Below are 111383 nucleotides of genomic sequence, written 5' to 3'. Positions count from 1 at the left end.
GCCCGTGGGCCGCGGCCTCGCGTGCTATGGCCGACCACGCGGCCTGCAAGCGCTGCAGCGCGCGCGCGCTGGCCTGCGCCATCAACTCGTCCTTGGACGCAAAGTGTCCGTAGAAGCCGCCGTGCGTGAGCCCGGCGCTCTTCATGAGGTCGGCCACGCCGATGCCGTCAAACCCCTTTTCGCGGAACAACTGCGCGGCCGCATCGAGGATGCGCTCGCGGTTTTCCGCCATCTGCTCCTTGCTGACTTTCATTGCCGATCTCCCTGCGGGCGCCCTGCCCCTGAAACGCTGGCTTGACATTTTAAATGATGGTCGTCATATAATTTAAACGTGACGATCATCATCTAAAACTTCCGCAGGAGCTCCTCATGAACACCGCTGCAGCCAGCCCGTCCACCCGCCCCTCGCTGGGCGTTGCCCTCATCACCGGCGCCTCGTCGGGCATCGGCGCCGTGTATGCGGACCGGCTGGCGCGCCGCGGCTACGACCTGGTGCTGGTGGCCCGCGATGGGGCCCGCCTGTCCGCACTGGCCGGGCGGCTGCAGCGCGAGGCCGGCGTGCAGGCCGAGGTGCTGCAGGCCGATCTGACCGACCGCGCCGACTTGGCCCGGGTGGAGCAGCGCCTGCAGGCCGATGCGCGCATCACCTTGCTGGTGAACAACGCCGGCATGGCCGTGAGCGGCACGCTGGCCACGGCCGACATCGATGCCGTGGAGCGCATGATTGCCCTGAACGTGCTGGCGCCCACGCGCCTGGCCGCCGCGGCCGCCAAGGCCTTTGCGGCGCGCAAGGCGGGCACGCTGGTCAACATTGCCTCGGTGCTGGCGCTGGTGCCCGAGATGTTCAGCGGCACCTACAGCGGTACCAAGGCGTATGTGCTGAACCTCACGCGGTCGCTGCAGCAGGAGCTGGGCCCGCAAGGCGTGCGCGTGCAGGCGGTGATGCCGGGCGCCACGCGCACCGAGATCTGGGACCGCTCCGGCACCCCCTTGCACCACCTGCCGCAAGCGATGCTGATGGACGTGGATGCGCTGGTGGACGCCGCCCTGGCCGGGCTGGACCAGGGCGAGGCCGTGACCATTCCCTCGCTGGAGGCGGTGCATGAATGGAATGCCCTGGAGGACGCGCGCCGCGCGCTCGGCCCCTTCCTGTCGCTGCAGCAGCCCGCCACGCGCTACACGCGGGCGCCCGCCGCCGCGGCATGACACCTCGACCCGTTGCACCCCCTTCCCCACAACGCTCCAGGAGACCCGCTCCATGCAAGCCCTGATCACGGCCTACGCCCGCACGCCCTTCCACTTTGCCCGCAAGGGCGCGCTGGCCGGCGTGCGCCCCGACACCCTGGCCGCGCACGCCGTCACCGGGCTGCTGCAGCGCACGGGCATCGACCCGGCCACGCTGGAAGACGTGATCGCCGGGTGCGCCTACCCGGAAGCCGCGCAGGGCAACAACATCGCGCGCATCGTCGCGCTGCTCGCCGGCCTGCCGCACGAGGTGGGCGGCATGACGGTGAACCGCTTTTGCGGCTCGTCCATGTCGGCCATCCACATCGCCGCTGCGCAGATCGAGGCCGGGCTGGGCGAGGCGTACCTGTGCATCGGCGTGGAGTCCATGACGATGGTGCCGCAGGGCGGCTTCAACTTTTCGGCCCACCCCACGCTGTACGAGCACAGCGACGCCTACATCAGCATGGGCGAGACGGCTGAGAACGTGGCGCGGCGCTACCAGGTGTCCCGCGGGGAGCAGGAGGCCCTAGCCGTGGCCTCGCACCGCAAGGCCGCCGCGGCGCGCGAGGCCGGCCGGCTGCAGGCCGAGATCGTGCCCGTGCCCCTGGAAAGCGGTGAATCCGTGGCGCAGGACGGCTGCATCCGCCCCGGCACCCACGCCGAGGCCCTGGCCGCGCTGCGCCCGGCCTTCCGCGAGGACGGGGTGGTGACGGCGGGCACCTCGTCGCCGCTCACCGATGGCGCCGTCGCGGTGCTGGTGACGACCGAGGCCTACGCGGCCCGCCACGGCCTGGCGCCCCATGCGCGCATCCGCGCCATGGCCACGGCCGGCGTGGACCCTGCGTACATGGGCATGGGCCCGGTGCCCGCCACGCGCAAGGCGCTGGCGCGCGCGGGCCTGTCGGCGGCGGACCTGGATGTGGTGGAGATCAACGAGGCGTTCAGTTCGCAGGCCATTGCCTGCATCCGCGAGCTGGGCCTCTCCGGGGAGACCATCAACCTGGACGGCGGCGGCCTGGCCATCGGCCACCCGCTGGGCGCCACGGGGGCCCGCATCACGGGCAAGGCGGCCACGCTGCTGCAGCGCGAGAAGGGCCGCTACGCGCTGGCCACGCAGTGCATTGGCGGCGGGCAGGGCATCGCGACGGTGCTGCAGGCGCTGTAGCCTCCGTAGCGGTTCCGCGGCGGCACGTTGCGGGACGTGTTTTACATCTCAGTGGTGGTGGCCGTGCGCGCCGTGCACGTGCCGGTGCGCGATCTCTTCGGCGCTGGCCGGCCGCACGTCCGTCACCTTGCAGCTGAAGACCAGGGCCTGGCCCGCCAGCGGGTGGTTGCCGTCCAGGTGCACCTCGGGGCCCTTGATCTTGACCACATTGAACACGGCGGGCTGGCCGTCGTTGCCCACGCCCTGCAGCTGGCCGCCGACCTTCACCCCGGGCGGGAACTCGCTCTTGGGGATGGTGCGCACCAGGCTTTCGTCGCGCGCGCCGAAGGCGTCTTCCACCGCCAGCTGCAGCGTGGTGCTGTAGCCCACGGCCTGGCCTTCCAGGGCCGCCTCGACCTTGGGGAAAATGTTTTCATACCCGCCGTGCAGGTAGGCCAGGGAGCCCGCGTCCAGCGGCTTGCCCTGGGGCGTGGTGACCTTGTAGGTGAGGGTGACGGCAGAATCTTTGGTGATGGTGGCCATGGAGGTCCTTGGGCTTTTCAGACACGGGAAGAAGGGGCGCCGGCCGCGCGGCCATGCCGGCGGGCGGGCGGTCACCGCGCATTGTCCACGAGCCGCGGGGCGCCTCGCGGGGCCGGGGACTCTCCGCAGCGCCACCGGCCGCGCAGTGGGTGGAAATGGTTTCGGGGCTCCCGGCGGCCGAATCTGGAATACTTTGCACTTTGTTGAGCTGACCGCGCGACTGGGCCGGGCGTTTTTGGGATGCTTTCGCGCAGGCCGGGCGCTTCCGGCGCTCAACCCGAACGAAACGAGCCAGCACCATGAGCATTTTTGACCGGCTTTTGAGCAGCGTGCGCAAGCCGACAGGCGCGCCCCAGGCCGCCGCCGTGCCGCCCGCCGCGCCCGTGGATCGGCGGCGGCGCAAGCGGGTCAACGCACGCCGGGGCACCCGCGTGCTCATCATCGACGACTCGCCGACCGTGGTGGCCGTGCTGCGCAAGACGCTGCGCTCGGCGGGCTATGAAACCCGCGAGGCCCTGGACGCCGAACAGGGCCTGGCCCAGCTGGCGCACGAGCCGGCGCCGGAACTGATCTTCCTGGACATCGTCCTGCCGGGCATGAACGGCTTCAACGCCCTGCGCGTGATCCGCAAGACACCCGCCTGGCAGCACATTCCCGTGATCATGGTCAGCGGCAACGAGCACGCCACCGAGCAGTTCTATGCCAACCGCATCGGCGCCGACGACTTCATGAAGAAGCCGTTTTCGCGCCACGAGATCTTTGCGCGCATCGAGACGATGCTCGACGGGGAGCTCATCCCCCGCCGCCGCAGCGATGCCGCGGCACCGGCGCTGACGCCGTCGGTGCCGTAGCGCCCACGCCGCCACGCCCACGCGGGCATGCCGTTACGCCGTCAGGCCGCGGCCGCCTCCGGGCGCTCTTCCGCGTCCTGGCCCGGGTAGCGCGCAAAGCGGCGCGGCGTGGCGCCGTGCACCGGGTCCTGCACCGGCCAGGGCCAGCCGCCGAACTGGGTGCGGCGGTAGTCGTTCATGGCCTGCACGATCTCGGCCTGCGTGTTCATCACGAAGGGGCCGTACTGCGCCACGGGCTCGGCAATGGGGCGGCCTTGCAGCACCAGGCATTCCACGGCGGTGGTGCCCGTGTTCGTGAGCTGCCAGTCCTGGCCGGCCCGCACGTGCAGCGCGGCGTGGCGGTCCACCTCCTGCGGGCCCACGCGCAGGCGGTCGCCCACGAAGAAGTACAGCATGCGCTGCGTGCCCTCGTCGCCCTTCGCACCCTTTGCGGCGGGGAGCGTCCACTCCGCGCCGGGCTCCAGGTGCAGCGTCCAGATGGCCACGTCGCCCTCCGGCTGCGAGGCCCAGGATTCGGGCGGCGGTGCCAGCGGGTCGGCCGCGCCCGGCAGCGCGCCGGCCACCACCGTCACCGTGGTCTTGCGGCCGGCGGCGTCCACATGCACGCGGCGCGGAATGCGCTCGTTCCACAGCATGGTGAAGTGGGGCTCCACCATCTTGCTCTTCGCCGGCAGGTTCAGCCAGATCTGGAAGAGCTCCAGCGGGTTGGGGCCCTCGGCGTTGAGCAGCGGGAACATCTCGGAGTGCACGATGCCCTTGCCGGCCGTGACCCACTGCACGTCCCCGCCGCCAAAGCGCGCGGCCGCGCCCAGCGAGTCGGAGTGGTCGATCAGGCCCTTGCGCACCAGCGTCACGGTTTCAAAGCCGCGGTGCGGGTGGCCCGGAAAGCCGGGCACGGGGTCGCCGTGGTACATGCTCCAGCCGTCCTTGCCGCTGAAGTCGCTGCCGATCTGGCGGTCCTCCAGCGGCACGGCGGGCGCGAAGGCGCCGTTGCCTGCGGGGTAGGCATCGTCGTGGTGGGCGCAAAAGAGAAACGGGTCCATCGTGGGCCACTGCGGGCCCAGCAGTTGCGCGCGCAGGATGGGTGCAAGGGCGGTGGCTGCAGCAGGATCAGCAGGGGTGGGCGATGCCATGCGAAAGGCTCCTCATGTGGTGAACCGCCACGACCGGGCGGCATGCCGGTGGAATATGGGACCCATGGTGCCTGAGGAAAAGGGCGGACGGTGGAACAGTGTGGTGCGGAGGGCGGGACAGTGGTGGGCGCTGTGCCGCTCGCACTGTCCCGGCAGATCCGGCCAAAAAATCCCCTGGCGCCCGTCCATCCAGCGCAAAGCGCTATCGTTTTTGTATCAAAGGGACGGTTGTCCAGCGCGCTGCCAACGGCTGCTTGCTGCTCAAGCCTTCACCTCGACCACCGGTTCAAAGCCGCCAAAGATCATGCGCTTGCCATCGAAAGGCATGGGCAGGTGTCCGGGTGTGGACGGATCCATGCGAGGGTCCTCCATCATCTTTTTCATGCCCGCGTCGCGCGTGGCTTTGTCCGGCCATTCGACCCACGAAAAGGCCACCGTCTCCTCGGCCGTGGCCTGGACGGCCCGGCGGAAATCGGTGAGTTTGCCGTCCGGGACGTCATCGCCCCAGCCTTCGATGACGCGCAAGGCGCCCAGCTCCAGGAATATCGGGTCCAGCTGGCGCGCATGCTCGATGAACTGCTGCTTGTTGGCGGTGGGGACTGCGATCACGAAACCATCGATGTAGGTCATGGGTGGACTCCTGTGGGTTGGTACTTCGGCGAGGCGCCCTGCGCGCCTCGCATTCACGCGACGAACTGCGACCGCTTATGTGCGGTTGCAGCCCCAGCTCAGTCGCGGTCGGGCGCCCCGAGCGGGAAGTAATGGCGGTAAGGGCGCCCGCCCTCCACCGCCTGCGCAAACGACGGGCGGGCCAGCAGCCGCGCGCGGTAGGCGCGCAGCTGCGGGTACGTGGCTGCAATGGGATGCGTCCAGTCGGCATAGAACAGCGCGGGCGCCGCGGCGCAATCGGCCATGGTGAACGGCTCACCCGTGGCCCAGGTGCGGCCGCCCCAGGCGCCCTCCAGCCAGGCATAGGCCTTTTCCAGCTTGTCGGTGGCCCAGGCCACGCCTTCGGCGCGGCGGTCGGCATCGCCGGTTAGCGCGGCGTTCACCGCGTGCTGCACGGGCGCCATCACATGCAGGTCGAAGAAGCGGTCCATGAACCGCACCTCCAGCGCCGCGGCGGGGTCGTGCGGAATCAAGGGCACGGGCCCCGGGTGCGCGAGCTGCAGGTGCTCGATCACGATGCTGCTTTCCACCACCGTGCGGTCGCCGTCCACCAGCACCGGAAACTTGGCCAGGGGCCAGCGGCGCAACCAGTCGGCGGAATGGCTGACTGGTTCAGCGGGGTCGAGATTGCGCAGCTCGAACGGCGTGCCGTTTTCGTACAGCGCGGTCAGCACCTTCTGGGTGTAGGACGAGAAGGGATGGCCGTAGAGCGCGAGCGTGGCCGCGCCGGGTTTCGTTGCGGGGTTCATCGGGGCATTCATTCCGGCGCCACCACCATCCACGGCACGCCAAAGCGGTCGGCCACCATGCCGAAGGCCTGCGAGAAGAAGGTCTTGGTAAGCGGCATCTGCACCTTGCCGCCCTCGGCCAGGGCGTCGAAATAGCGCCGCGCCTCGTCCGCATTGGCCGGGCTCAGCGCCAGCGAGATGCCCTGGAAGCTGCACTGGCCCGAGCCCATGCCGTCCGACGCCATCAGCGTCGTCGCGCCCACCGTGAACTCGGCGTGCATGACCATGTCCGGCCGGGGCCCCGGGCCGCCGCCGCCGGCGCAGCCCGGCGCGCCGGCCGGCTCGGGGTTGTCCTGGTAGCGCATGCGCAGGGTCACTTCGGCGCCCAGGGCGCGGCGGTAGAACTCCAGCGCTTCATCGCAGCGGCCTTCGAACATCAGGTACGGCTGGACTTTCATGGTGTCTCCTGGAAAGGGTTGGCGGGGCTCGGCAAAGAGATCGGCGCACAATTGTGTACACCGTCCACAAACCATAGCAAAGATAATGGACAGTGTCCACATCCAGAACAAGAAAATGAGCGTAACCACCGGCAACACCCCCGCACAGCCCCGCCGCGCCCCGCGCAGCACCTACCGCCACGGCGACCTGCGCCGCGCCCTGCTGGATGCGGGCATCGAGCTGGCGCGACAGGGGGGCCCCGATGCCGTGGTGCTGCGCGAGGCCACGCGCCGCGCGGGCGTGGCGCCCAACGCGGCCTACCGCCACTTCGCCAACCGCGACGACCTGCTGGGCGCCGTGCGCGCCGCCGCCGTGGCCGCCGCGGCGCGCTTCATGGAGGCCGAGCTGGCCCAGGTGCCCGCCACGGGCACCGCCGCCGAGCAGGCCCACGCCCAGGTGCGCGCCGTGGGCGCCGGCTACCTGCGCTTTGCGCAGGCCGAGACGGGGCTGTTCCGCACCGCGTTCGGCGGGCGCTTCGCGGTGCAGCAGAACCCCGACCCCGCCCTGGGCGGCGCCACCGGCCTCAACCCGTTCGAGCACCTGAGCGCCGCGCTCGACGCCCTGGTGGCCGCCGGCGTCCTGCCCCCCGCACGCCGCCAGGGCGCGGAGTACCTGGCCTGGTCGACCGTGCACGGCATGGCGCTGCTGGCCATCGACGGCCCGCTGCGCGGCACCCCGCCGGCCATGCTGGACGCCCTGGGGCAGCGCCTGCTGGACATGGTGGAGCGCGGGCTCTGAACCCTTGGTTCCAGGCGTTTTTGGGCTGTGGCGCATGTGCAGAAAGTGCAAGCAGCTATCAAATAGATAGCATTTGCAGCCCGTACAAGGCCGCCGAAGTCCGCAGCCGCTCCGCCAGCGCGCGGCGCAGCGCTGCGGGCCGCGCAGCCCCTCGGGCGTGGCCAGCAGCTGGAGCATCTACTGGCTGGACAACGCCACCGGCGGGCTGAACCCGGCCACCGGCCTGCTGCGCCCGCCGGTGGTGGGCGGCTTTCGCAACGGAGTGGGGGTGTTCGAGGGCGACGACACCTGCGACGGCCGCCCTGTGCGCGTGCGGTTCGAGTGGTCGCAAACGCACACGGGCGCACCGCGCTGGCAGCAGGCCTTCTCGGCCGACCACGGCGCCACCTGGGAGGTGAACTGGGTGATGCAGTTCACGCGGCCTGCGTAAGGGGCCCCGCACCGCTCCGCGCGGGGCGGGCTACGCCTGCGTGTCGATGACCTTCTCGCCGCGGCCCAGCGGGTCCAGCGTCACCTCCAGCCGCGGCGCGTCGGCCAGGTCCGGCCGGTCGGCGCCGCCCAGGTCTTCCAGCGCGGTGAACTGGCCGTCCAGAAAGAGGAAGGTGGTGGTCTGGGCGATGTGCTCCAGCGCCTGCAGCGCGGTCGCAAAGCCGCTGCCCGTGGACTGGTCCCCGTCCAGCAGGTAGGCAAAGCCGCCGTCCTCCCCGTCCCGGGCCAGGTGCCCCAGGTCCACGAGCTTTTGCTTGATGTTGCTGGCATACACGCGGCCCCGCAGGGCATACAGCACGAACGGCACCCCGGGGGGCGCGGCCGGGGCAGCCCCGGCGGCAGAAGTGGTGGGCACGGCAAAGCTCCTCAGGTCAACGGCGGTGGTGGTGGTGAAGGGCGGCAGCTCAGCGCTGGCGGCCGGCCCAGACGCCCAGGGCCAGGCCCAGGACGTCCAAGGCCGCCACGCGCGCCAGGCCGCGGTGGTTGGCGCGGCGCATGCCGCCGTCGATGCTGGTGCCGCGCGAGGGGGCGAACAGGTTGCCGTCGCTCGGCGCGGGCACCGGCCGGGCGCTGCGCAGGGCGCGGTCGGTCACCCAGCGCATCAGCGCGCCCACGCCTTGCGGCGCCAGCGCGTGGGCCACGCGCCCCGGGCCGGCCCCGCGGCCCAGCCAGGTCACGGCCCGCTTGGCCCCGCCGGGCTGCGCAAGCGCCACCACGGCATCGGCCACCGCACGCGGGTCCAGCAGCGGGATGCGGGGCTGGAGGTTGCGCCCGGTGTAGTTGGCCCCGTGGGACAGGCCGGGTGAATCCACGAACGTCGGGGCCACGTCGCACACATGCACATGGGGCAGGTCGGACACCTCGGCCCGCAGCGCCTCCGACAGCCCGCGCAGACCGAACTTGCTGGCCGTATAGGCCGCGGCATAGGGCGACGGCAGCCATCCGCCGGCCGAGATCAGGTTGATGAGCGTGCCCTGCCCGCGGGTGCGAAAGTGGCGCAGCGCCACGTGGGCGCCGTGCAGGTGGCCCAGCAGGTTGGCTTCCACCACGCGGCGGTGGGCCGCCAGGGGCGTCTGGTCGAAGCGGCCCACGGCCCCCACGCCCACGCTGTTCACCCACACGTCGATGCGGCCGTGGTGGCGCAGCGCCGTGTCGGCCAGCCGCTCCACCGCGCGGGCGTCGGTCACGTCGGTGGGCACGCCCAGGGCCGCTGCGGCGCCAGCGTCCCGGCAGGCCATGGCCACGGGCGCCAGAGTGTCGGGGTTGCGGGCCGCCAGCACCAGCCGCGCGCCCTGGCGCGCAAAGGCCAGCGCCGTGGCATGGCCGATGCCGCTGGACGCCCCGGTGATGACCACCACCTGCCCGGCCGGGCCGGGCGCGGCGTCCCCCGGCGGGGTGGGGAGGAAAGAAGAACCGCGAGCAGGGGAAGAAGACAGTGCCATGGAGTGCTGTGCAGCGCCGCACAGGGCTGCAGGGGACATCAACAATCGGTATCCCGGTTGTAGGCCGCGCGGCCGGCGCCGGGTGTAGGACGGTGGCCGAAACCGCCGTAGCGCGCCGTCGCGCGCGATGTGGCAACAGCCCGGCATGGATATTCTGACGAAATTGCCATGCAGCGCTTGTCTGGCAAGCGCGGGCAGCTATCTTTTTTGAAGTGAATGGCCGCTCAGGACGGCTTGGGCACGAACGCCACGGACAGCCCGCGCGCGGTGACGGTGGTGGGCCCCGGCTGCAGGCCCAGGCCGTCGAACACGGCCGTGTCCTGCGGGCGCAGCTGGTGCAGCGTGACTTCGGCCAGCGACTGCTCTGCCAGCACGGGCGCGTAGGTGTTGAGCAGCTCGGTCACCGCGGGCTTCAGGGTGGGAAACTCCAGCCGGCCCAGCGTGATGTGGTGGGCCCGCAGCGTGCGGTCGCTGGCCTCGTAGCGCAGCGCAAACTCCACGTCGAAGCTGCCGCTGTGGCTGCGCCGCAGCGCGGGGCCTGCGGCGTCCACGGCCATGGCCGCGCCCAGGCGGTTCACGGCGGGCAGCAGCCGCAGGCGCGGCGCCTGCAGGGTCAGGTCCAGCAGGCCCTGCACCGGCACGCTGCGCGGAAACTTGGCACCCACCATCTCCTGCAACTGCTCCAGCGGCACGGTGTAGGCCGGCAGGGCCAGCGCCTGCCGGGCCCCCCACAGCGCGGCCCCGCCCAGGGCCAGCCGGCCGGCGGCGGCGGCGGTGGATGCGAGGAAGTGGCGGCGGTGCGGCATGGTCAGGTCTCCTGGGGGAAAAGGCTGGGACTGCGCGCGCCGCAAAAAGTGCCCGGCCCCGCGGCCGGCGCAGGGCGCGCGCACGCGGCGGCCTGCGCCGTCGTCAGCGCGGCGGTCAGCGCCCCACGACCGACCAGCCCGCGTGCTGGTTGGTGCGGTCGTTCTCGTATTCCCAGGCGGTGCCGCAGCGGTCGCACACGTAGCGGGTGAAGGTCACCGGGCCGTGCTCGCGGTCTTCCTTGCGGCTGCCGCGCTGCACCAGCTCGGCGTGGCCGGGCGCCTTGCGCCAGTTGCGCTGGATGCCCTGGCAGGACTCGCACAGCACCATGGGCTGGAGTTCACGCTGGCGGGCTAGGTCTTTGGTCATGGGGTCGGGTCTTTCATTGAACGGGCCCTGCGGCGGTGCGCAGGGCCGGCGGAACCAGGAATGGGGCGATGGCAGGGGATGCCGGGGCGGGCGTCACCCCGGCGCCAGTGCCTTGGCCATGAGGGCATTGCGCAGCACCACGCCCGCGCGCTCCACCGTGCGGCGCTCCTGCACCACAAAGCCCTGGGCGGCGAAGAACGGCTCGGCCGTCAGGCTCACATGCGCCCACAGCCGCGCGATGCCGCGCTGCGCGGCCTGGGCGTGCAGGTGCGCCATCAGGGCGCGGGCCACGCCCTGGCCCGCAAAGGCCGGGGCCACGAAGAACTGGTCGATGTAGCCGTCGTCCTGCAGGTCGGCAAAGCCGGCCGGCACGCTGGCAGCGCCCGCGCCTGCTTGCGCTGGCCCAGCACCCGTGCGCGCCACCTCCGCCACCCAGGGGTGGTTGGCGCGCAGGCGCTCGGCCCAGGCCTGCGCGTCGTGCTCCAGCGGCGCCCAGGCCTGCAGCTGCTCGGGCGCGTAGTCGCGCCGGGCGATTTCGTGCACCGCGGCGTGGAACAGCGCGCGCAGCGCCGGCGCGTCGCCGGGCTGGAACGGCCGCAAGAGAATGGGCAGGGGCATGGTGGGTGGAAGGGCCGCAGGAACAAGGGCGGGCCGCGATTGTGCCGCACCGCCGTGCGGCAGTGGCGCCCAGGCCCTCAACAGGCCCTACCATGCGGCCATGCACCCGCCCCACCCTTCCCTGCCCGGACCGGCCCTGGTGCCCGCGGCCATTGATTTCAGCGGCCCCTCGCACGAGGTGGCGCGGCGCCTGATCGGCGTGACGCTGCTGGTGGACGGCGTGGGCGGGCGCATCGTGGAAACCGAGGCCTATGACCAGGCGGACCCGGCGTCGCACACCTTCGGCGGCCCCACGGCGCGCAATGCCGCGATGTTCGGCCCGCCGGGCCGGGCGTACGTGTACCGCTCCTACGGGCTGCACTGGTGCATCAACACCGTGTGCCGCGAGGCCGGCCACGGCGCGGGCGTGCTGCTGCGGGCGCTGGAGCCGACGCACGGGCTTGCCGTGATGCAGGAGCGCCGCGGCGGCGTGCTGGACGCGCGGCTGCTGTGCGCCGGCCCCGGGCGCCTGGCGCAGGCCCTGGGCATCGACGCCGGCTTCAACCACCAGCTGCTGGACGCACCGCCCTTTGCGCTGCTGGAGCCCGCACCCGCGCACCGGCCCCTGCTGGACGTGGTGGCCGGGCCGCGCATCGGCATCAGCAAGGCGGTGGAAGTGCCGTGGCGCTTCGGCCTGCGCGGCTCACGGTACCTGAGCCGGGGGTTTGGCGCTGCGGCCGGGGCGGCGGGGCGCGGTGGAGGTTGAGAGAACGGCCTATCCGCGCGCCAGCGCCAGTGCCAGGGCCGCGCGCAACTGCGCATGCGCGGGCCCGTCCCGCTCCGGCGGCAGCTGGTGCTTGGACTGCAGGTAGTGGTGGGTGAACACGTCCAGGTAGGCATCCAGCACCTGGGCGGCCTGTGGCTCGCCCGCCAGTTCCAGGCACAGCGCGGCGACTTCGGCAGTGCAGAAATGATCATGGCGGCGCGAGCGGCGCAGCTGGTAGCGCGAGACCTGCTCGGGCGCCAGGCTCAGCACCGGAAAGCGGTCCAGGTAGGGGCTCTTGCGGAACATCTTGCGCGCCTCGGGCCAGGTGGCGTCGAGCAGGATGAACAGCGGGCGTTTGCCGGGCACTGTGTCGTCAGGGGCCACCTCGGCCACCACCCGCTCGGACGCCACGAACTCGCCGGGGAACACCACATAGGGCTGCCACTGCGGATCGGCCAGCAGCGCCACCAGGCCCGGCTGCACCTCGGTGCGCGCCCAGCCAAAGGCAAAGGTGCCCGGCACCACGTCGGCAATCAGCCAGCCGGTGTTGCTGGGCTTGAGCGGCTCGGTGTCGGCCATCAGCAGGCACACGCCCGCGCGCGCCGGCACCTGCGGGCGCAGGCCGCAAATACAGTGGCTGGGCACCAGCCGGCAGCCCGGGCAGCGCTCGCCCTTGGGGCCGCCGCGGGCCAGAAAGGGCTTGGCGCTGCGGGCCAGGCGCTCGGCGCGCAGGCGGGCCACGGCGTGCGGCGGGGGCAGCAACGCGGGCTCACCCATCCACGTGCTCCAGCGCGAACATGGGCACCTCGGCCTGGCGGCTGAGCCACACGCCGCCGCCCAGCTCCACAAAGCCTTCGCGCAGGCCGCGCCGGTACAGCTCGGCCCGGTGGCGGAACACGCGGTTGTCGGTCAGGTCTTCGTCCACAGTGTCCTGCTCGTAGTCCTCGCGCGCCACGGCCTCGACATACAGCGCGCCCCGGCTCAGGCGGCCCAGGTTGTGCAGCGCCGCCTTCAGGTCGGACGGGCTCAGGTAGGGCAGCACGCCCTGGCAGATCACCCAGTCGAACGGCTCGCGGGCCGCGTAGTCCACCACCGAGCCCTGCTGCCACCCGAAGCGCTCGCACAGGTAGGGGCTGAACTCCACGCCCTGGTAGCTGGCGCCCGGAAAGTGCCGGGCCACGATGTCCTTCCACAGCCCGATGCCGCAGCCCACGTCCAGCACGCGCTGCACCGGCACGCGCAGGTACTTGAGGTAGCTGCACACAAAGGTGCCCAGCCGCTCCAGGTGCTGCGGGTCCACCACGCTGGTTTTCTTGTCGAAGTAAAAGCGCTGGTAGTAGGCCTCGTCGAAGGTGGTGGCGCTGGCGGATTTCAATGGCGGTCCTCGGTGCTCTCGTGCAAAGCGCAAGAGTATCCCGCACCGGGCCCGCGCCCGGGGCTGCGTGTAGGCTGTCGCTCCATGGATTCGATGATTGCCGCGGCGGCCCGTGCGCTGGCCGCGGGCGATGCCCTCACCGCGCTGCAGCGCGTGGCCCTGCGCGACGACCCGCCCGCGCTGGCCCTGCGCGGCATCGCCATGGCCCAGCTGGGCGAGCATCTGCGTGCCCGTGCGCTGCTGCGCCGCGCCGCCCGCGCCTTTGGCGCGCACGAGCCCGTGGCCCGCGCCCGCTGCGTGGTGGCCGAGGCCGAGGTGGCCCTGGCCCAGCGCGACCTGGGGGCCGGCACCGGCAAGGCGGGCCCCGCGCCCCTGCTGGCCGCCGCGCACACGCTGCAGGCCCGGGGCGACGCGGCCAACGCCCTGCTGGCCCGGCTGGTGGCCGCGCGCAGGCTGATCCTGCTGGGCCGGCTGCCAGAGGCATCGGCCCTGCTGGCCGCCGCCCCGCAGGCCGACGCCGCACCCACCCGCCTGCCCGCGCCGCTGGCCGCCGTGGCCGCGCTCACCCGCGCCGAGCTGGCCCTGCGCGCCCTGCAGGTCGATGCAGCCCATGCCGCGCTGCGGCAGGCCGAGCGCGCCGCCGGGCACGCGGAGGTGCCGGCCTTGCAGGCCGAGGTGGCCCGCGCCCGCGCGCGGCTGGGCCAGCCCGCCGCGCGCCTGCTGGGGCCGGGGGGCGAACAGCCGCTGCGGCTGCAGGACGTGGCCGCGCTGCGGGCATCTGGCGGCACGCTGGTGGTGGACGCCTGCCGCCACGGCGTGCACGCGGGCGGCGGGTGGCTGCCCCTGGCGCGCCGCCCCGTGCTGTTTGCCCTGCTGCGTGCGCTGGCCCAGGCCTGGCCCGGCGATGCGGACCGCGAGGCGCTGATCGCCGCCGTGTTCCGCACCCGCCACCCCGATGAAACCCACCGCGCCCGCCTGCGCGTGGAGATGGGCCGCCTGCGCAAGCTCATCGCGCCGCTGGCGGGTGTGGAGGCCACGGCGCGCGGCTTTGCGCTGCGCCCCCAGGGCGGGCGCGGCGTGGCGGTGCTGGCCCCGCCGGTGGAGGGCGAGCAGGGCGCCTTGCTGGCGCTGCTGGCGGACGGCGCGGCGTGGTCCACATCGGCCCTGGCGCTGGCCCTGGGCGACAGCCAGCGCACCGTGCAGCGCGCGCTGGCCGAGCTGGAAACGGCCGGCCAGGTGCGCGCCGTGGGCCAGGCCCGCGCACGCCGCTGGGTGGCGGCCCCGCTGGTGGGATTCACGACGATCTTGTTACTCCCCGCCGCGCCGCCAAATCCCTAAAGTGGCTTTACCGCCCAACGCACACCGGCATTGTTCAAACCGGCGTCCAAGTCACTCCAACCGTTCACGCTGAGCCTGTCGAAGCGCGGCGCGAGGCTTCGACAGGCTCAGCCCGAACGGATATCTGGAGTTCCAGATGCCACGGCCAATGAGTGTGCCCCGGGTCCAACCTTGAAGGAGCCCCGACATGACCACCAACCCTCTGAAACCCGCCACCCACGACACCGCCTGCGGCAGCGACATGTCCGCCACCCCTCCCTCCAGCAAGCGCCTGCCCGTGGCGGCGCGCCAGCCTGCCCAGGTGGTGCGCGAATACGGCCCGTTCGGCCGCGCCAGCGCGGTCCATGGCGTCACGCACGACGGCCAGCGTGTGTGGGCGGCCACGGGCGAACACCTGGTGGGCTTTGACCCCGCCAGCGGCGCCACCACCCGCACGCTCGACGTGGTGTGCGACGCAGGCACCGCGTTCGACGGCACCCACCTCTACCAGATTGCCGAGGCGCGCATCGACAAGATCGACCCCGCCACCGGCCGGGTGCTGGCCACCCTCCCTGCGCCGGGCGGCGGCAGCGACTCGGGCCTGACCTGGGCCGAAGGCAGCCTGTGGGTGGGGCAGTACCAGGGCCGCAAGATCCACCAGATCGACCCCGCCACCGGCGCCATTCGCCGCACCATCGAGTCCGACCGCTTCGTGACCGGCGTGACCTGGGTGGATGGCGAGCTGTGGCACGGCACCTGGGAGGGTGAGGAAAGCAGCCTGCGCCACATCGACCCCCTGAGCGGCGCCGTGCTGCAGCAGCTGGACATGCCGGCCGGCGTGGGCGTGAGCGGGCTGGAGTCCGACGGCGCGGACCTGTTCTACTGCGGCGGCGGCCCCAGCGGCAAGGTGCGCGCCGTGCGGCGGCCGCGCCGCGCAGCCTGAAGGTGCTGCGCGCGAACTACTGCGCCGCGGCCGGCTTGGGCGGCCGGTGCAGCACGCACAGCTTGTTGCCGTCGGGGTCGCGCACATAGGCCAGGTACAGACGGCCCGTGGGGCCCTCGCGGTAGCCCGGCGGGTCTTCGCAGCTCACGCCGCCGTGGGCCACGCCCGCCGCATGGAAGGCGTCGGCCTGCTCGGGCGACGTGGCCACGAAGCCGATGGTGCTGCCGTTGCCATGGCACGCGGCTTCGCCATTGATGGGCGTGGAAATCGCAAACGTGCCCGTGGGGCTGCGGTAGAAATAGCGGTTCTTGTTGGCCACGCCGGGCGGCACGCCCAGCGTGCCCAGCACGGCGTCATAGAACTTGCGCGAAACCTCCAGGTCGTTCACCCCGACCATCACATGGCTGAACATGGCTGCTTGTCTCCTTTGATAAAACCCAGGCCGAAAACCGCCGATGGTACGGGGCTGCGCCCGCAGCCGGTGTCGCCCCGGCGCGCTGCGATGGCCCTGCCGGGGAACTGGCGCATCATCGCGGAACGCCCCTGTTTTTTGGGTTCCCCGCGCATGACCCCCGACCACTTCACTCCCGTTCCACTCGACAAGGCGTATCGCCTGCTCAACCACGGCCCCACCGTGCTCGTTTCCGCCGCGCACGCAGGCCAGCGCAATGTGATGGCCGCCGCCTGGGCCTGTGTGCTGGACTTTGCGCCCCCCAAGGTCACGGTGGTGCTGGACAAGGCCACGCACACCCGCGAACTGGTCGAGGCCAGCGGCCTGTTGGCCCTGCAGCTGCCCACCGTGGCGCAGGCCGCGATGACCGTGGGCGTGGGCACCGACAGCGCCAAGACCACTCCCGACAAGCTGGCGCGCCATGGCGTGGAATGGTTCGAAGCGCCCGGCCACCCGCACATTCCGCTGGTGCAAGGCTGCGCCGCCTGGCTGGTGTGCCGCGTGATCCCCGAGCCGCACAACCAGCAGGCCTACGACCTGTTCATCGGCGAGGTCGTGGCCGCCTGGGCGGATGAACGCGTGTTCCGCCACGGGCACTGGGAGTTCGACACCGCACCCGATGCCCTGCGCACGCTGCACTACGTGGCGGGCGGGCAGTTCTACGCGACGGGGGCGTCCGTGACCGTGTGACGCCGGGGCGGCCGCGCGCGCGCCGGCGGCTCCCACCACGGTCACTCCCCGTCGGAAATCCCCACCTGCTTGAGCTCCGCGAACTTGGCCGCCATCGTCGGGTTGCCGCGGGTGAGCTTCTTGATCGTGAGGTCTTCCGCCTTGTCGTTGGCCAGGCGCAGGTTGTTGGCCGACTTGTGCAGCGCCTCCTTGGTCTTCTCCAGGTCCTTGATGGCCTCGTCAATGCGCTTGACGGCCTCCTCGAACCCATCCGACGCCAGGCGCCAGTTGCGGCCAAAGGCGCCCTTGAACTCCTCCAGCTGCGATTCGAACTTGGTGATGTCCAGGTTTTGCGCCTTCACCTGCGCCAGCTCCGTCTTGTACTGCAGCGACTTCAGGGCCGCGTTGCGCAGCAGCGTGATGATGGGGATGAAGAACTGCGGCCGCACCACATACATCTTGGGGTAGCGGTAGAACACGTCCACGATGCCGGTGTTGTAGAGCTCGCTCTCGGGCTCCAGCAGCGACACCAGCACCGCGTATTCGCAGCCCTTCTCGTTGCGGTCCTTGTCCAGCTCCTTCAGAAAGTCTTCGTTGCGCTTTTTGGTGGCGGTCTCGTCGTTCTCGTTCTTCATCTCGAACATGATCGAGACGATCTCGTGGCCCGCCTCGTCCGTGTCGCGAAAGATGAAGTCGCCCTTGCTGCCGCTGCGCGCGTCGTTGTCCTTCTCGAAGTACGCGCGCGGGAACGCCGTGGCGCGGATGCGGTTGAACTCCGTCTCGCAGTGCTGCTCCAGCGTCTCGCCCACCATCTTGGTCGACAGGCGCGCCTTCATGTCCCGCAGGCGCGCAATCTCGCCGTCGCGGTCGCGCAGCTGCAGGGCGTACTGCTCCTTGATGGCGGCCTCCTCCAGCTGCTTTTTCACCACCACCAGGTTCAGGTCGTTCTTGAGTTCATCACGCTCGCGGGCCACCACCGTCACCGCCTCGGTCACCGCCAGCCTGCGCGCCACCTCGCCCGCCTCCAGCTGCGCTTTCAGCTGCTGGATCTCGGCATCCTTGCGGGCCGCCACGCCCTGCAGTTCCTGCGCGAGCCGCGCCTCGGCCAGCTGGGCCGCGGCCTGCTGCGCCTGCCGTGCGCGCTCCAGCTCGCTCGCCAGCGCATCGCGCTGCTTTTCCACCGCACTCAGCGCCTGCGCCACCGCCAGGTCGCGCTCCACCGCGCCCGCATCCAGCTGGGCCTTCAGCGCATGGATCTCGGCCTCCTTGGCCGCCGTCGACCGCTGCAGCTCGTTGGCCACCTGGGCCCGCGCCAGCGCCACGGCATTGCGCTTGTCCTGCTCGGCCAGCTCCAGCCGCTCATGCAGCTGCGCGGCGAAATCCGCGTCGCGCACCTGCTTGAGGATGTCGGCATACCCGGTCTCGTCCACCTTGAAGGCCTTGTTGCAGTGGGGGCAGATGATGTCGTGCATGGGGGTTACCGGGGTTCTTATTTCGTTGGGTGGGGAGCATAGCGGGCAAACATTCGCCCTTGGATGAGGGAGGTGGGCCGACTCCGACAGATCATCGACCCCCTCAACAAGGGGCGCCTCGAAAGACAATGATTGCGCAGCTGATAGACGTACCGAAATGCTTGAACCCCGCCCCGCCATCACCCGCCAATACATCGACGCCGTGGCCGTGTTCGATGCGCTGGCCGAAGCCACCGAAGAAGCCGCCCGGGTGCGCGGCGGAATGTACTGGCATGCGGGGCGAGCGCACGGACGACGACTCGCACCCCATCAAGCGTCAGTGACGCGGACGAAGACTTCTGGGTGGCCCAGGCCCGCCGCGCCAGCGTGCTGCTGGACTCGCCGGGTTTTTCTGCCGTCATCGTCGCCACCAACGGCACCATGGCCCGCATGAACACCGTGCACCCGGCCACCTTCGTGGCGTTCAAGCGGTGGATGGCGGGGTAGCCTGACCGGGATCCGCTGAAGCGACGCCGGGATGTGTTGCAGGCCGATGCTGTGCAAGTACTGGTAGAGCAGTATTTCGCACAGGTTTAAAGCTAGCAACTCGCACTGCAAATCATTCTTCGAAGATGAGTTGGCTGCATCACCATGCGGGGCTCTGCGACTGTGTCGGCAAAAAAAGGCCGCTTCAAAAAGCGGCTGGTCCCGATGAGGACTCCTCAACGCTTCAATTTTTGAGCACTTTGAGGATCAGGTCGAAATGACGCGCCGAACAGGCCACGAAGAATGGGGAAGTTGGGGGGCAAATTCGAGATGGCTAAGGACGCTCAGACTGGGCTTTCAATGTCCACCTCGAAGTTCTCCAGAAATCGACTCACCAGCATGTAGAAGCCGATGAGAGTCGTAATCTCAACGAGCTGTTTGTGCGATAGTGAATCCTCCAGCGCCCGGAAAAGTTCAACGGGAGCTTTTACCTGGCGAACAACTGCATCTGTATAACGCAGAGCATCCATCTCGAGGCGGGTAAATATTTCGGAATCAGGTTCCGTATCAGTTCGGCTCAGGACTGCCTCGATCTTTTCACTTGAAACGCCCTCGTGCGTGGCAACGCGACGGTGCTGGAAGACTTCATAAGCTGCGCCGCAAAGAGCGCCCACCCGGAGAATGACAAGTTCTCGTAGCTGGGGGTTCAACTCCGATTTTCGAAGGAGTGCTGTTCCAAGAGCCAGGAAGCCTTCGGCCGTTGGCCCACCGTGGGCCACCATGCGATAGATGTTCAGTGGCGGCCTGGAGGAGACCAAGTCCTTGATAGCGGGAGAGGCTTGGTTCATATCAAAGTAAGGAATACGTGCCATGATTTTCCGGAGGTTGGTTGCAACGAAGTTGGGAGTAATTGGGCGTGCGGACCGTGCTAGTCGAGTCGGATGCCCGCGCGGCGAATGACACGAGCCCACTTGGCTGTCTCTTCCCGAGCAAAGAGCGCTAACTCTTCAGGAGTTCCACCCTGCGGAACCGTTGCGCTTTCATACAGGACTGCCATCACTTGTGGGTCCTTCAGCGCGATGTTCATCTCTTTGTTGAGTCTTGCGATAACCGCTCTGGGAGTTCCTGCCGGGGCCCAAAACGCGCCCCAGGCAGCCACTTCATAGCCTTTCAGGCCCAGTTCATCAAAGGTTGGCACATCCGGAAGCTGTGCCAAGCGCGTGCGTGAAGTGACTGCCAGAGCTCGCAGCTTCCCGCTCTTGATGAACGGAAGCGATGACGGGACGTTGTCCATGATCGCAGGCACCTGACCGCCAATGACGTCGGTCACCGCCGCTGCGCTGCCTCTGTAGGGTATGTGGACAAGATCAATTTCAGCAGTCTCCTTGAGCAACTCAAGGGCCATGTGAAGGCTAGTGGCATTGCCTCCGGAGGCCACTGAAATGCGGCCAGGTTCCGCCTTCGCTTTATCGATGAACTCCTTGAGACTTTTCACTGGATACGCCGGGTGAACGGACAGCACGTTCGAGGTTTTCCCCTGGAGCACGATGGGCTCAAAGTCCTTCACCGGGTCAAAATCCAGTTTCGAGTAGAGGCTCACATTCATTGCATGCGTTGAGTTCGACCCGTAAAACAAGGTATATCCATCGGGCTGGCTTCTCGCGACGTAGGTTGCTGCAATATTGCCGGAAGCCCCCGGTCTGTTCTCCACCACGACAGGTTGCCCCAATTGCCTGGCAAGTTGCTCTCCGATTCTTCGAGCGGATAGATCTGCCGCACCCCCAGGAGGAAAGCCGAGCACCAGTTTGATGGGTCGGGTCGGGTACTCCTGCTGAGCAATGGATGAAGTGGGTGAGAGCATTGAAGTGGCGGCTGCTGTGCTCAGCACGGCAGCCATCGCTTGGCGACGGTTCATTTCAGGCATGGTGGTTTCTCCTTTACCAAAGGACAACAGCGAACCGTTAGCTCATGAAAGCGTGATTCCCGCAACGTACCCGCCATCCACCACCAAGGCATGGGCATTCACGAAAGTTGATTCGTGCGATGTCAAAAATAGCGCGGCGTAGGCCACTTCCCACCCTGTTCCTTGGCGCCCAAAGGGGAGTGGGGAAGCTAGACGCGAAGGTCGCTTCTTTGTCGCGGCACGGCCCATGGGTGTATCCATCAGGCCAGGCAGCAACGAATTGCAGCGAATGCCCTTTTCCTGCCCTGCCATGGCAATTGAACGGGCCAAAGAAACTTGCGCAGCCTTGGTGGTTTCGTAAGCCGGATTGCTACTGGAATTGCGCAACGCCGCAATTGAAGAGATCAAAACGATGGACCCGCCTGGCGCCATATGTTTGATGGCTTGCTGCGCAAAGAGCAGGTTGCTGCGCACATTGACGGCATGTTCCCGATCCCATGCCTCGGCTGTATGGTTGGCGACGGACAGACTGCTCGAGATTCCAACCACCATCACAAGGCCGTCCAGTCCACCCATGCGTTGGGTAGCACGCTCAACGACGGGAGCAATTGCATCAGCCACGCCCACATCCACGACCTCGGAAAACACCTCGGCACCAGTGCCTCGGACTTGCCGACAGGTCTCTGCAACGGCGGATTCTGAGATGTCAGCGCAGGTCAGCTTCGCGCCTTCTCGCCCAAAGAGAACTGAAATGGCCCGGCCGTTTCCAATGGGGGGCTCAGGATCGTCGATCTCTCGCTGCCCGGCTCCCACGACCAGAATTCGCCTTCCCTCAAGACGGCGAGCGGCGGCAGCCACGCCATAGGTCTCTTCGAAACATTGACGCTGTGCATTCAGTTCAGGCATTCGGAATCTCCAGGTGGTTGAAATCAACTAAGCGAAAAGAATCCTACGCCGTCAAATGAAACGTTTCAACATGGCGTTTTCCCGAAGCTGTCGCACGCGAGACGGGTATCATCTCTTGGCTTGATTGCGGAGGAGCGATGGGAAAAAAGGCAGTTGACATACGTGACGTAGCCGCGCTGGCAGGGGTCTCTGTTGGAAGCGCATCGCGCGTTATCAATCGTGTTGATAACGTTTCAATTGCAACTCGAGAAAAAGTGGAGCGTGCGATCCAGATCCTGGGGTACCGCCCGAACCACACGGCACAGTCGCTGCGTTCGCGCGCGAGCAAGACGATCGGCTGCTTGTTTACCGATGTGGCGAACCCTCTGTATGCCAATCTCTTCAGATCCTTGGAAGAGCGTCTGCGCGTGGAGGGCTATATGCTGTTGTTAGCGAATGGCCTCAACGACGTGCAGCGGGAACTGGAAACGTTAGAGACGTTTGCACGTAGAGGCATGGATGGGGTGATCGCAGCGCCCGACCATGAGAAGGACGAGAAAATTGCGGCAGCCCTTTCCGCGCTTGCGATGCCCGTTGTAGTCCTTGATCGAGACATCTCCGGGCTCTCTCTAGACACCGTTCTGTTTGATCACGCGGGTGGCGTGAGGGAGAGCATGGCCCGCCTCTTTGACCTGGGCCACCGCCGCATTTCGATTGTTTTGTGGAACGCGAAAAATCGTCCGGTGCGTCGCCGCCTGGAAGGGTACAGAGCCGCCTACAAGGCAGCCGGAGTGCCGTTGCCAGATGGGCTGATTGTTCAAGGTCAATCGGCTATCAGTTCCGTTCTCAGTGACTTTGATCGGCTCTTGAAGCAGTCTGATCGCCCGACTGCGGTGCTGGCTCAAGGCACCTATGCGCTCGGAAGCGTGATGCAGGCTATCGCGCTGAACAACCTGAGTGTTCCACGTGATATCTCCGTCGTTGCGATAGGGGATACTCCGTTCGCACGCGAGAACAATCCGGCCATATCAATGGTCACGGTAGACAGCGCTAGGGTTGCAGCCCTCACTGCTGAAATGCTTCGAGATCGCATGGAGAACGCTGCGTTGCCTGCACGCGTTGAAAAAGTGCCGGTAACCTTCACTGATCGGGCGTCTGTCGGATCTGCTCCCAACTGACCCTGCAATTGCGAATCGCTAGCCTGCTTCGCGTTGCCTGTTCCCTTCGCTTTTTCTCGATCACACCATCCATGACCAGCGGCGTCCTCTACGGCCTGTCGGCCTATGCCCTGTGGGGGCTGTTCCCCCTGTTCTTCAAGCAGCTCCAGGCGGCCTCCGCGCTGGAGGTGGTGCTGCACCGCATGGTGTGGTCGCTGGTGTTCGTGCTCATCCTGCTGGCGGCCCTGCGCCGCTTTGGCTGGCTGGCCGATGTGCGGCGCAGCCCGGCGCTGCTGGGCAAGTTCGCTGTCTCGGCGGTGCTGCTGGCGGCCAACTGGCTCAGCTACATCTGGGCGGTGAACAACGGCCATGTGCTGGACGCCAGCCTGGGCTACTTCATCCTGCCGCTCATCAACGTGGCGCTGGGCTTTGTCTTTTTGCATGAGCGGCCGCGCAAGGCGCAATGGCTGGCCTTTGCCCTGGCCGCCAGCGGCGTGCTGTGGATGGCGCTGCAGTCCGGCCATGTGCCCTGGCTGGCGCTGCTGATTGCGCTGACCTTCGGCTTCTACGGCCTGATGCGCAAGGTGGCCGTGCTGGGCGCGCTGGAAGGCATGTCGCTGGAGACGCTGCTGCTGGCCCCCGTGGCGCTGGTGGCGCTGCTGTGGGGCCGACACACCGGCGAGCTGCCCGCGCACGATGCGCACACCTGGCTGTTCTTTGTGCTCAGCGGCCCCGTCACGGCAATTCCGCTGCTGCTGTTCGCGGCCGGTGCGCGGCGCGTGCCGCTGTCCACCATGGGGATCCTGCAGTACATCACCCCGTCCATCCTGGCGCTGATGGGCGTGTTCCTGTATGGCGAGACCTTTGCCGGCCCGCGCGCCCAGGGCTTTGTGCTGATCTGGGCGGCCCTGGCGCTGTACACGGCCGAAGGGGTGTGGGCAGGGCGCAGGCTGGCGGCCCGGCGGGCCGCGGCCTGAAGCGAAGCGACGGCGCGCCGCGCGATCACAGCCCGCCGGACGACTGTGACTGCAGCTCGCGGATGCGCAGGCCCGACGTGGTGCGGGCCAGCACCATCGAATCCTCGCTGACGATGGTCAGGCTGGGCATGGGGCCGGCCTGCACCGCGGTGCGCTGGGTGTACTGCACGCGGGCGGTGGTCCAGGGGAACCCGCCGCGCGTGATGCGCACGTCCTCAAACTCCGTGCTCGTGCGGGCCTGCAGCACCGTCAGCGCCGCGGCCGACTGCTTGAGGTAGCCGCACACCTCTTCCTTGCCGCCCTCGACCTCCCAGCGCCCGCGCAGGCCCTTGGCGGTCAGGGCCACCTTCACGTCGTTGGCATAGTCATCGCAAGCCGCGCTGTCGCCCTGCATGCTGTGCGCCGTGTGCTGCACGAGCCAGCCCATCACCCGCGGTTCGGAGAAGGTGTAGCGGCCGTGCGCGTAAAAGCCGCCCAGCAGCACCAGGGCGATCAGGATCAGTCGAATCATGGGAGAACAGGCGCCGCGAAGCGCAGGGGGCAAGGTCAAACCGGGCATCGTACCCGCAGCGGAAGCGGTGGGCGGCCGCTGCGTGTACGTCTTTGGCGCCGGCGGGGCAAGGGCCGGGGGCGTGCCTGCGCAAATTTTCCTTTGTGCAAATCACGACGCGCGATAGGCTCCCGCTCGGTCTTGAACGTCCAAGGCACTTCAGCGCCAGGGCCTGCACCGGTGCAGCGGCCGCGGCCCGCGCGGGCCTGTGACCCGTTGCCGTGTGCTGTCCAGCGCGTCCGGCAAAGCGCTCGTTCATCCCACACCCCCGACAGCACCATCCGCAATCGCCTCGCTTCATCCCATGCCACACACACTTCCATTCCCAACAAAAACGGCTGAGCGCCCCGTTCGCGGCGCAGCACGCAGCCGCAGTGCGTTGCGCCACGCTGCGGCGTGGACCTGCAGCGTCCTGGCCGCGATGGCCGCACACACTGCCCAGGCACAGCCCGCGGGCTGGACGCAGGCGAGTCCGTTCAACATCACGGAAAGCAGCGGCGCAACCCTGACGGACTACCAGATCCGCCTGGTGCTGGACACGGCCAGCATGGTGGCGGCGGGCCACTTGCGGGCGGACGCTGCCGATCTGCGTTTTGGGACGGCCGCATCGGGCGGCACGCTGATGGACTATTACATCGAAAGCGGGGTCAACACCGCCTCCACGGTGGTCTGGGTCAAAGTTCCCTCGATCCCCGCTTCGGCCACGACGGCGTTTTTCATTTTTGGCGGCAATCCCGCAGCAACCAGCGCGAGCACGGTCAACACGTTCGACTACACCGATGCCGTGGCCAATTCGGCCACACAGCAGGTGGTCGTAGGACAGCTCGGCGGTGTCGGAAATTCCCAGCGTGGTTTCAGGTTCAAGCCCAACCAGGACATTCTGGTGACCGACTTCGGGAAGTACGAGCCTTCGGGCACCACCCGGTACCTGACGCTGTTCGATGTGGCCACGCAGGCCAAGCTGGCCCAGCAGCAGGTATCAGGCCCGGCGGATACGTACACCTATGCGCCGCTTGCGCAGCCTCTGGTGCTTGCCAAGGACACCGAGTACATCATGGAGATCTACCAGGGCGCGAGTGACGGCTACTACTTCGGCTCCAGCACGCAGATCAATCCAGCGCTGACGTATCTGGACATGCGCTACTGCAACGGCTGCACGCAAGACACCTTTCCCACCAATTTCCTCAGCTCCATGCACTATGGATTTCCGGATTTCCAGTTCCGCACCACCAAGCAGATCAGTCCGGCGCCGATCTACGCACTGGGTAGCGTCGCGACCACCCTCTCGCTGAGCAGCTCCAGCAATACGGTCGGAGCGGGCGCCAGCATCACCTTGACGGCGACCGTCAGCACTCCGTCGGCCGCGGGCACCGTGACCTTTCTGGATGGAGGAACACCCATCGCCGGTTGCAGCGCCGTGCCCGTGGTCGCGGGTTCTGCGCAATGCACCACCAGCGACCTGCCGCCCGGCGCCCGGTCGCTGACAGCGGTCTACGACAGCGCCACGGGATACACGGCCAGCACCAGCGCCCCGTTCTCCCTGCAAGTGACACCCCTGGTGAGCAGTACCGCGATTCCCACCCTCTCGGAATGGGGCATGGCGTTCATGGCGCTGATCCTGGCGGGGCTGGGCCTTGGAGGTCTGCCCCGCCTCAGGGAGCGGCAGAAGCGCTCTTGATGTGTCAGCGCGCGGGCTGCAGGTACCGCTGCGCCAGCTCCCGCTGCGCCGCCGCATCCACCCCGAGCACATCCACCAGGTAGGGCTGCAGTCCGCCAAAGTCGGCGTCCACCTTGTGCAGTGCGGCGTCCAGAAACTCCTCCTGCACGCGCCACAGCACGGCCAGCACCTCTTCGGGCGCATGGCTGCCCATGCCGGGCGGGCGGCGGTACAGGGTGTTGGTGAGCAGGTAGTCCTGCATCACCACGTCGCGCGGCACGCCCAGCGCCAGCAGGATGAGGGCGGCGGCAAAGCCGGTGCGGTCCTTGCCGGCGGTGCAGTGGAACACCGTGGGCGCATCGCTGGCCAGCAGCAGGCGGAAGAGCTCGGCAAACCGCGGCGCGTTGTCGTGCACGAAGCCGCGGTAGGTGTCCTGCATCAGCGCCACGGCGTCCTGCGCGGTGAGCTGGCGGCCGGTGCGCTGCAGCTCCAGCGCGCGCTGCACCACGGTGGGTTCGATGTGCAGCGGGTGGTAGGCCACGCCCGGCAGCGCATACGCCAGGGCCGCGCTCTCGGCCTGGCCCCGGAAGTCGATGGCCCGGGCCACGCCCAGCTGGGCCATCAGGGCCTGGTCGTCGGGGGTGAGGCCCGCCAGGTGGTCCGAGCGGAAGATGCGCCGCCACTTCACGGGCCGGCCGCCATGGCCGGCATAGCCGCCCAGGTCGCGGAAGTTGGTGGCGCCGGTGAGCGGCAGGGATCGGACGGGGGCGTGCATGGTGGAGGAGTCAGCGGTTGGAGGGCGGCGGGCCGAGGGATTGCGCCGCACAGCATAGCCGCGCCCTGCGGTGGCAGCGTGTCACGGGGCGGACGCCCCGGGTCCGGGCGCTCGTCCGGCGCCGTACCGGCCTACCGGGCGGGTGCGGGCAGCGAGGTGACGGCACCGTCCACGGGCAGCTCCTGGCTGCCGTGCGGGCAGGGCTGGTCCGTGTAGGTGGTGCGGCCGTCCTTCACGCACTTGCGGGGCGGTGCAGCCGCGGGCGCGGACGCACCACCCTGCGCGGGGCGGGCCTGCGCAGCGGGCGGCTGCTGGCCGGACGGCAGGGTCTCGGGGCCAGGGCGGGTGATCTTCTTCCAGGCCTGTTCGGCCCAGGGCCCGGCATGGGGCCGCCACTGGTCTGCCGTCCACCACGCCGCGGCGGCAGCGGCCAGCAGCAGGGTGGCCAGCACGGACCAGAAGGCGCGTTCGCGGGAGCTGCGCATGGGAGGGACTCCGGGACAGGAACGGATGTGGAAAAGCGCCACAGCACGGGGGGCGGGCACAAGAGCGGAGTGTATGCAACGCCGGCCCCGCTCACGTGCAGCCCGTTGCAACGCGGGGCCGCACCGGCCTCACTTGCTGCTGGCGCCCTTGCCCGCCGGGCGCCCGTAGCGCGCCGTGAGCGTGGCCTTGCCCAGGCTGTTGGCGTGGATCATGAAGCCGGCCAGCGCGGCGGTGGCGTCGGCGGGCAGATCCAGGCGCGGCACCTTGAGCGCGTGCACGGTGAAGATGTAGCGGTGCGGCGCATCGCCTTCGGGCGGGCAGGCGCCGCCCCACGCGGCCACGCCGTAGTCGATGCGCACGTGGCTGGCGCCCGCGGGCAGCTGGGCACCCCCGGCCGCACCGGCGTCGGGCCGCAGTTCCGTCACGCTCGCGGGCAGGTTGACCACCACCCAGTGCCACCAGCCGGAGCCGGTGGGCGCGTCGGGGTCGTAGGCGGTGACGGCGTAGCTCTGCGTGCCGGCGGGAGCGCCGCTCCAGCGCAGGGCGGGCGACTGGTTGTCGCCGGCGCAGCCGAAGCCGTTGTATTCAAAGCGCCGGGGCAGCGTGCTGCCCTCGGCAAAGTCGGGGCTGCTGAGCGTGAAGCCCTGGGCCTGCGCGGCCAGGGCAATGCCCAGCGCGGCGAGGGCGGTCATGGCGCGCAGGCGGCGAAGGGGGCGCAAAGCGGGTGTGGGCATCGGAAAACTCCTTGCAATGGCGGGGTGAACAAGGCTTGGATGATGCGCCTTGCCACGCCGCGGCATTGGCCCGGCCGCGTCAAAGGCTGTGCGCGGCGCGTCATGCGCACAGGCCTTGCGCCGCGCTTCGGCTGCCCTCAGTGTGAACGGGTTGTGCGGGGTTTTTTCACGGCCGCAGGTGCGACGGCGCAAAGCCAAAGCGCTCGCGGAAGGCGGCGCTGAACCGGCTGTGCGACCCATAGCCGCAGCGCGCGGCCACCTCGGACACCTGCAGGGTGGAGCTTTGCAGCAGCACCAGGCCGGTCTCCAGCCGCACGTCGCGCAGGCACTGGCTCACGCTTTCGCCTTCTTGCGCCAGGCGCCGCTGCAGCGTGCTGGCGCTGGTGGCAAAGGCGGCGGCAATGCGCTCCAGCGTCCAGTCGGCCTGGGGGCTGGCACCGACCAGGCGGCGCACGCGCTCGGCCCAGCCCAGCTCGCCCGGCGGGGCGAAGACGATGCCCGCCTCCGCCAGCAGGAGCAGCACTTCCAGCGCGCGGTGCTCGCGCACGGCCTGCGAGCTGGTCTCGCTCTCCAGCGCCGCCATGGCGCGCACAAAGCAGTCTTGAAAATCGGCACCGGCCGCCAGGCCCGCACAGCCCTGCACGGGCGGCACGGCCGAAAACTGGCCGAACTGGCGGTGGAACTGCTCCACCAGCCCGGGCGCAAAACACAGCAGGCGCGCCACGTAGCGGCCTTGCGGCGCGGGGTCGTTCACGATTTCCCACTGCGCGCCGCGCGGCAGCACGAACACGCGCCCGCTGGGGTAGCGGTGCCCGCCGCCGGGCGTGACCAGGTGCTTGGTGCCCGACACCACCCAGCCCACCGAATCCATGCGCACGGTGACCGTGTGCACGCGGTGGTGCACGGTGGTGGCAATCTGCAGCGAGAGTGCGGGGGCGTCCGTCATGCCTGCGCCGAACGCCCGGGCCCTATGGTCGAAGGCGCGCCCACCGACACGCCTCAGCGGGTGCGCTCGCGCGTCACGTTCACGTCGATGTCGCCGAACACGGTCACCCCGCTGGCGCCCTGCCGGGGCTGCTGGGCCGTGGGGTCGCTGGAACGCGCGGCGCCCGGCGCGCTGCCGCAGCCCGGCAACGCGCCAGCGACCGCCATTGCCACCAGCGCGGCGCGCCAGAAGCGCTGCTTGACGGGTGCGGTGGATGGTGCGCCGAGCGCCGGCATCATTCGCCTCCCAGATGGCTGCCCAGCAGGCCGGCCAGCTCGAACATGCCGGCGCTGTCCTTGCCGAACACGGCACGCAGCTTGTCGTCGGCGCGGATGGTGCGCTTGTCCTGCGGGTCTTGCAGGTTGTGGGCCTTGATGTACTCCCACAGCTTCTTCACGGCTTCGGGCCGCGCCACCGGATCGGTGCCGATCACGGCGGCCAGGGCGGCGCTCGGGGCCTTGCCGGCCGCGGCCTTGCGCGGGGCCTTGGCGGCGGTGGTTTTGGCTGCGGCCTTTTTTGCAGGGGCTTTTTTGGCTGCAGCGCTTGTCCTGCTTGCGCTGGCAGCTCCTGTTTTTGTAGCGGCCCCGGCCGCAGCGGGCTTGCGGGGCGGGAACTTGCTGGGCGCAAACTCGAAATTCACCTTGCCCGCATCCTTGTCCCAGGCCAGGTGGGCCTTGAAGTTGCGGCGCGTGCGCATGGAGACGAACTTGTCCAGCAGGTCGGTCTTGCCGGTTTCCAGCAGCTTGGCCATCTGCTCGCGCTCCACCGGCTGCTGCAGGATGACCTTGCCGCTCTTGAAGGTGCAGTTGGGCGTGGGCTGGGCGGCCGTGGGCACGGCGCGCGAGCAGACGTAGTTGCTGCCGTGCTCGTGCACCTCCGCGCCGCAGATGGGGCAGGGGCCGAGCGAGGCGTCCTCAAACTCCACCAGCTCGCCCGATTCCTCGGCGTTCTTGTCGTCGCCAAAGTCGAATTCGAGCTTGTAGTTCTTGGCCTCGTCGTCGTACTTGATGACGATCTCGGACGTGAACGGCCAGCCGGCCTTGGAGCGGAAGCCCTCCAGCGGGCCGATCTTGCGGTCGCGCAGCAGCTGCTCGGCCTCGGCCGTCTCGAAGGTGCGCCCCGCGGGCGACTTGCCGAAGCTGAAGCCGCATCCCTCGCCGGAGCCGCCAGCGTCGGCTGGTCGGCCGACGCATGCGTACCTGCGGTAGTTCTCCTTCACCACGCCGCCGCAGTTCGGGCAGGGCGTTTGCAGCGTCGCGTAGTCGCCCGGGATGGTGTCGCGGTCGTATTCCTTGGCCTTCTTCACCATGCGCTCGGTCATGGCGGCAATTTCGCGCATGAAGGCCTCGCGCGAGAGCTGGCCCTTTTCCATCTGCGCCAGCTTGTACTCCCACTCGCCGGTCAGGTCGGCGCGGCACAGCTCCTCCACCTCCAGCCCGCGCAGCAGCGTCATGAGCTGGAACGCCTTGGCCGTGGGAATCAGCTCGCGGCCTTCGCGCAGCATGTACTTTTCGGTCAGCAGCCCTTCGATGATGGCCGCGCGCGTGGCGGGGGTGCCCAGGCCTTTCTCCTGCATGGCCTCGCGCAGCTCGTCGTCGTCGATCTGCTTGCCGGCGCTTTCCATGGCGCCCAGCAGCGTGGCTTCGGAGTAGCGGGCGGGGGGCTTGGTCTTGAGGCCCTTGGGGTCTACGGCCAGGGTGTTGACCATCTCGCCGGGCTTCACGGCCACCAGGTTCTGGCCCTTGTCGCCGTCCTTGCCGCCTTCCACTTCATCCGCCGCTTCCTTGCCGTAGATGGCCAGCCAGCCCGGCTTGACCAGCACCTTGCCCTCGGTCTTGAAGCTGTGGGGAGCTACCGTCGAGATGCGCGTGGTGACGGTGTATTCAGCGCTGGGGAAGAACACCGCCATGAAGCGGCGCACCACCAGGTCGTACAGCTTCTGCTCGGCCTCGGAAAGGCCCGACGGCGCCTGCGTGGTGGGGATGATGGCAAAGTGGTCGCTGACCTTGCTGTTGTCGAAGATGCGCTTGGACGGGCGGATGTAGTTGTTGTTCAGCGCCGTGAGCGCGTGCGGCGCCAGGTGGCGCATGCCGCTGTCGGCCAGCATCTCGAAGGTCTTGCGCGCCACGGGCAGGTAGTCCTCGGGCAGCGCGCGCGAATCGGTACGGGGGTAGGTCAGCGCCTTGTGGCGTTCGTACAGGCTTTGCGCCAGTGCCAGCGTGGTTTTGGCGCTGAAGCCGAACTTGCCGTTGGCCTCGCGCTGCAGGCTGGTCAGGTCGAACAGCAGGGGCGATGCCTGGGTGGTGGGCTTGCTTTCTTCCGTGACGGTGGCCTGCTTGCCGCGCACGGCGTTGGCAATGGCCTGGGCTTCGGCCAGCGACCAGACGCGGTCGGCCTTGGCTTCGGCATCCTCGCCTTTTTTCCACTTGGGGTCGAACCACTTGGCGGGGTATTCGCCTGCCTGGGCACCAAAGGTGGCGTGGATTTCCCAGTAGTCGCGGCTCACGAACTTGCGGATCTTTTCTTCGCGCTCCACCACCAGCGACAGCGTGGGCGTCTGCACCCGGCCCACGGTGGTCAGGAAGAACCCACCGTCGCGCGAGTTGAACGCCGTCATGGCGCGCGTGCCGTTGATGCCCACCAGCCAGTCGGCCTCGGAGCGGCTGCGCGCCGCGCTGGCCAGGCCCGCCATCTGCTGCTCGGAGCGCAGGGCGTCGAAACCGTCGCGGATGGCCTGGGGCGTCATGGACTGCAGCCACAGGCGCTTGACGGGCTTGCCGAGACCTTTGCCATCGGGCTTGCTGCCACCGGCGTACTGCTCGATCAGGCGGAAGATCAGCTCCCCCTCGCGGCCCGCGTCACAGGCGTTGATGAGTTCGGTCACGTCCTTGCGCTTGGCCTGCTTGACCACGGCCGCCAGGCGGCTCTTGGTCTTGTCCACAGGCTTCAGGTCAAAGTACGGCGGGATCACGGGCAGGTGCGCAAAGCTCCACTTGCCGCGCTTCACGTCGAACTGCTCGGGGGCCTGGATCTCCACCAGGTGGCCCACGGCGCTGGTGACCACGTAGCGGTCGTTCTCGAAGTGGTCGTCAAACTTGTCGAACTTGCCGGCCACGGGGGTCAGCGCGCGCACGATGTCTTGCGCGACGGAAGGTTTCTCTGCAATTACCAGTGTCTTGGTCATTTGTTGGGTTTCTCGCCAGTCTGGCTCATCCGGCATCGGGCCGGGCGCTTCTACAATTCGTTGCCTCACGCGTACACGCGCACGCGCATGCATGTGTGCATATTCAAGTTAACAGAGTTTTTGCCATGCCCCGCTCCGCACCGTCCGCCGTCCCCAGCATTCCCCCGGGCCGCCGCATCCAGACCCGGCGCTCGGGCGTCCACGGCAAGGGCGTGTTCGCCGTGCAGGACATCGCCGAAGGCGAGGTGCTCATCGAGTACACCGGCGAGGTGATCAGCTGGCAGGAGGCGCAGGACCGGCACCCGCACGATCCGCTGCAACCCAACCACACGTTTTACTTCCATGTCGATGAAGACCGCGTGATCGACGCAAAGTTCGGCGGCAACTCCGCCCGCTGGATCAACCACAGCTGCGACCCCAACTGCTATGCCGACGAGCGGGACGGGCGCATTTTCATCACCGCGCTGCGCAATATCAAGGCGGGGGAAGAGCTCAACTACGACTACGGCCTCATCATCGAGGAGCGCTACACCAAGAAGCTCAAGGCCGAATACCCCTGCTGGTGCGGCAGCAAGAACTGCCGCGGCACGCTGCTCGCCCCCAAGCGGGGCTGGGCGCCGCCCGTGCCGCTGCCGCCCGCCCGTCCGGCCCAGCCGTCGCGCACCCCCGGCCGCCGCCCATGATGTCCTCCACCCCGGTCACCCGCTGGCCCGCCGAGGCGCTGTGGCAAACCGTGTCACCGCTGTTGCCGGGTTTTACCGTGGAGGTGCTGCCCACCATCGACTCCACCAACACCGAACTGATGCGCCGTGCCCGCGCGGGCCGGTGCGAGCCGACCTTGCTGGTGGCCGAGCAGCAGACCGCCGGGCGCGGCCGCCTGGGGCGGGTGTGGCAGGGGGGCGCGGCAGACCGTGGCGCCACCGCAGCGCCCCTGCCCTCCCTGATGATGTCGCTGGGCCTGCCGCTGGCCCCGCGCGACTGGTCCGGCCTGTCGCTGGCGGTGGGGGTGAGCGTGGCCGAGAGCCTGCAGCCGGTGCTGCCCCCGCCGGGCGCTGCCGGGCCTGCGCGGGTGGGCCTGAAATGGCCCAACGACCTGTGGCTGTCCGGCGCCGCCGGCGACCGCAAGCTGGGCGGCATCCTGGTGGAAACGGCAAGCTTCGTCGCCCCGCAGGCCGCCGGGTCCGCGCCGGGCGCGGCAGCCCCCGCCAGCACGGCCCGCTATGTGGTCGTGGGCATCGGCCTCAACGTGCTGCCGCGCAGCGGCGAGGGCCTGAGCCTGCCGCCCGCCAGCCTGCAGGAGGTGGAGCCCGGCCTGGACGCCCCCACGGCGCTGCTGCGCATCGTGCCCGCGCTGGTGGGCATGCTGCAGGGCTTCGAGCTGTACGGGTTCGGCCCGGTGCAGCCCCGCTTTGCGCTGCGCGACGTGCTGCGGGACCGCGCCGTGACGCTGAGCGACGGCCAGGCCGGCACGGCCCACGGCGTGGGGGACGATGGCGCCCTGCTGGTGCACACGGCCGGTGGCATGCAGGCCATCACCAGCGCGGAACTCAGCGTGAGGCCCGTGGCATGACGCCCGCCCGCAGCATGCGCCCCGCAATGCGCCCTTGGCAAGGCCCCTCCCGCCCGTGCCTCCTGAATGAAAGGCCGCCATGCTGCGCTTAGCCCTTGCCGCGCTGCTGCTGGCCAACGCGGGCTACTACGCGTGGTCGCAAGGCCTGCTCAAGGACTGGGGCTTTGCGCCCGAGGAGCAGGCGGAGCCGCAGCGCATGGAGCAGCAGATCCGGCCCGAGACGCTGCAGATCCTGCGCGTGAACCCCAGCAAGACGTCCTCTTCCGCACCCGCGCCCTCGTCGGCCGCGGCCGCCTCCACGGCCGCCGCGTCGGCGGGGTCCGCTCCTGCGGGGGGCGAGGCGCCGGCAGCCGCCGCGCCATCCGATGCCGCCGAATGCCTGCAGGCCGGCGTGTTCGACGAGCGCCAGGCCGAGGCGCTGCGCACCGCCGCGGCCGCGCTGCCGCAGGGCAGCTGGTCGCTGGAGCCCACCCCCGTCGGGGGGCGGTGGATGGTGTACATGGGCCGCTTTGACGACCTGGAGACGCTGGACCGCAAGCGCGCCGAACTGCGCGCCCGCAAGGTGGATCACGACCGCGCGGGCGGCACGCTGGAATACGGCCTGTCGCTGGGCCGCTTTTCCTCCAAGGACGCGGCCGAGCGCGAGCTGGCCAACCTGGGCAACCGCGGTGTGCGCACGGCCCGCGTGATCCAGGAGCGTCCCGAGTCCGCCGGCTTCACCCTGCGCCTGCCCGCCGTGAACGACGCGCTGCGGCCCCAGCTCGACGCGCTGCGCCCCGCCATGGCGGGCAAGACGCTGCGGGCCTGCGGCTGAGGGCGGCGGTGCGGCGCGGCGCTCAGGCGCTCAGGCGCTCAGGCACTCAGGCACTCAGGCACTCAGGCACTCAGGCACTCAGGCACTCAGGCACTCAGGCACTCAGGCACTCAGGCACTCAGGCACTCAGGCACTCAGGCACTCAGGCGTCCGCGGCCGTGTCCCGCGCCGCAAACCGCACGCTGAACCGTGCCCCGGGCGGGTTCTGGCCTGGCCGCGCGTCTTCCAGCGTGACCTCGGCGCCGTGCTTGCGCGCGATCTCCAGCACGATGGGCAGGCCCAGGCCCGAGCCGTCGGCCTCGCTGCCCAGGGCGCGGTAGAAGGGCTGGAAGACCAGTTCGCGCTCGGCCTCGGGCACGCCGGGGCCGGAGTCTTCCACCTGCAGCAGCAGCACATGCCCGAACGTGTCGGCCAGCACGCGGGCGGTGACCACGCCGGGCTTGGCGGGGGTTGACGGCGTGTAGTTGATGGCGTTGTCGAGCAGGTTGCGCACCAGTTCCTTGAGCAGCGTGGGGTTGCCGTCCAGCAGCACGCCGGGGGAACCGGGCTCGGCACCGTCGTAGCCCAGGTCGATGTGCTTGTCCAGCGCGCGCGGCACCGAGTCGCGCACCACCTCGATCACCAGCCGCGCCAGGTCGCAAGGCTGGCGCGCAATGCCCACGCCGCTGCCTTCGGCGCGCGCCAGGGCCAGCAGCTGGTTGACGGTGTGCGTGGCGCGGATGCTGGAGCGGCCAATTTGCTGCAGCGAGCGCTTGAGCTCCTCGGTGCTGGTGCCCTCGCGCTGGGCCAGGTCGGCCTGCATGCGCAGGCCCGCCAACGGCGTCTTGAGCTGGTGCGCGGCGTCGGCCAGGAAGCGCTTTTGCGTGGCCAGCGAGTCGTTCAGGCGGGTGAGCAGGTCGTTCACCGAGGCCACCAGCGGCGCCACTTCCAGCGGCACGGTGCGGTCGTCCAGGGGCGAGAGGTCGTCGGGGTTGCGGGCGCGGATGCGCTGCTCCAGCTGGTTCAGCGGCTGGATGCCGCGTGCCAGCGCCAGCCACACCAGCAGCACGGCCAGCGGCAGGATGACGAACTGCGGCAGCATCACGCCCTTGATGATTTCGGTGGCCAGCACGCTGCGCTTTTCGCGCGTCTCGGCCACCTGCACCAGCGCCATGGGCGTGTCGGGCAGCGGCAGGCGCACCCAGATGTAGGCCACGCGGATCTCGATGCCGCGCATCTCGCCGTCGCGCAGCCGCACCTCGCCCGAGGTGGGCACCTCCTCGGCGGGGGGCTCGGGCAGCTCGCGCTCGCCGGAGAGGAATTCGCCGCCCGGGCCCAGCACCTGGTAGTAGACGATGTCGGAATCGTCCGCGCGCAGGATTTCGCTGGCGGGCTGGGGCAGGTTGAACTGCACCTTGTTGCCGGCCACGCTCACCAGCTGGGCCAGGGCGTGGGCGTTGTATTCCAGCGCCCGGTCGAACGGCTTGTTGGCCAGGCCCTGCGCCACCAGCCAGGTGAGCGCCAGGCTCACGGGCCACAGCAGCAAGAGCGGCGTGAGCATCCAGTCGAGGATCTCGCCGAAGAGGGAGCGCTGCTCTCGCTGGAAGATTTTCAAGTTTTCAAGCCTTTTTGGCCTCTAGCGCTTGCAGTTCCAGCGCAAGCAGCTATCAAATTAGGAGCTAACCCGGGATTTTTTCGAGGCAGTACCCGAGCCCGCGCACCGTGGCGATGCGGATGGGCCCGCCCTCGATCTTCTTGCGCAGGCGGTGGATGTAGACCTCGATGGCGTTGTTGCTCACTTCTTCGCCCCACTCGCACAGGCGCTCCACCAGCTGTTCCTTGCTGACCAGGCGGCCGGCGCGCTGCAGCAGCACCTCCAGCAGGCCCAGCTCGCGGGCCGAGAGCTCGATCATCTTGCCGTCGATGGTGGCCACGCGGCCGGCCTGGTCGTACACCAGCGGGCCGTGCTTGATGGCGCTGCTGGTGCCGCCCATGCCCCGGCGCGTGAGGGCGCGCACGCGGGCTTCCAGCTCCTGCAGCGAGAACGGCTTGGCCATGTAGTCGTCGGCCCCGAAGTCCAGGCCCTTGACGCGCTCCTCCACGCTGTCGGCGGCGGTGAGGATGAGCACCGGCAGCGCCGAGCCCCGGCCGCGCAGCCGCTTGAGCACTTCCAGCCCGTGCAGCTTGGGCAGCCCCAGGTCCAGGATGAGCAGGTCGAACTCGTTGTTGGTCAGCAGCGCGGCGTCGGCCTCGGTGCCGCTGGCCACGTGGTCCACCACCGCGCCGGAGGCCCGCAGCGTGCGCAGCAGGCCATCGGCCAGCACCTGGTCGTCTTCGGCAATGAGAATGCGCATCCGGGTCTCCTGGGTCGGCGGCGCGGTCTGGTGCCGCGCCTGTGCCCCGATTTTAGGCGCCGGCAGCCCGGCCCGGATGCGCTGGATCAGCGGGGATCGTGCGCCAGCAGCTTGTGCACCAGCGCCTGCAGATCGGCCTGCAGCCGCGCCATGCCGGCCGGGTCCTGCGCCAGCGTGCGCTCGTCCATGTAGAGCTTGCGGTTGATCTCGACCTGGATGCTGTGGCGGTGCTGGGCCGGGTTGCCGTAGCGGCGCACCAGCTCCACGCCCTTGTAGGGGTGGTTGTATTCCACGCTGTAGCCGCGCTCCCGCAGGTGTTCGCAGACCAGCGCGGCCAGCGCCGGGCTGGCGGTGCTGCCGTCGCGGTCGCCCACGACGAAGTCGGCATGCACCAGGCCGGGAAAATCGGTGGCAAAGCGCCCCGACACGGCGGGCATCGAGTGGCAGTTGAGGTGGATGCTGTAGCCGTGGCGCGCATGCGCCGCGTCAATGGCCTGGGCCACGGCGGCGTGGTAGGGGCGCCAGCAGCGGTCGATGCGCGCGCGCACTTCCTGAACGGACAGCAGGCGGTTGTAGATGGGCTCGCCGTCGTCGGTGAATTTCCAGATCAAGCCCTTGCCCAGGCGCACCTTGCTGAGCACGCGGGGGTCGGTGGAGATGGGGTCGGGCCAGGGGCCGTCGAGCAGGGAGGTATCGAGCTCGGTGGTGTCGCGGTTCGCGTCGAGGTAGATGCGCGGGAAATGGGCTTCGATCCAGGCCACGCCCAGCGCCGGGGCGAAGGCGTAGATCTTCTCGACATGGGTGTCTTCCGCGCGGCGCAGCGTGGGCAGGTCGCACGCGGAGCCGAAGTCGTCGGGATAGTGGGTGCCGCTGTGCGGCGAGTCGAGCACCAGCGGGGTGCTGCCGGGAACGGCGCTCACCGTGCGGACGTCGGCACGGGCGGCCGGTGCCGCCTGGCCGGGCGAGCCGGTGGCTCCGGGCTGGGCGTGCTGGAATCGGTGGTGGATCAGTTTCAAGGCTGCATGCATAGGCAGAGTGTGCGCAAAGGGGGGCGGCAGGCCGGGCCGCCCAGACCGGAATGCGCCCAGGGTTATCCGCCAACGGGATGCCTGGGGTCCGGCTCAAGGCCTGGGGCGGGGAGGCGTTGCCGCCACCCCTGCCCTGGGTTCATCGGTTCAGTCGAGCGATATCTTGGCGAATTCGGCCACCCGTTTCATCTTCTCGATTTCCCGGACGATCTGGGCGTTGAATTCCTTGGACGTGGTGCCCGAGGGGTACAGCCCCTGGCCCGCCAGGCGATCGCGCACGGCGGGCTCCTTCAGGGCCTGGGCCACCGCCTGCTGGATGCGGTCCACGACCGCCTGCGGCGTGGCGGCCGGGGCCACCAGGCCGAACCACGACGGCTCGTTGGCCTGCTTGTAGCCCAGCTCGGCATAGGTGGGGACGTCGGGCAGCACATCAAGCCGCCCCGGCCAGGACACGGCCAGGGCCTTGAGCTTGCCGGCCTTGATGTGCGGCAGCGAGGAGGCCACCTGGTCAAAGTACACCGCCACCTGGCCGGCCAGCACGTCGTTGATGGCCGGGCCCGCGCCACGGTAGGGAATGTGCACCATCGAGGTGCCCGTGCTGCTCTTGAACAGCTCGCCCCACATGTGGCCGATGGTGCCGTTGCCCGGCGTGGCGTACGACACCTTGCCGGGGTTGGCCTTGAGGTGCTTCACCAGGTCGGCAAAGTCCTTCACCGGCAGCACGGCCGGGTTGATCACCACCACGCCCGGCGCCTTGACGATCTCGGTCACGCCCACGAAGTCCTTGAGCGGCTGGTAGGGCAGCTTGCTGAACACGGCGGGGTTCACCCCGTGGGTGGACAGCGTGGCCACGCCCAGCGTCAGGCCATCGGCCGGGGCCCGCGCCACTTCGGCCATGCCGATGGAGCCGCCCGCGCCGCCGCGGTTGTCCAGCACCACCGGCTGCTTGAGGATGCGGGCCAGCGATTCCTGCAGGCTGCGCGCCGTGATGTCGGTGGCGCCACCGGGCGGGAAGGGAACGATGATGCGCAGGGGCTTGCCCTCTTGCGCCAAAGACATTCCAGGAACGAAAGACGCGGCGGCCAGTGCAGAAAGCAGGTGACGGCGTTGCATGGGGTATTTCTCCTTTGAAGAACAGCAAGGTTAAAAGAATGGGTGGTCTTGACCAAGCAACGGATGTGCCTGATAACATTCCCATTTGGAATGATTTGAGTACTTACCATGTCCTCCCTGCGCCGTCTGGCTCCGCCGCTGCATCTGCTGCGCGCGTTTTCCACCGTGACCCGGTTCGGCGGCGTGTCCCGCGCCGCGGAGGCGCTGCACCTCACGCAAAGCGCGGTCAGCAAGCAGGTGAAGGAACTGGAGACCTGGGTGGGTGTGCCGCTGTTCGAGCGCAGCCGCAAGCGCCTGGCCCTGACGCCCGCCGGCGAGCGCTATGAAAAGGCCGTGCGGGCGGTGCTGGCCCAGCTGGAGGCGGCCACGCTGGAGCTGATCACCAGCGACGACGGCGGCGGCGCGCTGCACCTGTCCAGCCTGCCCACCTTTGGCGCCAAGTGGCTGATTCCGCGGCTGCCGCAGTTCCAGCAGCTGCACCCGCAGATCACACTGCATTTCGTGCCCTACGTGCACAGCTACGACTTCGAGCGGCCGGAGCTGGACTGCTCCATCCTGTTTGGCGACGGCCACTGGCCCGGCGCCCATGCCCACTACATCACCGGGCGCGACGTGGCGTTGATCGCCCCGCGCACCAGGGTGGCCGACTGGCCGCTGAACCACCCGCGCGACCTGGCCCGGCAGACCCTGCTGCGCCACGTCACCGTGCCCGACGCCTGGCTGCGCTGGAGCGAAACGCATGGCGTGGCCGGCCTGGTGGACCCGCTGGCCGGCCCGCAGTTCGACCAGTTCCAGACCATGATCCGCGCGGTGATGGCCGGCATGGGCCTGGCGCTGGTGCCGCGCTGCCTGGTGCAGGACGAGATCACGGCCGGGCTGGTGCGCGAGCCCGTGTTCGAGGGCACCCCGGCCCCCACCAGCGGCTACGCCAGTGAGCTGGGCTACTGGTTCTGCTACCCCGAGGGGCGCACCCAGGTGCACGCGCTGCGGTGCTTCCGGCAGTGGCTGCTGCAGTCGGCGGAAGCCGCGGCGCCGGCCCCTCAGTCGCCGCCGGCCGCGCCCGCGTAGGCCTCCAGGCCCAGCGCCACCACCGTGGCCACTTCCGGGCCCACCTCCTCGCGGAACTCGGCCTCGGCCTGCGCCACCGCGGCCTGGAACGCCGCCAGCCACGCGAGCCCGGTGGGCGTGAAGCACACGCGCCGGGCGCGGGCGTCGCGCGGGTCCGGCGCGCGGGTGACCAGGCCCCAGGCCACGCACTGGTCCACCAGGTCGGCCATGGCCTGCTTGGTCATGCCCGCGCGCTGCGCCAGGTCGGTCAGGCGGTCGCCCTGCAGCGACAGGTGCCGGGTGATGTGCACGTGCGCGGCCGTGACCTGGTCGCGCGCTGCCAGGTTGGACAGCGCCAGCGGCACCTCCACGGCGCGCGCCATGAGCTGCAGCACCCGCGCGTCAAACCGGCGCATGGCGTGGCCCAGCAGGCGGCCCAGGTGCGTCTGGCGCCAGCCGTCGTCCACGGGGCGGGTCAGGGAGGTGTCGAAGGCCATGGCGCATTGTGGCGCAGGCCCGGCATTTGGTCAGCTAAACTGACTAAAAAATGGTTGGAAATGCAGATAGCCGCCCCTAAACTACTGTTCAAGCATCCAGACTGTGATTAATTGCAGAGCGGTGCAGCCATCCAACCCGTTGTTTTTCAAGGAGTTTTCTCATGGACGTCGCAGTCAAGGGCAACAATCCCGCCAACAGTGAAAAGGCCAAGGCCCTGGCGGCCGCGCTCGCACAGATCGAGAAGCAGTTCGGCAAGGGCACCATCATGCGCCTGGGCGAAGGCGAGGCCATCGAGGACATCCAGGTCGTCTCCACCGGCTCGCTGGGCCTGGATATCGCCCTGGGCGTGGGCGGCCTGCCCCGCGGCCGGGTGATCGAGATCTACGGCCCTGAATCGTCGGGCAAGACCACGCTCACGCTGCAGGTCATTGCCGAGATGCAAAAGCAGGGCGGCACCTGCGCCTTCGTCGATGCCGAGCACGCGCTGGACATCCAGTACGCGCAAAAGCTGGGCGTGCACGTGCCCGACCTGCTCATCAGCCAGCCCGACACCGGCGAGCAGGCGCTGGAAATCGTGGACAGCCTGGTGCGCTCGGGCGCGGTGGACCTGATCGTCATCGACTCGGTGGCCGCCTTGACGCCCAAGGCCGAAATCGAAGGCGAGATGGGCGACGCCCTGCCCGGCCTGCAGGCCCGCCTGATGAGCCAGGCGCTGCGCAAGCTCACCGCCACCATCAAGAAGACCAACTGCATGGTCATCTTCATCAACCAGATCCGCATGAAGATCGGTGTGATGTTCGGCAGCCCCGAAACCACCACCGGCGGCAATGCGCTGAAGTTCTACGCCTCGGTGCGCCTGGACATCCGCCGCACCGGCACCATCAAGAAGGGCGAGGAAGCCATCGGCAACGAGACCAAGGTCAAGGTGGTCAAGAACAAGGTGAGCCCGCCCTTCAAGACGGCCGAGTTCGACATCCTCTTCGGCGAGGGCATCAGCCGCGAGGGCGAGATCATCGACATGGGCGTCAACGCCAAGGTCATCGAGAAGAGCGGCGCCTGGTACGCCTACAACGGCGAGAAGATCGGCCAGGGCCGCGACAACGCCCGCGAGTTCCTGCGCGAGAACCCGGAGCTGGCCATGGAAATCGAGAACAAGGTGCGCGAAGGGCTGGGCATTGCGCTCCTGCCCCCCGCCGCGGCCCAGGCCGGCGGCAGCGCCGACTGACCGGCGCGCACTGCGCCGTAATGGTCAAATTGGCCTCCAGCGCTTGCCAGTCAAGCGCTGGCAGCTATCATTTTTGATAATCGAGGCCCGATGGCAGCCCCCACCCTCTCGCTCAAAGGCCGCGCGCTGCGGCTGCTGAGCCAGCGCGAGCATTCGCTGGAGGAACTGCGCCGCAAGCTGGCGCGCCACGTGCAGGAGGGTGACGACCTTGCGGCGGTCCTGCACGACCTGCAGGCCAAGGGCTTCATCAGCGAAAGCCGTGTGGTGGAGTCCGTGCTGCACCGCCGTGCCGGCCAGCTGGGCGCGGCGCGCCTGCGCCAGGAACTGCAAGCCAAGGGCATTGCGTCCGAGGCCGTGCAGCAGGCCGTGGCGGGCCTCAAATCCAGCGAGTTCCAGCGTGCCCACGCCCTGTGGCTGCGCAAGTTCGGCACGCCCCCGGGGGACGATGCGCGCGAATGGGCGCGGCAAAGCCGCTTTCTGGCGGCGCGCGGTTTCTCGGGGGACATCGTGCGCCGCGTGGTGCGCGGCGAAGCGCCGGAGCCTGAAGCGTAGCGCCGACTATCCCTAGCGCGAGGTCGGTGGCGCCTGGCCGGCGGCGCCCTGGCCGCTCAGGCCTTCGGGCACGTTGTTGCCGGACTGGAGCGCCCCGCCCTTGGGAGCGCCCACGCTTTCTCGGCCGGCGGCGGTGGGGGTATCGGCGGCCTGGGGTGCTGGCGACTCCACGGTGGGCGCTGTTGCGCCGGTGGGAGCGGCGCCGCCCGCAGAAGAGCGGTCCGCGCCAGGGCTGGGGCCTCCCGTGGTGGGCCCCGCGGTGGACTGCGCCGGGCCGTCGCCCACGCCGGTGCGCGAGGCGCCTTCGGGGCCCAGCAGGTTGAACCCCAGCACGATCAGCAGCGCCAGCACGGCCGCGGCAATGAAGAAGGCCATCAGCCCCTTGTTCTCGCGTCCGCTGGTCGGGCGCGGCGCGGGGGCGCTGGGCCGCGCCGTGGCGGTGGCGTGTGGAAGCGGGCGGTCGTCGGGCGGGGCATTCATGGCAGTCCTTGCAAGGGTGGTTGGCAGCAGGGCCCACGGTAGAAGGCCCTGCGCGCGTCCCTTGTCGGACGGGTGCCCGTTGCGGCTACGGCAGACGCCGGAACCGCGCCCGCTCCTGCGTCCGCGTGCCGGTCACGCCCCCAGCATCAGGCGCAGGTTCTGCACCGCGGCGCCGCTGGCGCCCTTGCCCAGGTTGTCCAGCCGCGCCAACAGCACGGCGTGGCGGTATTCCTCATTGCCGAACACCCGCAGCTCCAGCTTGTTGGTGTCGTTGAGCGCGGTGGCGTCGAGCTTGCCGTCCTCGGTGGGGGGCAGCACGCTCACCCATTGCTCGGGCGTGTTGGTCTTGGCGTAGTGCGCGGCCAGGGCGTCGTGCAGGTCGGCCGCCTTGGGCGCGCCCGGCAGCGTGTCCAGGTGCAGCGGCAGCTGCACCAGCATGCCCTGGCGGAAATTGCCCACGGCCGGCACGAAGATGGGTCGCCGGGTGAGGCCCGTGTAGCGCATGATCTCGGGCAGGTGCTTGTGCTTGAGCGTGAGGGCGTAGGCCTCGAACAGCGGCGCCGTGCCGGCCTCGTAGGCCTCGATCATGGTGCGCCCGCCGCCCGAATAGCCGCTGACCGAGGGCAGGGCCACCGGAAAGTCGGCGGGCAGCAGCCCGGCGTCCACCAGCGGGCGCAGCAGCGCAATGGCGCCGGTGGCATAGCAGCCGGGGTTGGCCACGCGGTCTGACTGGGCCACCGCCTGGGCCTGCCCGGGGGCCAGCTCGGGAAACCCGAACACCCAGCCCGGCGCCGTGCGGTGGGCGGTGCTGGCGTCGATGATCTTGATCTTCCGGCCGGTGCTTTGCGTGATGGCATCCACCATGGCCACGGTCTCGCGCGCTGCATCGTCGTGCAGGCACAGCACCACCAGGTCCACCCCGGCGACCAGGTCGCGCTTGGCGGCAGGGTCCTTGCGCAGTTCGGGGGCAATGCTCACCAGTTCGATCTGCGGCAGGGTCTGCAGGCGTTCACGGATCTGCAGACCTGTGGTGCCGGCTTCGCCATCGATAAAGACTTTATGGGACATGGTTGCTCCTGGTGGACGTGGCACAGGCTCCGAGGCGCCCCGGGCAGGGATGACCCGGGGGCCTGCGGGCACCACCCCCGACTGTAAGGCCTGCAAAAGGATGGTGCATTGCAGCATGATACAGTCGTGGGTTGCCATGTCCCATGCCCGCGGCCAGACATTTCCAATCATGGCAAACGGGTAAACCCACCATTCCTGAGAGAGACCTCATGAAGATTCACGAATACCAAGGCAAGGAAATCTTGCGCAATTTTGGTGTGCCCGTTCCGCGCGGCATTCCCGCATTCACGGTGCAAGAAGCCGTGGAAGCAGCCCAGAAGCTCGGCGGCCCCGTGTGGGTTGTGAAGGCCCAGATCCACGCCGGTGGCCGTGGCAAGGGCGGCGGCGTGAAGGTTGCCAAGACCATTGACGACGTGAAGGCACGCGCCAGCGAAATCCTGGGCATGCAGCTGGTCACGCACCAGACCGGCCCCGAAGGCCAGAAGGTCCGCCGCCTGTACATCGAAGACGGCGCCGACATCAAGAACGAACTGTATGTGTCGCTGGTCACCGACCGCGCCACGCAGAAGGTGGCCCTGATCGCCTCGAGCGAAGGCGGCATGGACATCGAGGAAGTGGCCCACTCCACGCCCGAGAAGATCGTCACCGAGATGATCGACCCGCTGGTCGGCATCACCGAAGCGCAAAGCCGCAAGGTGGCCGCAGCCATCGGCCTGACCGGCGCTTCCATCGACCAAGCCGTGGACATCTTCGCCAAGATCTACAAGTGCTACATGGAAACCGACGCGTCGCTGGTGGAAATCAACCCGCTGAACTGCGACTCCAAGGGCAACCTGATGGCCCTGGACGCGAAGTTCAACTTTGACGCCAACGCCCTGTTCCGCCACCCCGAAATCGTGGCCTTCCGCGACCTGGACGAAGAAGATCCGGCCGAAGTGGAAGCCTCCAAGTTCGACCTGGCCTACATCAGCCTGGACGGCAACATCGGCTGCCTGGTGAACGGCGCCGGCCTGGCCATGGCCACCATGGACACCATCAAGCTGTTCGGCGGCGAGCCAGCCAACTTCCTGGACGTGGGCGGCGGTGCCACCCCCGAGAAGGTCACCGAAGCCTTCAAGATCATGCTCAAGAACCCCAAGGTCAAGGGCATCCTGGTCAACATCTTCGGCGGCATCATGAAGTGCGACACCATCGCCACCGGCGTGATCACCGCCTGCAAGGCCGTGAACCTGAACGTGCCGCTGGTCGTGCGCATGAAGGGCACGAACGAAGAGCTGGGCAAGAAGATGCTGGCCGAGTCCGGCCTGCCCATCATCGCCGCAGACACCATGGCCGAAGCCGCGACCAAGATCGTTGCTGCCGTCAAGTAAGCCCGGAGAACACACATGTCGATCTACATCAACAAAGACACCAAGGTCATCACCCAGGGCATCACGGGCAAGACCGGCCAGTTCCACACCGAGAAGTGCCAGGAATACGCCAACGGCAAGAACTGCTTCGTGGCGGGCGTGAACCCCAAGAAGGCCGGCGAGTCCATCTTCAACATCCCGATCTACGCCTCGGTCAAGGAAGCGGCAAAGCAGACCGGCGCCACCGTGTCGGTGATCTACGTGCCGCCCGCAGGCGCTGCGGACGCGATCTGGGAAGCCGTGGAAGCCGACCTGGACATGGCCATCTGCATCACCGAAGGCATTCCCGTGCGCGACATGCTGATGGTGCGCAACAAGATGAAGGCCAAGGAAGCTGCCGGCGGCAAGAAGACCCTGCTGCTGGGCCCCAACTGCCCCGGCCTGATCACGCCTGACGAAATCAAGATCGGCATCATGCCCGGTCACATCCACCGCAAGGGCCGTATCGGCGTGGTGTCCCGCTCGGGCACGCTGACGTATGAAGCCGTGGCCATGCTGACCGAAGTGGGCCTGGGCCAGTCCAGCGCCGTCGGTATCGGTGGCGACCCGATCAACGGCCTCAAGCACATCGACGTGATGAAGGCCTTCAACGACGATCCGGACACGGACGCCGTGATCATGATCGGCGAAATCGGCGGTCCTGACGAAGCCGAAGCCGCCCAATGGTGCAAGGCCAACATGAAGAAACCCGTGGTGGGCTTCATCGCTGGCGTGACGGCGCCTCCCGGCAAGCGCATGGGCCACGCCGGCGCGCTGATCTCTGGCGGTGCTGACACGGCCGATGCCAAGCTGGCCATCATGGAAGAGTCGGGCTTCGTGATCACGCGCAACCCGTCTGAACTGGGCAAGCTGCTGAAGGCCCAGCTGAAGTAAGCAAGCCGGCCTGACGGCCGACCGGCCGGGGGCTTCCTTCCCTCCCGGCCTGCTGAACGAGCGTCTGGAACTCCGGTTCCAGGCGCTTATTTACTTTCTGGGCCCTGCCCAGCCTGCGGTGCGCGCTGGCGGCCGGTCCGCCGGGTGGTGACAAAAATGGCAGCGCCCGCGGGAAACGTTCGCGGTCGGCGGACAAGAAAGGCCGTCCCGGGCGCTCGCGCGGGCCCGCCGGCCGCCTTGCAGGGCCTTTGCGGGCCTCGAATCCCCGGCGTAAATATTGCTTGAATGTGTCCCAATACAGCGTGGAGACCAAGAGCAAGTGGGACGGACACTGTCGGGACCGAGGGGGGGCGCGTGGCGTGCCGACGGGTTGCGTGCCGCCGTGGCGGCTGCCGCGGTCGTGGCCTTTGCTGCCGCCACCGGAGCCCTGGCGCAGCTGGAATACCGGCTCTACGACGCCGCCCTGGCGGCCGGCGCCGCGCCACCCCCACCCGGAATCACGCTGGTCGGCATCGACGAAGCGGGCGCGGCGGCCTTGGGAAGCGGGCCGGAAGCCCGCGCCGGGTATGCCCGCCTGATCGATGCACTCACGGCTGCCGGCGCCCGGACGGTCGTTTTGCTGCCCCCGCTGGACGGGCCGCAGTCGGGCAGCGGGCTGGCCTACCTGCAGAAGATCCGCGCCACGGTTGCCGCCAGTGGCGACACCTCGGCGCTTGCCGCGGACCTGGGCCGCGCGGCCGAAGAAGGCACCCGCTTGCTGGATGGCGATGCCCGCCTGGCCGAAAGCCTGCAGCGGGCCGGCAACGTGTTTCTTGCGTCGCAGTATGCGGTCGCGGAGGGCGCCACGCCCTCGCCGCTGCCGCCGTTTGCGCAGCGCAGCGCGCTGGCGGACCCCGGCGCCTTTGCCGTGCCCGCCACGGCCGCGCGCCATCCCGTCGACCGGATAGGCGCCGCGGCGGCAGGGGTCGGCCACTGGCTAGCCCTGCCGGACAGCGACGGCACGGTTCGGCGCGTTCCGCTCCTGCTGCGCTATGACAACGTCGGCATCCCCTCGCTGGCCGTGCTGGCCGCACGCCACAGCCTGCACCTGGGGCCGGCGGAGGTCCGGTGGGACGAAGCCCGCGCGGGGGTTCAGGTGGGCGGGCTGCTTACGCCCACCGATGCCGTCGCCCGCATGCTGCCGCGCTGGTACGGGGCGCCGCAGGCCGCAGGCCGGCCGTTTCCCGTGGTGCCGCTGGCGCAGGTCCTGAGCGGCATGGCGCCACCGCAGCGCTTCAAGGACCAGGTGGTGCTGGTGGGTGAAACCGGTGGAACCCTGGCCGCGCCCTGGACGGTGGGCGGCGCAGGCACCATGGCGCCCGTCGAGGCGCTTGCGCACGCGGTGGCCGCACTGGGCCACGGCATGGGCGTGCGCCAGCCGGTGTGGGCGCACGCCGCCGGCTGGGGTCTGGCGCTGGCCGCGCTGCTGGGGATCGCCGGGGGGCTCACGCGCCTTTCACGCACCGCAGGGGCCGCGCTGGGAGGCGGGCTTTCCGTGGCGCTGGTCGGTGCCGAGTGGGCATTGCTGCGCCATGCGGGCCTGTCGGTTGCCCTGGTTCCCGGGGCTCTTGCGCTGCTGTCGGGCACGGCCATGCTCTGGCTGCTGCGCTGGTCCCCCGGCGCCGCCGCATCCGGCACCGGCCGGGACGCGGGCGAGGCGGCCGAGGCGGACCGCATGCTGGCACTGGCCTTGCACGGCCAGGGGCAGCTGGACAAGGCCTTTGAGCGCTTGCGCAAGCTGCCGCCCAGCGAGGCGCTGCTGGACAACCTGTACCACCTGGGCCAGGACTTCGAGCGCAAGGGAAATCTCGCGCGGGCCAAGTCGGTGTACAAGCACATCGTGCAGCACAACAAGGGCTTCCGCGATGCCTATGCCCGCTACAAGCGCGTGCGCGCCCAGCTGCACAAGGACCCCGGCACGCCGTCGAGCACGCCCGCCTCGGTGCCGCCGGCAGCCGCCCCGCGCCTTGCCGGCGATGCTTCGGTAGGGGTGCCCCAGCTCGGCCGCTACCAGATCGAAAAGGAAATCGGCAAGGGCGCCATGGGCGTGGTCTACCTGGGCCGGGACCCGAAGATCGGCCGCGTGGTCGCCATCAAGACGCTGGCGCTCGCCGAGGAATTCGAAGGCCATGCGCTGGTGGATGCCCGGGCCCGGTTCTTCCGCGAAGCGGAAACGGCGGGGCGCCTGCAGCATCCCTGCATCGTGACGATCTTTGATGCGGGCGAGGAGCACGACCTCGCCTACATCGCCATGGAATTCCTCAAGGGGGCCGACCTGGCCCAGGCCTGCCGCAGCGGGCACCTGCTGCCCGTGCCCACCGTGCTGTCGATTGCGGCGCGCGTGGCCGACGCGCTGGACTACGCGCACGCGCACCAGGTGGTGCACCGCGACATCAAGCCCGCCAACATCATGTTCGACCCCGCCACCGATGCCGTGAAGGTGACGGACTTCGGGATCGCCCGCATCACGGATGCGAGCAAGACGCGCACCGGCCTGGTCCTGGGAACGCCCAGCTTCATGTCGCCCGAGCAGCTGGCGGGCAAAAAGGTGGACGGCCGGTCCGACCTGTACTCCCTGGGCGTGACCCTTTTCCAGCTGCTCACCGGATCGCTGCCGCTGCGGGGCGAGTCCATGCCGGAGCTCATGCACAAGATCGCAAACGTGGAGGCGCCGGATGTCCGCCAGCTGCGCCCGGAGCTGCCGGCGGCGGTGGCGCGCGCCGTGGCCCTGGCGCTGCAAAAGCGGCCCGAGGCCCGCTACCAGACCGGCCGGCAGTTCGCGGCGGACCTGCGGCAAGCCGCTGCGCTGGCGGCCCCGGCCCCCTCTTCGCGGGCAGAAGCAGTCGACTATGATGCACGGCGCGACGCAACAGGGCATGAAATGGCGGATTCCACCCAAACCGTGATGGCAGCAACACCGGCGGGCCGGGACGCACCCCTTTCCCCCACGCCTGCGGCCGGTGCCCGATGACGCTCGCTTCCACATCCATGACCTACGAATTTTTCGCGCGTACCGACAAGGGGCGCGTGCGCTCCAACAATGAAGACGCGGTCGCGGTGGACCGCGATGCGCAGGTCGCCATCCTGGCCGACGGCATGGGCGGATACAACGCGGGCGAAGTGGCCAGCGGCATGGCCACCACGTTCATCCGCACCGAGATGGCCCGCTGGCTGGCCCAGGCAGGCGCTTCCCCGCAGACCACCGACGTGCGCCGGGCGCTGGAGATCTGCGTCGAGAACGCCAACCATGCCATCCTGGGCGCGTCGCTCTCCAACCCGCAGTACGCGGGCATGGGCACCACGCTGGTGGTGGGCGTCTTCCATGGCAACCGGCTCATCCTGGGGCACATCGGCGATTCCCGCTGCTACCGGCTGCGGGACGGGGCCCTGCAGCAGATCACCCGCGACCATTCCTGGCTGCAGGAGCAGGTGGATGCCGGCCTGCTCACTGCGCAGCAGGCGGCGCTTTCGGGCAACCGCAATCTCGTCACCCGCGCCCTGGGCGTGGAGCCCAACGTCCAGATGGAAGTCAACGAATTTCAGGTGGCTCCCAACGACCTTTTCCTGATGTGCTCGGACGGCCTGACAGACATGGTGGCGGACGACGACCTGGCGGACCTGGTGCGCGCGCCCTTGTCCCTGGAGGAAAAAGCCACATTACTCATCGACACGGCCAATGCCAACGGTGGCCGTGATAACGTGAGCGTGCTGCTGGTGCAGGCGACCGCTGGAGGCAAGAAACGGGGCCTTATGTCCCGTTTGCTCGGTGCCGCTTGAGTGGCCTCAACTACAACAACATTACGCATTACATCAGGAGTGGATCATGCCCAAAATGATCGTTTCAATCGACGGGGTCGTCATCAAGGAAGTGCAACTGACCAAGGAGCGCACCACGCTCGGCCGCCGTCCCTACAACGACATCGTCATCGACAACCTCGCCATCAGCGGTGAGCACGCCGTGATCCACATGGCCGGCCAGGATGTTGAGATTGAGGACCTGGGCAGCACCAACGGAACGTATGTCAATGCCAAGGCGGTCAAGCGGCAGGAGCTGCGCAGCGGCGACACCATCGAGGTCGGCAAGTACAAGATCCGTTTCCTGAACGAGACCGAAGGACAGAACTTCGAGAAGACGATGATCTTCAAGCCCGGCATGGTGCCCCCGGTGGGCGGGGCAGCCGCAGCGCCGCGGCCCATGCCCCAGCCGCCCGCTGCGCCCCCCCTGGCGGCCGTCATCCGGGTCATGTCGGGCGCTGCCGCAGGGCGGGAAGTGTCCTTGCAGAAGGTTGTGACCACCATTGGCAAGCCCGGCGTGGCCGTGGCCTCGATCACGAAACGTCTGCAGGGCTTTGTGCTGGCGCATGTGGAAGGCCCGGATATGCCGTTGCTCAACGGCGCTCCCATCGGGTCGTCGCCCGTGCCCCTGAAAAACGGTGACCTGCTGGAGCTGGCCGGCACCGAAATGCAGTTCCAGCAGCTCTGAGGGCCGCGGGGCCCGGCCTGCTGGCCCGGGGGGGCGCTCCCTCTGCCACCTTTGCCACGCCCGGCACAGGGCTCCTACCGGCCCCGATTCCTGATCCCCACCCATGCGACAGCGCCTGCACCTGCTGTTGTGGCGCCACAGGGGGCGCGCCGCCATCACCTTGCTGCCGCTGGTGTTCGGGCTGTTGCATATTGCAGACGTCTTGCACCTGCAGGTGCTGGAACGGCTGGACAACATCATCTACGACGCCCGCCTGCGGGCCACGATGCCGCGCACGTTGGACGAGCGCATCGTCATCGTCGACATTGACGAGAAGAGCCTGGAGCAGGTGGGCCACTGGCCCTGGGGGCGGGACAAGCTGGCGGCCCTGGCCCGGGAGCTGTTCGAGCGCCAGCAGGTGGCGGTCCTCGGCTTCGACGTGCTCTTTGCGGAAGCGGACGGCAGTTCGGGCCTGGCCCGCCTGGAGCAGCTGGCCCAGGGGCCGCTGCGCGGCCAGCCCGCATTCCGGGAACAGCTGGCGCGGCTGGCCCCGTCGCTGGACCACGACGCGCTCTTTGCCCGCGCCTTGCAGGGCCGGCCCGCCGTCCTGGGGTATTACTTCACCAGCGACCGGGACGGCAGGACGCGGGGCGTGTTGCCCGCACCCGCGCTGCCCACGCAACGGCTTCGCGGCCTGCCCTTGCCGGCCACGGCCTGGAACGGGTATGGCAGCAACATTCCGCAGCTGGCGGACGCTGCGCCGGCCGCTGGGTTCTTCAACTCCATCACCGACGATGACGGCATCGTGCGGTCATTGCCGCTGCTGGCCGAGCATGGCGGCAAGTACTATGAATCCCTGGCCCTGGCGATGTTCCGGACCTTGCTCGACCAGCCCGAGGTGTACCCCGACTACGCGCGGCCCACGCCGCAGGGCACGCACGATACGTTGCGCAGCGTGGTGCTGCGCCAGGGAAGCCACGAGCTGGCGCTCCCGGTGGACGACCGGCTGGCAACGCTGATTCCGTTCCGGGGGCCAGGCGATGTGCGCGGCGGCTCGTTCCGGTACCTGGCCGCCTCGGACGTGCTGGCTGGCCGTCTGGCCCCCAACGAGCTGCAAGGCTGTGCGGTGCTGGTGGGCTCCACCGCCCAGGGCCTGCTGGACCTGCGCGCCACGCCGGTCGGCCGGGCCTACCCCGGCGTGGAAACCCACGCCAACATGCTGTCCGCCTTCCTCGATGGCAAGAGCATCGTGCGCCCCGAATACGCGCTGGGTTTCGACGCCGCCCAGCTGCTGGGCACCGGCCTGCTGCTCGCGCTGGTTTTGCCCGTGCTGCCCGCGCTGTCCGCCATGTTGGTCACGGCGGGCGTTGTCGCCGTGCTGGTGGGGCTCAACCTGTGGCTTTATCTTGCGCAGGGGCTGGTGCTGCCCCTGGCCACCGTGCTCGTCATGGCCGTGCTGGCCTTCACCCTCAACATGGTGTACGGCTATTTTGTGGAGAGCCGCTCCAAGCGCGGCCTGGCCGCCCTGTTCGGCACCTACGTGCCGCCCGAGCTGGTGGACGAGATGGTCCTGCGGCCCGAAAAGTACAGCATGCAGGCCACGAGCCAGGAACTCACGGTGATGTTCTGCGACATGCGGGGCTTTACCAGCCTGTCCGAGCAGATGGAGCCGGTGCAGCTGCAGGCGCTGCTCAATGATGTGTTCAGCCGGCTTACCCGCACCATCCGCAGCCACCGCGGCACGATCGACAAATACATGGGCGACTGCGTGATGGCCTTCTGGGGCGCCCCCGTGGCCACACCCCAGCACGCGGAGCTGGCAGTGCGCGCCGCACTGGACATGCAGGAGGCGGTGGACCAGGTCAACGCAACCCACCGCGCACGCGGCCTTCCCGAGATCGGCATTGGCATCGGCATCAACACGGGCGTCATGTGCGTCGGCGACATGGGCTCGGACATCCGCCGCAGCTACACCGTGATTGGCGACGCGGTGAACCTTGCGTCGCGCCTGGAGGGCTTGTCCAAGCACTACGGCGTGCGCACCGTGGCCAGCGAAAGCACCCGGGCCCAGGCACCGGGGTTTGCCTGGCAGGAACTGGACCGCGTGCGGGTCAAAGGCAAGCTCCAGGCCGTGGCCATCTATTCACCCGTGGCCTTGCATGGTGCCGAAACCCTCCAGCAAGCGGAAGAATTAGACACTTGGCAACAATGCCTGGCCGCTTTTCGCGCTCAGGACTGGTCACAATGCGCGACACTGCTGACCCAGCTGAAGCATGTAGCGCCGGCCAGGGAACTCTACCGCCTGTATGCCACCCGCCTGCAGGCGTTGCAGGGGCGGGCCTTGGACCCCGACTGGGACGGCGCCACCAGCTTTGATACCAAGTGAGTCGTGAACAACCAACGCCTGAGCCCATGAAAGTCCGTGTACTGGGCTGCTCCGGAGCCATCGCCAAAGACTGCCGGACCACCGCTTTCCTGATCGACGACAGCATCCTCATCGACGCAGGGACCGGCGTGGGCGACCTCACGCTGGACGAAATGCGCAAGATCGACCATGTGTTCCTGACGCATTCGCACCTGGACCATGTTGCTGCGCTGCCGTTGATGCTGGATGCGGTGGGGTCGCTGCGCAGCGCACCCGTCCAGATCCATGCGCTTCCGGCCACGGTGGAGGCGCTGCGCGCCCACGTCTTCAACAACGTCATCTGGCCCGACTTTGAGGCGATCCCCTCGCAAAAGCAGCCGTTCATGCGCTTTAGCCCACTGGCCGCCGGAGAGCAGCGGTCAGTTGCCGGACTGCTGGTCGAGGCCTTGCCTGCCGTACACACCGTGCCCGCCCTGGGCTACGCGGTCCGCGGCGATGCGGGTTGGTGGGCCTTTACGGGCGATACCGAGCGCAACCCCGCATTCTGGGCGCGCGTGAACACCCTGCCGCTGGCCATGTTGGTCATCGAGACCGCTTTCAGCCAGCGGGAGGCCGCGCTGGCGCACCGGGCCCTGCACCTGGCGCCCCGCACCTTGCTGGAGGAACTCCGTTCCTTCCAGCAGCCCGGGTGCGGGATCTACATCACCCATGCCAAGCCGGCCGAAACCGAAGTCATCGCCGAAGAAATTCGCGCCCTGCTTTCTGCAGATCCCGCCGCGCGGCAGGCCCAGAGCGGCCGCATGCCGCTGATCCATTGGCTGCGTTCTGGAGACGAGTTTTTGATTTAGGTGGGGCGACGGGCTTGGGAGGCCGGGCGGCTTCCCGGGCTAGGCGCTTCAAGAGCCTCAACTCGCTGTGACACTTCGCGCACAATACGCAACATCCGACGCACTTGTTGACACTCTTGACGGGACAAAATTGTCAAGAAATGCGATCGGCGGGGGCTGAGCGAGCCCTGAGCCCCCGAATGTCGGCGTCGCTTCCTCCCTCAGCCGTGGGGAACCGATCCATCCACAGGCTGGCATGGGAAATGCTGTTACTCGATCAGACCTGGAGAGCTGTTCTGCAGGTTGTTAATTGCAATTGACCTCCAAGGAGCTTTTTATGAAGCAAATGATGCAAAAGGGTTTCACCCTGATCGAATTGATGATCGTGGTGGCGATTATTGGTATTTTGGCTGCCGTGGCGTTGCCTGCATATCAAGACTACAGTGTCCGTGCCAAAGTTTCTGAAGGCGTGATTGCAGCGTCTTCTGCCAAGAGCGTGTTGAGTGAAGCCTTCCAGACTGGTGGCGTATCTGCTCTTGATGCTGCCTCTGCTGGGATTAATGACACTGCTGTTGCAGAAAAGCAATCGAAATATGTGACCAATATTTGTATTGACACGCCGCCTGTTTCGGGGGCCAACTGCGCGGCCGGTCATGCAGTTGATGGTAACGGCCCGTGGCAAATTAATGTGGGTATCGCAGCTACGGCCTCTAACGGTATTCCTACTGGTTTGCACAATAATGTCATTTCGTTCAAGCCTCTGGTGCAAAATGCTAAACCAACCGCTGCGGTCGCTGGTGCGGTAGATTGGGCATGCGGTAGTTCTACCGTAGTGACGGCCACGTCTCGATTCACGGCAGCTAACGTACCTACAGTGCCTGGTACGGCCCTGCCCGCTAAATATGCACCTGCAGAGTGCCGTTGATTTTTATAGATCGTTCCCCTTGTTCTGAGGGGTTGGTTATTAATATTTGAAAGGGTGCTTTAAGAGCACCCTTTTTTTTGACAAGCCGGCATGTAGAAAGGGGGTGTCGTATGAGTCCGCGCATAGTAAAAGGTTTTGCGCTGATCGAGTTAATGATCGTTGTGGCAATCATCGGCATCCTGACTGCGGTTGCCTTCCCCGCATATCAGGATTATGCTGTTCGGGCGAAGATTTCAGAAGCCGTGGTAGCAGGGACCGTCGCGAAAAACTACCTTAGTGAGGCCTACACCCAAAATCGTGCATCTGGCTTGGATGCTGCAGCGGTAGCCTTCAATCTCAGTCCGGTTGCAGAAAAGCAGTCCAAGTACGTTGCAAATATTTGCATTGGCGCACCCGGTGCAGGCGGCGCCGACTGCAAGCCCTATACTCCCGACGGAGCCTGGCCAATTTATATCACTGTTGCAGCCAATGCCGGGAACGGGATGCCGGTCGCATTTAACAACTTGACATTTACGTTGTCTCCCAACGCCAACCATGCGGCTCCCACCGCCGCATCGACTGAATCTATTGATTGGGCCTGCGCAAGCAGCACGGCCATTACAGCGACTGCGCGCGGAATGACGAACGTGGTGTTGGGCACTATGCCAGCCAAGTACCTTCCCGCTGAATGTCGCTGATGAATTTTACGATGTCTTTTTCTACGCGCTTGCGGGCTGCAGTCAAGACTGCGGCCCTGCATTTCCTGGGCTCTCTGTTTGTGGCTGGCTGGGCTGCCGTGCTTGTTTTCTTGGTTTGGTATCCCCACCCTTACAGCCTGCTCTCCGGAGGGCGCAGTCTTTTTCTGATATTGGTTAGCGTGGATGTTGTTTGTGGTCCCATGCTGACGCTGGTGTTATATAACCCAAAAAAATCAAAAAAAGAGCTGTTTTTGGATATATCTCTTGTGCTGTTTATCCAGCTTGCGGCGCTACTTTACGGGGTCCATGTGGTCTACCAAGCTCGCCCGCTATTTCTAGTGCATGAGGTGGATCGATTTCGGGTCATCAGCTTGCCCGATTATCAGGGAAACGATGTTGATCAGGCGCTGCTGTCTCTTGACCCCGAAATTCGGCCGCGTTGGTTTAAAGGACCAGTGATCGTGGGAATTCGCCCCCCCAAGGACAGTAAGGAGCGCCATGAGGTGATGCTGGATTCAGTATTTGGTGGTCGCGATTATTCTCAGCGGCCAGAATTTTACGTCCCTTACGATGCAATCTACCGGGAAAAAGTCCAGACGCGAACTCAAAAATTAAAAATTTTCGTCGAACGGTACCCTGAGTCTATGGGCGCAGCACATGAGGTCTTGAAAAAGAAGGGCGTGGCATTGGAGGCTGCGTTGTATCTTCCGGTGCTTCATAAGCAGGAATGGATAGCCATACTAGATCCATCCGCAGATATTCTCGGATTTATCCCCGGGGATGGCTTTTTGACGCAAGATTAAAGAAATGCTGGGCGATCACTTTTCGCTTGATCCGCGCAGGTTTTCCAGCGTTCGGAACGATCCGGATTTTCCGCCTCGCTTTTCGACGACGCTAACGGATTGAATCACCATCCCCCGGTCCACCGCCTTGCACATGTCATAAACGGTAAGCAGGGCCACCTGCACCGCCGTCAGCGCCTCCATTTCGACCCCCGTCGGCCCCACGGTTTCCACGGTGGCGGTGCATTGCACGGAATTGCGGTCTGGCTGCAGTTCAAAATCCACGGCCACGCGGGTCAGGGCGAGCGGGTGGCACAGGGGGATCAGGTCGCTGGTTTTTTTGGCGGCCATGATGCCCGCGATGCGCGCGATGCCCAGCACGTCGCCTTTTTTGGCGGTTCCTGAGGCGATGAGGGCCAGGGTTTCGGGCAACATTTCGATGCGGCCGGACGCCACGGCGACGCGGTGGGTGGCGGCCTTGGCGCCGACGTCCACCATGTGGGCTTGGCCCTGGGCGTCGAAATGGGTGAGGGTGGGCGGGGTGGGCTCGGGCATGGCGGCTGTGGGGGCGGTTGGGAAACAATTCAGAACCGGGGGCATCATACGGCGTTAGCACCCGCCGGCGGGCCGGTGGGGTGGCCTTGGGGATGAACGAGGATCCGCGTGCCGAAATTCAACCAAAAAATGCCTTTTGGTGTTGCCAGCAAAGCGCTGGCAGCTATATTATTTGTAGCGTTTCCTTGCCTGGTTGCGGCCCCGCTGGCGACAGCGCAGGCCAGCCTGCCCACGCTGGGCGACAACAGCGACCTCACCACCAGCGCCGAGCGCCGCCTGGGCGACCGCATCATCCGCGAGCTGTACCGGGACCCGGACTATCTGGACGATGCTGTGGTCGGGGAGTATGTGCAGAGCCTGTGGCAGCCGCTACTGGCGGCGGCGCGGGCGCGGGGGGAGCTGTCGCCGGAGCTGGACGAGCGCTTTGCGTGGGAGGTTCTTCTGGGACGCGACCGCACGGTGAATGCGTTTGCGCTGCCGGGGGGCTACCTGGGGGTGCATCTGGGGCTTATCGGGGTGGTCACCAGCCGCGACGAGCTGGCCTCGGTGCTGGCCCATGAACTGAGCCATGTCACGCAGCGCCATATCTCGCGCCTGATCACCCAGCAGAGCAAGCAGACGCCCCTGCTGCTGGGGGCGATGGTGCTGGGCGCGCTGGCGGCAAGCAAGAACCCGGGCGCGACCCAGGCCCTGGTGGTGGGCGGGCAGGCGCTGGCCATCCAGAACCAGCTCAACTTCTCGCGCGACATGGAGCGCGAGGCGGACCGCATTGGCTACGGCCTGATGGAGCCGGCCGGTTTTGCGCCCCAGGGCTTTGTGAGCATGTTCGACAAGCTCCAGCAGGCCAACCGGCTCAACGACAACGGGTCCTGGCCCTACCTGCGCAGCCACCCCCTGACCACCGAGCGGATGGCGGACATGCATTCACGCATCCCTGCCGGGACGCCGGCGGCGGCAGGGCCGGCCCCGGTGCAGCTGGAGCATGCGATGGTGGCGGCACGGGCGCGGGTGCTCTCCAACCCCGGCGTGGACACGTTGCGCCAGTGGGTCGCCGAGCCGCAGGGGACAGGATTCGCCGCGCAGCCGCTGGCCCGCCGTGTGGGCGCGCTGTATGCCGCGGCGCTGGGCAGCAGCCAGCTGCGCGATGCCACCGGGGCCCGCCGGGCCGCCCGCAAGCTGGAGGAGCTGGTGGGCCAGGACGCCGCCGCGCACCGCCAGGTGCAGCTGCTGGCCGCCGAGATCGAGCTGGCCGCAGGCGACCCGAATGCGGCCCTGGCCGCCCTGCCCGCGGCCGGCCCGGGCCCTGCGGGTAGCGCCGGCAGTGGTGCCCCGATCCGCCGTCCCGAGCTGGTGTTGCGCACCCAGGCACTGCTGCGCGCCGGGCGCGCCGCCGAAGGCACGGGCGCGCTGCAGACCTGGGTGGCCACCCACCCGCGGGACGCGACGGTGTGGCAATTGCTGGCCTCCACCTGGCAAGCGCAGGGCCAGGCGCTGCGGGCCGTGCGCGCCGACGCCGAGGCGCAGGCCGCGCGCTATGACTATGCAGCGGCAGTGGACCGCTTCAAGGCGGGGCAGGACCTGGCCCGCAGGGGCGGCCCCGAGGTGGACCACATCGAGGCGTCGATCATCGACACCCGCCTGCGCGCAGTGGAATCACTGCTTCGTGAACAGGCCGCCGAGCGCTGACTCGATGATCACCCCGAGCACGGAATAGATCAGCGAGCCCAGCAGCGCCGCCCCGAACCCGTTGACGTGGAAGCCGCTCAGCACGCTGGCAGCGGCCCAGAACATCAGCGCGTTGATGACAAAAAGGAACAGGCCCACGGTGACGATGGTGACCGGCAAGGTCAGCACCACCAGCACGGGCCGCAGCACCACGTTGAACAGCCCGATGACAAACGCGGCGATCAGCGCGGAGGTAAAGCTCTGCACTTGCACGCCGCTGTAGACATAGGCCACGAACAGCAGCGCCGCGGCGCTGAGCAGCCATTTCAGGAGGAGTTTCATGGGCGGAGAATAGCACCCGCCCTCCCGGGAAGGAACTGCGGCGCCCGCGGCGCGCGGGCGGCCCGGCCGAGCGCGCCGAGCCCCCTGCGGCGCCCCGTCAGTCCAGGCCCAGCAGCCACAGCGCGCCGATGCTGGTGAGCACGCTGCCCAGGCTGCCCGGCAGGGGTGACCAGCGCCCTTCCGTGCGGGCCGGGCCCTCGGGCTGGTCTGCCTTGGGGCGCCGTGCGTCCACCACCTGGGCGGTGGGGCCGCCCGCGGCCTGCAGCTGGTCGGTCAGCTCGTTCAGTGGGCCTTTGGCAAGCACCGTGGTGACGCGGCCCGCCGGCACCTGCAGCCAGGGGAGGATTTGCGCGAACAGCTTGTCCGCCCACTTGATGCGCCAGTTTTCGCGCGCCCGGTGGCTCACCCACTTGCTGATGCGGTGGGTCATTCGCGGGGCGCAGGCCACCAGCACCCACTGCGTCTGCGCCGAGGCGTCCCGTGCGAACAAGGGCGCGAGCATCTGCTGCGCATAGGCCGCGTCGTCCACATACACAATGACCCGGTTGTCCATACTGCCTCCTTCGGGGGCCGGGCGGCGCACGCGCGACGGCGCCGCACCCGGTTGGTCTCTCAAGCGATGGGCCGTCCGCCCCGCTCCCTTATTGCGCCGGGCTGGCCGCCGCGCGGCGGGCCAGGACCATCTTGCCTGCCAGCAGCACCAGCAGGGCCCCGGCCACGCTCGCGCCATACTTGATGGCGTCCGTTTGCGGCAGCTTCAGCATCCACTGCCACTTGTCGGGGTTCGACAGCGCGGGGTCGCTCACCAGCATCCCGCCCGCGATCCAGCCCAGCAGCATGCCGCCGAGCGTGATGATGAAGGGAAAGCGCTCCATCAGCTTGATGACGAGCTGGCTGCCCCAGACGATGATGGGAATGGAGATCAGCAGGCCCAGCACGACCAGCAGGAACGAATGGTCGCCCGCGTTCTGGGCGGCGCCGGCGATGGCGATCACGTTGTCCACGCTCATCACCAGGTCGGCCACGATGATGGTCTTGATGGCGGCCAGCAGTTTGTCGCTGCCCTGCACGTCGCCGTGGCCTTCCTCGTCGGGGGCCAGCAGCTTCACGCCGATCCACAGCAGCAGCAGCGCGCCCACGAACTTGAGGAACGGCAGCGACAGCAGCGTCATCGCAAACGCGATGAGGACCACGCGCAGCACGATGGCGCCCGCCGTGCCCCAGATGATGCCTTTGGTGCGCTGCGCCGGGGGCAGCTTGCGGCAGGCCAGTGCAATCACGACGGCGTTATCGCCGCCCAGCAGGATGTCGATGATGATGATCTGGCCCAGTGCAAGCCAGAATTCAGGGGAAGCCAAAAAATCCATACGGTCCTCGGTTGTCCAGGGGCAAAGGAGTTTCCCGTTGCCTGGTGCAGGCTTGGGGTCTGTCCGCGAAAGCGGCCGGCTTCGAGAGGGGATCAGGGAGCCAGGCAACCAACGAATCAGAACCGTTGAGGCAAAAGACGACCTTGACCACCCCGCGACGCGGGGCCATCAAAGGTCTTGCTCAGCACACGCATCGCGCGTGCCCGACGGGCCGGGTGGCTGTGTATGCCACCGTACTGACGACCCGCCGTCACAGCCGCAAAACCCGGAAAGGATGGTCTTGCGTGCCTTGGAGCTACTCCCCTTTGGAGTGGTCGGCATTGTAAGAATTTCCCTTCGATCTCTGGTTTTTTTCGAGTAACCCTTCGCCTCGAAGGGGGACGGCGCCCTCCGCGCTGTACGAACAATTACGCATAGAGAGCAGGGTTTTGCTTGCATAAACTCTGCGCTTGTAGTTGCGGAGTGCGAGGCAGATGTTCTGCCTCCGCTACCGCCCCGGACACATTCTCAGAACGGACAACCCATGGAACTTCTCTCCAACCAGGCTTTCTGGATCGGCCTGGCCCAGATCATCTGGATCAACATCATTCTCTCGGGGGACAACGCGGTGGTGATCGCGCTGGCCGCACGCAGCCTGGAGCCGCGCCAGCAGAAGCAGGCCATCTTCTGGGGCACTGCCGCCGCCGTGGTGCTGCGCGTGGCGCTCACCATCGTCGCGGTCAAGCTGATGCAGCTGCCCTGGCTGCAGCTGGCGGGCGGCGTGCTGCTGCTGTGGATCGGCGTGCAACTGCTCAACGATGGCGATGAGGATGAGAACGGCGACGAGAAGAGCCACAGCGGGCTGATGGCCGCCATCCGCACCATCCTCGTGGCCGACCTGGTGATGAGCCTGGACAACGTGATCGGCGTGGCCGCTGCCGCTAACGGCAACATGGCGCTGCTGGTGCTGGGCCTGGCCATTGCCATCCCGATCGTGATCTTCGGCAGCACGCTGATGATCAAGATCATGACCCGGTACCCGGTCATCGTGACGCTGGGCGCCGCCCTGATCGGCTGGGTGGGGGGCGAAACCATCGTGTCCGACAAGATGGTCGAGCCCATCGTGCCCCACCACTCCTTCGGGTTCTACGCCGCTGCGGTGCTGGGCGCCGTGCTGGTGGTGGCCACCGGCAAGTACCTGCAGGGCCGCAAGGCCTCGTCGGCGACGCCCGCCTGAACGTCTCCGTCGAAGGCCCTGGCACCGCTTCGCGGCGGCCGGCCCCGTTTTCGCTCCTGCATCCCCGCTCCGGCCCCGGCCCGTGCGGGGATGCGCGTTTTGGCGCCGCCGCGCCGAACGCACGGCGGCAAGACCCTCTCGGGAACCCGTGCCCGCCGGGGCGGCTATCATCCAGCCCCCCTGCACGCCATGACCGCCATCCACATCACCGACATCGAAGCCGCCATCAACCACTGGCGGCAGCGCGCGCCGGCGTGTGACCGCATGGGGCTGGCGCCGCCGGTGCAGGCGCTGGCCGAGGTGTACGCCCGGATGGTCTTCCGCCGCGAAGAGGCGGTTGAAGACGGCGCGCTGCCCCCCGAGGCGCTGGCCGCCTGGCTGGCCTGGTACGACACCACCCCGGACACGCCCTGCATCGCCATCTGCTCCACCAGCCAGGGGGACGACCTGTGCAAGGGCTGCGGCCGCACCTTTGACGAGGTGCAGTTCTGGCCCGCGTTCAGCCCGGCCGAAAAGCGCGCGGTGTGGCGGCGCATCACGCTGGAGCATTCCGCCTGGCGCTTCAACCGTTATGCGGAACGGGCGGCCGAGGGCCCAGCGCCCGCGCCCCCTGCGCCGGCCGATGCCGCGTAGCCGCAGCAGCGAAAAGGCGCAACCCCCCCCTGTACGCCGGATCTTTCGGCGGCTAAGGTGACCGCTGTGCTGCGCCTGACCCAAGCTCCCAACATCGCCATCGCCACGCTGTGGGCCGACCTGCTGTGCGAGGCGGGTTTCCCGGCCTCGGTGCAGCGGCAGTACCTGGGGGCTGCCGCCGGGCACCTGCCGCCCGACCAGTGCCTGCCGGAGATCTGGCTCGAACACGAGGAGCACGCCGCCCCGGCCCATGCCCTGCTCCAAGCGCTGCAGCAGCTGCCGCAGCGCCGTTGGGTGTGCCGCTGCGGCGAAGTGGTGGAAGGCGGTTTCGAGCAATGCTGGCACTGCGGAGCGTTCATGTTGCGCGACTGAGCATTGCCGAGAGCGGACGGATTGCTCTGGTTTTAATAGCTGCTTGCGCTGTTCTGTAAAGCGCTAGCGCCATTTTTTGGGTCGATCCGGGCTATTTCCAGCGCACCGGCTCCAAGTGCACGCTGCCTTGCGTGCTGCTCAGCGTGATCGCGCCTTCCTGCACGGTGGCTTGCAGCTGCATGCTGCGCTCGGCCAGCTGGGCCAGGGCCTGCGAGGCGTCGGTGGGGATGCGCCAGACCTGCAGCTTGTCCAGGCGCGACAGCTTGCCTTCGATGCCCTTCCACCAGATCTCGGCCGCGTGGTTGAAGCAATAGACGATCACGGCGTCGGCCTTGCTGCAGGCCCTGGTCAGCGGCTTGTCCTCGGGCTGGCCGACTTCGATCCAGACGCGCTTGCGGCCCGTGAAGTCGGTGAGGGAGGCGTCCGGGTCGTCCGGGTCGGACAAGCCGGCCCCGAAAGCCAGGGTGCCGTCGCCGTTGCACAGGTCGTTGAGCTGGTGCGCCTGGATGGCCAGTGCCGCCAGCCGCACCATCATGCGCTCGTCGGTCTCGCTGGGATGCCGCGCCAGCGTGAGCGCGTGGTCGGCGTAGTAGCCGTGGTCGATGTCGGCAATGGCGAGGTTCGCCTTGAAGATGGTGGATTTGATGGCCATGGTGCGTATCAAAAACAAGAGCTGCCAGCGCAAGCGGGTACTTGCTTTGGCAGCCCTGGAGCATTCAAATGCCCGTGCAGAAAGCGCGGGCAGCTATCATTTTTAGAGTGGCGTCACACCCGCCGGGCCAGTTCGGCGGCCTTGCCCGTGTAGCTGCCCGGCGTCATGGCCAGCAGGCGGTCCTTTTCGGCCTGGGGGATTTCGAGCGACCGGATCAGGCCGTGCAGCGCCTCGGCCGTCACCGTCTTGCCGCGCGTGACTTCCTTGAGCTTTTCGTAGGCGCCCTGCACGCCAAAGCGGCGCATGACGGTCTGGATGGGTTCGGCCAGCACTTCCCAGGCGGCGTCCAGGTCTTCGGCCAGGGCCTCTTCGTTCAGCTCCAGCTTGTTCAGGCCGGTGAGCAGCGAGGCGTAGGCCAGCGCGGCGTAGCCCAGCGCCACGCCCATGTTGCGCAGCACGGTGCTGTCGGTCAGGTCGCGCTGCCAGCGGCTGATGGGCAGCTTTTCGGACAGGTGCTTGAGCAGCGCGTTCGCCAGGCCCAGGTTGCCCTCGGCATTTTCAAAGTCGATGGGGTTGACCTTGTGCGGCATGGTGGACGAGCCGATCTCGCCCGCCTTCAGGCGCTGCTTGAAGTAGCCCAGGCTCACGTAGCCCCAGATGTCGCGCGAGAGGTCGACCAGGATGGTGTTGGCGCGCGCCACGGCGTCGAACAGCTCGGCCATGTAGTCGTGCGGCTCGATCTGGATGGAATAGGGCTGGAAGGTCAGGCCCAGGCCCAGGGGCTCGGGCGTCTCCACCACCTTCTTGCTGAAGGCTTCCCAGTCGAAGCCGGGCCAGGCCGACAGGTGGGCGTTGTAGTTGCCCACGGCGCCGTTCATCTTGCCCATGATCTTGACGGCCGCGATGCGGTCGCAGGCGGTCTGCAGGCGCACCACCACGTTGGCCAGTTCCTTGCCCACGGTGGTGGGGCTGGCCGTCTGGCCGTGCGTGCGGCTGAGCATGGGCACGTCGGCATAGGCATGTGCCATTTCGCGCAACTTGAGGACCACCCGGTCCAGCCCCGGCAGGATGACCTGGTCGCGGCCCGAGCGCAGCTGCAGCGCGTGGCTGGTGTTGTTGATGTCTTCGCTGGTGCACGCGAAATGCACGAACTCGGCCGCCTTTTCCAGCTCCGGCCGGGCTTCGAACTTGCTCTTGATCCAGTACTCGACCGCCTTGACGTCGTGGTTTGTTGTTTTTTCGATCTCTTTGATGGCCGCCGCGTCCGCTTCGGAGAAGTTCTTGACCAGGCCCAGCAGGTAGGCGCGGGCGCCCGTGGTCAGGGGCTTGAACTCGGCAAAGCCGGCGTCCGACAGCGCGATGAACCAGGCCACTTCCACCTGCACGCGGCGGTGCATGTAGCCGTGCTCGCTCATGATCGGGCGCAGGGCGGCAAGTTTGCTGGCGTAACGGCCGTCGAGCGGCGAGAGGGCGGTGATGGTGGACAGGCTCATGGCGCGCCATTGTAGGGGGCGGGTAGGGGGCGGCCCCGCGTAAGCGCCCGTCAGGCAGCTGCCGATAGAATCAAATCCAACGTGTTCAGCGCACCCGCGCACTGGAAAACAAACCATGAAATTGATCGGAGCCTCTGCCAGCCCTTACGTCCGCAAAGTGCGGATCGTGATGGCCGAAAAAAAGCTCGACTACCAGTTCGTGCAGGAAAACGTCTGGGCCGACGACACCACCATCGCCACCTCCAACCCGCTGGGCAAGGTGCCCTGCCTGGTGATGGAAGGCGGCGAGGCCGTGTTCGATTCGCGGGTGATCGTCGAGTACCTGGACACCCTCTCGCCCGTGGGCAAGCTCATCCCGGCGCAAGGCCGCGAGCGCGCCGAGGTCAAGACCTGGGAAGCCCTGGCCGACGGCGTGGCCGACGCGGCCATTCTGGCCCGCCTGGAGGCCACCTGGGCCCACCGCAAGGAAAGCGAACGCAGCCAGGCCTGGATCGACCGCCAGCTGCAAAAGGTGGACGACGGGCTCAAGGCGATGAGCCAGGGCCTGGGCGACAAGCCCTATTGCAGCGGCATCCACCTGAGCCTGTCGGACATCGCCGTGGGCTGCACGCTCGGGTGGCTGGAGTTCCGGTTTCCGCAGATTGCCTGGCGCAGCGAGCACCCCAACCTGGGAAAGCTGCTGGACAAGCTGATGCTGCGCCCGAGCTTCGCCGACACCAAGCCCTACTGACCGTACCGTACTACCGCACGGGCCCGGATCCGCTCGCGCCTGCGCAGGGCCGCCCCCGCGGCGGCTCAGCCGCGGGCGCGCTGCTTGAGCCAGCGCATCAGCGCGCCCAGCAGGGGCAGCTTTTCGTACAGCTCCTCAGCCGCATCCCAGTAGTCGCGGTGCAGGACCACCAGGCCCTGCGCGTCCCACACCAGGTGCGAGGCGCCGTGCACCGTCTGCACCGCCCCGCGGCGCAAGCGCCGCAGGCTGAACTGGAAGTCCCACGTCAGGAAGCACTGCGCGCCCTGCACCACCTGGCCGGTGACCACGAACCGCGGCTGCTCCAGCGATTCGAACATGTGCTCGAAGATGCGCTCAATCGCCGGCAGGCCCTGCACCTCGTTGAACGGGTCCTTGAACCGCGCGCCGGGCGCATACAGCGTGCGCAGCGCGGCCACGCCCGCGGGCGTCAGGTTTTCATAGAAGGCCACCACGCGGGCCACCGCCTCTTCAGGGGTGCCGGGCGGCGGCGGTTGCTGCGGGGGTGGGGAAGATGGCGGCATGTGCTGTCAAAGCCCGGTGAACCGGCGTACCGCCGGAAAGTACCACGGGTAGGGCAGCACGCGCAGCAGCTTCAGCCAGCGCGTGAACCGCTTGGGGAAGTGGATGTCGAACTGCCCGCGTTCCCAGCCGCGCAGGATGGCCGCGGCCGCCGCGTCGGGCGTGATGAGCGCGGGCATGGAAAAGTCGTTGCCGGCCGTCAGCCGGGTGGCCACGAAGCCGGGGTTGATCACGCTCACGCCCAGGCCCAGGTCGTGCAGGTCCAGGTACAGGGCCTCGGCCAGGTGGATCAGGGCGGCCTTGGTGGGGCCGTAGGCCAGGCTCTTGGGCAGGCCCCGGAAGCCCGCCACGCTGCTCACCAGGCTCACGTGCCCCGGGCGCCCCGCCCGCGCCGCGGCCAGCATGCCGGGCAGCACCGCGCCCAGCACCTGCAGCGCGCCGTCGTAGTTGACCTGCTCATGCCGCCGCATCACGGACAGGTCGAAGTCCGTGGCGCGCATGTCGCGGTAGTAGCCCGCGCAGTAGCACACCAGGTCGGGGGCTCCCCCGGCCAGCACCTGGGCGGCGGCGGCCTGCACCTGGGCCGCATCGGCCGTGTCCAGGGGCAGGGCCACGCTGCCGGGGTGGGCCGCCGCAAAGGCCTCCAGCAGGTCGCCGCGGCGGGCCGACACGATGACCTGCGCGCCGCGCGCATGCAGCGCCTCGGCCGTGGCCCGGCCAATGCCGCTGGAGGCGCCGATCAGCCAGGCGCGGCGGCCGCGCCAGTCGCGCAGGGGGGGGTTCAGGCTCATGGCTTGGAGAAGGACAGGGTGATGTCCCCCAGGTGCACGCCCCACTTGCTCATGGTGGCGCGGTTGAGCATCACGCGCTCGTCGATCAGGACCATCCAGTCGTCCAGATCCACGTGGTAGACCCTGCCGTCCACGGGCAGGGCCAGGGTGTAGGCCCAGCGGAAGGCGTTGCCCCGTGCCTGGCCGCGGGCTTCGCCCACCACGTCGTCGGCCGTGCCGGTGTAGCGGCCGTCGGCGTGCTTTGTCAGCCGCCAGACGCGGCGCTGGGTGGTGCCGTCCGAATAGGTGAAGGCCTCGTCCAGCACGCCTTGGCTGCCCTGCCACGCGCAGTCCATCACCACCGAGAAGCGGCGGGCAATCCGGCCGCTGCGGTTCTGGAACATGCCGTGCGCGAGCACGCGGCCGTTGAAATACTGCGCCAGGTCCAGCACCGGCTTGTCCTGGGCGTAGGCGTCCACACCCGGGCTGGCGCAGCCCGACAAAGCCAGGCCCAGCGGCGGGGCGGCGGCGGCACTGAGGAAAAGACGTCTTTGCATGGTGGCAACTCGCTAGAAAGGTCCACGGGAGAGCGCCGGGGAGCCCGCCGCCCGGCCGCGCTGCGGCCGCAGCAGCAGCCCGTACAGCGCTGCGGCCGCCAGCAGCTTGAGCGCGCAGGGCAGCACGGCATAGGCCCACGCCAGCACCTGCAGCCCCTGGGCACTGCGGGTGCCGGGCGTGTAGCCCAGCCAGCCCAGCAGCGGCAGGGCCAGGCCTGCGGCCAGGGCCAGGTTGAGCTTGGTGGCGAAGTTCCACCAGCCGAAGTACGCGCCCTCGTGCCGCCCGGCGTCGCCCCCGGCCGCCACCACGCCGGCCAGCAGCGCGCCGGGCAGGGCCAGGTCGGTGCCCAGCGCCACGCCCGACAGCGCGCACACGGCCAGGAACGCCCGGGCATCGCCCGCGCTCAGCCCGGCCGTCCACGAGAACGCGGCCACAGCCAGCATCATCCCGGCCAGCCAGGTGCGCGCCAGGCCCCAGCGCGCCACGGCGCGCAGCCACAGTGGAATGGACAGCGCGGCGCACAGGAAATACGCGCCCAGGAACAGCGGCTCCTGCGCGGCCGGGGCCTGCAGCCCGTCCTGCACGAAGAACAGCACCAGCGTGGCCGGAATGGCGCTGGCGGTGCCGTTGAGCACGAACACCAGCAAAAGCCGGCGGAAGGCCGCCTGCCCCCAGGGCCGCCACAGGCCGGGGTGACGGCCGGGGGCGTCATGGACGCCGGGCAGCGCGGCGGTGGCGGCGTCAGGGGCCGGGCGGGGTGCGCGGGTCCAGGCCCACCACCCCGCGGCCAGCGCCACCGCGAAGGCGGCCCACAGCGCCGGCAGGCCCGCCCAGGACGGCAGCACCGAGGCCAGCACCACGCCCACCAGGGCGGCCGCTTCGCGCCAGCCCACGATGCGGCTGCGCTGCACCTCGTCGCCCCCCAGCCGCGCGCCCCACGCCTGGTGGGCAATGCCCAGCTGGCTGTAGGCGGCGTACGTCACCACCAGTGCCGCCGGCGCCCAGGCCACCAGGGCGGACGGGGACTGCACGGGCGGAAACAGCAGGCCGCCCAGCCCCAGCGCCAGCACGGCGGCCGATACGGCGCCCGCCCGCAGCACGGCGCGCGGGGAGCGGCCGAACAGGTGGTCCGACAGGCGCCCCAGCAGCGGATCGGTGAACGCATCGAACAGCCGTGCCGCCAGCAGCACGGCGCCCAGCGTGGCCAGCGGCATGCCGAAGGCGCGCGCGTAGTGGTTGGGCAGCAGCACGTACAGCGGCAGGGCCACGAATGCAAGCGGCAGGCCCAGGAGCCCGTACGCCAGCCCGGCACGCGCGGTGAGGGCGGCGGGCGCTGCGTGGGCGGCCGCAGCCGCCGTCGCCGGGCTCATGGCCGCCCCGCCACCCGGGCCGTGTCGCCCACCAGGGCCTGCCGCAGGCCCGGCTCGGAGGTCTGCGGCGACAGCCAGATGCCGAAGAACAGGCGCGCGAACTCGGCGTCGTCCACCCTGCCCAGCACGCGCCCGCCGCTGCGGAACACGGCGCCCTGGCCGGGCAGGTACACGCCCACCAGCCGGTCGCCCGAGCGCACGTCGGGCAGTACGGCCTGCAGCGCCCGCAGCCAGCGCTGCGCCTGCTCGGGCGTGAAGGCGCCCACGCGGCGCATCTCCTCCAGGGAGCGCTGGGCAATTGCATCGGCCGTGAAGCTGCGGTGGTAGGTCAGCTCCAGCGCCAGCGGCCGCGCCGCGTAGTCGGCGGCATCGAACCCGGCCGGCACCCACAGCCGCGCCCGGTACACCTCGAAGCCGAGATACCGCAGCGTGCCCTCCCCGGCCAGCCGCAGGCCCTGCAGCGCCGCCTCGGCGCCGGCCGGCGCCCAAGGCGCGGGGGGCGCTGCGTGCACGGGCAAGGCCTGGGTGCCTGCCGGATCTGCATAAAAAAGGGCTGCAGCGCCCGTGAATAAAGCGCTGGCAGCTATTGTTTTGGGAGCAAATACTGGCATGGCCGCCTCCCGGTCAACCCCGCACCAGGGTGTACTGCACCAGGTTGATGTTCCCCATCTCGAACGCTGCCTCGCAGTAGGCCAGGTAGAACTCCCAGATGTGCAGGAAGCGTTGGTCAAACCCCAGCTGCAGGATCTGCGCGCGCTGCGCAAGGAACCGCTCGCGCCAGCGGCGCAGGGTTTCGGCGTAGTCCTGGCCGAAGGCGAACTCGTCCGTCACGCGCAGGCCGGCCGCTTCGGCCTCGCGGCGGAACTCGCGCGGACAGGGCAGGCAGCCGCCGGGGAAGATGTACTGCTGGATGAAGTCGGTGGAGCTGATGTAGCGCTCGAACAGGCCGTCGTCGATGACGATGCTCTGGATGCACGCCCGCCCGCCGGGCTTGAGCAGCCGCCGCACGGCCTGGAAATACGTGGGCCAGTATTCGCGCCCCACGGCCTCCACCATCTCGATGGAGCAGATCGCGTCGTAGGGGCCGTCGGCGATGTCGCGGTAGTCCTGCAGGCGCAGGTCGGCCCGGTCGGCCGCGCCGAGCCGGGCCATGCGCTGCTGCGCAAACGCGAGCTGCTCGGTGGACAGGGTGACGCCGGTGAGGGTGGCGCCGCATTCGGTCACCGCCATCTCGGCCAGGGCGCCCCAGCCGCAGCCGATCTCCAGCACGCGGTCGCCCGGCTGCACGCCGGCCATGCGCAGCGCGCGGCGCACCTTGGCCTGCTGGGCGGCGCGCATGTCGCGGCCGGCGTCGCCCTCGAACCAGGCGGACGAGTAGTTCATGGTGTCGTCCAGCCACAGCTCATAGAACGCGTTGCCCAGGTCGTAGTGGGCGTGGATGTTCTTCTGGCTGTTGGCGCGGGTGTTGCGGTGGAGCAGGTGCTTGAGGCGGTACAGCAGCCGGCCCGCCCAGGTGCCGTAGATCACGCCCTCCACCTGCTGGCGGTTGGCGATGAAGAGCTTGAGCAGCTCGGTCAGCTGGGGCGTGGTCCAGTCGCCGGCGATATAGGTTTCGGCAAAGCCGATGTCGCCCGACTTGAGCGCGGCGCTGCACACGTTCCAGTTGCGCAGGGTGATGGCCGCCACCGGGCCGCCGCCCCCCTGGCCGAAGTGGCGCAGCGTGCCGTCGGGCAGCTGTACCGTGAGGTGGCCGTGCTGCAGGCGCTGCAGCAGCTGCAGCGCGGTGCGGGCGGCGGCCGGCGTGCCGGCGGGCAGGGCCAGGCGGGGAGCGGTGGTGGAGTTCATGGCGTTCTCGTTCGTCGTGCAGGGGGTCAGCGGGTCACGGCGGTGGCGGGGGCCGGGGGCTTGCGGTGAAAGCGCACGCGCTTGAGCCACAGCCGCAGCGCATGCCAGTGGATGCGGGCGATGACGGCCAGCGTCATGGCGGGGTAGCCCCACAGCGCGCGGCGCAGGCTGCGGGCGTCCGCCGGCTGCAGCGTGCCGCTCACGCTGGTGTGGATGAGCGGGCCGCTGGCGTCGTCGTAGTCGATGCGCACCACGGTGCGGCCGGCGTCCTGGGCGCCGGGGCCGGTGCGCAGGAAGCGGAAGCGGTAGCCGCCGCTCACCTCGCAGAACGGCGATACGTGGAAGACCTTGCGCGCCTGCTGCTCCACGCCGTAGCGCGGCGCATCCAGCAGGTAGCAGTGGCGCTCGCCAAAGGTGTTGTTCACCTCCACCACGATGGCGCGCAGGCTGCCGTCCGCGCGGTGGCAGTACCAGAAGCTCACCGGCTTGAAGGTGTAGCCCCATACGCGCGGGTAGCAGTGCAGCCAGGCCTCGCCCGTGGCGTCGGCAATGCCTTCGGCGCGCAGCAGCTCGTCCAGCCAGGCCAGCGCGCCGCCCTGCGCCGGGCCGCGCCCGTCGCCGTGGTCCGCGTCATGGAAGCTGATCGCACCCGCCCGGTTCACCGCCAGGGCGCCCTGCACGCGACCCAGGCTGCGCATGGGCAGCATCAGGAAAAAGGTGGGGTAGGCAAACGCGTGCGGCCGGGGCCGCAGCCGTGCATGGCGCACCTGGCCAAAGCCGATCAGCGGCTGCGCCGGGGCGGCAGCAGGAGCCTGGGGGGCGGGGTTCTTCATGCGGCCTCCGCCAGCGGGCCCGGCAAGGCCGCCCGCAGCTGCCCGGCCACGGCCAGGCCGGACTTGAGGCCGTCTTCGTGAAAGCCATAGCCCGTCCACGCGCCGCAGAACCAGGTGCGCTGGCGGCCCTGCAGCGCGGGCACCTGCCGCTGCGCACGGATGGCGGCCAGGTCGAACACCGGGTGGGCATATTCGTACTGGCCCAGCACCTGCGCGGGGTCGATGGCGCGCACCGGGTTGAGCGACACCAGCACCGGCTGGGCAAAGGGCAGCGGCTGCAGCCGGTTGAGCAGGTAGTGCAGGCACACGCGCGCCGATTCCCGGCCGCTGTCGGCCGCGCGCTCGTAGTTCCATGCGGCCCAGGCACTGCGGCGCGTGGGCAGCACCCGCGTGTCGGTGTGCAGCACGGCCAGGTTGGGCTGGTAGCGGATGGCGCCCAGCACGGCCTGCTCCTCGGCGCTGGGCTGGGCCAGCAGGGCCAGCGACTGGTCCGAGTGCGTGGCCAGCACCACGTGGTCGAAATGCTCGGTGCGGCCGTCGGTGACCACGCGCACGCCGGCGGCATCGCGCTCCACGCGGCGCACGGGGGTGCGCAGGCGCTTGTCGGCAATGCCCGCCAGGATCTGGTCCACATAGCGGCGCGCGCCGCCGGCCACCGTCCACCACTGCGGGCGCTGGGCCACCTGGATCAGGCCGTGGTTGTGGCAGAAACGGATCATGGTGGCCACGGGGAACCGCAGCATCTGGTCGGTGGGGCAGCTCCAGATGCAGCCCAGCATGGGCAGGAAGTACCAGTCCCGGAAGGCCGCGCCAAAGCGGTGCTGGTCCAGGAACTCGGCCAGCGGCTGCTGCAGCGCCCCCTCGGCGCCCGCGGTGGCCAGCGCGGTGCACAGGCGGTTGAAGCGCAGCAGGTCGGCCAGCATGCCCCAAAAGCGCGGGCGCAGCAGGTTGGAGCGCTGGGCGAACACGGTGGCCAGGTTGCTGCCGCTCCACTCCAGCGCCGCGCCGCCCGCGAGCGCGCCCGGCGCCTGCACCGAGAACGACATGTCGGATTTCGCGCTGGCCACGCCCAGCTCGCCCAGCAGGCGGATCAGCTGCGGGTAGGTGCGCTCGTTGTAGACCAGGAAGCCCGTGTCCACGCCGTGCGTGGCGGGGCGGCCGGTGCCATCAGGCAGCGTGACGTCCACCGTGTGCGTGTGGCCGCCAAAGTAGTCAGCGGCTTCGAAGAGGGTGACGGCGGCCTGGTGGCGCAGCTGGTGCGCCACCGCGAGCCCGGAGATGCCGGAGCCGATGATGGCGACCTTCATGGCCGGCCCCCTCTGGCCGGCGCCTGGAATAAAAAGGTTGCGAAGCGTCCCGAAACGAATAAGAGAGGGAGGGAGGAGAAGCGCTCCAGGAGGTCAGTCGAGGTCAGGGACCCCGAAAGGCTTCGCAACGTTAAAACTGTCCGGTGCGCAATCGTCTTGCGCAAGGGATAGAGTGGGGCCGTCCCGGCGAAGTTCCAGGGCGTTGCGCCCAAATTTTGAAAAAAAGTTAACGAAATCATTGCAATCACCGGGGAGTGGCAACAGCAAGTTGCTGCTCGATGGCGCGCACCAGGCCCTTGTTGTCGGGGCCGGTGAAGCTGGCGTACTGGTCCACGAGCCGGCCGTCCCGGCCGATCAGGTACTTGTGGAAATTCCAGCGCGGCGCGGTGCCGGAGAGTTCCGCCAGCTGGCGGAACAGCGCCGAGGCCTCGGGCCCGCGCACGCTGCTCTTGGCGAACATGGGAAATTTCACGCCGAAGGTGTTTTCGCAGAACTCGGCGATCTGCTGGTTGCTGCCCGTCTCCTGCGCGAAGTCATTGGACGGAAAGCCCAGCACCACCAGCCCCCGGTCCTTGTAGCGGGCGTACAGCGCTTCCAGGCCCTGGTACTGCCCGGTGAAGCCGCAGAAGCTCGCGGTATTGACCACCAGCACCACGCGGCCGGCGTACTGGCACAGCGACTGCGGCTTCTCGTCCTGCAGGCGCGCAACGGTGTGGTTGAGCAAGGCCGGGCAGGCCGCACCGCCGGGGGCGGGGGCCGCGGGTGGCGTGGCATCGGCCGCCCGGGCGGCGCCATGCGCCCCGCCGGCCAGCGCCAGGGCGGCGGCCAGAACAACACGTCGGGAAAGGTTTGTCATCGGGGGCTCCTGCGTTGAGCGGCAATTTAACCGAATCATTATTTTTTGTCCACATTAGTTTTTATTTGTACTAAGTGGTCATATTTTCGGCCAATGGGTCAAGTGCAGCCCCGGGGCGGGCGGCGCGCGCCCGCTCGCGCACGGCCGCAGGTGCCCACGGGCCGTGGGAAGGGAGAACAGAAACGGAAAACGGGAAGAAGGCGCGCCGGGCAAGCGGCGCGCCGCAGCGAGCAGGTTCTCAGGCCAGGCTGAGCATGCGCTCCAGCGGCAGCTTGACGCGCACATCCTTCAGGGCCACCACGCCGGTGATCTTCCAGGGCGGCATGCCGGTGTCGCGGGGAATGGGCTCGCCGGTGGGCATGCCCTCGCGGTTGGTCACCACGGCCACGCGCGGCGTGGTGGCGGTTGCGCCGCGGCGCACCACCACGCCCACTTCCTGGCTGGCCAGGCGCACGAACGCGCCGGGCGGGTACACGCCCAGGGTCTTGACCAGGGCTGCGCCCGCCTCGTCCACCTGGTGATCCTCGTCGTAGTAGCTTGCCTGCATGGCCGCCGTGACCGGCATGGGCGAGCGCGTGGCCCGCGGCGCCATGCGGGCGCCGAAGATGTCGGCGCGCTGGATCAGCCGTGCCATCTGCTGCGCCGGGGTCTTCTTGGCCAGCGGGCCGGGCTTGCGCTGGTGGTGGCAGCGCACGGCTTCCAGCCACACCGGGTCGGCCACGCCCAGGCTGCGCAGCAGCGCTTCGGCGCGTTCCGCGTGGCTTTCGACCGCCGCGATCTGCTGGGCCGTCAGCGGGTGGGTCTGCTGGGTCAGCTGGTCCTGCAGCTCGGTCATGGCGATGTTCATGCTGAGCGCTGCGCGGCCCAGCTGGTGCACGCCCGCCTCGGGCCAGCGCAGCATCTCGCGGGCCACCACCATGCACACGCAGCTCACCAGCAGGGCGTGGGTGGCGCTGTACATGCGCGTTTCCTGGGTGGACAGGTAGATCAGCGCCAGCAGCGTGGCGTCCGGCGTCTGCTCGCAGTGGCGCGCCAGCTCCTCGTGCAGCGCCTGGAAGCGCGCCCCGAAGTCGGCGGGCGAGGGCGTGCGCAGCAGCTGCGTGGTGCGCAGCTGCAGCTCGGGCCAGTCGGGCAAGGCGGCGCGGGTCTCTCGCGCGCGGCGCGCCGATTCCTCGGCCGCCGTCATCTTCATCGCGGCAATCTCGCCCAGGTTGGTGTCGGCAATCAGCAGGCGCTGCAGCTGGGCGAGGTAGGCGCGGTGGCTGTCGCCCGACTCGTCGGTGTCCACGCACAGCTGCCGCCCGCGCGCCACCATGCTGCTCAGTTCCGCGCGGTTGCGGATGACGTAGCCCTTTTGCGCCAGCAACACCCCATCGCCGCCGCGCAGCACAAAGGGCAGCGGCTGGCCGAGCGGAATGGTTTCGATGTTGAGGCTGACGAGATTCATGGCGCCGTTACATTATCTAACGCCCCTGCCGCCGGCAAACCCCGGTCGAACCGGGGGTTTGCCCGCCTTTTCGCCCGCTTCGCCGTTCAGGGCGTGGGCGGTACCGGCGCCGCTGGGACGGCGGCAGGTGCCTCGGCCGGCAGGCCGCGCAGGCGGCGCTGCAAGCGCCGCACGCGGTGCTCGAAGTCGTCCACCCACGTGAACACCGCCGGAATCACCAGCAGGCTGAGCACCGTGGAGGTGATGAGCCCGCCGATCACGGCCACCGCCATGGGCGAGCGGAAGCTCATGTCCGCGCCGCCCCAGGCCAGGGCGATGGGCAGCATGCCGGCGCCCATGGCCAGCGTGGTCATGATGATCGGCCGGGCCCGCTTGTGGCACGCGTCCAGCAGCGCTTGCATGCGCGTCATGCCGTGGTCGCGCCGCGCCACGATGGCGTATTCCACCAGCAGGATGGAGTTCTTGGTGGCGATGCCCATGAGCATGATGAGCCCGATGAGCGACGGCATCGAAAAGCTCTTGCCCGCGATCAAGAGCCCCACGAAGGCCCCGCCCAGCGACAGCGGCAGCGCGACCAGGATGGTGACCGGCTGCAGGAAGTCCTTGAACAGCAGCACCAGCACGATGTAGATGCACAGCACGCCCGTGAGCATGGCCAGGCCGAAGCTGGCGAACAGCTCGCCCATCATCTCGGCATCGCCCACGTCGATCTTGCGCACGCTGGGCGGCAGCGACTGGATGGCCGGCAGCGCGTTGATGGCCTCGGCCACCTCGCCCAGGCCGCGCTCGCCCAGCTCGATCTCGAACTGCACGTTGCGCGCGCGGTCGTAGCGGCTGATGACGGCCGGGCCGCCCGCCAGCTCCAGCGTGGCGACCTCGCCCAGGCGCACCGGGCCGCGGGCGCCGGGCACGGTGAGGCGCTCCAGCACCGACAGGTCCGTGCGGTCCCCGTCGCCCAGGCGCACGACGATGGGCACCTGCCGCTGCGCCAAGTTGAGCTTGGGCAGGTTCTGCTCGTAGTCGCCCAGCGTGGCCACGCGCAGGGTCTCGGCGATGTCGTTGCTGGTCACCCCCAGATCGGCGGCGCGCGCGAAGTCGGGGCGCACCGCGATCTCGGGCCGCACCAGGCTGGCGTTGGAGCCCACGTTGCCGATGCCGGGGATGGTGCGCAAGTCGCGCTCCACCGCCCGGGCGGCGGCGGACAGCGCCTGCGGGTCTTCGCTGGCCAGGGCCAGCACGTACTTGTCGTTGGAGCCGCCCAGGCCCACCTTCACGCGCACGCCCGGCAGGTCGGCCAGCGCCGCGCGAAGGCGGGTCTCGATCTGCTGCTTGAGCGGCCGCGTGCCGCGCGGCGCCATGCGCAGCGTGAGCGTGGCGCGCCGCGGGTCGGCCGCGGAGCCGCCGGCAAACGGGTCGGCCCCCGCCGCGCCGCCGCCAATGGCGGTGTAGATGCTGTCGATGTGGCCCACCGTCAGGATGCGCTCGCTGGCCTGCGCCACGGCCATGCGGGTGTCGGCCAGCACGCTGCCCGGCGGCAGCTCCAGCGTGACCTGCGTCTGCGCGTTGTCGTCCGGCGGGATGAAGCCCGAGGGCAGCAGCGGAATCAGCGCCAGCGAGCCGATGAAGAACACCAGCGCGCCCAGCAGCGTCATCGCGCGGTGGCGCAGGCACCAGCCGGCGGCGCGCATGTACAGCGCCAGCCAGCGCGGCTCCTTCTCCTGCGCCACCATGGGCTTGAGGATGTAGGCCGCCATCATGGGCGTGAGCAGCCGCGCCACCACCAGCGAGGCGAACACCGCCAGCGCCGCCGTCCAGCCAAACTGCTTGAAGAACCGCCCCGGAATGCCGGCCATGAAGGCCGTGGGCAGGAACACCGCGATCAGCGTGAACGTGGTGGCGATCACCGCGAGGCCGATCTCGTCGGCCGCCTCCATGGCCGCCTGGTACGGGCTCTTGCCCATGCGCAGGTGGCGCACGATGTTCTCCACCTCCACGATGGCGTCGTCCACCAGGATCCCCACCACCAGCGACAGCGCCAGCAGCGTGATGATGTTGATGGAAAAGCCCAGGTAGTGCATGCCGATGAAGGCCGGAATCACCGACAGCGGCAGCGCCACCGCCGACACGATGGTGGCGCGCCAGTCGCGCAGGAACAGCCACACCACCACCACCGCGAGGATGGCGCCCTCGTACAGCAGGTGCATGGAGCTGTCGTACTCGTCCTGCGCGATGTCCACGAAGTCCACTGTGCGCTTGAGCGTGAGGTGCGGGAAGTCGGCCTTGAGCTGATCGAGCGCGCTCTGCACGCCCGCGCCCACCTCCACCTCGCTGGCGCCCCGGCTGCGCGAGACCTCGAAGCCGATCACCGGCTTGCCGTCCAGCAGCGCGGCCGCGCGCGGCTCGGCCACGGTGTCGGTCACGGTGGCGATCTGGTCCAGGCGCACCGACTGCCCGTTGGGCAGCGGCACCTGCAGCGCGCCGATCTCGTCCGCCGTCTGCACGGTGGCGATGGTGCGCACCGGCTGCTCGGCGCCGCCCAGGTCCACGCGGCCGCCCGCGCTTTCCATCTGCACCAGCCGCAGGCGGCGCGACACGTCGGCCGCCGTCACCTGCAGGGCCTGCATGCGCCCCGCGTCCAGCGCCACCCGCACCTCGCGGGTGACGCCGCCCACGCGGGTGACGCCGCCCACGCCCGGCACGGCCAGCAGGCGGCGGGTGAGCGTGTCGTCAATGAACCAGGACAGCGCCTCGTCGTCCCACTGCGCCGAGCCCACGGCGTAGGCCTGGATGGGCTGGGCCGACAGCTCCAGCTTGGCCACGATGGGGTCGCGCACATCGGCCGGCAGGTCGGCGCGCACGCGCGAGACGGCCGAGCGCACGTCGTCCACGGCCTCCTGCACGGGCTTTTCCAGCCGGAACTCGGTGGCAATGGTGGCCGAGCCATCCACCAGCGTGCTGGTGATGTGCTTGACCCCCTGAATGGTGGCGATGGCGTTCTCGATCTTGCGGGCCACATCGCTTTCCAGCTGCCCCGGCGCGGCCCCTGGCAGCGCGGCGGTGACCACCACCACGGGCAGGTCCATGTCCGGGAAGTTCTGCACCTTCATCGCTCGGAAGGACATCAGCCCCGCGAGCGTGAGCAGCACAAAGAGCATCGCCGCCGGAATCGGGTTCCGGATCGACCAGGCGGAAAGATTCATCGCTGCGCTCCTTATTTGCTAGCTGCTTGCGCAGGTGGGACGGGCGCTGGAGGCTGTTTTGACCCATTGCCCGATGGCGCGGACACGCGCACCAGGTCGCCATCGTTGAGGAAGGCACCGCCGCGCTCGACGATGGTGGCGGCGGCGCGCAGGCCCTCCAGCACCTCCACGCGGTCCTTCAGGCGCTGGCCGGTCTGCACGCGGCGCATGGCCACGCGGCCGCCATCGCCCAGTTCGAAGACGTAGCTGAAACCGTCCCGCACCACGATGGCGGACTGCGGCACGGTGAGCGCGTCGTGCGTGCCCAGCACAAAGTCTCCACGCGCAAACATCCCTGCTCGCAAATCCGGGTGGGACGGCAGGTCCACATAGACGATGCCGTTGCGCGTCTGCGGGTCCACCGTAGGAGCCAGCATGCGCACTTTGCCCTCCACGGCGGCGCCGCTGGCGGCCGTGATCTGCGCCGTGGTGCCGGGGCGGATGCGCGCCAGGTCGTTGGACGTGACCTCGGCCCGCCACTCCAGCCGGCCCTTGCGCACCATGCGGAACAGCTCGGTGCCCGCACCCACCACGCCGCCCACGGTGGCGCTGCGAGCCGAGATCACGCCGCTGTCGGGCGCGACCACCTGGGTGTGTTTCAGCCGCAGCTGCTGCGCGCGCAGGCTGGCCTGGGCGGCCTCCACGCGGGCCTGGGCGGTCTTCTCCGCCGTGGTGTATTGCTGGATCTGCTGCTGGCTCAATGCGCCCGTGGCCTGCAGCGACCGGGCCCGCTCGGCGTTGGCCGCCGCCTCGGCCGCGCTGGCCTGGGCCTCCAGCAGGCTCGCCCGCCCCTGGGCCACCTCGGCCTGCACGGTGTCGGCGGCAAAAGTGGCCAGCACCTGGCCGGCCTTGACCACGTCGCCCACGTTCACCCGCACCTCCGCGAGGCGCAGGCCGTTGCTCTCGGAGCCGATGATGGCCTCCTGCCAGGCCGCGATGCTGCCGTTGGCGGCCAGGCGCACGGGCACCTGGCTGGCCTGCGGCACGGTGGTCGTCACCGCGAGCGCCGGCCGGGGCTGGGCCGCCGCCTTGGGCTCATCGGCCGCACGCGATGCGCCGGCGTACAGCAGCGCACCGCCCGTGGCCAGCACGCAGACCGCGATCACGGCGAAGGCGGCGGGAGAGAACTTGAAGGAGAAAGAGGAGTGTTGCATGGGCATCCGTCCTTTGATTTCGTATCAGCTGACTGCTGTGTTGTGGAACGCGCGCTGTTGGTGTGCCTGGGTGGATGTGGCATCAACCCTCCGGAGCCGTTCACGCTGAGCTTGTCGAAGCGCCGCGCAAGGCTTCGACAGGCTCAGCCCGAACGGCTGGTTCAGGTTGGAGGATGTCGGCGCGCCAAAAAGACAGGCCTTGACGAGATCGAGGGCGGTCCAGCGAGGGGCGCCCCACGGCGACTTCGGGTGGTGCCTCATCCTTTCCATCCCCCGCCCGCTGCCCGGTACAGCGCGACCCAGGCCAGCTGGCGCTCGTGCTGCAGCGCGACCAGGGTGTTCTCGGCCGCCAGCGCGGCGCGGCGCGCGTCTTCCAGCTCCACCAGGCTGGCCAGGCCGCCGCGCCAGCGCGCCTCGGTGGCGGCGAAGGATGCGCGGTAGCCCTCGGCGGCCGTGCGCGCGCTGGTGCTGCGCTCGGCCGTGCTCTGCAGCCGCACCAGGGCCTGCTCCACCTCGCTCACGGCCTGGCGCACCTTGGCGCGGTACAGCGCCACGGCCTCGTCGTAGCGGGCCTGCGCCGCATCCACCTGCGCGCCGCGCCGGCCTGCGTCGAACAGCGGCACGCTCAGCGCCAGCGGGCCGATGCTCCAGGTGGTCAGGTCGGTGGTGGTTCCGCCGGTGCGCACCCAGCCCGCGCCCACGGAGCCGCTGAGCGAAAGCCGCGGGTAGCGCTGGGCCTGCGCGCTGCCCACATCGGCGCTGGCGGCGGCCACTTCGCGCTCTGCGTTGTACACGTCGGGGCGCTGCGCCAGCACCTGCGCCGGCAGCGTCTCGATGGCAAAAAGGGTGTCCGGCGCCGCCGGCACGGGCGCGGCCAGGCGGGCGCGCAGCGCGGCCTCGTCCCAGGCCGTGAGCGCCACCAGGGTCTTGGTGTCCACATCGCACTGCATGCGCTGCTGGGCCACGCGGTTGTCTGCCTCCGCCGCACTGGCCCGGGCCAGCGCCGCGGTGGCGGGCGCGGTGAAGCCGGCGCGTTCGCTCAGGCCGGTCAGGCGAAAGGTCTCGCTGCGCGACTGCGCATCCCGCTCGGCCACGCCCAGCTGCGCCAGGCAGGTGCGCAGGCTGCTGAGCTGCTGCGCCACCTCTGCCGCCACGCTCACGCGGGCCTCGTGCCACAGCGCCTGGGCGCCGGCCAGGCGCTCGTCGGCGGCGGCCTTGGCGGCGCGGTTGGCGCCGAACAGGTCGATTTCCCAGCTGGCCTGCAGCCCCACCTGGCCGGTGGTGGCAATGCGCGCCAGCTGTTCGTTGAAGCCCCGGCTCGCGCTGGCCTGCCCGTCCAGCGACGGCAGCAGGGCGGCGCGGCTGGCCACCTGCGTGGCTCGGGCCTGCGCGAGGCGCGACTGCGCCTGCGCCACGCTGGGGCTGACGGCCTGCGCGGCGTCGATCAGGTCCACCAGCAGCGGGTCGTCCAGCTGCGTCCACCAGCGCGCCAGCTCGCCGAGCGAGCCCTGGTGGGGGAAGGGCGCCTGCCATGCCGCGGGCGCTGGCGCCTCCACCTGGGCGGGGGGCGCGGTGACGGCGCAGGCGCCGAGCGCCAGGGGCAGGCCGGCAGCCCAGAGAAGTCGCGGGCTCTTGAACCAGAAATTCATGCGTTGGATTCCTTGTGGGAAGGCTTGGCGCTGCCGCGCGCGGGGCGGGCAGGCGGCTGCTGGGGTGCTGCGGCCTGGCGCCGGGCCATCTCGCCCTGCACCATGCTGAGCGCGTAGCCCGTGAGGCGCTCCACCCAGGCGTCCACCGCGTCCGAGCCGGCCAGTTGCGGCGTGATGGCCTGCAGCGGGTCGCGCTGCGTCCACAACTGCATGACCAGGCCCGCCAGCGAGAAGGCGAGCCGGTGGATGTCGTCATCGGCCTCGGCCACGCCCATGTGGCGGCACAGCACCTGGACCAGCGCCAGGTGCGGTGCCCGGCACTCGCGCTCGATCAGTTCGGGCCAGACATGGGTGGGGTCCAACAGCTCGCGCACGTGCAGGCGCAGCGACTGGGTCACCAGGTCGTCGTGCTTGAGGGGCTCCAGAAAGCCGGTGAAATAGCGGTGCAGTGCTTCGGGGAGCGAGAGCACCGGGTCGGCAAACACGGGAATGAGGTCGCTGCCGCTGCCGAAGGGCTCGTAGAACGTGGCGGTGTACAGCCGGGCCTTGTCGCCAAAGTGGTAGGCGATGGCCGCCACGTTGGTGCCGGCCGCCTCGGCAATGGCGCGCACCGAGGTCTGCGCAAAGCCGCGCTCGGAAAACAGCTGCAGGGCCGCGCGCAGCAGGCGCAGCCGCGTGTCCTCGCCGTCGCTGCGGGCGGTGCGCTGGGCTGCGGGAATGAAATGGGCGCCAAAACTCATGGCCCCGCATTACACACCAGAATTCAAACAGCTGTTTGAATTAGCCTGGCAGGCGCCAGGGAAACGGGTGGAAAAGTGCAACCAAACGTGAACTGTTTCACGAAAAAACGGCGTTCCACAGGGCCAGCACCGCGTCCCGCTCGGCTTGCAGGGCCGGCGGCGTGACCTGCGTGGGCGCCTCGTCCAGCCGGGCCACGTGCTGCACCCGCCGCAGTTCGCGGTAGGCATCCGCGGCCGCCATGCCCACGCCCGGCGGCAGCAGCCCGACCTGCTCGGCCCGCTGCAGCAGCGCTATGTTGCCCACGTTGCCCCGCAGTTCGGGGTGGGCCGCAGACTGCGAGAGCACCAGGTACTGCACGGCGAACTCGGCATCCACCATGCCGCCGGGGCTGTGCTTCACGTCGAACTGCCCGTCCCGCGTGGGATGGGCCGAGCGCACGCGCTCGCGCATGGCCACGATTTCCTCGCGCAGTGCGGCCGGGTCGCGCTCGGAGGTGATGACCGCCTCGCGCACGGCGTCGAACCGCGCCTGCAATGCCTCGCTGCCCATCACGAAGCGCGCGCGCGTCATGGCCTGGTGCTCCCAGGTCCAGGCGGTGTTGCTGCCCCGGCGCTGCTGGTAGTTGGCATAGGCTTCAAAGCTGGTGACCAGGAGGCCCGAGCTGCCGTTGGGCCGCAGCGCCGTGTCGATCTCGTACAGGTCGCCCTCGCCCGTCTTCACCGTGAGCCAGTTGATGAGCTTGCGCACAAAGGCGGCATAGACCTCGGGGGCGCGTTCGTCGTCGTCGTCGAACACGAACACGATGTCCAGGTCGCTGCCGTAGCCCAGCTCCTTGCCGCCCAGCTTGCCATAGCCAATGATGGCGAACTGGGGGCTCTCCCGGTGGCGGTTGCGCAGGCGGTTCCAGCACCACTGCGCGGTCACGCGCAGCACGCTGTCGGCCAGGGCCGAGAGGTCGTCGGCCACCTGCTCGACGGTGATGCGCCGTTCCACGTCGCGGGCCAGCGTGCGGAAGGTCTCCGCATGCTGGGCGCGGCGCAGCAGGTTGAGCAGGGTTTCGTCGTCGTCTTCGCCCGTGGACTGGAGCGAGGCCAGGCGCACGGCCAGCTCGCGCTCGAAGTCGGCCACCACAAAGCGCTCTGCCAGCAGCGAATCGCCCACCAGCTCGTCGATCACGCCCGGGTGCTGCAACAGGTAGCGGGCCGGCCATTTGGCGGCGCCCAGCAGGTGCAGCAGCTGTTCATGCACGGAGGGGCGCTCCAGCAGCAGGGCCAGGTAGCTCTCGCGGCGCAGCAGCGGCTCCAGCCAGTTGGCCAGGCGCAGCGCGGCCTCCGGGGTGACGCGGCCCTCCTTGAGCCACTGGGCGGTGCGCAGCACCAGCCGGAACAGGCGCGCCCGCGCCTCGTCGCGCAGCCCGGCCACGCGGGGGTGTTCGCGCCACTCGGCCACGCGCTCGCGGAACCCCGGTGGCAGCTGTTCCAGCAGCGCATCCAGCTCGGGCGGCGGCGGGGGCGCGGCGGCGCGCGGACCGCCGCAGCCGTTGCCATTGCATTGCTTCTTGCCGGCGCCGCCCAGCAGCTTGTCGAACTCCTGGGCCACGAGTTCGCGGTGCGCGTCCAGTTCGTGCAGGAAGGTGCAGCAATTGGCGTGGCCCAGGGTGTGGGCGATCCACGCCAGGTCGTCGTCCCGCGTGGGCAGCACATGGGTCTGCTGGTCGTCCAGGTACTGGATGCGGTGCTCCACCTGCCGCAGGAACACATAGGCGCGGGCCAGGGCTTCGGCGGTTTCCTGCGGCATCAGGCCGGCCTGGGCCAGGCGGGGCAGCGCGTCCAGCGTGGGCCGGCGGCGCAGCTCGGGGAACTGGCCGCCGCGCACCACCTGCAGCAGCTGCACGGTGAACTCGATCTCGCGGATCCCGCCGCGCGAGAGCTTCACGTCGTTGGCGCGCTCGGGGTGGCCGGCGCTGCGCCGGGCCGCGTGGTCGCGGATCTGCCGGTGCAGGGAGCGCAAGGCCTCGAACACACTGTAGTCCAGGTAGCGGCGGAACACGAACGGCAGCACCACGCCGCGCAGCGCCTGCACCTCGGGGCGGCCCACGCAGTCGCGCGGCGCCACCACGCGGCTCTTGAGCCAGGCAAAGCGTTCCCACTCACGGCCGTGCAGCTGCAGGTACTCCTCCAGCGCCGACAGCGAGACCGCGGACGGGCCGGAGTTGCCGTTGGGGCGCAGCGCCAGGTCCACGCGGAACACGAACCCGTGCTCGGTGGTGTCCCCCACCAGGCTGTAGATGGCCTTGACCGCGCGGGCAAAGTACTCGTGGTTGGAGATGCGCCCGCGCCCCTCGGGGGTGCCGGCGGTCTCGCCGTCGTGCTCGTACACGTAGATGAGGTCGATGTCGCTGGAGACGTTGAGCTCGCGCGCGCCCAGCTTGCCCATGCCGATGATCCACAGCTGCACTGGCTGGCCCTCGGGCCCGCGCGGCGCACCGTGGCGCTCGTCGAGTTCCTGGCGGGCCTGCTGGCAGGCCTTGTCCAGCGCCAGTTCCGCCAGCTCGGTCACCGCGCGCGTGATGTCGGCCAGCGGGGCCCGGGCCTCGCAGTCGAGCTGGATGAGGCGCTCCATGACCAGCTGCCGCAGGATGCGCAGCGCCGTGCCCGTGTCGCACCCGCGGGCGCGCAGGGCCTCGTACGCGGTGTCCATCGTGGCCCAGACCGGCGCGCCCGCGGGCAGCAGCGGCAGGTCGTCCGCGTAGCGCCGGTGCAGGCGTTGGTAAAAGCGCGAATGCGCGGCGCCCGCGACAAACGGCACGGAAGGGTTGCAGGGAGAGTCAGGGCGTGAGGAGGACATGGCTCTCGAATCTCGGTGCCGCAAAAGACATTGGACAGGGTCCGAGAACCCCGCTTGGGTGTGAACCCGCGCCGGGGCCGCGGGTCATAATTCCTGCCACATTCAATCCCACCATGATCGTTCCCACCACGCACCCCACTCGCCTGCTGAAATTCGTGGCAGGTCTTGCGCGGTGGTCACTGGGCTTGCTGCTGGCCTTCTGGCTGCTGCTGACCATCGCCTGGGGGGTCTTGCACGGCTGGATTGTGCCGCGAATCGGTGACTTCCGCCCGCAGCTGGAGGCCCAGGCCGCACGGGCCCTGGGGATTCCCGTGCGCATTGGCGCCATTGCCGCCCACACCGAGGGGCTGATCCCGTCCATCGAGCTCTCCGACGTGGCGCTGCTGGACGCCGCCGGCCGGGCGGCGCTGCACCTGCCGCGCGTGGTGGTGGCGCTGTCGCCGCGCTCGCTGCTCAAGGGCGGTTTCGAGCAGCTCTATATCGAGGAGCCGGAGCTGGACGTGCGCCGCACCCCCGATGGCCGCATCGAGATGGCGGGCATTGCGCTGTCCGCGCAGCCGGGCGAGGACAGTGCCGCCGCCGACTGGCTGTTCTCGCAAGGCGAGGTCTTCATCCGGGGCGGCACGGTGCGCTGGACCGACGAGCAGCGGGGCGCGCCCGAGCTGGCCCTGCAGAAGGTGGACCTGCTGCTGCGCAACGGCAACTGGCACCACCACCTGCGGCTGGATGCCACGCCGCCCCCGGCCTGGGGCGACCGGTTCACCGTGGTCGGCCTGTTCCGTGCGCCCCTGCTGCGCGCGCGCGATGGCAACTGGAAGCACTGGAGCGGGCAGGTGTTTGCCCACTTCAAGCGTGTGGACGTCTCGCAGCTGCGCCACCACGCCGACCTGGGGGTGCAGGTGGCCCAGGGGCGGGGCGCGCTGCGCGCCTGGGCCGACGTGCAGCGCGGCCAGGTGGTGGGCGGCACGGCCGATCTGGCCCTGGCCGACGTCAACGCCACCCTGGGGCCGGAACTGCAAGCCCTGGTGCTGCCCACCATCCAGGGCCGGCTGGGCGGGCGCAAGCTCAATGGCGGCTTTGAATTCTCGACGCAGGCCCTGCAGTTCCAGACCGACGACGGCCTGCGCTGGCCGGGGGGCAACGTCCGGCTGGTGTACACCGCGGCCGCCGGCAAGACGCCCGCCCAGGGAGAGTTCCGGGCCGACCGGCTGGACCTGGCGGCGCTGGCCCAGGTGGCCAGCCGCCTTCCGCTGGACCCCACCGCCCATGGCGCGCTGCGCACCTATGCGCCCGAAGGCCTGGTCGACGAGATCCAGGCCACCTGGAAAGGCCCGCTTGACGCGCTGCAGCAGTACCAGCTGCGCGGCCGCATCCGCGGCCTGGCGCTGGCGGGCGATGCCCCGGGCCGCACGCTCACGCAGCCGGGCCTGCGCGGCGCCACGGTGGATGTGGACATGACGCAGGCGGGCGGCAAGGCGGCGCTGTCGATGGCCTCCGGGGCCCTGGTGCTGCCCGGCGTATTCGAAGAACCGGTGCTGTCCCTGGACCAGCTCAGCGCCGACGTGCGCTGGCAGATCGACGGCGACCGCATTGCCGTCCAGGCCAACGACGTGCAGTTCGCCAACGCCGACGCCCAGGGCGAGGTGCGGGCCACCTGGCACACCAGCGATGCCGCCAAGGTGGCCCACCGTTCGCGCTTCCCGGGCGTGCTGGACCTGAGCGGCACGCTGCACCGCGCCGACGGCACCCGCGTCCACCGCTACCTGCCGCTGTCCATCCCCACGGAGTCGCGGCACTACGTGCGCGACGCGGTGGTGGCCGGCTCGGCCAGCAACGTGCAGTTCCGGGTCAAGGGCGACCTGCACCACCTGCCCTTCGACGACCCCAAGCAGGGCGAATTCCGCATCGCCGCGCGGGTCAAGGACGTGACCTACGCCTACGTGCCCACGGCTCTGCAGCCGCCCGGCACCCTGCCCTGGCCGGCGCTGACGGGGCTGTCGGGCGAGCTGATCTTTGACCGGTCCTCGATGCAGGTGCGCGGCGCCAGCGGGGGCTTTGCGGGGCGCCCCGGCTTGCGGCTATCCAAGGTGGACGCCAAGATTCCCGATCTGGCCCACACGGTGGTCAGCGTCAGCGCCGACGCGCGCGGCCCGCTGCCCGAGCTGCTGGCCCTGATGAACACGTCCCCCCTGGGGCGGATGACCGGCAACGCGCTGGAACAGGCCACCGGCGCGGGGCCCGCGGACTTCCAGCTGCGGCTGACCCTGCCCATCAGCGAGATCCACAAGTCCAAGGTCCAGGGCAGCGTGGCCCTGGCCGGGAACGAGCTGCGCATCACGCCGGAAGCCCCGGTGCTCAGCCGCGTGCGCGGAACGGTGAACTTCACCGAAGCCGGCTTTTCCCTGCAGTCGGTGCAGGCCCAGGCCCTGGGCGGCACAGTGCGGCTGGAAGGCGGCATGCGCGCGCTGCCGCCCAACGCCCCCGCCACCGAGTCGGCCGTGCAGCTGCGGGCGCAGGGCACGGCCACGGCCGAAGGGTTGCAGCAGGCCCCGCAGCTGGGCGTGCTCTCGCAGCTGGCGCGCCGCGCCACCGGCAGCACGCCGTACGCCATGGCGCTCACCTTCCGCCGCGGCCAGCCCGAGATCCAGGTCACCACGCAACTGCAGGGGCTGGCCCTGGCTCTGCCCGCTCCGCTGGGCAAGGCGGCCGAGGCCAGCCTGCCGCTGCGGTTTGAAACCCAGGTCGCACGCGAGTCGCTGGCGGGGCTGACGCAGCAGACGGCCGCCACGGCCGAGTCCCCGCCCCTGCGCGACCAGATCACGCTGGATCTGGGCGCGCTGGGGTCGGCCACGTATGTGCGCGAGGTGGGACCCACCCAGGCCCGCGTGCTCCGGGGGGCGATCGGCGTCGGCCTGGCGCCCGGCGAAGCCGCCCCGATGCCGCCCCAGGGCGTGGCAGCCAATATCCAGCAGGGCCGGCTGGACGTGGATGCCTGGGAAGACGTTCTCACCCAGGCCACCAGCAGCCCGGCGGCCGCACGCCCTGCGGCGCAGGGCCCCGCCGGTACCGCGCTGGACTACCTGCCCACCACGCTGGCCTTGCGCGCGCGGGAGCTCACCCTGCAGGGCCGCACCCTGCACAACGTCGTGGCGGGCGCGCTGCGCGAGGGCACGACCTGGCGCGCCAACCTGGACGCCACCGAGCTCAACGGCTATGTGGAATACCGCCAGCCGGGCGGGGCCGACAACCCCAGCGGACGCCTGTTTGCGCGCCTGTCGCGGGTGAACATGCCGCAAAGCGATGTGAACCAGGTGGAGGCCCTGCTGGACGAGCAGCCGGGCGCGCTGCCGGCGCTGGACATCGTGGTGGACGACTTCGAGTTGCGCGGCAAGCGCCTGGGGCGCGTGGAGATCGAAGCGCAGAACCGCGGGGGCGACAGCGCCCAGCGCGAATGGCGCCTGAGCAAGTTCAACATCCTCGTCCCCGAAGCCAGCTTCACGGCCAGCGGCAACTGGGCCGTTCTGCAGGCGCCCAGCGCTGCGGCGGCGCGCCCCGCGCAGCGGCGCACGGTGCTGGGCTTCAAGCTGGAGATCCGCGACTCGGGCGAACTCCTGGGCCGCCTGGGCATGCCCAACGTGGTGCGCCGCGGCAAGGGCCGCATGGAAGGGCAGGTGGCCTGGATCGGCGCGCCGTTCAGCCCCGACTACCGCACGATGACCGGCCAGGTCAACCTCAACGTGGAGTCCGGCCAGTTCCTCAAGGCCGACCCGGGGCTGGCCAAGCTGCTGGGGGTGCTCAGCCTGCAGTCGCTGCCGCGCCGCCTCACGCTGGATTTCCGCGATGTCTTCAGCGAAGGCTTCGCGTTCGACTTCGTGCGCGGCGACGTGCGCATCGAACAGGGCGTGGCCACCACCAACAACCTGCAGATGAAGGGCGTCAATGCCGCCGTGCTGATGGAGGGCAGCGCCGACATCGACCACGAGACGCAGGACCTGCGCGTGGTCGTGGTGCCGGAGATCAACGCCATGACCGCCTCGCTGGTGGCCACCGCCATCAACCCGGTCATCGGCCTGGGCAGCTTCCTGGCCCAGGTGTTCCTGCGCGGCCCCCTCATCGAGGCGGCCACCCAGGAGTTCCGCATCGACGGCACCTGGGCCGATCCGCGCGTGGTGCGCGTGCCGCGCCGCAACCGTGCGGCCGAGACCCCCGTGCCGCGCCCGGGCACCGTCAGCCCGCCTGCTTCCGGAGCCACCCCATGATGATGAATGTCGCCGCGATCCAGATGGTGTCGTGCACCCGGCTGGAGGACAACCTGCGCGATGCGCGCGCCCTGCTGGAAGAAGCCGCCCGCGGCGGGGCCGAGCTGGCCGTGTTGCCGGAATACTTCTGCGTGATGGGCCACCAGGACACCGACAAGCTCGCCCTGCGCGAGACCCCGGGCGAGGGGCGCATCCAGCAGTTCCTGGCGCGCGCCGCCCGCGAACTGCAGTTGTGGATCGTCGGCGGCACCCTGCCCCTGCAGGCCAGCACCCCCGAGCGCGTGCGCAACACCACGCTGGTGTTCGATCCGCGCGGCGAATGCGTGGCGCGCTACGACAAGATCCACCTCTTCTACTTTGACAACGGCCGCGAGCGGTTTCATGAAGGCCGGGTGATCGAGGCGGGCGCCACGCCCGTGCAATTCGACCTGCCTTCGCGCGGCGGACACCGCTGGCGCGTGGGGCTGTCGGTGTGCTACGACCTGCGCTTTCCCGAGCTGTACCGTGCGCACGCCGCCGCGGGTGCGGAGCTGCTGCTGGTGCCCAGCGCCTTCACCCACACCACCGGCCAGGCGCATTGGGAAGTGCTGCTGCGCGCCCGGGCCGTGGAGAACCTGGCCTACGTGCTGGCGCCCGCGCAGGGCGGCACCCACGAGAACGGGCGCCGCACCTGGGGCCACAGCATGCTGGTGGACCCCTGGGGCAGCGTGCTGGCGCAGCGCCCGCAGGGCGCCGGCGTGGTGCAGGGGGTGCTGGACCCCGAACGCCTGCGGGATGTGCGCCTGCAGCTGCCGGCGCTGTCGCACCGCGTGCTGTGAGCAAAAAGCAGGAAAGAAGCGCCGTGCGCCACATGAAGCCCCACCTGAGCGCCCTGGCCCGGCGCTGGCGCGGCGCATGGCGGCGCTGGTCGCTGTGGACCGCGCTGGTGGTGCTGGTGGTTGCCATGCTGAGCACCCTGGTCTGGCTGGCCGGACGCTACGAGGCGAGCCAGGTGCAGTCCCGCCTGGAGCGGGACACCGCCGACGCGGCGTCCGACATCCGGGCGGCGTTGACCCGCAACCTGCAAAGCCTGCAGGCCCTGCACGCCGGCGACCCCGGCCAGCTCGCCTGGGAGGTGGACGCCGCCGAACTGCTGCGCAACCGCCGCGAGCTGGTGCGCATCGAGTGGCGGGACGCCGACCTGCGGGTGCGCACCCATGCCCAGTCGCCCTACCGCCCGGTGGCCTGGGAGGTGCGGCTGCGCGAAGGCTCCCAGTCGGACGCGGCCATCGCCTGCGCCACGGCGCGCCGCCTGAGCAGCCCGGCCTATTCCAGCAGCTATTTCCAGCCGCACGGCGACGGCCTGGGCTCTGAAATGATGGAGCTGTGCCTGCCGCTCACCGCGGGGGGGCGCACCACCGGGTTCCTGGTGGCCACGTACTCCTTGCACGACGTGCTGATCAACCTGGTGGCCCACAACCTCACGCGCCGCCAGGAAGCCTCCTTCACCGAGCCGGACGGCACCCGCCTCGCGGCGCTGGGCGCGGCCCGGCGGGGCTCGCGCATGTTCACGGCGCAGCATTTGCTGGACCTTCCCGGGACCACGCTGGTGCTGCGCATGGACAGCTGGCACACCGCGCCCAGCCTCTTCCCCAACGTGCTCACGGCGCTGGTGACGGCCATGTCGATTGCCCTGGTCACGGTGATGGTGGTGCTGGTGCGCGACAACCGCCGGCGCCTGCGCGCCGAGCGCGACCTGGCCGACGCGCTGGCCTTCCGCAAGGCGATGGAGGATTCGCTGGTCACCGGCCTGCGCGCGCGCGACCTGCAGGGGCGCATCACCTACGTCAACCCGGCGTTCTGCGCCATGGTGGGGTTCAGCGCCCAGGAACTGCTGGGCCAGAGTGCCAACGCGCCCTACTGGCCCCCCGAGCGGGTGGAGGAATACCGGCAGCGGCAGGCGATCCGGTTCGCGGGCACCATCCCGCCGCGCGAGGGCTTCGAGTCGGAGTTCATGCGCAAGGACGGCACGCGCTTTCCCGTGCTCATCATCGAAGCGCCGCTCATCAACGCCCAGGGCCAGCACACGGGCTGGATGAGCGCGTTCCTCGACATCAGCGAACAGCGGCGCGTGGAAGAGCTTTCGCGGGCCTCGCAGGAGCGCCTGCAGGCCACCGCCCGCCTGGCCACGGTGGGGGAGATGGCCTCGCTGCTGAGCCACGAGCTCAACCAGCCGCTGGCCGCCATCTCCAGCTATGCCACAGGCTCCATCAACCTGCTGGAGGCCCCGCCGGCGGAGCCCGCCGGCCCCGCCAGCCCCGCCCAGGCCGAGCAGCTGCGGGACCTGCGCATGGCCCTGCAGCACATTGCCCGCCAGGCCGAGCGCGCCGGCAAGGTGATCAAGAGCGTGCACGACTTCGTGCGCCGCCGCGACCAGGCCCGCGAGTCCGTGCCCGCCCAGCAGCTGCTCGATGCCATCCTGCCGCTGGTGATCCTGCAGGCGCGCAAGCTGGGCGTGCGGGTGCACACCCAGGTGGAGCCCGGGCTTCCGCCCGTGTGGTGCGACCGCACGATGGTCGAGCAGGTGCTGCTGAACCTGGCGCGCAACGCCATGCAGGCCATGGACGACCCGGCCCTGCCGGCGCGGGTGCTGACCCTGCGGGTGCGGCACGCCGCGTCCAACCAGCACTCGGCATGGGTGGAGTTCTCGGTGACGGACGTGGGCACCGGCATTCCGCCCGAGGTGGCCGAGCGGCTGTTCACACCGTTCTTCACCACCCGCCGCGAGGGCATGGGCCTGGGGCTGAGCATGTGCCGCACGGTCATCGAGCAGCACGGCGGCTACCTCGGCTTTGCCCCCCACGAGCCGCGTGGTACGGTATTCACCTTCACGCTGCCCGGCGCAGGGGAGGAGAGGCCGTAGGCGGCGCAAGCCGCCCCCGCTGCTTCCGGACCCCGCGCGCCGGCCGCGCCACACCATCGATCCCATCGACCCCCAACGCACCGACAGCACCTGCCATGGAGCCCATCACCAACGCCACCGTGTACATCGTGGACGACGACGCCAGCGTGCGCGAGGCGCTGGCCTGGCTGCTGCGCTCGCGCCGGTTGCCCAGTGAGTCGTTTGAAAGCGCCGAGGCCTTCGACGCCATGCTGCAGGCCCGCCCGCCGCAACGCCAGCCGTGCTGCCTGCTGCTGGACGTGCGCATGCCGGGCATGAGCGGGCTGGCGCTGTTCGACCTGCTGGCCGTGCGCGGCGACCTGGCCACCATGCCCGTGATCTTTCTCACCGGCCACGCCGACGTGCCCACGGCCGTGGACACGGTCAAGCGCGGTGCCTTCGACTTCTGCGAAAAGCCCTTTTCCGACAACGCGCTGGTGGACCGGGTGGAGCAGGCCCTGGCGCAATCCGCCGAGCGCCTGGCCCAGCTGCGCGAACGCAGCGATGTCCAGGTGCGCCTGGGCGAACTCACGGAGCGCGAGCGCGACGTGATGGACCTGGTGGTGGCCGGCCTGCCCAACAAGCTGATCGCCGATCAGCTGGACATCAGCGTGCGCACGGTGGAAGTGCACCGCTCGCGCGTGTTCGACAAGATGCAGGTCAAGTCCGCCGTGGAGCTGGCCAACCTGCTGCGCGCGGGCAGCTGAGCGCCGGGTTCAGGCTGCCAGGGCCGATGTTCGGCCCCGGGGTCAGCCCCGCGGGCGTTCGCCCACAAAGATCTCGACGCGGCGGTTGCGGGCGCGGCCGTCCGGGGTGTCGTTGCTGGCGATCGGGTAGCGCGAGCCCACGCCGTCGATGGCGATGCGGCGGCTGTCCACGCCGCGCGCGGCCAGGTAGCTGCGGGTGCTGGCGGCGCGGTCCACCGACAGCGGGTTGTTGATGGCGTCGCTGCCTGTGCTGTCGGTGTGGCCCACGATGCGCACCTCGGCGTAGGGGTTCTGGCGCAGGCTGGCGGCAAATTGGTCCAGCACGGGCGCAAAGTTGGGCTGGATGTCCGAGCGGCCGACGGCGAACGAAATGTCGCTGGGGATGTTGAGCATGAGCTGGTTGTCCGCCGTCTGCGTCACGGCCACGCCCGTGCCCTGGGTTGCGCGCTCCATGTCGCGCTTCTGGCGCTCCATGTTCTGCGACCAGATGTAGGTGCCCAGGGCGCCCACGCCCGCGCCCACCACGGCGCCCGTGCCCGCGCTGCCGCCCGTGGCCGAGCCGATCACCGCGCCCGCCAGCGCGCCCACGCCGGCCCCGGTGGCGGTGCGCCGCTGGGTGTCGTCCATGTTGGCGCATCCGGTGGCCAGCGCCAGGACGGCCACGGCGCCGAAGAGAAGGTGTTTGGGCGGATGGGGGAGGTTGCGCAGGGGATCGTTGTGCATGGGTGTGCTCCTTGGAAACGCGGGGACCGCCGGCAAAAAAGCAGAGCGCGGTAGCCCGCCTGCCCGCCATGGTGAACACGCCGGCGCCGGCGCGCCATCAGTGCCGCCGCCCAAGCAGTGTAGGACGGCGCCGCACGGCCGTGTTCGGCCCCAAGGGGCGGACCCGCGGGGCCTGCGTCTACCCGCTCAATGCCCCCGCTCGCTCAGGGGCCGGGCGGCGGGGGGCGGTCTTCGCCGTCCTGGGCGGGCGGCTCGCCGCCCTTGCGCCCCGAGAACATGGTCCACCAGACAATGGCCACCAGCAGCACCAGCGCCAGCAGTGCTTCAAGCAAAATCAGCCCCATGAAATTGACACTCCTGCGCGCGGTTTGGACGGCGCTGATTGTAGGAACGCTGGCGGCGTGCTCCACCCCGCCGGCTCCCGCCCCCTCACGCCCAGGGGCCATCGGGGTGCGGCCCCCGCCCGCGAGCACCCCCGTGCCCGGCGACACCGGCCCGCTGCCGGCGCCCATGGCGCAGGCCAAAAGCCGCTGGGTGCCCGTGCGCTGGGCCGAGCTGCCCGGCTTTGCCGACGACGCGCTGCACGAGGCCTGGAACGCCTGGATCAAGAGCTGCGAGCGCCCCGTCGCGCCCTTTGCCGCGCTGTGCGGCGAGGTGCGGCAGCTGAGCATTGCCACCCCCGAGGAGCAACGCGCCTGGCTGGTGGCGCGGCTGCAGCCCTACCGCATCGAGTCCGGCGACGGCAACCCGGAGGGCCTGCTCACCGCCTACTACGAGCCCCTGCTGGACGCTGCCCGCCAGCCTGGCAACGGCTACACCGTGCCGGTGTACCGCCCGCCCGCCACCCTGGGCGCCCGCAAGCCCTGGTACACGCGCCAGCAGATCGAAACGTTGCCCGAAGCCCAGGCCGCCCTGGCGGGCCGTGCGATTGCCTGGCTGCGCGACCCGGTGGAAGCCATGGTGCTGCACATCCAGGGTTCGGGGCGGCTGCGCATTGCCGAGCCCGACGGCACGACCACGCTGGTGCGCGTGGCCTACGCGGGCACCAACGACCACCCCTACCAGAGCGTGGGCCGCTGGCTGCTGGACCAGGGCTACACCCGCGACGCCACCTGGCCCGGCATCCGCGCCTGGCTGGCGGCCAACCCGCAGCGCACCAACGAGCTGATGTGGACCAACCCGCGCTACGTGTTCTTCAGGGAAGAGGCCCTCACGCCCCTCGACGCAGAGTTCGGCCCCCGCGGCGCCCAGGGCGTGCCGCTCACGCCCGGACGCTCCATCGCCGTGGACCGCCAGAGCATTCCCTACGGCACGCCGGTCTGGCTGGCCTCCAGCGGGCCGCTGGTGCAGCTCAACCGCCTGGTGATGGCGCAGGACACGGGCAGCGCCATCCTGGGCGCCGTGCGGGCGGACTTCTTCACCGGCTGGGGCCCGGAGGCGGGCGACACGGCGGGCCGGCTCAAGCAGAACCTGCGGCTGTGGGCGCTGTGGCCCAAGTGAGGCCCGGGGCCGGAGGGCTGTCCGCGCTGTCCGCGGCCCTGCGTGCCATATCTTGATGAAAATGGCCTCTGGCGCTTTCTGGTAAAGCGCGAACAGCTATTAAATTAATAGCATCCAAACCACCTGGCGGTGGTTCAGGGGCACGCGACCTTGTCTGCGTCGGTCTCCACGCGGCTGGTGGTGGCCGCCGCCGCCGACACCATGGGCGGCGGCACGGTCACTGTGCGCAGGCGGCCGCGCTGCACCCGGTATTCGTACTCGCGCGTCGTGCCGACCATTTCCGTCTTGAACGTGCTGCCCGCCATGGTCGCGGCGTACACCTGCGGGCGCACCACGCGGTACCGGTAGGTCGTGGTGGCCACGCCGTTGGACGACGTCTTGCAGACCGACTCGAACAGGTCTTCCTTGAACTGCAGCGTGCAGCGCCCGGAGGTGTCCTCCGCGGTCGTGCCGTCGGGGGAGTGCAGCACGATCTTGGCGGCGCGCCAGCAGCCCAGCAGTGCCGGGTCGGGAGTCGCGGCGTGAAGGACGGACGCGCCGGCGAGGGCCGCGATGGCGGGAAGGCTGCGGGAAAGGCGGGGCATGGTGGTGGTGGTGGCTGGCGGTGCGGCGGGTCGCCGGTGGCGGACGCAAGGGTCAAGAGCCGCCATGTTAGAGCAGGCGCTTCGGACAGGCTCTCAGGGCCATCCCTTTCAAGGTCTTTGGAGTTTGATCATCTAAGCTTCTGATTTCACGGGGATCGTGGGACCTGGGAGCAAAGAATCTGGCGGGAAATCATTGAGCGGTTTGAGGAGCAGGCACCGGGCGCGGTGATGGCGCACCTGGCACTGGAACAGGCCTTGCCAGCGAGCTGGATAGACGAAGTGTTCCAGGCACACCGGCAACGGCAGTACCCCCGGGAGCTGCTGTTCTCCAGCGTGGTGGAGCTGATGCTGCTGGTCACCTTGGGACTGCGGCCTTCGCTGCATGCGGCCGCGCGCAAGATGGCCCGGCAGCTGCCGGTGTCGCTGGCCGCACTGTATGCCGAGGTCCAGCGCACCGAGCCTGCCGTGCTGCGGGCGCTGGTGCAAGGCAGCGCCCGGCGTCTGGCGCCGTTGGTGAGCGGCATGCCCGAGCGGCAAAGCCTGCCGGGCTGGCAGTTGCGGGTGTTCGACGGCAATCATCTGCCGGCCAGCGAGAAGCGGCTGGGCCCCTTGCGCGGACTACGGGGCGCGGCGCTGCCAGGCCACACGCTGGTGGTGTACGACCCGGACAGCGCGCTGGTGTGCGACATCGTGGCCTGCGAGGACGCCCACGAGAGCGAGCGCACGGGCGCGGCGGCGCTGATTGAGCAGGCGCAGGCTCAGCAGGTGTGGATCGGCGACCGGCACTTCTGCACCCGGGCCATCGTGCAAGGGCTGGCCGAGCGCGGTGCGGGTTGCATCGTGCGCGAGCACGCGCGCCATCCGCGGCTGCGGGCCGTGGAGCGAGGCCACCGCCATCGAGACGGGCGGGGTGCGCGAGCAGGCTATCGAGCTGGCCGAACCCCACGAAGGAGCCCTGCGGCAGTGGCGACGCATCGAACTCACGCTGCACACGCCCACCGAGTCCGGCGACCAGGCCCTCGTGCTGTGGAGCAACCTGCCGCCCGAGGTCGACGCAGCCACCATCGCGCAGCTGTACCGCAAGCGCTGGCGCATTGAAGGTCTGTTCGGCCGCCTGGAATCCGTGCTGAACAGCGAAATCAAGACGCTGGGCCACCCGCGTGCGGCGCTGCTGGGATTTGCGGTGGCGGTGCTGGCGTACAACGTGCTGGCGGTGCTCAAACAACTCATCGAACATGCGCATCGCCAAAGCCATCCGGAACTGGACGTATCCACCTACCATCTGGCGGTGGACATCGCGGCCGATTACGGGACGATGCTGCGAATGCTGCCACCCGAGCAACTGCCTCGCCCCGGCGGCGATGTCGGGCGACTGCTCGAACGCCTGCTGCGCCTGGCCAGCCTCATGAGCCCCAAACAACTGGCCACCTCCAAACGCAAGCCCAAGGTCGCTCAAGCCAAAGGCTACGTCGGCGGCGCCATCGCTCGCGCCCACTTCTCTACCGCTCGCTTGCTTAAGAAGGCTGCCGGGAAAAGACCTTGAAACGGATGGCTCTCAGGGCTGGCGCTTGGCCGCTACTCCACCGCCCAGCGCGTGACCACCGGCGGCGCGTCGCCCACGTGGAAGGCCAGCTTGCGCTCGCGCAGCGCCACGTCCGAAGCCGTCACGCGGTCGAAGCGGCGCAGGTGCTCGGTCCAGGACTCGTCCTCGATGCGCTCCACGTACCGCGCGGGGCGGCTGATGTCGTGCAGCAGCTGCCAGTCCAGCGCACCCTGGCGCAGGCGGCTGCGGCGGCTTTCCTGCATCACCGCGCGGAATTCGGTGGCGCGGGCGGGGTCGATGAAGTACTCGATGGTGACCACCAGCGGCCCCGTGCCCGGCGGCGCGTCGGCCACGGGGGCCTTGAAGGCGCGCGAGGGGCTCAGGTCTTCCTCCATGCTGCGGTCGGCCACCAGCCGCTGCACCAGCAGCATGGCCAGCACGCCGGTGACGGCGGCAATGCCCAGGCTCACGTGCACGTTGCTCCAGGTGGCCACCTGGCCCCACACGGCCGCCCCCAGGGCGGTGGAGCCCATGATGGCCATCTGGTAGATGGACATGCCGCGCGCCCGCACCCAGTTGGGCAGGGCCAGCTGGGCCGACACCGACAGCGAATTGGCCGTGGTGATCCACGCCATGCCGCCCACGAACATGGCGGGCACGGCCACGTACACGTTGGGCGCCACCGCCATCACGCCCGTGGCTGCGGCCTGCAGCGCCGTGCCGCGGATCACCAGCACGTCGCGCGCCATGGCCTGGCGCAGGCGGGGCAAGAACATGGCGGCCGTGATGGCGCCCGCGCCCATGCTGGCCAGCAGCAGCGTGAAGGTGCCCGCGCCGCCGCCCTCCAGCCCCTTGGCCAGCAGCGGCAGCAATGCCAGCAGCGCGGTGGCGTGCAGAAAGAAGATGGAGATGCGCCACAGCACGGCGCGCATGCGCGGCGACTGGCGCACGAACTGCACCCCCACGCGCATGGCGCTGGCCAGGCGCTCGCGGCCCAGCGGGCTGGGCGTGTGCACCCGCTTCCAGCGCATGATGGTGAACGCCGCCAGCAGCGACAGCGCCGCGTTGAGCACGAACACCCAGGCGCTTCCCGCGCTGGCAATGATGGCCCCGGCCAGCAGCGGCCCCATGATGCGCGAGGCGTTCATGGCCACGCCGTTGAGCGCCAGCGCCGCGGGCAGCTGCGGGCGGCTGACCAGCTCGGGCACGATGGCCGCGAACACCGGCCAGCGCATGGCCAGGCCGATGCCGTTGGCAAAGGTCAGCGCCAGCAGCAGCGGCGCGGTCATGCCGCCCGCGGCAATGGCAACGGCCAGCACCACCGCCACGGCGGCCACCCAGAACTGCGTGGCGATGAAGTAGCGCCGCCGGTCCAGGATGTCGGCCAGGGCCCCGCTGGGCAGGCCCAGCAAGAACACGGGCAGCGTGGACGCCGACTGCACCAGCGCCACGAGGATGGGCGAGGTGGTGAGCGTGGTCATGAGCCAGGCGGCCGCCACGTCGTTCATCCACATGCAGGTGTTGGCCGCCACCCAGGTGAGCCAGAGCATGCGGAACACGGGCACCGACAGGGGGGCCAGCGGCGAGAGCGAGGCGGCCTGGTTCAGCGCCGCCGCACCGTGTTCCAGCTCCGCGGCAACGGATTCTTCCGTGCGGTGGGCCAGGTCGGCCGTGCGCGCAGCGCGCTCGGCGGCCGCGCCGTCCTGCGGCGGGGCGCCCGGGGCCAGGGCCTGCGGGTCTGGGGCAGCGGGGGCGCTGGGCTGCGCGGGTTTTTGAGGGACGGCAAGGGGCGGCATGCCGGCCCATTGTGCGATGGTTGCCGCGGCCGTGGGCGCGCCGCGCCAAATACCTCAGCGCGGGGTGCGCCTACAGGTTTTCAGGACGCATCGGCCGGCGCCGCAGGCACCGGGGCGTCCGCCCGCCGCGTCTGCCGCAGCAGCAGCCAGGCCATGAGCGCCAGCGCGCCCACGCCGGCCAGCAGCACGCCCCACAGCACGGCGCTGCGGGTGGAGATGCCGTCGCTGGCGGCGGCAGCAGGCACCAGCGCGCCGCCCGCCGGCAGGCCGCCGGGGAGGTCGGCCCGCGCCACATCCGCCTGCGCCAGGGGCAGGCTGTTTTCCTGCGGGGGCTGGTAGCCCGGAATCAGGCTCGCCAGGGGCAGATAGGCGCTGGCCGCGGCCGGCGGGCTCGGCAGCCCCGCCGCCAGGGTGAAAGGCCCCGGCCCGCTGGCCAGGAAGACCAGCTGCACGGGCTCGAACTGCAGCGCCACTTCGGGCGCGGCGGCAAAACCGGGCGTTTTCGCGTCGGCCTCGATCTTGATCTCGCGCACCGAGGCGCCGCCCAGCTCGATGGGGCCGCTGCGCTGCTCCTGGCCCCCGATGGCCATCTTGTAGACCACGGCACTGGCCAGCGGCGACCAGGGCTGTTCGCGGTGCTCGCGGCCCAGCACGCGCACGGGGATCAGCACATTGCTGCCCGCCGGGGTGACGGTGAGCGCGGCCACCGGCGTGGCAAACGGCAGGGCCAGCACCAGCTCCCGCGGGTGGGCCAGCGGGGGCACGGCCAGGCGGGCGCTGACGCGTTCGCGCGCCACCGCGCCCTGCGAGGTGACCAGCGTGGCGCCGCGCAGGTTCACGGCGGCGTCGCCCCAGGTCACGCGCAGGTAGTGGCCCTGGAGTTCCGCATGGTGCAGGTCGATCTGCTCGGTGCCCAGGCGGCCCGCTGCCGCCGGGGCGGCGGTGGCCGCATCGGCGCGGTAGAGCACCGTCTCGGCCAGCGGGCGCCAGGTCTTCAGGTCCTTGCTGGCCTGCACCTCGAAGGTCACCGGCTGGCCGGCGGGCAGGTCGGCGTCCAGGGCCATGCGGGCCGCGGGCTGCCGCAGGCTGCGCGCATCCAGCAGCGCGCCCCGCACGACCTGGTTGGCCTGGGCGTTGGCCGTGCCGGGGGTGTTGACGCGCACCACCCGCTGGCCCTGGCGCTCCTCGATGCGCAGCGACAGGCCTTCGAGGGGCGCCGACCCTGCCGTGCCGGCCGGGCCCAGGATGGGATACGCCCGCAGCACCACCGAGGTCTCTGGCGCGCGGGCCGCCGCCACCCCCGCCAGGGCCATGGGCACGGGCTGGCCCGCGCCATTGAAGAGGCGCAGGTCCGCGTAGCCAGGGCTTTGCAGGCGCACCAGCACCTCGGCGGGCAGGGCCACGCGCTGCAGCGGCGCGTCGGCCGCCAGTGCCACGGGCAGGCGGATGGCAAAAGCGGCAGGGCTGCCGGCATCGGCCGCCGCCTGCGAGGCACCGGCGGCCAGGAACAGGGCGGCGGCCGCCAGCCCCACGGACAGGTTGCGCGGGAGCGGGTTCATGACGGCATCTCCTGCTTTGTGGGCACCCCCGGCGGCGCGGCCGGGGCCGGGCGGGGCGCCGCCCTGGGCGGCAGCGGCGCGAAGTAGCCCACCACCAGCATCAGCACGCCCACCGCAATGAAGGCGATGATGCGTTCGGCGCCCCCGGCATTGGACAGGTCGATCAGCAGCAGCTTGACCACCACCACGCCCAGCAGGCCCGCGCCCACCAGCCACAGCGGCCGCTGCGCGCGGCGGTGCGCCAGCACCATCATGGAGAGCGCCAGCAGCGTCCACAGGATGGCGTAGCCGGTCTGCACCACAAAGCTGTTGAACAGCGCGTCCGCATCCCAGGGCACGCCAAAGAAGTGGTGCGCCACGCGCAGCCACACGGTGTTGATCACGACGAACGCCAGCACGGCCAGGGCCGCCAGTGCGTGGCGCCCGGCGACCCAGCCCGTGCCCGCCGGGGCCGGCGCCGCAGACAGCAGCACGCGCCGCCAGAACACCAGGCTGCCCAGCGCCAGCGCCAGCGTGAGGTCGGTGGGATTGAGCAGCGGGATGTAGGGCAGCGGCGCGGTGTGGCCTGACGAATGCACGGCGGCCAGCAGTGCGCCGCAGAACACCAGCACCGCCAGCGGCAGGGCGGCCAGCCCGTAGTAGGCCTCGGCATGGGGGTTGAGCGGCCAGCGCAGCGCTGCGCGCGCGGCGGGCTGGTTGCCCCGGCCCGCCCACAGCGCCAGCAGCATCAGCACCGCAATGGCGCTGACCAGCAGGACCACGCCGGCCCATGAGGTGCGCCACAGCTCGGCCTTGGCGATGCCGGACCACAGGCAGTCGGCCAGCAGCAAGGTCACCAGCCAGGCCGTGCCGGCGTGGAGCCCGCCGAAGCGGGCGGCGCTGCCGGCGCTACCCGCGCTACCGGAGGCTGGGCCCGCGGTGCCGGCCGCCGCCTGCCAGCGGTCGGTCTGCCGCAGCATCCACCCGTGCAGCGCGAGCACGGCGGGCCACACGGCCCAGGCGGGGGTGGCCAGCACGCGGTGGCCGTCCACCAGCTGCGCGGCAAATCCCAGCGCCAGCACGGCGAGGGTGCCGCGCGCGGGCCAGGTGGCCACCGCCCAGCGCGTGCGCAGGCCCAGCACCATCGACACGGCGGCGCTGAGCACCACGGCCAGCATGCCCAGCAGTTTGGCGACGCGGCTCGAGAACACCGGAACGGGCCCCAGCATCACCTCGACGGCGGGCACGCTGCGCGTGACCTCCAGCCACCAGGCCAGGCACCAGAACACAAAGCCGTAGAGATAGGCCGGGTTGGACAGCTGCACCTCCACGCCCGCGTAGACCCGGGCCCAGGACGAGCCGCTGTGCGGCAGCGGCTGGCGCAGCCACCAGGCCAGCAGCACCGCGGGCAGCGCGATCAGCATCGCGCCGATGAAGGCCGGGTTGGCCAGCGGCAGGGCCGAGACATACAGGCCGCCACCGTCCAGGCCGCTCAGGAACACCAGCATGGCCACGCCCTGCAGCAGCAGGCCAAAGGCGCGGGGCATCCAGCGCGCCTGGCGCATGCCGACCCAGAACGCGCCGGCGCCTTCGAGCGCCCAGACCGCAGAGGTCCACTGCGCATCCAGCGCGAGCGGCACGGCCAGCGTGGCAAAGCCCACGCCGATGGCGATGCAGCATTCCACGAGCAGGCGCCAGCTGCTGAGCGCGCGGCGCGCCAGCACGGTGGCGGTCAGCAGGTAGAGCGCGGCAAAGGCCAGCGCCGAGAAGGCCGCGCCCAGCTCGAAGGGCCGCACCAGTCCGGCCTGCAGGCCAAAACCCACCAGCGGCGTGCCGAAGACGAGCATGGTGTCCACCGTGTGGCCCAGCTTGGTCGGCGTGTTGCGCGCATACAGGATGGCGGTGAGCAGGTAGATGAGCACAAAGCCCGCGAGGAAGGGCTGCGTGCTGGCGTACTGGTCGGGCACGTACTTGAGCGCCCCCCAGGCCGTGGCCACGCCAAAGGTGGCCACGAAACCCACCACGTTCAGCACCCGCCACGAACGCTGGTAGGCGATGAACAGGATCGCCAGGTTGAGCAGCGTGTAGTAGCTGAACAGGCCCACGTGGCTGCCCTGGCCCGTGGACAGCAGGATGGGCGCGGCAAACCCGCCCGCAAACGCCGCCACCGCCAGCGCGCGCGAGTCCTGCAGCAGCGCCAGCGCGCAGCTGGCCGCGCAGACCGCGATCATCAGCCCGAAGGCCAGCAGGGGCGGCAGCAGCCCGTACAGCCGGAACGCCGCGAACACGGTGAGGTACATCACCGCCACGCCGCCGCCTTGCAGGGCCAGCGCAAAGCCGGGCTTGTCCATGCGCTTGCGGAACCCCACTACCAACAGCGCAATGCCCGCCGCGGCGACGGCGGCCAGGCGGAACTCGACCGGCAGCAGTCCGGCCGATGCGGCGTAGCGGGCGAGGAAGGACAGGCCGATGAACAAGATCACCAGCCCCACGCGCACGATGGTGTTGCCGCCCAGGAGCCAGTTCCTGGCGGCGAGCACGGCCTGCTCCAGGGCGTTGGGCTGCGCGGGCTTGGGGGCCTTGCGGGGCTCGGCGGGTGGTGGGGGCGCGGCGGTCTCGATGGGCTCGGCGGGCGCCTGCGCGCGCGCGGCCATGGGGGCGGCCACCGGGGCCGATGCCGGGATGCGCGGCAGGCCTTGCGGCGTCAGTTCGCCGGCCCAGAACGCGTCGTCCGCGTCCGGCGAGGACGGCACGGGCGCCTGCGCCGCGGCCGGTGCGGCCACGGGCCGGTCTTCGGCCACGGGCGCCGCCTGGGGCGCCTGCGCCCGCGTGGTTGGGGCCACGGCTTTGGCGGCCTGCGCCTGCAGCTCGGAGCGGATGGCGGAGCGGACCGCCCAGCGCAGCGACAGCCCGGCGAAAAAGCCCAGGATGCCGCCGATGTAGGGCCCCAGGTCGCCGTAGCTGTCGAACCAGGCCCCCAGCACCGCGCCCCAGAAAATGCCCCAGATGATCATGACCATGCCGCCCTCTCCCTCGTTGGGGCTCCTCTTCGGCCGGCCCCGGGCCTGTGCTCGAAAGGAGCTGTCGTGTTGGCAGCCCCGCCGGCCACCGCTTGCACCGCCCGCCGTGGCGCACGGCGGGGGCTTCAAAGACCTTGAACAGATTCTTATACCGCACGCCCTGCGCCGGCTTCGTGCCCTAACGCCTTGTTACGTCAACTGGGCCGGGAGGCTGTCAGGATTCCATGCCAAAACGGGCCCTGGCGCCCGTCCAGCAAGCGCAAGCAGCTATCAATAATATAGCTATCAACCTTTGATGCGCGCCAGATGCGCCAGCGGCAGCGCGCCGCCGGCCTTGACCTCGCCCAGCGAAAAACTGGTGTGCATGTCCTTCACGTTGGGCAGGTTCAGCAGCACGTCGCGCGCGAACTGCGAGAAGCTGTCCAGGTCGCGCGCCACCACCTGCAGCTCGAAGGTGCCGGTGCCGCTGATGTAGTGGCAGGCCACCACCTCCGGGATCTGGCGGATGGCCTCTTCCATGGCGCGGGTGAGGTTGCCGGTGCTGCGGTCGGCGTCCAGCCGCACGAAGGCCAGCACGCCCAGCCCGATCTTGTGGCGGTCGATCTCGGCGCGGTAGCCCTTGATGAAGCCCTGCTCCTCCAGGGCGCGAACCCGGCGCCAGCAGGGTGCCGCGGACAGCCCCACGCGCTGGGCCAGTTCGGCGTTGGTGAGCCGGGCATCGGCCTGCAGCTCGCCCAGGATGGCGATGTCGAATTTATCCAAATTGTTCATTGAAGCGGGATTTTAAGAAAGCTTCTTTCAAAAACAAGGGTAAACCTCGCATGAAAACGAAAGGACATATCCCCCGAGAGTGCATAAACTGTGCGCCAAACCCCAAGCATGCCCTTGCGCTGCCCCTGCCCACAAGGCGGCGGCGGCAGGCCGTCACCCCACAGGAAACTCCGCCATGAACGCCCCTCTGCCCGAAGCCATCCGCAAAGCGCTGGAAACCGTCACGCTGGACGACAAATACGCGCTCGACCACGGGCGCGCCTTCATGAGCGGCGTGCAGGCCCTGGTGCGCCTGCCCATGCTGCAGCGCCAGCGCGATGCGGCCGCGGGCCTGAACACCGCCGGCTTCATCAGCGGCTACCGCGGCAGCCCGCTGGGCACCTACGACCAGGCGCTGTGGGCGGCCAAGAAGCACCTGGCCGAGAACCACATCGTCTTCCAGCCCGGCGTGAACGAGGAGCTGGGCGCCACCGCCGTGTGGGGCACGCAGCAGCTGGACCTGTACCCTGAGAAGAAGAAGTACGACGGCGTCTTCGGCATCTGGTACGGCAAGGGTCCGGGCGTGGACCGCTGCGCGGACGTGTTCAAGCACGCCAACATGGCGGGCACGTCCCGGCACGGCGGCGTGATCGCCATCGCGGGGGACGACCACATCAGCAAGAGCAGCACGGCCGCGCACCAGAGCGACCACATCTTCAAGGCCTGCGGCACGCCGGTGTTCTTCCCCAGCAGCGTGCAGGAGATTCTGGACATGGGCCTGCACGCCTTTGCCATGAGCCGTTTTTCGGGCGTGTGGTCGGGCATGAAGACCATCCAGGAGGTGGTGGAGTCCTCCAGCAGCATCAGCGTGGACCCCGACCGCGTGAAGATCATCCTGCCCGAGGACTTCGCCATGCCGCCCGGCGGCCTGCACATCCGCTGGCCCGACGCGCCGCTGGAGCAGGAGGCGCGCCTCATGGACTACAAGTGGTATGCGGCCCTGGCGTACATCCGCGCCAACAAGCTGAACTACAACGTCATCGAAGGCCGGCAGGACCGCTTCGGCATCATCGCCAGCGGCAAGGCCTACAACGACATGCGCCAGGCCCTGGTGGACCTGGGACTGGACGACGACACCTGCCGCCAGCTGGGCATTCGCGTGCACAAGGTCAACGTGGTGTGGCCGCTGGAGGCCACCATCACCCGCGACTTTGCGCAAGGGCTGCAAGAGATTCTGGTGGTGGAGGAAAAGCGCCAGGTCATCGAGTACCAGATCAAGGAAGAGCTGTACAACTGGCGCGCCGACGTGCGCCCCAACGTGCTGGGCAAGTTCGACGAGGTGGAGGGCGACAACTCCGGCGGCGAGTGGAGCATGCCCAACCCCAGCCAGAACTGGCTGCTGCGCCCCAAGGCCGACCTGACGCCCGCCATCATCGCCAAGGCGATTGCCAAGCGCCTGAAGAAGCTGGGCGTGCCCGAGCAGGTGGTGCAGCGCATGGACGCCCGCCTGGCCGTCATCGACGCGCGTGAGCGCGCGCTGGCCGAGACAAAGGTGGACCCCTCCGGCGACCGCACGCCCTGGTTCTGCAGCGGCTGCCCGCACAACACCAGCACCCGCGTGCCCGAGGGCTCGCGCGCCGTGGCCGGCATCGGCTGCCACTACATGGTCAACTGGATGCCCGACCGCCGCACCAGCACCTTCACGCAGATGGGCGGCGAGGGGGTGACCTGGGTGGGCCAGCAGCCGTTCACCCATGAAGAGCACATCTTCTCCAACCTGGGCGACGGCACGTACTTCCACAGCGGGCTGCTGGCCATCCGCCAAAGCATCGCGGCGGGCGTGAACATCACCTACAAGGTGCTCTACAACGACGCCGTGGCCATGACCGGCGGGCAGACGGTGGGCGAGCGGCCCGAGGGCCACACGGTGCTGCAGATCATGAACAGCCTGAAGGCCGAAGGCGTGGCCAGGCTCGTGATCGTGACGGACGAGCCGCAGAAGTACGACGGCGTGCCGCTGGCCGAAGGCGTCACGGTGCACCACCGCGACGAGCTGGACCGCATCCAGCGCGAGTTCCGCGAGATCAAGGGCTGCACGGCCATCATCTACGACCAGACCTGCGCCACCGAAAAGCGCCGCCGCCGCAAGCGCGGCAAGCTGGCCACGCCGGACAAGACCGTGGTCATCAACGAGCTGGTGTGCGAGGGCTGCGGCGACTGCTCGGTGCAGTCCAACTGCCTGTCCGTGGAGCCGGTGGAGACCGAATTCGGCCGCAAGCGCCGCATCAACCAGAGCACCTGCAACAAGGACTACTCCTGCGTGAAGGGCTTCTGCCCCAGCTTCGTCACGGTGGAAGGCGGCCAGCTCAAGAAGCCCAAGAAGGAGAAAAAGGGCGATCTCGCGGCCCTGCCCCACATTCCCGAACCCGTGCTGCCCGTGGCCGAAGCCGCGTGGGGCATCGTGGTGGCGGGCGTGGGCGGCACGGGGGTCATCACCATCGGCTCGCTGCTGGGCATGGCGGCCCACCTGGAGGGCAAGGGCGTCATCACGCAAGACGCTGCCGGCCTGGCCCAGAAGGGCGGCGCCACCTGGAGCCACATCCAGATCGCCAACCGGCCGGACGCCATCTACACCACCAAGGTCGATACCGCCAAGGCCGACCTGGTCATCGGCTGCGACGCCATCGTGGCCGCCAACAAGGCCACGCTGGCCGTGCTGCAGCCCGGCCGCACCTTCGTGGCCCTGAACACGCACCGCACGCCCACGGCCTCGTTCGTGAACAACCCCGACTGGCAGTTCCCCGACGCGCACTGCGACACGGCCATCGCCTCCGCGCTGGGCGACGGCGCCGTGGGCAGCTTCGATGCCGAGCAGGTCGCCACCCAGCTGCTGGGCGACAGCATCTACACCAACCCGCTGCTGCTGGGCTACGCCTGGCAGAAGGGCCGCATCCCGCTGACCCATGCGTCGCTGATGCGCGCCATGGAGCTCAACGGCGTGCAGGTGGACAACAACAAGGCCGCCTTTGAATGGGGCCGCCGCTGCGCGCACGACCTGCCGGCCGTGCAGGCGCTGTTCCAGGCCGCGCAGGTCATCCAGTTCGTCAAGAAGCCCGCGCTGGCCGAGCTGGTCGCCAAGCGCGTGGAGTTCCTCACCGGCTACCAGAATGCCGCCTACGCGGCCGACTACCAGGCGTTCGTGCAGAAGGTGCAGGCTGCCGAAGCCAAACTGGGCAGCACCACCCGCCTGAGCGAGGCCGTGGCGCGCTACCTGTTCAAGCTCATGGCCTACAAGGACGAGTACGAGGTCGCCCGCCTGCACACCGACAAGGCCTTCACGGACAAGATCGCCGCCCAGTTCGAGGGCGATTTCAAGCTGGTGCACCACCTGGCGCCGCCCCTGATGGCCAAGAAGAACGAGCGGGGCGAGCTGGTCAAGCAAAGCTACGGTCCCTGGATGCGCAAGGCCTTCGGCCTGCTCGCCCGGATGAAGGGCCTGCGCGGCACGGCGTTCGACCTGTTTGGCAACACCGACGAGCGCCGCACCGAGCGCGCGCTGATCGGCGAATACCGCGCCTGCATCGAGGAGCTGCTGGCCGGCCTCACCGCCGGCAACCTGGCCCTGGCCGCGGAGATCGCCCGCATTCCCGAGGACATCCGCGGCTATGGCCACGTGAAGGAGCGCCACCTGCAGGCCGCCCGCGCCAAGTGGAGCAAGCTGATGGCGCAGTGGCGCAACGGCCCAGCGGCCGCACCGCGCCAGCAGGCGGCCTGAGGCCCTCAGGTACCGAAATGCTCTGTTTTTGATAGCTGCCAGCGCTTGCTGTACAAGCGCTGGCAGCTATTTTTTATGGGATAACGCGCCCCGCGGGCGCCCGTGCGCCGGCGGGGCGCGGCCAAACACCCTCGCCGGCCTGGGTCTTGCACCCTGTCCACCCGGGCGGGGCGCCGCATACAATGCCCTGTTACGCCCCGCCTTGGCGCGCAGCGCCCGCCGGCCGTGGGTTTTCGAGAATTTGACCGTCCATTTGTGGAGTCCTGTCCGTGTTTATTTCTTCTGCCTTTGCCCAGACCGCACCCGCCGCAGCCGCGGGCGGCGGCGACATGATGTCCTCGCTGACCAGCATGCTCCCGCTGGTGCTGATGTTCGTGGTGCTGTATTTCGTCATGATCCGTCCCCAGATGAAGCGCCAGAAGGAGCACCGCGCCATGATCGACGCCATCGCCAAGGGCGATGAAGTGGCCACCGCCGGCGGCATCATCGGCAAGGTCACCCGCCTGTCGGAAGGCTTCCTGCACATCGAGATCGCGAGCAACGTGGAAGTGCAGATCCAGCGCAGCGCCGTGGTGCAGGTGCTGCCCAAGGGCACGGTGAAGTAATAGGCCAACCCCCTGAGCCGCTGCGCGGCTTCCCCCTTCTCTCATCGCTGCGCGATGGAAAGGGGGACGACGCCAGCGCTGCGGGGCGGCCCTTGCGCGGCGTCTGCTGGCCTGGGTCCATGGATAACTGAGAGAAGAGCGCGATCATGAACCGTTACCCGGTCTGGAAGTACGCGATCCTGGTGATCGTGCTGCTGGTGGGGGCCTTGTACACCCTGCCCAATTTCTTCGGCGAGGCGCCTGCGGTGCAGGTGTCTTCGGCCAAGGCCACCGTCAAGGTGGACGCTGCCGTGCAGCAGCGCGTGGAAGATGCGCTCAAGGCGGCGGGCGTCGCGCCCGATTTCGTGGCGCTGGAAGGCAACTCGGTGCGTGCGCGTTTTGACACGCCCGACAACCAGCTCAAGGCCAAGGACGCGATCCAGAAGGCGCTGGTGCCGGACGCCGCCGACCCCTCCTACATCGTCGCGCTGAACCTGGTGTCGCGCTCGCCCGTCTGGCTCAAGGCCCTGCATGCCAACCCCATGTACCTGGGCCTGGACCTGCGCGGCGGCGTGCACTTCATGCTGCAGGTGGACATGCAGGCGGCCCTGACCAAGAAGGCCGAGTCGTACGCGGGCGACATCCGCACCGCGCTGCGCGACAAGAACATCCGCCACGGCGGCATCACCCGCGAAGGCCAGAACATCGACATCAAGGTTCGCGACGAGGCCACGATGGCCGCCGCGCGCAATCTGGTCACAGACCAGTTCCCCGACCTGGTGGCCACCGCAACGCCCGAAGGCAGCGAATTCAAGCTGCGCGTCGCCATCAAGCCCGAAGCCACGCGCAAGGTGCAGGAGCAGGCGCTCAAGCAGAACATGGTCACGCTGCACAACCGGATCAACGAGCTGGGCGTGGCCGAGCCGGTGATCCAGCAGCAGGGCCTGGACCGCATCGTGGTGCAGCTGCCGGGCGTGCAGGACACTGCCAAGGCCAAGGACATCCTGGGCCGCACCGCCACGCTGGAAGTGCGCATGGTGGACGAGGGCACCGAGGCCCGTGCCGCCGAGATGGGCCGCGGCCCGGTGCCGTTCGGTTCCGAGCGCTACCTGGACCGCAACAACCAGGCAGTCATCGTGAAGAAGCAGGTCGTCCTGACCGGCGAGAACCTCACCGATGCCCAGCCCGGCTTTGACGGACAGACGCAGGAACCCACCGTCAACCTCACGCTGGACGCCAAGGGCTCGCGCATCTTCAAGGACATCACCCGCGAGAACGTGGGCAAGCGCATGGCCATCGTGCTCTTTGAAAAGGGCAAGGGCGAAGTGGTGACGGCCCCCGTGATCCGCAGCGAAATCGGCGGCGGCCGGGTGCAGATCTCGGGCCGGATGACCACCTCCGAGGCCAACGACACCGCGCTGCTGCTGCGCGCCGGCTCGCTGGCCGCGCCCATGGAGATCATCGAGGAATACACCATCGGCCCCAGCCTGGGCGCCGACAACATCGAGCGCGGCATCCACAGCGTGGTCTGGGGCATGGTGGCGATCGCCGTGTTCATGTGCATCTACTACGCGCTGTTTGGCGTGTTCTCCACCGTCTCGCTGGGCGTGAACGTGCTGCTGCTGCTGGCCATCCTGTCGATGCTGCAGGCCACCCTCACGCTGCCCGGCATTGCCGCCATGGCGCTGGCGCTGGGCGTGGCCATCGACTCCAACGTGCTGATCAACGAGCGCATCCGCGAAGAGCTGCGCGCGGGCGTGTCGCCGCAGGCGGCCATCCACGCGGGCTACGAGCGCGCCTGGGCGACCATCCTGGACTCCAACGTGACCACCCTGATCGCCGGCCTGGCCCTGCTGGCCTTCGGCTCCGGCCCGGTGCGCGGCTTCGCGGTGGTGCACTGCATCGGCATCCTCACCAGCATGTTCTCGGCCGTGTTCTTCTCGCGCGGCCTGGTGAACCTGTGGTACGGGCGCCAGAAGAAGCTCAAGAGCGTGTCGATCGGCCAGGTGTGGAAGCCTGAATCTTGAACACCCCCCTGTGCGGCTGCGCCGCTTCCCCCCGCTCTCACGGCGCTGCGCGCCGCGGGCAGGGGGACGACGCCAGTGGCCTGGCAAAGCCAGTTCCATGGCGTCCACTGGTACGGATCCGCGCCGAATTCACGCGACGTGCATAACTGAACAGACAGAACGGAGAAGAATATGGAATTCTTCCGCATCAGAAAAGACATCCCTTTCATGAAGCACGCGTTGGTCTTCAACGCGATTTCCTTCGTCACCTTCGCCCTGGCGGTGTTCTTCCTGTTCTCGCGGGGGCTGCACCTGTCGGTGGAGTTCACGGGCGGGACCGTGATGGAAGTGGCCTACAGCCAGCCGGCGGAACTTGCCAAGGTGCGCGAGACCGTCACCGGCCTGGGCTACCCGGACGTGCAGGTGCAGAACTTCGGCACGGCGCGCGACGTGATGATCCGCCTGCCGGTGCAAAAGGGCATCACCTCCGCGCAGCAGAGCGAGCAGGTGCTGGGCGCGCTCAAGGCCGCCGATCCTGGGGTCACGCTGCGCCGCACCGAGTTCGTCGGCCCGCAGGTCGGCGAAGAGCTGGTCCACGGCGGCCTCATGGCGCTGGCCATGGTGGTGGTGGGCATCGTGATCTACCTGGCCTTCCGCTTCGAGTGGAAGTTCGGCGTGGCGGCCATCATCGCCAACCTGCACGACGTGGTGATCATCCTGGGCTTCTTCGCGTTCTTCCAGTGGGAGTTCTCGCTGTCCGTGCTGGCCGGCGTGCTCGCGGTGCTGGGCTACTCGGTGAACGAATCGGTCGTGATCTTCGACCGGATCCGCGAGGCCTTCCGCAAGTACCGCAAGATGACCACGCACGAGGTCATCGACCACGCCATCACCAGCACGATGAGCCGTACCATCATCACCCACGCTTCCACCGAGGCGATGGTGCTGTCCATGTTCTTCTTCGGCGGCCCCAGCCTGCACTATTTCGCGCTGGCGCTGACCATCGGCATCCTGTTCGGCATCTACTCGTCCGTGTTCGTGGCGGCGGCCATCGCCATGTGGCTGGGCGTCAAGCGCGAGGACCTGGTCAAGCCGGCCCGCAAGGAAGGGGATCCGAACGATCCCCAGGCCGGAGCCACCGTCTGACCCGCTAATATCGGCGCATGCAGCCCGTTCCCTCATCCGTTCCGCAACGCCGCCTGGCCCGCCAGGCGCGACAGCGGTTCGTCGAGGGGCTGTGCGCCGGCTTGCCGGACCTGGACAAGACGGTCCAGGATTTCCTCACCACCCTGATGTCGCAGACCGGAACGGCCCGGGACATGCAGGCCCACCGCGACGCCTGGCTGCTCTACCAGCAGCGCCACGCGGCCTGGACGGAACGCACCGGCAAGGCCTGGCGCGACGCGCTGACCGCGCACAGCAGCACGGCG

The 111383-nt window shown here is 69.3% G+C and carries 104 protein-coding genes and 1 pseudogene (2 of these 105 cut by a window edge); 45 read left to right on the top strand and 60 right to left on the bottom strand.

Features of this window, described 5'->3' with window-relative positions:
• Positions 1–253 carry the beginning of a TetR/AcrR family transcriptional regulator gene (locus tag ACOYR3_RS00775; protein WP_422844633.1) on the bottom strand. The gene continues 344 nt to the left of window position 1, outside the view, so only the first 253 of its 597 coding nucleotides appear in the window; its start codon is at positions 251–253; its stop codon lies off the left edge, out of view.
• A 116-nt stretch (positions 254–369) separates the two neighbouring features.
• Here ACOYR3_RS00775 and ACOYR3_RS00770 point away from each other — a divergent pair, with 116 nt between their 5' ends.
• The gene (locus ACOYR3_RS00770; protein ID WP_422844632.1) at positions 370–1206 is read left to right on the top strand and encodes an SDR family NAD(P)-dependent oxidoreductase; all 837 of its coding nucleotides are present in this window, start codon (positions 370–372) and stop codon (positions 1204–1206) included.
• A gap of 52 nt (positions 1207–1258) precedes the next feature.
• The gene (locus ACOYR3_RS00765) at positions 1259–2392 is read left to right on the top strand and encodes a thiolase family protein (RefSeq protein ID WP_422844631.1); all 1134 of its coding nucleotides are present in this window, start codon (positions 1259–1261) and stop codon (positions 2390–2392) included.
• A 48-nt stretch (positions 2393–2440) separates the two neighbouring features.
• Here ACOYR3_RS00765 and ACOYR3_RS00760 read toward each other — a convergent pair whose 3' ends face one another.
• Complete coding sequence (locus ACOYR3_RS00760; protein ID WP_422844630.1) at positions 2441–2914, bottom strand: FKBP-type peptidyl-prolyl cis-trans isomerase; 474 nt, start codon at positions 2912–2914, stop codon at positions 2441–2443.
• Positions 2915–3213: 299 nt separating this feature from the next.
• On the opposite strand from ACOYR3_RS00760, the gene ACOYR3_RS00755 reads away from it, so the two are divergent.
• Positions 3214–3765, top strand: coding sequence for a response regulator (locus ACOYR3_RS00755; RefSeq protein ID WP_422844629.1), 552 nt, complete (start codon positions 3214–3216; stop codon positions 3763–3765).
• 41 nt (positions 3766–3806) lie between these two features.
• Here ACOYR3_RS00755 and ACOYR3_RS00750 read toward each other — a convergent pair whose 3' ends face one another.
• From ACOYR3_RS00750 to ACOYR3_RS00735, 4 genes are all read right to left on the bottom strand, one after another.
• Positions 3807–4898 carry a pirin family protein gene (locus tag ACOYR3_RS00750; protein ID WP_422844628.1) on the bottom strand — a complete coding sequence of 364 codons (1092 nt, stop codon included), beginning with the start codon at positions 4896–4898 and terminating at the stop codon, positions 3807–3809.
• Between the two features lie 261 nt (positions 4899–5159).
• A complete protein-coding gene (locus tag ACOYR3_RS00745; RefSeq protein WP_422844627.1) occupies positions 5160–5528 on the bottom strand; it encodes a DUF1428 domain-containing protein in 369 nt (122 codons plus the stop codon).
• Between the two features lie 98 nt (positions 5529–5626).
• Positions 5627–6316, bottom strand: coding sequence for a glutathione S-transferase family protein (locus tag ACOYR3_RS00740; RefSeq protein WP_422844626.1), 690 nt, complete (start codon positions 6314–6316; stop codon positions 5627–5629).
• A gap of 8 nt (positions 6317–6324) precedes the next feature.
• Entirely contained in the window at positions 6325–6753 is a 429-nt protein-coding gene (locus ACOYR3_RS00735) for a VOC family protein (RefSeq protein ID WP_422844625.1), read from the bottom strand.
• A 115-nt stretch (positions 6754–6868) separates the two neighbouring features.
• Here ACOYR3_RS00735 and ACOYR3_RS00730 point away from each other — a divergent pair, with 115 nt between their 5' ends.
• The gene (locus tag ACOYR3_RS00730) at positions 6869–7531 is read left to right on the top strand and encodes a TetR/AcrR family transcriptional regulator (protein ID WP_422844624.1); all 663 of its coding nucleotides are present in this window, start codon (positions 6869–6871) and stop codon (positions 7529–7531) included.
• Between the two features lie 73 nt (positions 7532–7604).
• The gene (locus tag ACOYR3_RS00725; RefSeq protein ID WP_422844623.1) at positions 7605–7961 is read left to right on the top strand and encodes a hypothetical protein; all 357 of its coding nucleotides are present in this window, start codon (positions 7605–7607) and stop codon (positions 7959–7961) included.
• A 30-nt stretch (positions 7962–7991) separates the two neighbouring features.
• Here the strand turns inward: ACOYR3_RS00725 and ACOYR3_RS00720 are convergent, their stop codons facing one another.
• From ACOYR3_RS00720 to ACOYR3_RS00700, 5 genes are all read right to left on the bottom strand, one after another.
• Positions 7992–8375, bottom strand: a complete 384-nt coding sequence (locus tag ACOYR3_RS00720) for a hypothetical protein (RefSeq protein ID WP_422844622.1) — start codon at positions 8373–8375, stop codon at positions 7992–7994.
• Between the two features lie 49 nt (positions 8376–8424).
• The gene (locus tag ACOYR3_RS00715; protein WP_422844621.1) at positions 8425–9462 is read right to left on the bottom strand and encodes an SDR family oxidoreductase; all 1038 of its coding nucleotides are present in this window, start codon (positions 9460–9462) and stop codon (positions 8425–8427) included.
• Positions 9463–9686: 224 nt separating this feature from the next.
• Positions 9687–10268, bottom strand: coding sequence for a DUF1439 domain-containing protein (locus ACOYR3_RS00710; RefSeq protein WP_422844620.1), 582 nt, complete (start codon positions 10266–10268; stop codon positions 9687–9689).
• Positions 10269–10383: 115 nt separating this feature from the next.
• Positions 10384–10635 carry a hypothetical protein gene (locus ACOYR3_RS00705; protein ID WP_422844619.1) on the bottom strand — a complete coding sequence of 84 codons (252 nt, stop codon included), beginning with the start codon at positions 10633–10635 and terminating at the stop codon, positions 10384–10386.
• A gap of 93 nt (positions 10636–10728) precedes the next feature.
• Positions 10729–11253: a GNAT family N-acetyltransferase gene (locus ACOYR3_RS00700; protein WP_422844618.1), complete on the bottom strand. Its 525-nt coding sequence runs from the start codon at positions 11251–11253 to the stop codon at positions 10729–10731.
• A gap of 100 nt (positions 11254–11353) precedes the next feature.
• Between ACOYR3_RS00700 and ACOYR3_RS00695 the strand changes: the two genes are divergently transcribed.
• Entirely contained in the window at positions 11354–11998 is a 645-nt protein-coding gene (locus ACOYR3_RS00695; protein WP_422844617.1) for a DNA-3-methyladenine glycosylase, read from the top strand.
• A gap of 9 nt (positions 11999–12007) precedes the next feature.
• Here ACOYR3_RS00695 and ACOYR3_RS00690 read toward each other — a convergent pair whose 3' ends face one another.
• A complete protein-coding gene (locus tag ACOYR3_RS00690; protein ID WP_422844616.1) occupies positions 12008–12775 on the bottom strand; it encodes a tRNA-uridine aminocarboxypropyltransferase in 768 nt (255 codons plus the stop codon).
• A complete protein-coding gene (locus tag ACOYR3_RS00685; protein WP_422844615.1) occupies positions 12768–13373 on the bottom strand; it encodes a class I SAM-dependent methyltransferase in 606 nt (201 codons plus the stop codon). Before ACOYR3_RS00685 ends, ACOYR3_RS00690 begins: the two co-directional genes overlap by 8 nt.
• An 84-nt stretch (positions 13374–13457) precedes the next feature.
• Here ACOYR3_RS00685 and ACOYR3_RS00680 point away from each other — a divergent pair, with 84 nt between their 5' ends.
• Both ACOYR3_RS00680 and ACOYR3_RS00675 read left to right on the top strand, forming a co-directional pair.
• Positions 13458–14711, top strand: a complete 1254-nt coding sequence (locus ACOYR3_RS00680) for a helix-turn-helix domain-containing protein (protein WP_422844614.1) — start codon at positions 13458–13460, stop codon at positions 14709–14711.
• A gap of 241 nt (positions 14712–14952) precedes the next feature.
• Positions 14953–15633 (top strand): hypothetical protein, encoded by a 681-nt coding sequence (locus ACOYR3_RS00675; RefSeq protein WP_422846647.1) that lies wholly within the window; start codon positions 14953–14955, stop codon positions 15631–15633.
• A 16-nt stretch (positions 15634–15649) separates the two neighbouring features.
• Here ACOYR3_RS00675 and ACOYR3_RS00670 read toward each other — a convergent pair whose 3' ends face one another.
• Entirely contained in the window at positions 15650–16045 is a 396-nt protein-coding gene (locus tag ACOYR3_RS00670; RefSeq protein ID WP_422844613.1) for a VOC family protein, read from the bottom strand.
• A gap of 153 nt (positions 16046–16198) precedes the next feature.
• Here ACOYR3_RS00670 and ACOYR3_RS00665 point away from each other — a divergent pair, with 153 nt between their 5' ends.
• Entirely contained in the window at positions 16199–16774 is a 576-nt protein-coding gene (locus tag ACOYR3_RS00665; RefSeq protein WP_422844612.1) for a flavin reductase family protein, read from the top strand.
• Positions 16775–16815: 41 nt separating this feature from the next.
• Here ACOYR3_RS00665 and ACOYR3_RS00660 read toward each other — a convergent pair whose 3' ends face one another.
• Positions 16816–18225 carry a DUF2130 domain-containing protein gene (locus ACOYR3_RS00660; protein WP_422844611.1) on the bottom strand — a complete coding sequence of 470 codons (1410 nt, stop codon included), beginning with the start codon at positions 18223–18225 and terminating at the stop codon, positions 16816–16818.
• A 342-nt stretch (positions 18226–18567) separates the two neighbouring features.
• On the opposite strand from ACOYR3_RS00660, the gene ACOYR3_RS00655 reads away from it, so the two are divergent.
• Complete coding sequence (locus ACOYR3_RS00655) at positions 18568–18711, top strand: GSU2403 family nucleotidyltransferase fold protein (RefSeq protein ID WP_422844610.1); 144 nt, start codon at positions 18568–18570, stop codon at positions 18709–18711.
• Positions 18712–19034: 323 nt separating this feature from the next.
• Here the strand turns inward: ACOYR3_RS00655 and ACOYR3_RS00650 are convergent, their stop codons facing one another.
• The 3 genes from ACOYR3_RS00650 to ACOYR3_RS00640 are packed head-to-tail and all read right to left on the bottom strand — an operon-like array spanning position 19035 to position 21499.
• Complete coding sequence (locus ACOYR3_RS00650) at positions 19035–19562, bottom strand: carboxymuconolactone decarboxylase family protein (RefSeq protein WP_422844609.1); 528 nt, start codon at positions 19560–19562, stop codon at positions 19035–19037.
• A 56-nt stretch (positions 19563–19618) separates the two neighbouring features.
• Positions 19619–20614 carry a Bug family tripartite tricarboxylate transporter substrate binding protein gene (locus ACOYR3_RS00645; RefSeq protein ID WP_422844608.1) on the bottom strand — a complete coding sequence of 332 codons (996 nt, stop codon included), beginning with the start codon at positions 20612–20614 and terminating at the stop codon, positions 19619–19621.
• Positions 20615–20656: 42 nt separating this feature from the next.
• Positions 20657–21499, bottom strand: coding sequence for an SDR family NAD(P)-dependent oxidoreductase (locus ACOYR3_RS00640; protein WP_422844607.1), 843 nt, complete (start codon positions 21497–21499; stop codon positions 20657–20659).
• Between the two features lie 137 nt (positions 21500–21636).
• On the opposite strand from ACOYR3_RS00640, the gene ACOYR3_RS00635 reads away from it, so the two are divergent.
• Both ACOYR3_RS00635 and rarD read left to right on the top strand, forming a co-directional pair.
• Positions 21637–22656 (top strand): LacI family DNA-binding transcriptional regulator, encoded by a 1020-nt coding sequence (locus tag ACOYR3_RS00635; protein ID WP_422844606.1) that lies wholly within the window; start codon positions 21637–21639, stop codon positions 22654–22656.
• Positions 22657–22727: 71 nt separating this feature from the next.
• The gene (gene rarD / locus ACOYR3_RS00630; protein ID WP_422844605.1) at positions 22728–23612 is read left to right on the top strand and encodes an EamA family transporter RarD; all 885 of its coding nucleotides are present in this window, start codon (positions 22728–22730) and stop codon (positions 23610–23612) included.
• Between the two features lie 25 nt (positions 23613–23637).
• Here the strand turns inward: rarD and ACOYR3_RS00625 are convergent, their stop codons facing one another.
• Entirely contained in the window at positions 23638–24123 is a 486-nt protein-coding gene (locus ACOYR3_RS00625; RefSeq protein WP_422844604.1) for a hypothetical protein, read from the bottom strand.
• A 460-nt stretch (positions 24124–24583) separates the two neighbouring features.
• On the opposite strand from ACOYR3_RS00625, the gene ACOYR3_RS00620 reads away from it, so the two are divergent.
• A complete protein-coding gene (locus ACOYR3_RS00620; protein ID WP_422844603.1) occupies positions 24584–25840 on the top strand; it encodes an IPTL-CTERM sorting domain-containing protein in 1257 nt (418 codons plus the stop codon).
• A 4-nt stretch (positions 25841–25844) separates the two neighbouring features.
• Here ACOYR3_RS00620 and ACOYR3_RS00615 read toward each other — a convergent pair whose 3' ends face one another.
• The 6 genes from ACOYR3_RS00615 to ACOYR3_RS00590 form a co-directional block, all read right to left on the bottom strand.
• Positions 25845–26594 carry a tyrosine-protein phosphatase gene (locus tag ACOYR3_RS00615; RefSeq protein ID WP_422844602.1) on the bottom strand — a complete coding sequence of 250 codons (750 nt, stop codon included), beginning with the start codon at positions 26592–26594 and terminating at the stop codon, positions 25845–25847.
• Positions 26595–26725: 131 nt separating this feature from the next.
• On the bottom strand, positions 26726–27079 hold the full coding sequence (locus ACOYR3_RS00610; RefSeq protein WP_422844601.1) for a DUF4124 domain-containing protein: 354 nt from the start codon (positions 27077–27079) through the stop codon (positions 26726–26728).
• A gap of 129 nt (positions 27080–27208) precedes the next feature.
• Positions 27209–27814, bottom strand: a complete 606-nt coding sequence (locus ACOYR3_RS00605; RefSeq protein WP_422844600.1) for a YbhB/YbcL family Raf kinase inhibitor-like protein — start codon at positions 27812–27814, stop codon at positions 27209–27211.
• A gap of 166 nt (positions 27815–27980) precedes the next feature.
• Entirely contained in the window at positions 27981–28760 is a 780-nt protein-coding gene (locus ACOYR3_RS00600) for a helix-turn-helix transcriptional regulator (RefSeq protein WP_422844599.1), read from the bottom strand.
• Positions 28761–28813: 53 nt separating this feature from the next.
• Positions 28814–29038, bottom strand: a complete 225-nt coding sequence (locus ACOYR3_RS00595) for a hypothetical protein (RefSeq protein WP_422844598.1) — start codon at positions 29036–29038, stop codon at positions 28814–28816.
• Positions 29035–31983: a DNA topoisomerase III gene (locus tag ACOYR3_RS00590; RefSeq protein ID WP_422844597.1), complete on the bottom strand. Its 2949-nt coding sequence runs from the start codon at positions 31981–31983 to the stop codon at positions 29035–29037. The genes ACOYR3_RS00595 and ACOYR3_RS00590 overlap by 4 nt, the downstream gene beginning before the upstream one ends.
• A 125-nt stretch (positions 31984–32108) precedes the next feature.
• Between ACOYR3_RS00590 and ACOYR3_RS00585 the strand changes: the two genes are divergently transcribed.
• The 3 genes from ACOYR3_RS00585 (at position 32109) to ACOYR3_RS00575 (ending at position 34367) form a co-directional block, all read left to right on the top strand.
• The gene (locus ACOYR3_RS00585) at positions 32109–32666 is read left to right on the top strand and encodes an SET domain-containing protein (protein WP_422844596.1); all 558 of its coding nucleotides are present in this window, start codon (positions 32109–32111) and stop codon (positions 32664–32666) included.
• On the top strand, positions 32663–33553 hold the full coding sequence (locus ACOYR3_RS00580) for a biotin--[acetyl-CoA-carboxylase] ligase (protein ID WP_422844595.1): 891 nt from the start codon (positions 32663–32665) through the stop codon (positions 33551–33553). Before ACOYR3_RS00585 ends, ACOYR3_RS00580 begins: the two co-directional genes overlap by 4 nt.
• A gap of 79 nt (positions 33554–33632) precedes the next feature.
• The gene (locus ACOYR3_RS00575; RefSeq protein WP_422844594.1) at positions 33633–34367 is read left to right on the top strand and encodes an SPOR domain-containing protein; all 735 of its coding nucleotides are present in this window, start codon (positions 33633–33635) and stop codon (positions 34365–34367) included.
• A 142-nt stretch (positions 34368–34509) separates the two neighbouring features.
• On the opposite strand, the gene ACOYR3_RS00570 is transcribed toward ACOYR3_RS00575, so the two are convergent.
• From ACOYR3_RS00570 to ACOYR3_RS00555, 4 genes are all read right to left on the bottom strand, one after another.
• Positions 34510–35961, bottom strand: a complete 1452-nt coding sequence (locus ACOYR3_RS00570; protein ID WP_422844593.1) for a sensor histidine kinase N-terminal domain-containing protein — start codon at positions 35959–35961, stop codon at positions 34510–34512.
• 64 nt (positions 35962–36025) lie between these two features.
• The gene (locus ACOYR3_RS00565) at positions 36026–36700 is read right to left on the bottom strand and encodes a response regulator (protein ID WP_291484419.1); all 675 of its coding nucleotides are present in this window, start codon (positions 36698–36700) and stop codon (positions 36026–36028) included.
• Between the two features lie 86 nt (positions 36701–36786).
• Positions 36787–37728 carry an N-formylglutamate amidohydrolase gene (locus ACOYR3_RS00560; RefSeq protein WP_422844592.1) on the bottom strand — a complete coding sequence of 314 codons (942 nt, stop codon included), beginning with the start codon at positions 37726–37728 and terminating at the stop codon, positions 36787–36789.
• A gap of 147 nt (positions 37729–37875) precedes the next feature.
• Positions 37876–38841 (bottom strand): tripartite tricarboxylate transporter substrate binding protein BugE, encoded by a 966-nt coding sequence (locus ACOYR3_RS00555; protein WP_422844591.1) that lies wholly within the window; start codon positions 38839–38841, stop codon positions 37876–37878.
• A gap of 108 nt (positions 38842–38949) precedes the next feature.
• Here ACOYR3_RS00555 and ACOYR3_RS00550 point away from each other — a divergent pair, with 108 nt between their 5' ends.
• A complete protein-coding gene (locus ACOYR3_RS00550) occupies positions 38950–39909 on the top strand; it encodes a LysR substrate-binding domain-containing protein (protein WP_422844590.1) in 960 nt (319 codons plus the stop codon).
• Here the strand turns inward: ACOYR3_RS00550 and ACOYR3_RS00545 are convergent.
• Entirely contained in the window at positions 39882–40385 is a 504-nt protein-coding gene (locus ACOYR3_RS00545) for a MarR family winged helix-turn-helix transcriptional regulator (RefSeq protein ID WP_422844589.1), read from the bottom strand. The two genes, ACOYR3_RS00550 and ACOYR3_RS00545, sit on opposite strands and share 28 nt — an antisense overlap.
• 161 nt (positions 40386–40546) lie before the next feature.
• On the opposite strand from ACOYR3_RS00545, the gene recA reads away from it, so the two are divergent.
• Together recA and recX are read left to right on the top strand one after the other, a co-directional pair.
• Complete coding sequence (gene recA / locus ACOYR3_RS00540; RefSeq protein ID WP_422844588.1) at positions 40547–41611, top strand: recombinase RecA; 1065 nt, start codon at positions 40547–40549, stop codon at positions 41609–41611.
• Between the two features lie 90 nt (positions 41612–41701).
• Entirely contained in the window at positions 41702–42163 is a 462-nt protein-coding gene (recX, locus tag ACOYR3_RS00535; protein ID WP_422844587.1) for a recombination regulator RecX, read from the top strand.
• A gap of 12 nt (positions 42164–42175) precedes the next feature.
• Here recX and ACOYR3_RS00530 read toward each other — a convergent pair whose 3' ends face one another.
• Positions 42176–42643 carry a hypothetical protein gene (locus ACOYR3_RS00530; protein WP_422844586.1) on the bottom strand — a complete coding sequence of 156 codons (468 nt, stop codon included), beginning with the start codon at positions 42641–42643 and terminating at the stop codon, positions 42176–42178.
• A 132-nt stretch (positions 42644–42775) separates the two neighbouring features.
• The gene (gene argC / locus ACOYR3_RS00525; protein ID WP_422844585.1) at positions 42776–43711 is read right to left on the bottom strand and encodes an N-acetyl-gamma-glutamyl-phosphate reductase; all 936 of its coding nucleotides are present in this window, start codon (positions 43709–43711) and stop codon (positions 42776–42778) included.
• A gap of 209 nt (positions 43712–43920) precedes the next feature.
• Here argC and sucC point away from each other — a divergent pair, with 209 nt between their 5' ends.
• The 10 genes from sucC (at position 43921) to ACOYR3_RS00475 (ending at position 56091) form a co-directional block, all read left to right on the top strand.
• Positions 43921–45081: an ADP-forming succinate--CoA ligase subunit beta gene (gene sucC, locus ACOYR3_RS00520; protein WP_422844584.1), complete on the top strand. Its 1161-nt coding sequence runs from the start codon at positions 43921–43923 to the stop codon at positions 45079–45081.
• Between the two features lie 15 nt (positions 45082–45096).
• On the top strand, positions 45097–45993 hold the full coding sequence (sucD, locus tag ACOYR3_RS00515) for a succinate--CoA ligase subunit alpha (RefSeq protein WP_291484429.1): 897 nt from the start codon (positions 45097–45099) through the stop codon (positions 45991–45993).
• A 382-nt stretch (positions 45994–46375) separates the two neighbouring features.
• Complete coding sequence (locus tag ACOYR3_RS00510) at positions 46376–49003, top strand: CHASE2 domain-containing serine/threonine-protein kinase (RefSeq protein WP_422844583.1); 2628 nt, start codon at positions 46376–46378, stop codon at positions 49001–49003.
• Between the two features lie 17 nt (positions 49004–49020).
• Positions 49021–49809: a Stp1/IreP family PP2C-type Ser/Thr phosphatase gene (locus ACOYR3_RS00505; RefSeq protein ID WP_422844582.1), complete on the top strand. Its 789-nt coding sequence runs from the start codon at positions 49021–49023 to the stop codon at positions 49807–49809.
• Positions 49810–49855: 46 nt separating this feature from the next.
• Positions 49856–50515, top strand: a complete 660-nt coding sequence (locus ACOYR3_RS00500) for an FHA domain-containing protein (protein ID WP_422844581.1) — start codon at positions 49856–49858, stop codon at positions 50513–50515.
• Between the two features lie 103 nt (positions 50516–50618).
• Positions 50619–52880 (top strand): CHASE2 domain-containing protein, encoded by a 2262-nt coding sequence (locus tag ACOYR3_RS00495; protein WP_422844580.1) that lies wholly within the window; start codon positions 50619–50621, stop codon positions 52878–52880.
• A gap of 26 nt (positions 52881–52906) precedes the next feature.
• A complete protein-coding gene (locus tag ACOYR3_RS00490; protein ID WP_422844579.1) occupies positions 52907–53707 on the top strand; it encodes a 3',5'-cyclic-nucleotide phosphodiesterase in 801 nt (266 codons plus the stop codon).
• A 316-nt stretch (positions 53708–54023) separates the two neighbouring features.
• Positions 54024–54611, top strand: coding sequence for a pilin (locus ACOYR3_RS00485; RefSeq protein ID WP_422844578.1), 588 nt, complete (start codon positions 54024–54026; stop codon positions 54609–54611).
• Between the two features lie 110 nt (positions 54612–54721).
• Positions 54722–55288, top strand: a complete 567-nt coding sequence (locus ACOYR3_RS00480; RefSeq protein ID WP_422844577.1) for a pilin — start codon at positions 54722–54724, stop codon at positions 55286–55288.
• Positions 55279–56091, top strand: coding sequence for a pilus assembly protein (locus ACOYR3_RS00475; protein WP_422844576.1), 813 nt, complete (start codon positions 55279–55281; stop codon positions 56089–56091). The genes ACOYR3_RS00480 and ACOYR3_RS00475 overlap by 10 nt, the downstream gene beginning before the upstream one ends.
• Positions 56092–56106: 15 nt before the next feature.
• On the opposite strand, the gene moaC is transcribed toward ACOYR3_RS00475, so the two are convergent.
• Positions 56107–56625, bottom strand: coding sequence for a cyclic pyranopterin monophosphate synthase MoaC (gene moaC, locus ACOYR3_RS00470; RefSeq protein WP_422844575.1), 519 nt, complete (start codon positions 56623–56625; stop codon positions 56107–56109).
• A gap of 129 nt (positions 56626–56754) precedes the next feature.
• On the opposite strand from moaC, the gene ACOYR3_RS00465 reads away from it, so the two are divergent.
• Positions 56755–58311 (top strand): M48 family metalloprotease, encoded by a 1557-nt coding sequence (locus tag ACOYR3_RS00465; protein ID WP_422844574.1) that lies wholly within the window; start codon positions 56755–56757, stop codon positions 58309–58311.
• Here ACOYR3_RS00465 and ACOYR3_RS00460 read toward each other — a convergent pair.
• The 3 genes from ACOYR3_RS00460 to ACOYR3_RS00450 all read right to left on the bottom strand — a co-directional run bounded on the left by ACOYR3_RS00460 (position 58279) and on the right by ACOYR3_RS00450 (position 59999).
• Positions 58279–58632: a phage holin family protein gene (locus tag ACOYR3_RS00460; RefSeq protein ID WP_291484439.1), complete on the bottom strand. Its 354-nt coding sequence runs from the start codon at positions 58630–58632 to the stop codon at positions 58279–58281. The genes ACOYR3_RS00465 and ACOYR3_RS00460 overlap by 33 nt on opposite strands.
• A 97-nt stretch (positions 58633–58729) precedes the next feature.
• Positions 58730–59185 carry a hypothetical protein gene (locus tag ACOYR3_RS00455; protein ID WP_422844573.1) on the bottom strand — a complete coding sequence of 152 codons (456 nt, stop codon included), beginning with the start codon at positions 59183–59185 and terminating at the stop codon, positions 58730–58732.
• A gap of 88 nt (positions 59186–59273) precedes the next feature.
• The gene (locus ACOYR3_RS00450; RefSeq protein ID WP_422844572.1) at positions 59274–59999 is read right to left on the bottom strand and encodes a TerC family protein; all 726 of its coding nucleotides are present in this window, start codon (positions 59997–59999) and stop codon (positions 59274–59276) included.
• 523 nt (positions 60000–60522) lie between these two features.
• Between ACOYR3_RS00450 and ACOYR3_RS00445 the strand changes: the two genes are divergently transcribed.
• From ACOYR3_RS00445 to ACOYR3_RS00435, 3 genes are all read left to right on the top strand, one after another.
• Positions 60523–61215, top strand: a complete 693-nt coding sequence (locus ACOYR3_RS00445) for a TerC family protein (protein WP_422844571.1) — start codon at positions 60523–60525, stop codon at positions 61213–61215.
• A gap of 189 nt (positions 61216–61404) precedes the next feature.
• On the top strand, positions 61405–61848 hold the full coding sequence (locus ACOYR3_RS00440) for a DUF3717 domain-containing protein (RefSeq protein WP_422844570.1): 444 nt from the start codon (positions 61405–61407) through the stop codon (positions 61846–61848).
• 66 nt (positions 61849–61914) lie between these two features.
• Positions 61915–62220, top strand: a complete 306-nt coding sequence (locus ACOYR3_RS00435; RefSeq protein ID WP_422846646.1) for a DUF2007 domain-containing protein — start codon at positions 61915–61917, stop codon at positions 62218–62220.
• Between the two features lie 91 nt (positions 62221–62311).
• Here the strand turns inward: ACOYR3_RS00435 and ACOYR3_RS00430 are convergent, their stop codons facing one another.
• Positions 62312–62872 carry a YaeQ family protein gene (locus tag ACOYR3_RS00430; RefSeq protein WP_422844569.1) on the bottom strand — a complete coding sequence of 187 codons (561 nt, stop codon included), beginning with the start codon at positions 62870–62872 and terminating at the stop codon, positions 62312–62314.
• 113 nt (positions 62873–62985) lie between these two features.
• Positions 62986–64365 (bottom strand): adenylosuccinate lyase, encoded by a 1380-nt coding sequence (gene purB, locus ACOYR3_RS00425; protein ID WP_422844568.1) that lies wholly within the window; start codon positions 64363–64365, stop codon positions 62986–62988.
• A 115-nt stretch (positions 64366–64480) separates the two neighbouring features.
• On the opposite strand from purB, the gene ACOYR3_RS00420 reads away from it, so the two are divergent.
• Positions 64481–65095 carry a glutathione S-transferase N-terminal domain-containing protein gene (locus tag ACOYR3_RS00420; protein WP_422844567.1) on the top strand — a complete coding sequence of 205 codons (615 nt, stop codon included), beginning with the start codon at positions 64481–64483 and terminating at the stop codon, positions 65093–65095.
• A 65-nt stretch (positions 65096–65160) separates the two neighbouring features.
• On the opposite strand, the gene ACOYR3_RS00415 is transcribed toward ACOYR3_RS00420, so the two are convergent.
• From ACOYR3_RS00415 to glnE, 15 genes are all read right to left on the bottom strand, one after another.
• Positions 65161–65637 carry a nuclear transport factor 2 family protein gene (locus ACOYR3_RS00415; RefSeq protein WP_422844566.1) on the bottom strand — a complete coding sequence of 159 codons (477 nt, stop codon included), beginning with the start codon at positions 65635–65637 and terminating at the stop codon, positions 65161–65163.
• Positions 65638–65643: 6 nt separating this feature from the next.
• Positions 65644–66426 (bottom strand): SDR family NAD(P)-dependent oxidoreductase, encoded by a 783-nt coding sequence (locus tag ACOYR3_RS00410; RefSeq protein ID WP_422844565.1) that lies wholly within the window; start codon positions 66424–66426, stop codon positions 65644–65646.
• Positions 66423–66962, bottom strand: coding sequence for a DUF3833 domain-containing protein (locus ACOYR3_RS00405; RefSeq protein WP_422844564.1), 540 nt, complete (start codon positions 66960–66962; stop codon positions 66423–66425). The genes ACOYR3_RS00410 and ACOYR3_RS00405 overlap by 4 nt, the downstream gene beginning before the upstream one ends.
• A gap of 12 nt (positions 66963–66974) precedes the next feature.
• Positions 66975–68333, bottom strand: a complete 1359-nt coding sequence (locus ACOYR3_RS00400) for an MFS transporter (RefSeq protein ID WP_422844563.1) — start codon at positions 68331–68333, stop codon at positions 66975–66977.
• The gene (locus tag ACOYR3_RS00395; protein ID WP_422844562.1) at positions 68330–68845 is read right to left on the bottom strand and encodes a chalcone isomerase family protein; all 516 of its coding nucleotides are present in this window, start codon (positions 68843–68845) and stop codon (positions 68330–68332) included. The genes ACOYR3_RS00400 and ACOYR3_RS00395 overlap by 4 nt, the downstream gene beginning before the upstream one ends.
• A 112-nt stretch (positions 68846–68957) precedes the next feature.
• Positions 68958–70178, bottom strand: coding sequence for a class I SAM-dependent methyltransferase (locus ACOYR3_RS00390; protein WP_422844561.1), 1221 nt, complete (start codon positions 70176–70178; stop codon positions 68958–68960).
• Between the two features lie 26 nt (positions 70179–70204).
• On the bottom strand, positions 70205–71011 hold the full coding sequence (locus ACOYR3_RS00385; protein WP_422844560.1) for a DUF1365 domain-containing protein: 807 nt from the start codon (positions 71009–71011) through the stop codon (positions 70205–70207).
• The gene (locus tag ACOYR3_RS00380) at positions 71008–72318 is read right to left on the bottom strand and encodes an NAD(P)/FAD-dependent oxidoreductase (protein ID WP_422844559.1); all 1311 of its coding nucleotides are present in this window, start codon (positions 72316–72318) and stop codon (positions 71008–71010) included. Before ACOYR3_RS00380 ends, ACOYR3_RS00385 begins: the two co-directional genes overlap by 4 nt.
• A gap of 244 nt (positions 72319–72562) precedes the next feature.
• Positions 72563–73174: a glutathione peroxidase gene (locus ACOYR3_RS00375; protein ID WP_422844558.1), complete on the bottom strand. Its 612-nt coding sequence runs from the start codon at positions 73172–73174 to the stop codon at positions 72563–72565.
• Positions 73175–73412: 238 nt separating this feature from the next.
• Positions 73413–74621 (bottom strand): HD-GYP domain-containing protein, encoded by a 1209-nt coding sequence (locus ACOYR3_RS00370; protein WP_422844557.1) that lies wholly within the window; start codon positions 74619–74621, stop codon positions 73413–73415.
• A gap of 86 nt (positions 74622–74707) precedes the next feature.
• On the bottom strand, positions 74708–77821 hold the full coding sequence (locus tag ACOYR3_RS00365; protein WP_422844556.1) for an efflux RND transporter permease subunit: 3114 nt from the start codon (positions 77819–77821) through the stop codon (positions 74708–74710).
• A gap of 11 nt (positions 77822–77832) precedes the next feature.
• On the bottom strand, positions 77833–79014 hold the full coding sequence (locus ACOYR3_RS00360; protein ID WP_422844555.1) for an efflux RND transporter periplasmic adaptor subunit: 1182 nt from the start codon (positions 79012–79014) through the stop codon (positions 77833–77835).
• Between the two features lie 257 nt (positions 79015–79271).
• Positions 79272–80663, bottom strand: coding sequence for an efflux transporter outer membrane subunit (locus ACOYR3_RS00355; RefSeq protein WP_422844554.1), 1392 nt, complete (start codon positions 80661–80663; stop codon positions 79272–79274).
• Complete coding sequence (locus tag ACOYR3_RS00350; protein WP_422844553.1) at positions 80660–81403, bottom strand: TetR/AcrR family transcriptional regulator; 744 nt, start codon at positions 81401–81403, stop codon at positions 80660–80662. Before ACOYR3_RS00350 ends, ACOYR3_RS00355 begins: the two co-directional genes overlap by 4 nt.
• A gap of 97 nt (positions 81404–81500) precedes the next feature.
• The gene (gene glnE / locus ACOYR3_RS00345) at positions 81501–84251 is read right to left on the bottom strand and encodes a bifunctional [glutamate--ammonia ligase]-adenylyl-L-tyrosine phosphorylase/[glutamate--ammonia-ligase] adenylyltransferase (protein WP_422844552.1); all 2751 of its coding nucleotides are present in this window, start codon (positions 84249–84251) and stop codon (positions 81501–81503) included.
• Positions 84252–84364: 113 nt separating this feature from the next.
• Here glnE and ACOYR3_RS00340 point away from each other — a divergent pair, with 113 nt between their 5' ends.
• From ACOYR3_RS00340 to ACOYR3_RS00325, 4 genes are all read left to right on the top strand, one after another.
• Positions 84365–88510, top strand: a complete 4146-nt coding sequence (locus ACOYR3_RS00340) for a YhdP family protein (RefSeq protein WP_422844551.1) — start codon at positions 84365–84367, stop codon at positions 88508–88510.
• Positions 88511–88512: 2 nt separating this feature from the next.
• Positions 88513–89328, top strand: coding sequence for a carbon-nitrogen hydrolase family protein (locus ACOYR3_RS00335; protein WP_422846645.1), 816 nt, complete (start codon positions 88513–88515; stop codon positions 89326–89328).
• A gap of 32 nt (positions 89329–89360) precedes the next feature.
• Complete coding sequence (locus tag ACOYR3_RS00330) at positions 89361–91412, top strand: two-component system sensor histidine kinase NtrB (RefSeq protein WP_422846644.1); 2052 nt, start codon at positions 89361–89363, stop codon at positions 91410–91412.
• A 95-nt stretch (positions 91413–91507) separates the two neighbouring features.
• Positions 91508–92137 (top strand): response regulator transcription factor, encoded by a 630-nt coding sequence (locus tag ACOYR3_RS00325; protein WP_422844550.1) that lies wholly within the window; start codon positions 91508–91510, stop codon positions 92135–92137.
• Positions 92138–92179: 42 nt separating this feature from the next.
• Here the strand turns inward: ACOYR3_RS00325 and ACOYR3_RS00320 are convergent, their stop codons facing one another.
• Positions 92180–92860: an OmpA family protein gene (locus ACOYR3_RS00320; protein ID WP_422844549.1), complete on the bottom strand. Its 681-nt coding sequence runs from the start codon at positions 92858–92860 to the stop codon at positions 92180–92182.
• 203 nt (positions 92861–93063) lie between these two features.
• The gene (locus tag ACOYR3_RS00315; RefSeq protein WP_422844548.1) at positions 93064–93204 is read right to left on the bottom strand and encodes a hypothetical protein; all 141 of its coding nucleotides are present in this window, start codon (positions 93202–93204) and stop codon (positions 93064–93066) included.
• Here ACOYR3_RS00315 and ACOYR3_RS00310 point away from each other — a divergent pair.
• Positions 93137–94360 (top strand): murein transglycosylase A, encoded by a 1224-nt coding sequence (locus ACOYR3_RS00310; RefSeq protein ID WP_422844547.1) that lies wholly within the window; start codon positions 93137–93139, stop codon positions 94358–94360. The genes ACOYR3_RS00315 and ACOYR3_RS00310 overlap by 68 nt on opposite strands.
• 134 nt (positions 94361–94494) lie before the next feature.
• On the opposite strand, the gene ACOYR3_RS00305 is transcribed toward ACOYR3_RS00310, so the two are convergent.
• Entirely contained in the window at positions 94495–94944 is a 450-nt protein-coding gene (locus ACOYR3_RS00305) for a hypothetical protein (RefSeq protein WP_422844546.1), read from the bottom strand.
• Between the two features lie 228 nt (positions 94945–95172).
• On the opposite strand from ACOYR3_RS00305, the pseudogene ACOYR3_RS00300 reads away from it, so the two are divergent.
• Positions 95173–96487: pseudogene (locus tag ACOYR3_RS00300) on the top strand (IS4 family transposase).
• Positions 96488–96519: 32 nt separating this feature from the next.
• On the opposite strand, the gene ACOYR3_RS00295 reads toward ACOYR3_RS00300, so the two are convergent.
• The 4 genes from ACOYR3_RS00295 to ACOYR3_RS00280 all read right to left on the bottom strand — a co-directional run bounded on the left by ACOYR3_RS00295 (position 96520) and on the right by ACOYR3_RS00280 (position 103612).
• On the bottom strand, positions 96520–98283 hold the full coding sequence (locus ACOYR3_RS00295; RefSeq protein ID WP_422844545.1) for an MFS transporter: 1764 nt from the start codon (positions 98281–98283) through the stop codon (positions 96520–96522).
• Between the two features lie 80 nt (positions 98284–98363).
• Entirely contained in the window at positions 98364–99842 is a 1479-nt protein-coding gene (locus tag ACOYR3_RS00290; RefSeq protein WP_422844544.1) for a DUF3999 domain-containing protein, read from the bottom strand.
• Positions 99839–102841 (bottom strand): DUF2339 domain-containing protein, encoded by a 3003-nt coding sequence (locus ACOYR3_RS00285; RefSeq protein WP_422844543.1) that lies wholly within the window; start codon positions 102839–102841, stop codon positions 99839–99841. The genes ACOYR3_RS00290 and ACOYR3_RS00285 overlap by 4 nt, the downstream gene beginning before the upstream one ends.
• Before the next feature lie 285 nt (positions 102842–103126).
• Positions 103127–103612 (bottom strand): Lrp/AsnC family transcriptional regulator, encoded by a 486-nt coding sequence (locus ACOYR3_RS00280; protein ID WP_291484472.1) that lies wholly within the window; start codon positions 103610–103612, stop codon positions 103127–103129.
• Positions 103613–103787: 175 nt separating this feature from the next.
• On the opposite strand from ACOYR3_RS00280, the gene ACOYR3_RS00275 reads away from it, so the two are divergent.
• The 5 genes from ACOYR3_RS00275 to ACOYR3_RS00255 all read left to right on the top strand — a co-directional run.
• Positions 103788–107366, top strand: a complete 3579-nt coding sequence (locus ACOYR3_RS00275; protein ID WP_422844542.1) for an indolepyruvate ferredoxin oxidoreductase family protein — start codon at positions 103788–103790, stop codon at positions 107364–107366.
• Between the two features lie 269 nt (positions 107367–107635).
• Positions 107636–107971 carry a preprotein translocase subunit YajC gene (gene yajC / locus ACOYR3_RS00270; protein ID WP_291484474.1) on the top strand — a complete coding sequence of 112 codons (336 nt, stop codon included), beginning with the start codon at positions 107636–107638 and terminating at the stop codon, positions 107969–107971.
• A gap of 146 nt (positions 107972–108117) precedes the next feature.
• Positions 108118–109977 carry a protein translocase subunit SecD gene (secD, locus tag ACOYR3_RS00265; protein WP_422844541.1) on the top strand — a complete coding sequence of 620 codons (1860 nt, stop codon included), beginning with the start codon at positions 108118–108120 and terminating at the stop codon, positions 109975–109977.
• Between the two features lie 171 nt (positions 109978–110148).
• A complete protein-coding gene (gene secF / locus ACOYR3_RS00260) occupies positions 110149–111099 on the top strand; it encodes a protein translocase subunit SecF (RefSeq protein ID WP_422844540.1) in 951 nt (316 codons plus the stop codon).
• Between the two features lie 17 nt (positions 111100–111116).
• Positions 111117–111383 carry the beginning of a DUF1631 family protein gene (locus ACOYR3_RS00255; RefSeq protein ID WP_422844539.1) on the top strand. Its footprint extends 2103 nt past the window's final position, so 267 of the gene's 2370 nt are visible here — the first part of the coding sequence; it begins with the start codon at positions 111117–111119; its stop codon lies off the right edge, out of view.

The sequence above is a fragment of the Acidovorax sp. M2(2025) genome (assembly GCF_049330835.1).
Lineage (GTDB): Bacteria > Pseudomonadota > Gammaproteobacteria > Burkholderiales > Burkholderiaceae_C > Acidovorax.
Note: the sequence above shows the minus strand (reverse complement) of the source record. Positions and strands in the feature narration are given on the sequence as shown.

Bases quoted from the DNA above. Each gene is read 5' to 3' on its own strand.
- ACOYR3_RS00770 (WP_422844632.1), top strand. From the start codon at position 370: ATGAACACCGCTGCAGCCAGCCCGTCCACCCGCCCCTCGCTGGGCGTT.
- ACOYR3_RS00765 (WP_422844631.1), top strand. From the start codon at position 1,259: ATGCAAGCCCTGATCACGGCCTACGCCCGCACGCCCTTCCACTTTGCC.
- ACOYR3_RS00760 (WP_422844630.1), bottom strand. From the start codon at position 2,914: ATGGCCACCATCACCAAAGATTCTGCCGTCACCCTCACCTACAAGGTC.
- ACOYR3_RS00755 (WP_422844629.1), top strand. From the start codon at position 3,214: ATGAGCATTTTTGACCGGCTTTTGAGCAGCGTGCGCAAGCCGACAGGC.
- ACOYR3_RS00750 (WP_422844628.1), bottom strand. From the start codon at position 4,898: ATGGCATCGCCCACCCCTGCTGATCCTGCTGCAGCCACCGCCCTTGCA.
- ACOYR3_RS00745 (WP_422844627.1), bottom strand. From the start codon at position 5,528: ATGACCTACATCGATGGTTTCGTGATCGCAGTCCCCACCGCCAACAAG.
- ACOYR3_RS00740 (WP_422844626.1), bottom strand. From the start codon at position 6,316: ATGAACCCCGCAACGAAACCCGGCGCGGCCACGCTCGCGCTCTACGGC.
- ACOYR3_RS00735 (WP_422844625.1), bottom strand. From the start codon at position 6,753: ATGAAAGTCCAGCCGTACCTGATGTTCGAAGGCCGCTGCGATGAAGCG.
- ACOYR3_RS00730 (WP_422844624.1), top strand. From the start codon at position 6,869: ATGAGCGTAACCACCGGCAACACCCCCGCACAGCCCCGCCGCGCCCCG.
- ACOYR3_RS00715 (WP_422844621.1), bottom strand. From the start codon at position 9,462: ATGGCACTGTCTTCTTCCCCTGCTCGCGGTTCTTCTTTCCTCCCCACC.
- ACOYR3_RS00710 (WP_422844620.1), bottom strand. From the start codon at position 10,268: ATGCCGCACCGCCGCCACTTCCTCGCATCCACCGCCGCCGCCGCCGGC.
- ACOYR3_RS00705 (WP_422844619.1), bottom strand. From the start codon at position 10,635: ATGACCAAAGACCTAGCCCGCCAGCGTGAACTCCAGCCCATGGTGCTG.
- ACOYR3_RS00700 (WP_422844618.1), bottom strand. From the start codon at position 11,253: ATGCCCCTGCCCATTCTCTTGCGGCCGTTCCAGCCCGGCGACGCGCCG.
- ACOYR3_RS00695 (WP_422844617.1), top strand. From the start codon at position 11,354: ATGCACCCGCCCCACCCTTCCCTGCCCGGACCGGCCCTGGTGCCCGCG.
- ACOYR3_RS00690 (WP_422844616.1), bottom strand. From the start codon at position 12,775: ATGGGTGAGCCCGCGTTGCTGCCCCCGCCGCACGCCGTGGCCCGCCTG.
- ACOYR3_RS00680 (WP_422844614.1), top strand. From the start codon at position 13,458: ATGGATTCGATGATTGCCGCGGCGGCCCGTGCGCTGGCCGCGGGCGAT.
- ACOYR3_RS00675 (WP_422846647.1), top strand. From the start codon at position 14,953: ATGTCCGCCACCCCTCCCTCCAGCAAGCGCCTGCCCGTGGCGGCGCGC.
- ACOYR3_RS00670 (WP_422844613.1), bottom strand. From the start codon at position 16,045: ATGTTCAGCCATGTGATGGTCGGGGTGAACGACCTGGAGGTTTCGCGC.
- ACOYR3_RS00665 (WP_422844612.1), top strand. From the start codon at position 16,199: ATGACCCCCGACCACTTCACTCCCGTTCCACTCGACAAGGCGTATCGC.
- ACOYR3_RS00660 (WP_422844611.1), bottom strand. From the start codon at position 18,225: ATGCACGACATCATCTGCCCCCACTGCAACAAGGCCTTCAAGGTGGAC.
- ACOYR3_RS00650 (WP_422844609.1), bottom strand. From the start codon at position 19,562: ATGGCACGTATTCCTTACTTTGATATGAACCAAGCCTCTCCCGCTATC.
- ACOYR3_RS00645 (WP_422844608.1), bottom strand. From the start codon at position 20,614: ATGCCTGAAATGAACCGTCGCCAAGCGATGGCTGCCGTGCTGAGCACA.
- ACOYR3_RS00640 (WP_422844607.1), bottom strand. From the start codon at position 21,499: ATGCCTGAACTGAATGCACAGCGTCAATGTTTCGAAGAGACCTATGGC.
- ACOYR3_RS00635 (WP_422844606.1), top strand. From the start codon at position 21,637: ATGGGAAAAAAGGCAGTTGACATACGTGACGTAGCCGCGCTGGCAGGG.
- rarD (WP_422844605.1), top strand. From the start codon at position 22,728: ATGACCAGCGGCGTCCTCTACGGCCTGTCGGCCTATGCCCTGTGGGGG.
- ACOYR3_RS00625 (WP_422844604.1), bottom strand. From the start codon at position 24,123: ATGATTCGACTGATCCTGATCGCCCTGGTGCTGCTGGGCGGCTTTTAC.
- ACOYR3_RS00620 (WP_422844603.1), top strand. From the start codon at position 24,584: ATGGCCGCACACACTGCCCAGGCACAGCCCGCGGGCTGGACGCAGGCG.
- ACOYR3_RS00615 (WP_422844602.1), bottom strand. From the start codon at position 26,594: ATGCACGCCCCCGTCCGATCCCTGCCGCTCACCGGCGCCACCAACTTC.
- ACOYR3_RS00610 (WP_422844601.1), bottom strand. From the start codon at position 27,079: ATGCGCAGCTCCCGCGAACGCGCCTTCTGGTCCGTGCTGGCCACCCTG.
- ACOYR3_RS00605 (WP_422844600.1), bottom strand. From the start codon at position 27,814: ATGCCCACACCCGCTTTGCGCCCCCTTCGCCGCCTGCGCGCCATGACC.
- ACOYR3_RS00600 (WP_422844599.1), bottom strand. From the start codon at position 28,760: ATGACGGACGCCCCCGCACTCTCGCTGCAGATTGCCACCACCGTGCAC.
- ACOYR3_RS00595 (WP_422844598.1), bottom strand. From the start codon at position 29,038: ATGATGCCGGCGCTCGGCGCACCATCCACCGCACCCGTCAAGCAGCGC.
- ACOYR3_RS00590 (WP_422844597.1), bottom strand. From the start codon at position 31,983: ATGACCAAGACACTGGTAATTGCAGAGAAACCTTCCGTCGCGCAAGAC.
- ACOYR3_RS00585 (WP_422844596.1), top strand. From the start codon at position 32,109: ATGCCCCGCTCCGCACCGTCCGCCGTCCCCAGCATTCCCCCGGGCCGC.
- ACOYR3_RS00580 (WP_422844595.1), top strand. From the start codon at position 32,663: ATGATGTCCTCCACCCCGGTCACCCGCTGGCCCGCCGAGGCGCTGTGG.
- ACOYR3_RS00575 (WP_422844594.1), top strand. From the start codon at position 33,633: ATGCTGCGCTTAGCCCTTGCCGCGCTGCTGCTGGCCAACGCGGGCTAC.
- ACOYR3_RS00565 (WP_291484419.1), bottom strand. From the start codon at position 36,700: ATGCGCATTCTCATTGCCGAAGACGACCAGGTGCTGGCCGATGGCCTG.
- ACOYR3_RS00560 (WP_422844592.1), bottom strand. From the start codon at position 37,728: ATGCATGCAGCCTTGAAACTGATCCACCACCGATTCCAGCACGCCCAG.
- ACOYR3_RS00555 (WP_422844591.1), bottom strand. From the start codon at position 38,841: ATGCAACGCCGTCACCTGCTTTCTGCACTGGCCGCCGCGTCTTTCGTT.
- ACOYR3_RS00550 (WP_422844590.1), top strand. From the start codon at position 38,950: ATGTCCTCCCTGCGCCGTCTGGCTCCGCCGCTGCATCTGCTGCGCGCG.
- ACOYR3_RS00545 (WP_422844589.1), bottom strand. From the start codon at position 40,385: ATGGCCTTCGACACCTCCCTGACCCGCCCCGTGGACGACGGCTGGCGC.
- recA (WP_422844588.1), top strand. From the start codon at position 40,547: ATGGACGTCGCAGTCAAGGGCAACAATCCCGCCAACAGTGAAAAGGCC.
- recX (WP_422844587.1), top strand. From the start codon at position 41,702: ATGGCAGCCCCCACCCTCTCGCTCAAAGGCCGCGCGCTGCGGCTGCTG.
- ACOYR3_RS00530 (WP_422844586.1), bottom strand. From the start codon at position 42,643: ATGAATGCCCCGCCCGACGACCGCCCGCTTCCACACGCCACCGCCACG.
- argC (WP_422844585.1), bottom strand. From the start codon at position 43,711: ATGTCCCATAAAGTCTTTATCGATGGCGAAGCCGGCACCACAGGTCTG.
- sucC (WP_422844584.1), top strand. From the start codon at position 43,921: ATGAAGATTCACGAATACCAAGGCAAGGAAATCTTGCGCAATTTTGGT.
- sucD (WP_291484429.1), top strand. From the start codon at position 45,097: ATGTCGATCTACATCAACAAAGACACCAAGGTCATCACCCAGGGCATC.
- ACOYR3_RS00505 (WP_422844582.1), top strand. From the start codon at position 49,021: ATGACCTACGAATTTTTCGCGCGTACCGACAAGGGGCGCGTGCGCTCC.
- ACOYR3_RS00500 (WP_422844581.1), top strand. From the start codon at position 49,856: ATGCCCAAAATGATCGTTTCAATCGACGGGGTCGTCATCAAGGAAGTG.
- ACOYR3_RS00495 (WP_422844580.1), top strand. From the start codon at position 50,619: ATGCGACAGCGCCTGCACCTGCTGTTGTGGCGCCACAGGGGGCGCGCC.
- ACOYR3_RS00490 (WP_422844579.1), top strand. From the start codon at position 52,907: ATGAAAGTCCGTGTACTGGGCTGCTCCGGAGCCATCGCCAAAGACTGC.
- ACOYR3_RS00485 (WP_422844578.1), top strand. From the start codon at position 54,024: ATGAAGCAAATGATGCAAAAGGGTTTCACCCTGATCGAATTGATGATC.
- ACOYR3_RS00480 (WP_422844577.1), top strand. From the start codon at position 54,722: ATGAGTCCGCGCATAGTAAAAGGTTTTGCGCTGATCGAGTTAATGATC.
- ACOYR3_RS00475 (WP_422844576.1), top strand. From the start codon at position 55,279: ATGTCGCTGATGAATTTTACGATGTCTTTTTCTACGCGCTTGCGGGCT.
- moaC (WP_422844575.1), bottom strand. From the start codon at position 56,625: ATGCCCGAGCCCACCCCGCCCACCCTCACCCATTTCGACGCCCAGGGC.
- ACOYR3_RS00465 (WP_422844574.1), top strand. From the start codon at position 56,755: ATGCCTTTTGGTGTTGCCAGCAAAGCGCTGGCAGCTATATTATTTGTA.
- ACOYR3_RS00460 (WP_291484439.1), bottom strand. From the start codon at position 58,632: ATGAAACTCCTCCTGAAATGGCTGCTCAGCGCCGCGGCGCTGCTGTTC.
- ACOYR3_RS00455 (WP_422844573.1), bottom strand. From the start codon at position 59,185: ATGGACAACCGGGTCATTGTGTATGTGGACGACGCGGCCTATGCGCAG.
- ACOYR3_RS00450 (WP_422844572.1), bottom strand. From the start codon at position 59,999: ATGGATTTTTTGGCTTCCCCTGAATTCTGGCTTGCACTGGGCCAGATC.
- ACOYR3_RS00445 (WP_422844571.1), top strand. From the start codon at position 60,523: ATGGAACTTCTCTCCAACCAGGCTTTCTGGATCGGCCTGGCCCAGATC.
- ACOYR3_RS00440 (WP_422844570.1), top strand. From the start codon at position 61,405: ATGACCGCCATCCACATCACCGACATCGAAGCCGCCATCAACCACTGG.
- ACOYR3_RS00430 (WP_422844569.1), bottom strand. From the start codon at position 62,872: ATGGCCATCAAATCCACCATCTTCAAGGCGAACCTCGCCATTGCCGAC.
- purB (WP_422844568.1), bottom strand. From the start codon at position 64,365: ATGAGCCTGTCCACCATCACCGCCCTCTCGCCGCTCGACGGCCGTTAC.
- ACOYR3_RS00420 (WP_422844567.1), top strand. From the start codon at position 64,481: ATGAAATTGATCGGAGCCTCTGCCAGCCCTTACGTCCGCAAAGTGCGG.
- ACOYR3_RS00415 (WP_422844566.1), bottom strand. From the start codon at position 65,637: ATGCCGCCATCTTCCCCACCCCCGCAGCAACCGCCGCCGCCCGGCACC.
- ACOYR3_RS00410 (WP_422844565.1), bottom strand. From the start codon at position 66,426: ATGAGCCTGAACCCCCCCCTGCGCGACTGGCGCGGCCGCCGCGCCTGG.
- ACOYR3_RS00405 (WP_422844564.1), bottom strand. From the start codon at position 66,962: ATGCAAAGACGTCTTTTCCTCAGTGCCGCCGCCGCCCCGCCGCTGGGC.
- ACOYR3_RS00400 (WP_422844563.1), bottom strand. From the start codon at position 68,333: ATGAGCCCGGCGACGGCGGCTGCGGCCGCCCACGCAGCGCCCGCCGCC.
- ACOYR3_RS00390 (WP_422844561.1), bottom strand. From the start codon at position 70,178: ATGAACTCCACCACCGCTCCCCGCCTGGCCCTGCCCGCCGGCACGCCG.
- ACOYR3_RS00385 (WP_422844560.1), bottom strand. From the start codon at position 71,011: ATGAAGAACCCCGCCCCCCAGGCTCCTGCTGCCGCCCCGGCGCAGCCG.
- ACOYR3_RS00380 (WP_422844559.1), bottom strand. From the start codon at position 72,318: ATGAAGGTCGCCATCATCGGCTCCGGCATCTCCGGGCTCGCGGTGGCG.
- ACOYR3_RS00375 (WP_422844558.1), bottom strand. From the start codon at position 73,174: ATGACAAACCTTTCCCGACGTGTTGTTCTGGCCGCCGCCCTGGCGCTG.
- ACOYR3_RS00370 (WP_422844557.1), bottom strand. From the start codon at position 74,621: ATGAATCTCGTCAGCCTCAACATCGAAACCATTCCGCTCGGCCAGCCG.
- ACOYR3_RS00365 (WP_422844556.1), bottom strand. From the start codon at position 77,821: ATGAATCTTTCCGCCTGGTCGATCCGGAACCCGATTCCGGCGGCGATG.
- ACOYR3_RS00360 (WP_422844555.1), bottom strand. From the start codon at position 79,014: ATGCAACACTCCTCTTTCTCCTTCAAGTTCTCTCCCGCCGCCTTCGCC.
- ACOYR3_RS00355 (WP_422844554.1), bottom strand. From the start codon at position 80,663: ATGAATTTCTGGTTCAAGAGCCCGCGACTTCTCTGGGCTGCCGGCCTG.
- ACOYR3_RS00350 (WP_422844553.1), bottom strand. From the start codon at position 81,403: ATGAGTTTTGGCGCCCATTTCATTCCCGCAGCCCAGCGCACCGCCCGC.
- glnE (WP_422844552.1), bottom strand. From the start codon at position 84,251: ATGTCCTCCTCACGCCCTGACTCTCCCTGCAACCCTTCCGTGCCGTTT.
- ACOYR3_RS00340 (WP_422844551.1), top strand. From the start codon at position 84,365: ATGATCGTTCCCACCACGCACCCCACTCGCCTGCTGAAATTCGTGGCA.
- ACOYR3_RS00335 (WP_422846645.1), top strand. From the start codon at position 88,513: ATGAATGTCGCCGCGATCCAGATGGTGTCGTGCACCCGGCTGGAGGAC.
- ACOYR3_RS00330 (WP_422846644.1), top strand. From the start codon at position 89,361: ATGAAGCCCCACCTGAGCGCCCTGGCCCGGCGCTGGCGCGGCGCATGG.
- ACOYR3_RS00325 (WP_422844550.1), top strand. From the start codon at position 91,508: ATGGAGCCCATCACCAACGCCACCGTGTACATCGTGGACGACGACGCC.
- ACOYR3_RS00320 (WP_422844549.1), bottom strand. From the start codon at position 92,860: ATGCACAACGATCCCCTGCGCAACCTCCCCCATCCGCCCAAACACCTT.
- ACOYR3_RS00310 (WP_422844547.1), top strand. From the start codon at position 93,137: ATGGTCCACCAGACAATGGCCACCAGCAGCACCAGCGCCAGCAGTGCT.
- ACOYR3_RS00315 (WP_422844548.1), bottom strand. From the start codon at position 93,204: ATGGGGCTGATTTTGCTTGAAGCACTGCTGGCGCTGGTGCTGCTGGTG.
- ACOYR3_RS00305 (WP_422844546.1), bottom strand. From the start codon at position 94,944: ATGCCCCGCCTTTCCCGCAGCCTTCCCGCCATCGCGGCCCTCGCCGGC.
- ACOYR3_RS00295 (WP_422844545.1), bottom strand. From the start codon at position 98,283: ATGCCGCCCCTTGCCGTCCCTCAAAAACCCGCGCAGCCCAGCGCCCCC.
- ACOYR3_RS00290 (WP_422844544.1), bottom strand. From the start codon at position 99,842: ATGAACCCGCTCCCGCGCAACCTGTCCGTGGGGCTGGCGGCCGCCGCC.
- ACOYR3_RS00285 (WP_422844543.1), bottom strand. From the start codon at position 102,841: ATGGTCATGATCATCTGGGGCATTTTCTGGGGCGCGGTGCTGGGGGCC.
- ACOYR3_RS00280 (WP_291484472.1), bottom strand. From the start codon at position 103,612: ATGAACAATTTGGATAAATTCGACATCGCCATCCTGGGCGAGCTGCAG.
- ACOYR3_RS00275 (WP_422844542.1), top strand. From the start codon at position 103,788: ATGAACGCCCCTCTGCCCGAAGCCATCCGCAAAGCGCTGGAAACCGTC.
- secD (WP_422844541.1), top strand. From the start codon at position 108,118: ATGAACCGTTACCCGGTCTGGAAGTACGCGATCCTGGTGATCGTGCTG.
- secF (WP_422844540.1), top strand. From the start codon at position 110,149: ATGGAATTCTTCCGCATCAGAAAAGACATCCCTTTCATGAAGCACGCG.